At 46.5% G+C, this 115,343-nt stretch carries 91 protein-coding genes and 1 tRNA gene (1 of these 92 running past the window's edge); 44 read left to right on the forward strand and 48 right to left on the reverse strand.

Annotated elements, in window-relative coordinates; translation table 11 throughout:
* The first annotated feature begins 696 nt into the window (after window positions 1-696).
* From ACWJAO_RS00005 to ACWJAO_RS00030, 6 genes are all read left to right on the forward strand, one after another.
* Window positions 697-852, forward strand: a complete 156-nt coding sequence (locus tag ACWJAO_RS00005) for a hypothetical protein (RefSeq protein ID WP_153073965.1) — start codon at window positions 697-699, stop codon at window positions 850-852.
* On the forward strand, window positions 834-1,229 hold the full coding sequence (locus tag ACWJAO_RS00010; protein ID WP_449138818.1) for a hypothetical protein: 396 nt from the start codon (window positions 834-836) through the stop codon (window positions 1,227-1,229). The genes ACWJAO_RS00005 and ACWJAO_RS00010 overlap by 19 nt, the downstream gene beginning before the upstream one ends.
* 281 nt (window positions 1,230-1,510) lie before the next feature.
* Entirely contained in the window at window positions 1,511-4,177 is a 2,667-nt protein-coding gene (locus ACWJAO_RS00015; protein ID WP_449138819.1) for a hypothetical protein, read from the forward strand.
* A 13-nt stretch (window positions 4,178-4,190) separates the two neighbouring features.
* Window positions 4,191-4,751 (forward strand): DUF5675 family protein, encoded by a 561-nt coding sequence (locus ACWJAO_RS00020; protein WP_449138820.1) that lies wholly within the window; start codon window positions 4,191-4,193, stop codon window positions 4,749-4,751.
* Between the two features lie 123 nt (window positions 4,752-4,874).
* Window positions 4,875-5,831 carry a phage antirepressor gene (locus tag ACWJAO_RS00025; protein WP_449138821.1) on the forward strand — a complete coding sequence of 319 codons (957 nt, stop codon included), beginning with the start codon at window positions 4,875-4,877 and terminating at the stop codon, window positions 5,829-5,831.
* Window positions 5,832-6,070: 239 nt separating this feature from the next.
* Window positions 6,071-7,429, forward strand: coding sequence for an MATE family efflux transporter (locus tag ACWJAO_RS00030; protein WP_449138822.1), 1,359 nt, complete (start codon window positions 6,071-6,073; stop codon window positions 7,427-7,429).
* A 70-nt stretch (window positions 7,430-7,499) separates the two neighbouring features.
* On the opposite strand, the gene ACWJAO_RS00035 is transcribed toward ACWJAO_RS00030, so the two are convergent.
* From ACWJAO_RS00035 to nusB, 5 genes are all read right to left on the reverse strand, one after another.
* Window positions 7,500-7,949 (reverse strand): DUF5606 family protein, encoded by a 450-nt coding sequence (locus ACWJAO_RS00035; RefSeq protein WP_449138823.1) that lies wholly within the window; start codon window positions 7,947-7,949, stop codon window positions 7,500-7,502.
* 11 nt (window positions 7,950-7,960) lie between these two features.
* Window positions 7,961-8,533: a dephospho-CoA kinase gene (coaE, locus tag ACWJAO_RS00040; RefSeq protein ID WP_449138892.1), complete on the reverse strand. Its 573-nt coding sequence runs from the start codon at window positions 8,531-8,533 to the stop codon at window positions 7,961-7,963.
* A gap of 45 nt (window positions 8,534-8,578) precedes the next feature.
* A complete protein-coding gene (locus ACWJAO_RS00045; RefSeq protein WP_449138824.1) occupies window positions 8,579-9,559 on the reverse strand; it encodes a CdaR family protein in 981 nt (326 codons plus the stop codon).
* Entirely contained in the window at window positions 9,552-9,872 is a 321-nt protein-coding gene (gene yajC / locus ACWJAO_RS00050) for a preprotein translocase subunit YajC (protein ID WP_449138825.1), read from the reverse strand. Before yajC ends, ACWJAO_RS00045 begins: the two co-directional genes overlap by 8 nt.
* A gap of 81 nt (window positions 9,873-9,953) precedes the next feature.
* A complete protein-coding gene (gene nusB, locus ACWJAO_RS00055; RefSeq protein ID WP_449138826.1) occupies window positions 9,954-11,036 on the reverse strand; it encodes a transcription antitermination factor NusB in 1,083 nt (360 codons plus the stop codon).
* Between the two features lie 284 nt (window positions 11,037-11,320).
* Between nusB and ACWJAO_RS00060 the strand changes: the two genes are divergently transcribed.
* From ACWJAO_RS00060 to ACWJAO_RS00075, 4 genes are all read left to right on the forward strand, one after another.
* Window positions 11,321-11,926, forward strand: a complete 606-nt coding sequence (locus ACWJAO_RS00060; RefSeq protein ID WP_287819298.1) for a 50S ribosomal protein L25/general stress protein Ctc — start codon at window positions 11,321-11,323, stop codon at window positions 11,924-11,926.
* A 53-nt stretch (window positions 11,927-11,979) separates the two neighbouring features.
* Entirely contained in the window at window positions 11,980-12,552 is a 573-nt protein-coding gene (pth, locus tag ACWJAO_RS00065) for an aminoacyl-tRNA hydrolase (RefSeq protein WP_449138827.1), read from the forward strand.
* A gap of 48 nt (window positions 12,553-12,600) precedes the next feature.
* Window positions 12,601-13,023, forward strand: a complete 423-nt coding sequence (locus tag ACWJAO_RS00070; protein ID WP_022121567.1) for an RNA-binding S4 domain-containing protein — start codon at window positions 12,601-12,603, stop codon at window positions 13,021-13,023.
* A gap of 329 nt (window positions 13,024-13,352) precedes the next feature.
* On the forward strand, window positions 13,353-13,946 hold the full coding sequence (locus tag ACWJAO_RS00075; RefSeq protein WP_264900596.1) for a porin family protein: 594 nt from the start codon (window positions 13,353-13,355) through the stop codon (window positions 13,944-13,946).
* 154 nt (window positions 13,947-14,100) lie between these two features.
* Here the strand turns inward: ACWJAO_RS00075 and ACWJAO_RS00080 are convergent, their stop codons facing one another.
* On the reverse strand, window positions 14,101-17,079 hold the full coding sequence (locus ACWJAO_RS00080; protein ID WP_449138828.1) for a TonB-dependent receptor: 2,979 nt from the start codon (window positions 17,077-17,079) through the stop codon (window positions 14,101-14,103).
* A gap of 217 nt (window positions 17,080-17,296) precedes the next feature.
* Here ACWJAO_RS00080 and aroB point away from each other — a divergent pair, with 217 nt between their 5' ends.
* Entirely contained in the window at window positions 17,297-18,343 is a 1,047-nt protein-coding gene (gene aroB / locus ACWJAO_RS00085) for a 3-dehydroquinate synthase (protein WP_449138829.1), read from the forward strand.
* Here the strand turns inward: aroB and ACWJAO_RS00090 are convergent.
* The 8 genes from ACWJAO_RS00090 to rfbD form a co-directional block, all read right to left on the reverse strand.
* The gene (locus tag ACWJAO_RS00090) at window positions 18,330-19,313 is read right to left on the reverse strand and encodes an AMP-binding protein (protein ID WP_449138830.1); all 984 of its coding nucleotides are present in this window, start codon (window positions 19,311-19,313) and stop codon (window positions 18,330-18,332) included. The two genes, aroB and ACWJAO_RS00090, sit on opposite strands and share 14 nt — an antisense overlap.
* A complete protein-coding gene (locus ACWJAO_RS00095; RefSeq protein WP_449138831.1) occupies window positions 19,310-20,437 on the reverse strand; it encodes an o-succinylbenzoate synthase in 1,128 nt (375 codons plus the stop codon). Before ACWJAO_RS00095 ends, ACWJAO_RS00090 begins: the two co-directional genes overlap by 4 nt.
* A gap of 65 nt (window positions 20,438-20,502) precedes the next feature.
* Entirely contained in the window at window positions 20,503-22,032 is a 1,530-nt protein-coding gene (locus ACWJAO_RS00100) for a carbon-nitrogen hydrolase family protein (protein ID WP_117587178.1), read from the reverse strand.
* A gap of 148 nt (window positions 22,033-22,180) precedes the next feature.
* Window positions 22,181-23,917 (reverse strand): sulfatase-like hydrolase/transferase, encoded by a 1,737-nt coding sequence (locus tag ACWJAO_RS00105; protein WP_449138832.1) that lies wholly within the window; start codon window positions 23,915-23,917, stop codon window positions 22,181-22,183.
* A gap of 67 nt (window positions 23,918-23,984) precedes the next feature.
* Complete coding sequence (locus ACWJAO_RS00110; RefSeq protein ID WP_449138893.1) at window positions 23,985-25,124, reverse strand: BamA/TamA family outer membrane protein; 1,140 nt, start codon at window positions 25,122-25,124, stop codon at window positions 23,985-23,987.
* 114 nt (window positions 25,125-25,238) lie between these two features.
* Entirely contained in the window at window positions 25,239-26,201 is a 963-nt protein-coding gene (locus tag ACWJAO_RS00115) for a PCMD domain-containing protein (RefSeq protein ID WP_144152148.1), read from the reverse strand.
* Between the two features lie 194 nt (window positions 26,202-26,395).
* Window positions 26,396-27,529: a dTDP-glucose 4,6-dehydratase gene (locus tag ACWJAO_RS00120; protein ID WP_153119344.1), complete on the reverse strand. Its 1,134-nt coding sequence runs from the start codon at window positions 27,527-27,529 to the stop codon at window positions 26,396-26,398.
* Window positions 27,530-27,611: 82 nt separating this feature from the next.
* A complete protein-coding gene (gene rfbD, locus ACWJAO_RS00125; protein ID WP_449138833.1) occupies window positions 27,612-28,484 on the reverse strand; it encodes a dTDP-4-dehydrorhamnose reductase in 873 nt (290 codons plus the stop codon).
* A gap of 605 nt (window positions 28,485-29,089) precedes the next feature.
* On the opposite strand from rfbD, the gene ACWJAO_RS00130 reads away from it, so the two are divergent.
* On the forward strand, window positions 29,090-30,733 hold the full coding sequence (locus ACWJAO_RS00130; RefSeq protein WP_449138834.1) for a DUF6377 domain-containing protein: 1,644 nt from the start codon (window positions 29,090-29,092) through the stop codon (window positions 30,731-30,733).
* 78 nt (window positions 30,734-30,811) lie between these two features.
* Here the strand turns inward: ACWJAO_RS00130 and ACWJAO_RS00135 are convergent, their stop codons facing one another.
* Together ACWJAO_RS00135 and ACWJAO_RS00140 are read right to left on the reverse strand one after the other, a co-directional pair.
* Window positions 30,812-31,567: an SDR family NAD(P)-dependent oxidoreductase gene (locus ACWJAO_RS00135; protein WP_153104129.1), complete on the reverse strand. Its 756-nt coding sequence runs from the start codon at window positions 31,565-31,567 to the stop codon at window positions 30,812-30,814.
* 58 nt (window positions 31,568-31,625) lie between these two features.
* The gene (locus tag ACWJAO_RS00140) at window positions 31,626-32,132 is read right to left on the reverse strand and encodes a histidine phosphatase family protein (protein WP_144152133.1); all 507 of its coding nucleotides are present in this window, start codon (window positions 32,130-32,132) and stop codon (window positions 31,626-31,628) included.
* 282 nt (window positions 32,133-32,414) lie between these two features.
* Between ACWJAO_RS00140 and ACWJAO_RS00145 the strand changes: the two genes are divergently transcribed.
* From ACWJAO_RS00145 to ACWJAO_RS00155, 3 genes are all read left to right on the forward strand, one after another.
* A complete protein-coding gene (locus tag ACWJAO_RS00145; protein ID WP_287828374.1) occupies window positions 32,415-33,065 on the forward strand; it encodes a DUF308 domain-containing protein in 651 nt (216 codons plus the stop codon).
* 27 nt (window positions 33,066-33,092) lie between these two features.
* Entirely contained in the window at window positions 33,093-35,642 is a 2,550-nt protein-coding gene (locus ACWJAO_RS00150; RefSeq protein WP_449138835.1) for a transglycosylase domain-containing protein, read from the forward strand.
* Between the two features lie 107 nt (window positions 35,643-35,749).
* A complete protein-coding gene (locus ACWJAO_RS00155) occupies window positions 35,750-37,486 on the forward strand; it encodes an AAA family ATPase (RefSeq protein ID WP_449138836.1) in 1,737 nt (578 codons plus the stop codon).
* Window positions 37,487-37,602: 116 nt separating this feature from the next.
* Here the strand turns inward: ACWJAO_RS00155 and ACWJAO_RS00160 are convergent, their stop codons facing one another.
* From ACWJAO_RS00160 to ACWJAO_RS00175, 4 genes are all read right to left on the reverse strand, one after another.
* Complete coding sequence (locus ACWJAO_RS00160) at window positions 37,603-40,464, reverse strand: putative LPS assembly protein LptD (protein ID WP_449138837.1); 2,862 nt, start codon at window positions 40,462-40,464, stop codon at window positions 37,603-37,605.
* Window positions 40,465-40,480: 16 nt separating this feature from the next.
* Window positions 40,481-41,017 carry an HDIG domain-containing metalloprotein gene (locus ACWJAO_RS00165; protein ID WP_118080925.1) on the reverse strand — a complete coding sequence of 179 codons (537 nt, stop codon included), beginning with the start codon at window positions 41,015-41,017 and terminating at the stop codon, window positions 40,481-40,483.
* Window positions 41,018-41,138: 121 nt separating this feature from the next.
* Entirely contained in the window at window positions 41,139-42,914 is a 1,776-nt protein-coding gene (locus ACWJAO_RS00170; protein ID WP_287797337.1) for a biotin/lipoyl-binding protein, read from the reverse strand.
* A gap of 116 nt (window positions 42,915-43,030) precedes the next feature.
* The gene (locus tag ACWJAO_RS00175) at window positions 43,031-43,879 is read right to left on the reverse strand and encodes a hypothetical protein (protein WP_287797339.1); all 849 of its coding nucleotides are present in this window, start codon (window positions 43,877-43,879) and stop codon (window positions 43,031-43,033) included.
* Between the two features lie 224 nt (window positions 43,880-44,103).
* On the opposite strand from ACWJAO_RS00175, the gene ACWJAO_RS00180 reads away from it, so the two are divergent.
* Window positions 44,104-45,378, forward strand: coding sequence for a hypothetical protein (locus ACWJAO_RS00180; protein WP_264910222.1), 1,275 nt, complete (start codon window positions 44,104-44,106; stop codon window positions 45,376-45,378).
* 678 nt (window positions 45,379-46,056) lie between these two features.
* Here ACWJAO_RS00180 and udk read toward each other — a convergent pair.
* The 3 genes from udk to ACWJAO_RS00195 form a co-directional block, all read right to left on the reverse strand.
* Window positions 46,057-46,680: a uridine kinase gene (udk, locus tag ACWJAO_RS00185; RefSeq protein WP_144152106.1), complete on the reverse strand. Its 624-nt coding sequence runs from the start codon at window positions 46,678-46,680 to the stop codon at window positions 46,057-46,059.
* 14 nt (window positions 46,681-46,694) lie between these two features.
* Window positions 46,695-47,264 carry a uracil-DNA glycosylase family protein gene (locus tag ACWJAO_RS00190; protein ID WP_449138838.1) on the reverse strand — a complete coding sequence of 190 codons (570 nt, stop codon included), beginning with the start codon at window positions 47,262-47,264 and terminating at the stop codon, window positions 46,695-46,697.
* A gap of 84 nt (window positions 47,265-47,348) precedes the next feature.
* A complete protein-coding gene (locus ACWJAO_RS00195) occupies window positions 47,349-48,419 on the reverse strand; it encodes an endonuclease/exonuclease/phosphatase family protein (RefSeq protein WP_317573548.1) in 1,071 nt (356 codons plus the stop codon).
* Window positions 48,420-48,754: 335 nt separating this feature from the next.
* Between ACWJAO_RS00195 and ACWJAO_RS00200 the strand changes: the two genes are divergently transcribed.
* From ACWJAO_RS00200 to ACWJAO_RS00220, 5 genes are all read left to right on the forward strand, one after another.
* A complete protein-coding gene (locus ACWJAO_RS00200) occupies window positions 48,755-51,355 on the forward strand; it encodes a TonB-dependent receptor (RefSeq protein WP_449138839.1) in 2,601 nt (866 codons plus the stop codon).
* A 71-nt stretch (window positions 51,356-51,426) separates the two neighbouring features.
* The gene (locus ACWJAO_RS00205) at window positions 51,427-52,647 is read left to right on the forward strand and encodes a DUF5689 domain-containing protein (protein ID WP_449138840.1); all 1,221 of its coding nucleotides are present in this window, start codon (window positions 51,427-51,429) and stop codon (window positions 52,645-52,647) included.
* A 44-nt stretch (window positions 52,648-52,691) separates the two neighbouring features.
* Complete coding sequence (locus tag ACWJAO_RS00210; protein ID WP_287828385.1) at window positions 52,692-53,972, forward strand: DUF6359 domain-containing protein; 1,281 nt, start codon at window positions 52,692-52,694, stop codon at window positions 53,970-53,972.
* Window positions 53,973-54,229: 257 nt separating this feature from the next.
* A complete protein-coding gene (locus tag ACWJAO_RS00215; protein ID WP_006847266.1) occupies window positions 54,230-54,481 on the forward strand; it encodes a type B 50S ribosomal protein L31 in 252 nt (83 codons plus the stop codon).
* Window positions 54,482-54,664: 183 nt separating this feature from the next.
* On the forward strand, window positions 54,665-55,717 hold the full coding sequence (locus ACWJAO_RS00220) for a DNA/RNA non-specific endonuclease (RefSeq protein ID WP_449138841.1): 1,053 nt from the start codon (window positions 54,665-54,667) through the stop codon (window positions 55,715-55,717).
* Between the two features lie 69 nt (window positions 55,718-55,786).
* Here ACWJAO_RS00220 and ACWJAO_RS00225 read toward each other — a convergent pair whose 3' ends face one another.
* On the reverse strand, window positions 55,787-56,500 hold the full coding sequence (locus tag ACWJAO_RS00225; RefSeq protein ID WP_449138842.1) for a hypothetical protein: 714 nt from the start codon (window positions 56,498-56,500) through the stop codon (window positions 55,787-55,789).
* Between the two features lie 376 nt (window positions 56,501-56,876).
* Between ACWJAO_RS00225 and ACWJAO_RS00230 the strand changes: the two genes are divergently transcribed.
* From ACWJAO_RS00230 to ACWJAO_RS00240, 3 genes are all read left to right on the forward strand, one after another.
* A complete protein-coding gene (locus tag ACWJAO_RS00230; protein WP_449138843.1) occupies window positions 56,877-57,911 on the forward strand; it encodes a hypothetical protein in 1,035 nt (344 codons plus the stop codon).
* A 235-nt stretch (window positions 57,912-58,146) separates the two neighbouring features.
* Window positions 58,147-62,142, forward strand: coding sequence for a helix-turn-helix domain-containing protein (locus ACWJAO_RS00235; protein ID WP_449138844.1), 3,996 nt, complete (start codon window positions 58,147-58,149; stop codon window positions 62,140-62,142).
* Between the two features lie 732 nt (window positions 62,143-62,874).
* A complete protein-coding gene (locus ACWJAO_RS00240) occupies window positions 62,875-63,429 on the forward strand; it encodes a glutathione peroxidase (protein WP_144152077.1) in 555 nt (184 codons plus the stop codon).
* 179 nt (window positions 63,430-63,608) lie between these two features.
* Here ACWJAO_RS00240 and ACWJAO_RS00245 read toward each other — a convergent pair whose 3' ends face one another.
* The 10 genes from ACWJAO_RS00245 to ACWJAO_RS00290 all read right to left on the reverse strand — a co-directional run bounded on the left by ACWJAO_RS00245 (window position 63,609) and on the right by ACWJAO_RS00290 (window position 75,643).
* Complete coding sequence (locus tag ACWJAO_RS00245; RefSeq protein WP_264900665.1) at window positions 63,609-64,970, reverse strand: TrpB-like pyridoxal phosphate-dependent enzyme; 1,362 nt, start codon at window positions 64,968-64,970, stop codon at window positions 63,609-63,611.
* Between the two features lie 369 nt (window positions 64,971-65,339).
* Window positions 65,340-68,750, reverse strand: a complete 3,411-nt coding sequence (gene mfd / locus ACWJAO_RS00250) for a transcription-repair coupling factor (RefSeq protein WP_449138845.1) — start codon at window positions 68,748-68,750, stop codon at window positions 65,340-65,342.
* Between the two features lie 28 nt (window positions 68,751-68,778).
* Complete coding sequence (locus tag ACWJAO_RS00255) at window positions 68,779-69,519, reverse strand: polyprenol monophosphomannose synthase (protein WP_006847253.1); 741 nt, start codon at window positions 69,517-69,519, stop codon at window positions 68,779-68,781.
* A gap of 94 nt (window positions 69,520-69,613) precedes the next feature.
* Window positions 69,614-70,372: a lysophospholipid acyltransferase family protein gene (locus ACWJAO_RS00260; RefSeq protein WP_144152067.1), complete on the reverse strand. Its 759-nt coding sequence runs from the start codon at window positions 70,370-70,372 to the stop codon at window positions 69,614-69,616.
* Window positions 70,373-70,425: 53 nt separating this feature from the next.
* Window positions 70,426-71,643, reverse strand: coding sequence for a metallophosphoesterase (locus tag ACWJAO_RS00265; protein WP_449138846.1), 1,218 nt, complete (start codon window positions 71,641-71,643; stop codon window positions 70,426-70,428).
* Complete coding sequence (locus ACWJAO_RS00270) at window positions 71,640-72,461, reverse strand: vitamin B12 dependent-methionine synthase activation domain-containing protein (RefSeq protein ID WP_449138847.1); 822 nt, start codon at window positions 72,459-72,461, stop codon at window positions 71,640-71,642. The genes ACWJAO_RS00265 and ACWJAO_RS00270 overlap by 4 nt, the downstream gene beginning before the upstream one ends.
* A 46-nt stretch (window positions 72,462-72,507) precedes the next feature.
* On the reverse strand, window positions 72,508-73,842 hold the full coding sequence (locus ACWJAO_RS00275) for a dihydroorotase (RefSeq protein ID WP_449138848.1): 1,335 nt from the start codon (window positions 73,840-73,842) through the stop codon (window positions 72,508-72,510).
* Window positions 73,843-73,911: 69 nt separating this feature from the next.
* The gene (locus ACWJAO_RS00280) at window positions 73,912-74,736 is read right to left on the reverse strand and encodes a DUF4369 domain-containing protein (RefSeq protein WP_449138849.1); all 825 of its coding nucleotides are present in this window, start codon (window positions 74,734-74,736) and stop codon (window positions 73,912-73,914) included.
* A gap of 150 nt (window positions 74,737-74,886) precedes the next feature.
* Window positions 74,887-75,312, reverse strand: coding sequence for a hypothetical protein (locus ACWJAO_RS00285; RefSeq protein WP_449138850.1), 426 nt, complete (start codon window positions 75,310-75,312; stop codon window positions 74,887-74,889).
* Window positions 75,296-75,643, reverse strand: coding sequence for an FtsB family cell division protein (locus ACWJAO_RS00290; protein WP_144152047.1), 348 nt, complete (start codon window positions 75,641-75,643; stop codon window positions 75,296-75,298). The genes ACWJAO_RS00285 and ACWJAO_RS00290 overlap by 17 nt, the downstream gene beginning before the upstream one ends.
* Window positions 75,644-75,711: 68 nt before the next feature.
* Between ACWJAO_RS00290 and ACWJAO_RS00295 the strand changes: the two genes are divergently transcribed.
* Complete coding sequence (locus tag ACWJAO_RS00295; protein WP_449138851.1) at window positions 75,712-77,628, forward strand: DNA polymerase III subunit gamma/tau; 1,917 nt, start codon at window positions 75,712-75,714, stop codon at window positions 77,626-77,628.
* 797 nt (window positions 77,629-78,425) lie between these two features.
* On the opposite strand, the gene asnA is transcribed toward ACWJAO_RS00295, so the two are convergent.
* Complete coding sequence (asnA, locus tag ACWJAO_RS00300) at window positions 78,426-79,463, reverse strand: aspartate--ammonia ligase (RefSeq protein WP_449138852.1); 1,038 nt, start codon at window positions 79,461-79,463, stop codon at window positions 78,426-78,428.
* A 258-nt stretch (window positions 79,464-79,721) separates the two neighbouring features.
* On the opposite strand from asnA, the gene ACWJAO_RS00305 reads away from it, so the two are divergent.
* From ACWJAO_RS00305 to ACWJAO_RS00315, 3 genes are all read left to right on the forward strand, one after another.
* Window positions 79,722-79,795: transfer RNA gene (locus ACWJAO_RS00305), tRNA-Arg, on the forward strand.
* Between the two features lie 34 nt (window positions 79,796-79,829).
* On the forward strand, window positions 79,830-81,053 hold the full coding sequence (pepT, locus tag ACWJAO_RS00310; protein WP_334674084.1) for a peptidase T: 1,224 nt from the start codon (window positions 79,830-79,832) through the stop codon (window positions 81,051-81,053).
* A 57-nt stretch (window positions 81,054-81,110) separates the two neighbouring features.
* Window positions 81,111-83,366: a cation:proton antiporter domain-containing protein gene (locus ACWJAO_RS00315; RefSeq protein WP_449138853.1), complete on the forward strand. Its 2,256-nt coding sequence runs from the start codon at window positions 81,111-81,113 to the stop codon at window positions 83,364-83,366.
* Window positions 83,367-83,377: 11 nt separating this feature from the next.
* Here the strand turns inward: ACWJAO_RS00315 and ACWJAO_RS00320 are convergent, their stop codons facing one another.
* On the reverse strand, window positions 83,378-84,208 hold the full coding sequence (locus tag ACWJAO_RS00320; RefSeq protein WP_186292226.1) for a DUF5715 family protein: 831 nt from the start codon (window positions 84,206-84,208) through the stop codon (window positions 83,378-83,380).
* A 232-nt stretch (window positions 84,209-84,440) separates the two neighbouring features.
* Here ACWJAO_RS00320 and ACWJAO_RS00325 point away from each other — a divergent pair, with 232 nt between their 5' ends.
* The 11 genes from ACWJAO_RS00325 (at window position 84,441) to miaA (ending at window position 95,717) form a co-directional block, all read left to right on the forward strand.
* Window positions 84,441-85,427: a PhoH family protein gene (locus ACWJAO_RS00325; RefSeq protein ID WP_022120453.1), complete on the forward strand. Its 987-nt coding sequence runs from the start codon at window positions 84,441-84,443 to the stop codon at window positions 85,425-85,427.
* A 79-nt stretch (window positions 85,428-85,506) separates the two neighbouring features.
* On the forward strand, window positions 85,507-86,457 hold the full coding sequence (locus ACWJAO_RS00330; RefSeq protein WP_117587647.1) for a phosphoribosylaminoimidazolesuccinocarboxamide synthase: 951 nt from the start codon (window positions 85,507-85,509) through the stop codon (window positions 86,455-86,457).
* 11 nt (window positions 86,458-86,468) lie between these two features.
* Window positions 86,469-87,203: a bifunctional demethylmenaquinone methyltransferase/2-methoxy-6-polyprenyl-1,4-benzoquinol methylase UbiE gene (ubiE, locus tag ACWJAO_RS00335; RefSeq protein WP_264900699.1), complete on the forward strand. Its 735-nt coding sequence runs from the start codon at window positions 86,469-86,471 to the stop codon at window positions 87,201-87,203.
* A gap of 12 nt (window positions 87,204-87,215) precedes the next feature.
* Complete coding sequence (locus ACWJAO_RS00340) at window positions 87,216-87,962, forward strand: shikimate dehydrogenase family protein (protein WP_449138854.1); 747 nt, start codon at window positions 87,216-87,218, stop codon at window positions 87,960-87,962.
* 59 nt (window positions 87,963-88,021) lie between these two features.
* Window positions 88,022-89,170 (forward strand): AIR synthase-related protein, encoded by a 1,149-nt coding sequence (locus ACWJAO_RS00345; protein ID WP_264902653.1) that lies wholly within the window; start codon window positions 88,022-88,024, stop codon window positions 89,168-89,170.
* A 17-nt stretch (window positions 89,171-89,187) separates the two neighbouring features.
* Window positions 89,188-90,297 (forward strand): peptide chain release factor 1, encoded by a 1,110-nt coding sequence (gene prfA / locus ACWJAO_RS00350; protein ID WP_006847233.1) that lies wholly within the window; start codon window positions 89,188-89,190, stop codon window positions 90,295-90,297.
* 55 nt (window positions 90,298-90,352) lie between these two features.
* Window positions 90,353-91,195, forward strand: coding sequence for an orotidine-5'-phosphate decarboxylase (gene pyrF / locus ACWJAO_RS00355; RefSeq protein WP_449138855.1), 843 nt, complete (start codon window positions 90,353-90,355; stop codon window positions 91,193-91,195).
* A 201-nt stretch (window positions 91,196-91,396) separates the two neighbouring features.
* Window positions 91,397-92,431, forward strand: coding sequence for a UDP-3-O-(3-hydroxymyristoyl)glucosamine N-acyltransferase (gene lpxD / locus ACWJAO_RS00360; protein WP_449138856.1), 1,035 nt, complete (start codon window positions 91,397-91,399; stop codon window positions 92,429-92,431).
* Window positions 92,432-92,545: 114 nt separating this feature from the next.
* Window positions 92,546-93,928 (forward strand): bifunctional UDP-3-O-[3-hydroxymyristoyl] N-acetylglucosamine deacetylase/3-hydroxyacyl-ACP dehydratase, encoded by a 1,383-nt coding sequence (locus ACWJAO_RS00365; protein ID WP_006847230.1) that lies wholly within the window; start codon window positions 92,546-92,548, stop codon window positions 93,926-93,928.
* Between the two features lie 15 nt (window positions 93,929-93,943).
* Entirely contained in the window at window positions 93,944-94,714 is a 771-nt protein-coding gene (lpxA, locus tag ACWJAO_RS00370) for an acyl-ACP--UDP-N-acetylglucosamine O-acyltransferase (RefSeq protein ID WP_449138857.1), read from the forward strand.
* Window positions 94,715-94,814: 100 nt separating this feature from the next.
* Window positions 94,815-95,717, forward strand: coding sequence for a tRNA (adenosine(37)-N6)-dimethylallyltransferase MiaA (miaA, locus tag ACWJAO_RS00375; RefSeq protein WP_449138858.1), 903 nt, complete (start codon window positions 94,815-94,817; stop codon window positions 95,715-95,717).
* A 169-nt stretch (window positions 95,718-95,886) separates the two neighbouring features.
* On the opposite strand, the gene ACWJAO_RS00380 is transcribed toward miaA, so the two are convergent.
* On the reverse strand, window positions 95,887-96,597 hold the full coding sequence (locus ACWJAO_RS00380; RefSeq protein ID WP_449138859.1) for an HAD family hydrolase: 711 nt from the start codon (window positions 96,595-96,597) through the stop codon (window positions 95,887-95,889).
* 126 nt (window positions 96,598-96,723) lie between these two features.
* Here ACWJAO_RS00380 and ACWJAO_RS00385 point away from each other — a divergent pair, with 126 nt between their 5' ends.
* Complete coding sequence (locus ACWJAO_RS00385) at window positions 96,724-98,328, forward strand: AAA family ATPase (RefSeq protein WP_449138860.1); 1,605 nt, start codon at window positions 96,724-96,726, stop codon at window positions 98,326-98,328.
* A gap of 486 nt (window positions 98,329-98,814) precedes the next feature.
* Here the strand turns inward: ACWJAO_RS00385 and ACWJAO_RS00390 are convergent, their stop codons facing one another.
* From ACWJAO_RS00390 to ACWJAO_RS00420, 7 genes are all read right to left on the reverse strand, one after another.
* Window positions 98,815-99,156, reverse strand: coding sequence for a hypothetical protein (locus tag ACWJAO_RS00390; RefSeq protein ID WP_337500479.1), 342 nt, complete (start codon window positions 99,154-99,156; stop codon window positions 98,815-98,817).
* Entirely contained in the window at window positions 99,122-99,838 is a 717-nt protein-coding gene (locus tag ACWJAO_RS00395) for a hypothetical protein (protein ID WP_449138861.1), read from the reverse strand. Before ACWJAO_RS00395 ends, ACWJAO_RS00390 begins: the two co-directional genes overlap by 35 nt.
* Window positions 99,825-100,136: a hypothetical protein gene (locus ACWJAO_RS00400; protein ID WP_118200943.1), complete on the reverse strand. Its 312-nt coding sequence runs from the start codon at window positions 100,134-100,136 to the stop codon at window positions 99,825-99,827. Before ACWJAO_RS00400 ends, ACWJAO_RS00395 begins: the two co-directional genes overlap by 14 nt.
* Window positions 100,137-100,246: 110 nt before the next feature.
* Window positions 100,247-100,696: a DUF805 domain-containing protein gene (locus ACWJAO_RS00405; RefSeq protein ID WP_449138862.1), complete on the reverse strand. Its 450-nt coding sequence runs from the start codon at window positions 100,694-100,696 to the stop codon at window positions 100,247-100,249.
* 28 nt (window positions 100,697-100,724) lie between these two features.
* Window positions 100,725-102,341 carry a hypothetical protein gene (locus ACWJAO_RS00410; RefSeq protein ID WP_449138863.1) on the reverse strand — a complete coding sequence of 539 codons (1,617 nt, stop codon included), beginning with the start codon at window positions 102,339-102,341 and terminating at the stop codon, window positions 100,725-100,727.
* A 19-nt stretch (window positions 102,342-102,360) separates the two neighbouring features.
* Window positions 102,361-104,349: a hypothetical protein gene (locus tag ACWJAO_RS00415; RefSeq protein WP_449138864.1), complete on the reverse strand. Its 1,989-nt coding sequence runs from the start codon at window positions 104,347-104,349 to the stop codon at window positions 102,361-102,363.
* Between the two features lies 1 nt (window position 104,350).
* Window positions 104,351-104,641, reverse strand: coding sequence for a DUF6804 family protein (locus tag ACWJAO_RS00420; protein WP_118200098.1), 291 nt, complete (start codon window positions 104,639-104,641; stop codon window positions 104,351-104,353).
* Between the two features lie 506 nt (window positions 104,642-105,147).
* On the opposite strand from ACWJAO_RS00420, the gene ACWJAO_RS00425 reads away from it, so the two are divergent.
* The 3 genes from ACWJAO_RS00425 to queF all read left to right on the forward strand — a co-directional run bounded on the left by ACWJAO_RS00425 (window position 105,148) and on the right by queF (window position 108,921).
* Window positions 105,148-107,394 (forward strand): anion permease, encoded by a 2,247-nt coding sequence (locus tag ACWJAO_RS00425; RefSeq protein ID WP_449138865.1) that lies wholly within the window; start codon window positions 105,148-105,150, stop codon window positions 107,392-107,394.
* A 338-nt stretch (window positions 107,395-107,732) separates the two neighbouring features.
* Window positions 107,733-108,425, forward strand: a complete 693-nt coding sequence (locus tag ACWJAO_RS00430; RefSeq protein WP_118065346.1) for a queuosine precursor transporter — start codon at window positions 107,733-107,735, stop codon at window positions 108,423-108,425.
* Window positions 108,426-108,465: 40 nt separating this feature from the next.
* Window positions 108,466-108,921 carry a preQ(1) synthase gene (gene queF / locus ACWJAO_RS00435; protein ID WP_006847219.1) on the forward strand — a complete coding sequence of 152 codons (456 nt, stop codon included), beginning with the start codon at window positions 108,466-108,468 and terminating at the stop codon, window positions 108,919-108,921.
* 71 nt (window positions 108,922-108,992) lie between these two features.
* On the opposite strand, the gene menB is transcribed toward queF, so the two are convergent.
* The 4 genes from menB to ACWJAO_RS00455 all read right to left on the reverse strand — a co-directional run bounded on the left by menB (window position 108,993) and on the right by ACWJAO_RS00455 (window position 113,432).
* Window positions 108,993-109,814 carry a 1,4-dihydroxy-2-naphthoyl-CoA synthase gene (gene menB / locus ACWJAO_RS00440; RefSeq protein ID WP_022121706.1) on the reverse strand — a complete coding sequence of 274 codons (822 nt, stop codon included), beginning with the start codon at window positions 109,812-109,814 and terminating at the stop codon, window positions 108,993-108,995.
* 79 nt (window positions 109,815-109,893) lie between these two features.
* Complete coding sequence (menD, locus tag ACWJAO_RS00445) at window positions 109,894-111,702, reverse strand: 2-succinyl-5-enolpyruvyl-6-hydroxy-3-cyclohexene-1-carboxylic-acid synthase (RefSeq protein ID WP_449138866.1); 1,809 nt, start codon at window positions 111,700-111,702, stop codon at window positions 109,894-109,896.
* A gap of 108 nt (window positions 111,703-111,810) precedes the next feature.
* The gene (locus ACWJAO_RS00450) at window positions 111,811-112,989 is read right to left on the reverse strand and encodes a chorismate-binding protein (protein ID WP_287837188.1); all 1,179 of its coding nucleotides are present in this window, start codon (window positions 112,987-112,989) and stop codon (window positions 111,811-111,813) included.
* Window positions 112,986-113,432, reverse strand: coding sequence for a PaaI family thioesterase (locus ACWJAO_RS00455; RefSeq protein ID WP_144151996.1), 447 nt, complete (start codon window positions 113,430-113,432; stop codon window positions 112,986-112,988). The genes ACWJAO_RS00450 and ACWJAO_RS00455 overlap by 4 nt, the downstream gene beginning before the upstream one ends.
* A gap of 273 nt (window positions 113,433-113,705) precedes the next feature.
* Here ACWJAO_RS00455 and lysS point away from each other — a divergent pair, with 273 nt between their 5' ends.
* A protein-coding gene (gene lysS / locus ACWJAO_RS00460) for a lysine--tRNA ligase (protein ID WP_144151993.1) crosses the window boundary here: on the forward strand, window positions 113,706-115,343 show its 5' portion. Its footprint extends 99 nt past the window's final position; 1,638 of the gene's 1,737 nt are visible here — the first part of the coding sequence; its start codon is at window positions 113,706-113,708; its stop codon lies off the right edge, out of view.

A 115,343-nucleotide genomic window follows, 5' to 3' on the forward strand; every position in this document is an offset into this window, starting at 1 on the left:
TCACCCTCGTGGAAAAAGGTGAATACTATGACGCAAACTTCATCAGGCAAGACCCAAGGGTCGTTAAGCATAATTAACGTTAAAAAATACGCTCAAAGCTTGCTCAATTAGAGTAAAACAGGGCGTGAGGGGGATGGCAGGAGGCGTGAGGAGAATGGCAGGGGGTGTGAGTGAATGGCAGGGGGTGTGAGAGAATGGCAGGAGGCGTGAAGGGGAATTGCAGGAGGTGTGAGGGGGAATTGCTTTTAATCTGTTAAAAACATCACACGTATGTATAATAAATATTAAATTAAAGTGAGCGCTATAACGCTCGCTTTTTATTTGGTTATTTGAATGTTTTTTATTACCTTTGCACGAAATTTTTAATTATGAAAAAAATGAGGCATATCACAAGCAATCACCTCGACTTTATGAAGGAGAGATGTTTCGGAAGCTTAGGAGAATTCCTAAGCAAGCTGTCGTATGCTATAACAACAAACAATCGGTCGAGATGCCAGGCATCTGCGACCAAGTATCAACTTAATACTATATCAACAACCAGAAAGTAAACACGCAACCTACCCGCCCCCACACCTTACGATAGTAGGCGCTCGGCAGCCTCCAGCGGCTTACGCTAAAAACGTTAGCGCAAACACACGACCTCTGCTAAAATGAGGAGGAAACAATTAATAATCAACATAAAAACAATAAAGGAAGATGAAATTATTTTTCTATAGAAAATTTATTCGCTTTGTAATAAAGCATTTCACCATCGTTATCAACAATACAATCCAGATGAATGGTGGACAGTACATCGAACACATGAACAACTATCAGGGAAAGGAGGATGAGAGATGTCTGGACAAAGAATGATCATCATGAACGCTGGTAGCTCTTACTTCGAGCATGTGGAGAACTATTATGGCAGCAATGCCTGTGAGCAACACTCATGCAGAAATGCGGAGATGCCCGATGAGCTGAAAACGGAAAAGGCGCAGAAGATCATGCATAACCTGATGGACATCGGTGTAGTAACCGAAGATTTCATGCCTTCAGGAATATCTACATCCGAAGCTGCCGTCCTTGCCAATCAGATAGGTATAGAGTTGAAAATCAAGAATATATGGAGTGTATTCGGCAATTATTGGGGTCCTAATCCGAACTCGATGAGAACCGCTTGCAACCGAGGAATGGAACAGAAGAAAACGACTGCCTTCCTCGAAAAAGTGATGCCTGCTATCAGAGGTTAAACTGACTGGTAGTACTAGTACGCGTACATAGTACGTACTAGGTAAATGTCAGGATTTCCCCTTACCTTTGCCCCCGGAATTCAGAACCAATGCGGTCTGAGTTTCGGGGGCTTTTGTGTATCTGCACATCAACCGTGGTGGGAGCCCCCAATCTTCTAAATTATTTAAAATGATGGAAGTGAAAGCGTATGAGTTCAGTCCTCCTCCTTACGGACGGCTGAAAGTGGTGAAAACGGAAGAGGGGATTACCCCACAAACCAATCTTTTATTAACGAAATAATATGACAGAAACACAACATGTAATTGCACTGAACCCTTATCGCAAGGGCAATAAGGGGAAGGTGTTTTCCAACAGTATGGCGGTGTATGACAAGGTGATTGCATCGCCGGAAATCAGGAAGATGATTCAGCAGATCAGGGGCGAACTGCCTATCCCGAAGGTGAATGCCAACGATGCTCAGGCGGTGAAGAAGGCGCAGGACAGGCTGAAGAGCGAACTGCCTTTCTTCTGTCCCCACTACGGCATTTTCAAGAACAATGTGCGCAGGCAGGAGAATGCCCAGCCCGAGAGCTTCATGTTCCAGACTATCATCGACGTGGACGACAGGGAGTATGTAGACAAGGCCATCGAGAAGGCGAGGGAGCTGAACTGCTCTAGCGGCATCTGGAACGGCTCGCTGCTGCACCTCTGCTACAGTGCCCGCAAGAAGCTGCACATCGGTATCAGACTGCCGGTGGGAATGACCATCGAGGAGACGCAGAAGGCGTATTGCGAGGCGCTGGGGGTGCCCTATGACGAAAGCTGCATCACGCCCGAAAGAATGATTTATCTCACCGATAAGGACTCGGAAATCTACAGGTCGAAGATGTGGTGCGCCGTGCTGCCGGAGAAGGAGATTCTGATGCGAAGGCAGGCGTTTTTGGACCGCGGACTGATCGTGGACGGAAGAGCTGGGAAAGTTAATAGTTTACAGTTTACAGTTAATAGGGCTGATGCTGATAATAGTTTACAGTTAAAAGTTAATAGCAATGACAAGAATAATGAAAATAATAGACTATCGGGCTCTGACGGCCATCCTGCTGTTTCTGCTGGCTCTGCTGTTCAGCCTGCCCAATCTGGTAATAGCCATGGTGCTGATGCTCCTCATATCGGGCATTCTGGAGGCAATCAAGATGCTGGCGGACTGGGAGCCAGGGAGAAGAACCTGATTGCGTTCGACCTCTTTACACAGGCTGCCGGACTCGGGGGTATGGAGATTGATACCGTGGGGTCGAGACACTCCTCGCTGCTGGCTATCATGAGCGCCGGTGCTTCGAGGGTGATGGAGGAAGAGGAACTGATGAAGGTGGTGAAGGTGAAAATGCCGAGCTACTATCAGGAGAACGACTGCCACCAACTGATTCACGATTTCTATGCGAAATATGCTGACAGTTCGAAGCCGATGTCGAGGGAAGTGATGAGGGTGAACGCACAGGCGGAGAAACAGGCGAAGCAGATAGTTAACAGTTTACAGTTAACAGTTAATAGGGGTAATCAACAAGTTAATAGTTTACAGTTAACAGTTAATAGGGCTGATGCTAATCATAAAGTTCAAAGTTCAAACCTCAAAGTTCAAAGTACCGACGAGGATTATCCTGACCCGCCTGAGATGCCGAAGAAGTTGCCGAAGCTGGTGGCGCTGCTGATATCGAAGACACCGGAACTTTACAAGCCGGCTGTGGCGCACGCTATCTTCCCGCCACTTGCCACGCATCTCTGGAAAACGAGGTTCCGGTATATTGACAACGTGGAGCACGAGGCGAGACTGATGATGCTGCTGCTTGCGGGTACCGGAGCGGGTAAGAGCAGCGTGAACAGGCCCATCGATTTCATTATGGAGGATATCAGGAAGAGAGATGCTGAAAACCTGAAACGCGAGAAGGCGTGGAAGGATGAGATGCAGCGCAAGGGTGCCAACAAGGACAAGCGCAAGCGACCTGAAAACCTGATTATACAGGAGATTGATGCGGATATGACGAACCCGGCTTTCGTGATGAGAACGGCTGAAGCGCAGGAACATTTCCTCTATACTTCGCTCAATGAGCTCGACCAGTTTGATGCCCTCAAGGGTACCGGAAGCCAGCAGTTCCGCATCATGTGTCTCGCCGCAGACCCAGGTAACAAATACGGACAAACTCGCGTAGGAACGATGAGTGTCACGGAGCGTGTTACCATCCGTTTCAACTGGAATGCATCTACCACCATCCAGAAGGGTCAGCGTTACTTCTCGAAGGTTCTGACCGACGGACCTATCAGCCGTATCAACTTCTGCACCATCCCCGAAAGGGAAATCGGCGAAGATATGCCTGTTTACGGAACTTATGATGATGCGTACCGTGAGGCGCTACGGCCCTACATCGAAAATCTGAACAAAGTAACGGGACTGATTGAGTGTAAGGAGGCGTTTCAGCTTGCCATCAGGCTGAAGGATGAGAATGCTGAGTTTGCCCGGTTGTCGCAGGACAGGACGTTTGAGAATCTCTCGTTCCGTGCCAACGTCATCGCTTATCTGAAGGCGTGTGTGCTGTATGTAGCCAATGGTTGCAAGTGGGAGCCGGAGATTGACGAGTTTATCCGCTGGAGCGAGCAGTATGACCTGTATTGCAAGATGCGGTTCTTCGGCGACATGATTGCGAAGGAGAACAATTATGCGGAGAAGAGTTCGAAACGCGGACCTCAGAATCTTTTACAGCTCTTACCCGATGTGTTTACGGCTCAGCAGTTGCTTGCCATCCGGGTGGAGCATGGACTGGATGCGAAGGGTACCCGGATGATGATCAGGCAGTGGCTGCACCGGAATTATATAGAGCGAGCGTCGCAGCAGGACGGCAAGCGTGACAGTTGTGACAGTTGTGACAGTTTTCAGAAGCTTAAGTACCGCCACGACGGTATGGTTATTGAACATTAAATTATTTTGACTTATGCAGATAGTTATAAAACGTATAGCGAAGAAGAATACCTACACGATAGGTCGCCTTTACATCCTGAAGGATGAGGAGGTGAAGAAGCGCACGATTGAGGGCGTGAACAAGTACAGGAAGTTGAAGACGGTATGCGAGGTACCGCCGGAGAAGTTGAATGCCGACTCATATTTCTGTGATACGCTGGAGCCGTGCTGGCGCAACATTCTAGGTGTGGAGCTGAGTCCTGCCGAGGAGAATGTGCGGTTGGGGCGTGTTTCGGGCAAGAAGGCGCAGAAGATGAAGGGCAAGACGGCGATACCTGAGGGTACTTATCCGGTGGTGGTCAGCAAGTCGCCGAGGTTTAAGATGTGGTTGCCGCTGCTGTTGGGTGTCCCCGATTTTGAGGGCATCCGCATCCATGCCGGCAATTATCCCGATGATACGCAAGGCTGCATCCTGGTGGGTGAGAACCGTGTAAAAGGCATGGTTGTCAACTCCCGCATCTGGCTCCATCGCCTCATCAATGCCATTACCGCAGCGAGGGACAGGGAGGAGAGCATTTGGATAACCATATTATAATGTTGAATGTTGAGTGTTGAATGTTGAATTTTTAGTGTTGAATTAATAGTGATTATTTTTTAGTGATTAATTTTTAATACATTTTTTATCATGGAAAAAAATTATAAAACAAAAAAAGAAGAGATGAAGAATGAAAAGACAGCGGGTAATGCTGTCGTGTTTGAAAACCCTGAATTCGGTAAGATTCGCACCTTGACCGATGAAAACGGAGACCCTTTGTTCTGCGCGAAAGATGTCTGTGATGTGCTGGGATATAAAAGAGCAAGATGCGCTGTAGCTCAGTTAGTTAACCCACTTGACGCTGTGAAACACAGCGTCAAGGTATCGGGAAGCCTGCGTAAGGATGGAACCCCATCAGAACGACTCCAGCAGATGTTCTTCGTCAACGAGAGCGGATTCTATGCTTTGGTGCTCGGGTCCAAGCTTCCTACGGCGGTGAAGTTTAAGAACTGGGTTACTTCCGAGGTGCTGCCGCAGATTCGCAAGACGGGCGGTTATATTCCGCTACAGCAGGGCGAGAGTGATGAGGAGACGATTCGACATGCCGAAGAGATTCTCCGAGCTACACTCAAGGAGAAGGAGAATCTGCTGAAGAACCAGCAACTGCAGATTGATCAGCAGAAGAAGCTTATCGGAGAACAGGATACGGAGATTCGTAGGCTGAACGGTGTGGTAGATGAGCAGGTGGTTTGCATCGCCAAGAACGGTGAGAACATCATCCAGTTGGAGAATCAGGTAGATCATCTTCTGCCGAAAGCGCTCTACACCGACAATGTTCTCAACTCTGTTTCCTGCTATACCACCACGCAGATTGCGAAGGAGCTGGGTATCACGGCGCAAGAGTTGAACCGCCAGCTCTGTGCCCTCCATATCCAGTACTACCAGAGCGGCCAGTATCTGCTCTATGCCGATTATGCCCACATGGGACTGGCGAAGAGCCGCACCCGCTACTCTACCCTCGCCGACCCTCACTGCGATGGCGCACAGGAGAAGCTGGGCACCGCCTATACCCACCCCTACCTCGTATGGACCGAAAGAGGAAGGAAGTTTATACATTTAAAAGTAAAAAAGGGCCTTTAAAGGTAAAAAAGTAAAAGGGTAAAAAGGTAAAAAGGCCGGGGGACCAGCGATGGAATCGCTGGGAACGGGGGTAGGAAGGGGGAAAGCCTCTTCCTGCCCCTTTGCGTCCCCGTTCCCAGCGATTCCATCGCTGGTCCCCTAAAAAAAGGGGAGAAAAATTTGGTAGTTAGTGAATAAAGCCGTAACTTTGCACGCTCTTAAGCAGAATAAAGGAAATAGATTAGTAATTAAAAGCAAATATGAATAATCATACGACATCAATAACGACAAACAGAAAACATCACTACCGGGAACTGCTGGCTATCGGCATTCCTATCATCATAGGACAGCTGGGTACCATTATCCTGGGATTTGCTGATACGCTGATGATAGGACATCACAGTACACCCGAACTGGCGGCTGCCGGACTGGTGAACAATATCTTCGGTCTCGTTTTCGTATCCTATATGGGATTCACCTACGGACTCACTCCTATCATCGGACGGCTCTACGGCGAGGAACGGACCGACTGCATCGGACAGAAAGTGCGCAATGCCTTCTGTGCCAATATGTTGACGGGAATCATCTTCACCCTCGCCCTCATCGTGCTCTACCTGAATCTGGGGCGCATCGGACAGCCTGAAGAGCTGCTCTCGCTCATCCGTCCTTACTTTCTGGTAAACCTCGCCTCGGTGCTCTTCATGGGCATCTTCTTCACGATGAAGCAATTTCTTGACGGACTAGGACAGACCAAGGTGGCGATGTGGGCGATGATTGGCGGCAACGTGATCAATATTCTGGGCAACTGGGTGCTGATTTACGGTGTGGCGGGCTTCCCGGAGCTGGGTTTGCTGGGAGCCGGTATTTCAACGCTGGTGAGCCGTATTCTGATGGCGCTGGCGATGGTGGGCATACTGATGCTGGGCAAGAATTTCGGGGAATACAGGCGCGATATTCTGCACAGTTCCTTGACCAAGGCTGATTTCAGGGAGATGAACCGGTTGGGCTGGCCTGTGGCTCTGCAGCTGGGCATGGAGTCGGCTGCCTTCACGCTGAGTTGTGTGATGGTGGGCTGGCTGGGAACCATTCCGCTGGCGGCTCATCAGGTGATGATTACCCTCTCGCAGCTTTTCTATCTCGTACTTTCGGGCATGGCGGCAGCGCTGGCTATCCGCGTGAGCCATTTTATGGGTCAGAAGGACTACGGGGCAGTTCGCCGCAATGCCTACGACGGGTTCCGTCTGAACCTGCTGTTCTCGCTGTGTATGGGTTTGCCGGTGTTCCTGCTTCGCCATCAGATAGGTGGCTGGTTTAACGATAATGTGGAGGTGCAGGCGTATGTGGCTACGCTGATTATCCTGATGATGGTATATCAGTTTGGCGACGGACTGCAGTATACCTTTGCCAATGCGCTGCGCGGCATCGCCTGTGTAAAGCCGATGGTGCTCTATGCCTTCATCGCCTATTTCGTCATCTCCTTGCCGTTGGGCTACACCCTAGGTTTCCCTTGCGGCTTGGGCATCCTGGGTATCTGGATCGCCTTCCCGTTCGGTCTGACCATAGCGGGAGAAATGTATCGAAGAAGATTTGAGAAGGAACTGAAGAAGATTGAGGAATAAAAAAAGAGGGTGTTTCATACTCTATTTCTAGAAATATGAACACCCTTTAACAAATATAGTATTATTATTCTTACTCAGCAGTCTGCTCAGCACGATCATCTACATTCTCACCCTCTGTAGGAGCGAGAGTAGCCTTGAAATCGGTGATGCCGTACTTAGCGAGAATGTTGTACCACTGGAGGAGCTTCTTGATATCGCTATCGTGAACACGGTCGCGATCGTAGTTAGGAAGAACCTCAGCGAAATAAGCGTGGAGCTCAGCAACAGGCGCCTTCTTGTAGTTGAAAGTGCTAGGCTTGCCCTCTTCCTTCTTGCTTACGTTGTCGAGTACTTCCCAAAGTGGCACCTCATCAGCGTCTGTATACATAGCGATATCACCCAGGCTTGTTACGCGGTCGGTAGCGAAAGCTGGGATACGCTTGTGAGTCTCATCGAGAGTTTCTACGATGAGGTTTCTGTTACCTCTTGATACCAATTTATAAAGGCCTGGCTTGCCTGCAATTGAAAGGATTGTTTCCATTGTCTTTTCTGTTATTCTTTATTATTAATTATATTCAATAATCGCCTTACCTGTGCTTCGATATCCTGCACGCCATCGTTCACGATTTCGAAATCGGAGCGGGCTGCAAGTTCTTCCTGCGGCATGACGGCATCTATCCACTGCTGCGCCTTCTCTGCCGGGATATGGTCGCGCTGCATGATGCGCTGGATGCGGACCGGGACGGGAGCCGTTACGCAGACCACGAAATCGAGGTGGATGCGGCGATGGAAACCGCTATCGAAGAGGATGGCACACTCCATCCACTCGTAGCTGCTCTGCTCGAAATCGCGCGCCACAGCCGGATGAACCACATCGTTGACAGCCTGCTTGTTAGTCTCGCTGGCAAGCAGAAACTGAGCCAGCACAGGCTTCTGTAAAACACCCTCTGCGCTGTAAACCAGTTCGCCCACCAGCTTCTTCAAGCCAGCCTGCAAACGGGCATCGGTACGCATGAGCCGCTTAGCCTCAGCATCGCAGTCGTAAACCCTGACGCCCAGTTTCTCCAATATCCGGCACACATAGCTCTTTCCGCTACCTATACCGCCCGTTATAGCTATCTTCATCATAGTATCTATCACTATAAACTGTAAACTATCAACTGTAAACTATCATTGCTGTTCCAGCAGATAATCTACCGTTTCCAGTTCGAGATGCGCCTTGCTCACCGAGCGCGGCACGCTGCGCAACTGGAGAGGGCACTTATCAGAAGGGTTGTTAGCCAGATCGTTATAATCTACTACCACCTTAAACTGGCTCGGCTTGATGGTTCTGAAGAGGCTGGCTCCGATGGTGAATCTTACCGAAACCTTAGACGGGAAGGTACGGAGCACCATGTTATCAGGCATATTGATAGCCGTAACAGGCACATCGACCGACTCCTCGGTAAGCACATCAGGATATACCGCCAGGCGCACCATCTGAGGCACAATCTTCATGCCACGTATCTTCTTGATCGACACGCTGCGATGAATGGTATCCTGCAGATTGCGCATGTTGAACGGCTCGATTTCTACCGATTTTAACTCATCGAGCTGCTTCTTGTTGGCATAAACCGTAACCGTAGACGGCAGAAATTCGGTATGCGCCAGATAATAGCTCTTGCTGGTTGTAATCTTGCCTCTGAACACCACAGGCACTCGCTTGGAAGAGCCGTAGGTGAAGAAGAAATCGTATTTTGCCGGCTTGATGGAGAGCAGTTTGGTAGAGCCATAGAGCTGGGATGCCACCTGTTTCTGCACATCGGCCATCGGAATCTGTCCTGTTCCCGTTTCCTCATCGGCATAATTGGCAAAACGGAATGTGAGCGGATGAATCTTGCCTCCGTAGGCATAGGTAACGAGGGTGAATCCCTTATCGCGCACCGTAATATGCACGGTATCAGGGAGTTCGCCGGTTATCACCGCATTGCGGGGCACGCCGGTTAACTGCACAGGAATATTGAATTCTCTCTCGGTAGTCTCATTGAGCGTCATCATCAGCCAGAAGATGCCGCTGAGAGCGAGAAAGAACAAAAAAATCAGAAACTCCTTATTCAGACCACTGAACAGGAAGTTTCTGACAGCTTTCAATATGTTCGTGATACTATGCATTAGGTGTCTGACTAGCTGCATCAGCAAACACGTAGCCCTTAGCTACAGTGATTACCACGCCACGAGCTATCTCAACATCAACAGTGTTAGCCTCGAGGTCAACACGCTTAACAGTGCCGTAAACACCGCCACCTGTAACAACCTTAGTACCCTCTGCCAAAGCATTCTGGAACTTGCGGATTTCCTTCTGCTTCTTCTGCTGAGGACGGATCATAAAGAACCACATGATAGCGAAGATAGCTACCATCATAATGAGAAAACTCATGCTGCTACCACCACCGGCAGCCTGTGCACCTAATAGTAAATTTGTCATGTCGTTAAAGTATTATCTATTATTATTTTATTTCCTATATATATAATAATGTGTGACCTCCGAAAAAGAGGCCTCCATTATTTACTCACCCCTGCCCGGAGCGCGATGAAAGCGCGGACGACGAGAGTCTGGGCGCTGAGCTGCAGGGCGATGGTTGTCAGCATGCTGGTTGTCGGCATGTTCGCCGTGCTGTGGATGCTGGTGCTGTTTGCGCTCTGGCAACTCCTTCTGGATGAGGTTGCGGTTGATGAGCTCGCGGCAGATGCTGTCGAGCATACCGTTAACATAACCGCCGCTGCGAGGAGTACTGTATGCCTTGGCAAGTTCTACATACTCGTTGATAGAGACGGTAGCCGGGATGCCAGGGAAGTTCACAATCTCAGCGATGGCAATCTGCATGATAATCACATCCATATAGGCAAGACGTGAGAAATCCCAGTTGCGCAAAGCCTCGCTCATATAGCGCTGGTAGGTATCGCAGTTGAGGATGGTAGCACGGAAGAGCTTGCGTGCAAACTCTCTGTCTTCAGCATCCTTATATTCTGGCAGCAATTCCTGCTTGGCCTTAGCTTCCGGGTCGAAACGCTTGATAGTCTTCAATACGAAAGTATCTATGATATCCTTGTCATCGTTCCAGTAGAGGCTCTTCTCCTCGAGGAATGCATCAAGATCTTCATTATTCTGAATGAACTGCTTGTAGATGCGGCGCCATACCTCGCGGTCGCGGCTGTACTCGTCGAGATCGGCGAGTTCCTCATCAATAGCACCGCTGACATAATCAGCATAGAGATCGCTAGACGTAATCGCAGTATACAGTTTGCGCACCATTTCGATATCCTCATCCCAGTTGGAATGCTTAACATCTATCCATTCGAGCAGCATCTTGTTCTCTTCGAGCTGCAGAGCGAACTTATTGAATGCAAAACGTGGTGAAGGTTCCTGCTCACCCTCTCTCTTGGCACGAGCTACATCTACATCGTAGCGCTTGCGTGCCTCCTGGGTGATGGCAACGATGAGCTGCAACATGTAGTTGTACAAATCGTATGACTTGGAGAGACTAAACATCAGCTCCTTCTCAGCGTTCTCCATGTTATGATCGCTGTTTTGATAGTATGCGTAGGTTAACTGCACAATCTTACGTCTTATCAAATCCCTATTAATCATTCTCTAATGTTTTTAAAAGATTCATTTATTAAATTACCTAATACGCTTGCAAAAATACACATTAAATAGGTAATAGACAAGAAAACGGGCAAAAATTTCAGTTTATTTAAGCAAAAAATTGTATTTTCAATATTTTTTCTGCATGTAGAACATGTTTTTCTGTAAAAAGTTTGCTCATTCCAAATAATTTTCGTAATTTTGCACCCGCTTTAAGCAAAGCTAATCCGTGTGATGGCGAGTTAAGGCACATTTTTTATTAATAACTTAATTTAGAGTAACACAAAATGAAAGAGATTAATGTAACAGGTCAGAAGCGTACAGACCTTGGCAAGAAAGCTTCTAAGACATTGCGTAAGGAAGGTTTGATTCCATGTAACCTTTATGGTGAGAAGAAGGGCGAGAACGGTGCTCCTGAGGCTTTGTCATTCGCAGTTCCATTCGCTGAGTTGCGTAAAATCATCTACACTCCTCATGTATACGTTATCAACCTCATCATCGACGGTGAGAACCATACTGCTATCATGAAGGAGATCCAGTTCCACCCAACAACAGACGCTCCTCTGCACGTTGACTTCTACGAGGTTAACGACCAGAAGCCTATCACTATCGGTATTCCAGTTAAGTTGACAGGTCTTGCACAGGGTGTACGTGATGGTGGTCGTATGAACCTCTCTATCCGTAAGATCAACGTTACAGCTCCTTACCAGGTTATTCCTGAGCACCTCGATATCGACGTTACTGAGTTGAAGATCGGTAAGAGCATCAAGGTAGGTGACCTCTCATTCGAGGGTCTCGAGTTGGCTACAAGCAAGGCTGTCGTAGTTTGCTCTATCAAGATGACACGTAACGCTCAGCTCGCAGCTCAGGCTGCTGATGATGCAGAGGCTTAATCTCGCTGAGTCATCTAGAGATTTTACGAACCTGAGTAAAGCATTATCAAACATTGGATAAATATTTGATTTGTGGGCTTGGTAACCCTGGCGATGAATACGCCGGCACCAGGCACAACACAGGATTTATGGTATTGGACGCTTTTGCTAAAGCGTCCAATATTCATTTTGAGGATAAGCGATATGGCTTCGTAGCCGAGACTACGCTCAAGGGAAGAAAGATTTTCCTGCTCAAACCTACCACATTCATGAACCTCAGCGGTAATGCGGTAAGATATTGGCTGAATCAGGAAAAGATTGACCAGAGCCGACTGCTCGTTATCAGCGATGAGCTAGCCCTGCCTCTGGGTGCTTTCCGACTGAAGGCGAACGGCAGCAACGGCGGTCATAACGGATTGGGACATATCCAGCAGCTTATCGGTCAGAACTATGCCCGCCTGCGCATGGGCATCGGCAACGATTATCCACGTGGCGGCCAGATAGACTGGGTGCTGGGCAAATATACTGAGGAAGACATGAAGCAGCTGCAGCTAGCCATCGACCTGGGTGTAGAGATTATCAAGAGCTTCGTATTGGCTGGTATCGACATCACCATGAACCAATACAATAAGCTAGGAAAGAAGTAATTATAGTGATCAATTATTAGTGATTAATCTCCATAAGCATTAGAAATCATGAAAGAATCAGCAAGAATAGACAAGTGGCTCTGGGCTGCCCGCATTTACAAGACCCGCAGCATTGCTGCCGATGCCTGTAAGAATGGCCGCGTCATGGTAGGAGGCGTAACGAGAAAGCCTTCCTTCATCATCAAGCGTGGCGATGTGGTGAGCGTAAAGAAAGCCCCTATCACCTACTCTTTCGAGGTTCTCGACTGCATAGAGCAGCGCGTAGGCGCCAAGATGCTGTATGGTGTCTATAAAAACGTAACCGACCCTAAGCAATACGAGCTCCTGGAGATGAGCCGCATCAGCGGATTCGTAGACAGGGCCCGAGGCACTGGTCGCCCAACCAAGAAGGAACGCCGAGCCCTGGACGCCTTCGTAGATCCCGCCATGTTTGGATTTGACGAAGAAGACTGGGACGAAGATGAAGAATAAAATAAAACTCCCCCTACACTTCAAAGAGTATAGGGGGAGTTTTATTGTGTAGTCATAATTATTTTCCATTCTTTCTTACTTTGCAAAGATACAACATTTTAAGATACGATGCAAGAAAATTGGGATAATTATTGCTAAAAATATACGAAATAGAAACTTATATGTGATATTTTGCTGCTTATTTAAAAATAATGCTTAAAATATTTGGAGCGAATAGAGAAAAAACATACCTTTGCACCTAGTAAAAATGATGGAATCAGCATACACACTGATAACCAATCATACTTTATATGAGCATTATATACTATTAATTTAAAATATTAGAGATTATGAAAAAATTATTCGTTATGGCAGCTATGGTGCTGTCTTCAGTAGGTGCTTTCGCACAGTACAATGCAGGTGACATCACCATTCAGCCTAAGGTAGGTTTGAGCATCGCAGACATGACTGACCTCGATAATTCAAAGACTCGCGCAGGTGTAGTGGCAGGTGCAGAGTTGGAGTATCACGTTTCTCCTATGTTCGGTCTTAGTGCTGGTTTGCTCTACTCTATGCAGGGAGCTAAGGGCGATGCAGAAGAAAAGGGTGTTAAAGCTTCAGCAACTATCAAGAACGATTATCTCAACATTCCAATCCTCGCTAATGTTTACGTAGCTCCGGGTTTGGCTCTCAAGGCTGGTCTTCAGCCAGGTTTCAAGGTAAGCAGCAAGGTTACAGCCAAGGCTGGTGGTTTTTCTGTTACTGAAAACCTCGATGATGCATTCAAGTCATTCGACCTCTCAGTTCCTGTAGGTATCTCTTACGAGTACATGAATGTTTGTCTGGATGCTCGCTACAACATCGGTGTAACAAAGGTTATGGACGGCGCTGATAGCAAGAACTCTGTATTCCAGATTACATTGGGTTACAAGTTCGCTCTCTAATCGAGAACTCTTGACAAGACAAAATAACAATCCCCGTTCTTCATTACGAAGAGCGGGGATTTTTTTTCTCGTCATATCTGTTTGAAATAAGCCTCACGTAAACATGGAGTGAGGCTTACTATCGTTTAAAATGAAGTTTACTTCATTTTCTTTTTTAGAACATTCTGCCGCCTGGACGACCACCGCCAAAACCGCCATTGAATGGACGACCACTGAAGTTTGGACGACCACCAGGACCACCAGGACCACCAGGTCCTTCAGGTCCACCATTGCGAGCCTGCTTGCCTCCGAAGAGATTCAAACGATATACTACATGAAGCATCGCATAGCTGTTGATGGCATTATACTCCGTATCCGTGCGGGATGTAGCAGAAATGGCACGAGAGAAGGTACTCTGCTGGCGGAGAATATCGTAGAACTGCAGCATGATGGTAAGAGGCTTGCCCTTCAGGAACCCCTGAGAGAGCTGCGTATTCCATACAAACTCATCGGTATTCATGTTGCTGTCGCTATAACCGCGGCGGCTACTGATAGAGAGACTGGTGTTCAGACTGGTGCCCCAAGGCGCTGTAAGCGTCATGCTAGGACCATAAGAGAACTGCCAGGTCTCGAGATTGCTGGTTGGCTGGAGCTTGTTCTTCGCCTTGTTATAGCTCAGCGTTCCATCGAGCGAGAATTCAGCCCAGTCGTTACGATAGCTCAGAGAGAGATTCTGGCGCCATGTAAGGCTTCGGGTGGTATTCTTCAGAGAACTTGAATTCTTGTCAACACTCAGATAGCTCACATAGTTGTTATAGTTAGCATGAGCTCCGGTATTGATATTCCAGACACCCGCACTGTCGATAGAACAGTTGAACATGAAGGCTCCCATCACATTCCAGTTGCCGTTGATATTCTCTGGGGTTGTGGTGCGTCCACCCGTTTTCTCGTCGTATTCTACCTTATTGCTGATACTGTTTCGGGTGGTAGAGAAGTTAACGAACGTCATGACACCCTTGTTATGATTCTGCACGAAGTTGTTGTAGAACAATCGGAAGTTCTGGGTAAACGAAGGTTTCAGACCCGGGTTACCCTTCGAGATGTTCAGCGGGTCGCTGTCATCCACCACATTCAGCAACTGCGAGATGCTTGGCTGCGAGGTTGTACCGCGATAGTTGATGCGCAGGTTGCTCATCTTGGAGAAGCGGTAACGGAAATCGAGCGTAGGGCTGAAATTGGTAACCGTGCGGACGGTATCCGTATGATTGCCCATATAATCGTAGATGAAGTTGGAGCGCTGTGGCTGAATCATCACACCGAAGTTGAGATTATACTTATTGCGGATAAATCGCATCATCACCTGGATATCGTGAGTATAGTTCTTATATTCAGAATACTTACTCAGATCATCATCCTTGGTATCCTCCCAATTGCTTCCTACCTTGTCGAGATAGCTGTCCCAGGTACGGTAAACAGGAGTAATGCCATCAAAAGAATAATCATCAAAACGATAGGTGCTGCGATCACTCTTGGAATAGCTGTAGGTAAACTTATAGCTGAACTGCAGGAAGGTAGCCTTCCAGAGAGGCTCACTATAGGTAACCTGACCCGCATAACTGTAATCCTTGGAAGGAGTCAGATTATAGCGGTTGATATCTGATGCCTTTTTGCCCTGTTCCAATTCCGTAAGATAATAGCGGGTATTCTTGAGCGAGATGCTCTTGCTGTCCTTATCCGTATACTTGGCATCGGCACGGAACGTGATATTACGGCCCTGGGAGTTCAGCTTGCGATTATACTGCAGCATACCTTTCATATTGTTATTATCAGAATAGCTCAAGCCGCTGTTCTCCTGACTGTTGACCAGTTTCTGAAGTTCATTCAGCTTACTCTTGCTATCACCCGTAGATAGGTCTTTCAGGAAAGCATCCTGAAGCGGATCATCCACATATTCGTAAGGATCGTCATTAAACTGGGCAGACAATCCGGTATTTCTGCCGTCGCTGGTACTCCATGAGATGGAAGGACGGAAGAGGATATTAGTCATCGAGTCTGGCATCCACTCCAAACGGATGTTACCATTCCAGCTGTTGCTGCGAGAGAAATTCTGGCTCAAGCTGTTGCCGAAAGAAGAGGAATTGCCCAGGAAGTTCTCGCTAGCCACACGGCTCCACATATCGCCATCACTGTGATTCCAGCGGAGGTTACCGTTGAACTTGAACTTATCCTTCAGTTCGTAATTGTAGTTGGCACCTATCATCTTGCTGGCATTCAAGCCGTTGGCACCTCCGAATCCTCTACCGGGACCACCGCCGCCAAAACCACGGTCGCTGGTGTTATTGGCATTGGCAAAGAGCATGAATCGGTTGTTATCATTGAAATAACCTCCCATACCACGCATGTTATAGCGGCTCTTGTTGCCCACGCCCAGGTCTATATTAGAAATCAGACCCTTGTTCATACCCTTCTTGATACCGAAGTCGAGCACGGTCTGTTCCTCACCATCATCAATACCTGTCACCTTAGAGAGATCACTCTTCTCATCGTATGCCTTGATTTTCTCGATGATGCTGGTAGGCAGGTTCTTTAGGGCAGTCTTGGTATCGCCGGTCATAAACTCCTTACCGTCTACCAGAATCTTCTTAACTTCCTTACCATTAATCTTGATAGTACCGTCATCGCTCACCTCTGCACCCGGCAGACGCTTTACAAGTTCCTCTACTACCGAACCTTCCGGTGTGCGATAGGCAGAAGAATTGTACACGAAAGTATCCTCCTTCAGGGTTACCTTCTGAGCCATAGCTGTTACCACGGCGCCTTTCAGCATGATAGCCTCAGCCCCCAGCACAATCTTTCCCATAGCCAGGTCCTTGTCTTCTGATATCTCGATACGCTTCACGGTAGTCTTATATCCTACACTCGAAATCTTGAGCAGATACTTGCCATTAGCCGGAGCGGTGACGTGAAAGAGTCCGTTCTCATTGCTGATGGCACCAGCTACATACGTGCTGTCGCTCTTAAGCAATTGAATAGTTACCTGCTCAATGGCCTCCTTGGTATCGCGGTCGGTAATCTGACCCGATATCAGTCGCTGTTGAGCAAAGGATGCTATTGCCATCAACAGCAGCAGCATCGTTAGAATCGATTTTTTCATTCCTATTTTTTATTTATTATTATTTTCACTTGTTCGTTATTTTCGCTTAACCGTTATGATATTTGATGACCATTTTTGTTAATCTGGTAGTTTTGACGCGCTAAATACACCAAGGTTTAATGCATTATGAGATAAAAAACGCAAATTTAGCAACTTTTTTTTTGTATTGTCTCCATTTTAATGTATCTTTGCACAAAAATTAATACGTTAGAATGTTATGGAACAAAGAGTAATCATATCAACCCAACTGGAAAGCGAACTGGTAAGTGCACTTTCAGAATGCGAGCACGACAAGCTTTTTGTGCTTACAGATACTACGACATTGGAGCTATGCATGCCCGTACTGCAGAAGTTTTACTGCATGAAGAAAGCACATGTAATCACTATTCCGGCTACCGACAGCCATAAAGACATCGAGAGTCTGATGATGGTATGGAAAGGACTGCAGGAGGGAGGAGCATCACGCCACTCCTGTATGATTAATCTGGGCGGCGGCATGGTAACCGACCTGGGTGGCTTTGCTGCCAGCACTTTTAAGAGAGGTATCAACTTTATCAATATTCCTACCACCCTACTGGCTATGGTAGACGCATCGGTAGGTGGAAAGACAGGCATCAACTTCGGCGGACTGAAGAACGAAGTAGGTGTGTTCAATGATTCTAAGTTTGTAATTCTCGATACAAAGTTCCTGAAGACGCTCGATGCAGAAAACATCTGTTCGGGCTATGCAGAGATGCTGAAACACGGTCTGATTTCTACAGAAGCAATGTGGGAAGAACTGGTCAGTTTCGACCTCGACAAGCCTGATTTGAAGCAGCTGCAACGCATGGTAGGCGACAGTGTAAAGGTAAAGGAGCGCATTGTAGAGCAGGATCCTCACGAGCAGGGCATCCGCAAGGCGTTGAACCTAGGTCATACTTTCGGTCATGCATTCGAGAGCTGGGCTTTGAAACGCAAGCCTATCCTGCATGGTTATGCTGTGGCATTCGGTCTCATCCCAGAACTCTATCTGAGTGTTGCCAAGACCGGATTTCCTACAGAGAAGATGCGCCAGACCGTAAACTTCATCAAGGAATACTATGGTACCCTGGATATTACCTGCGATGACTATGATGAGCTCATCGAGCTGATGCATCATGACAAGAAGAACCAGAATGGCATCATCAACTTCACGATGCTGGGCGGCATAGGCGATATCCGTATCAACCAGACGGCTACGACAGAAGAAATCAAGGAAGCACTCGATTTCTTCAGAGAAGGATAGAGCGCTTCGGCTTTCCGGTTTCGGTAAGCGGAAGATGATCTACATGAAGAAATTCCCTTGGAATCCAATATTTATGATCAGATAAGAGGCGGCGGACAGTCGCCTCTACTTTTTCTATCTCCTCATCTTCCGTCAGGAGAACTGCAATCTCTCCAAACTTCCCGTCTTTCTTCTTGACAATCATGAAAGGTTTTTCGAGATAAGGCTTCAACAGAGTCTCAACCTCTTCTATCTGTATTTTGATACCTCCACTGCAAATCACATTGTCTTTTCTGCCTTTGATGCGAAAACGGAGCTTTTCCACCTTATTATATATATAAGGCTCTATCTCCACGATATCATTCGTTACCAGGGGTTCAGCACAGACCTGCGGAGCATCTATCACCAGACAACCTTCATCAGTCTGACTGATACGGACACTATCAAAAGGCTGATACCATTCGCTAGCCTCAGCACCGTTAATTCTTCTCAGGGCAATATGCGAGAGAGTTTCGGTCATTCCGTAGGTACTCCAGATGGAGATATCTCCGGGAAGAGCCTTCAGTTCCTGTTCGAGAGCCTCATCTATGGCTCCGCCACCGATAATAAGATGCCTGATGCGGCAGAGTCGCTCCCGCTCTTCAGGAACCTGCAAGGTATTATAAACCTGCATCGGGACCATTGCAGCGAAGGTAATCTCTTCATTTACATCTTTCAAAGGATGCCCACTTGGGCAAACAGAAATAAGATGGAGATGGCGCTCTATACTCCGCACCACCACCATCTTACCTGCAATATAATCGAGCGATATGCAGAGCAGGGCGCTATCACCAGGTTTCAATCCCAGGAAATCACAGGTAATGCGGGCCGAGTTGAGCATTCGCTTCTTCTCTACCATCATCGGTTTGGGCTTGCCTGTAGAACCACTGGTATGAACAAGCACCCGGTCGCTACCGTTATTCCATTCTGAAAGGAATTCTTCTAAAGTCATTTTACTACAAACAGTTTATCACCACGAATCTCCAAAGGCATCGGTATATTATCAGTAAAGAGCTGACCGGTGCCCAAGCCTTGCGGCATCCGTACATCCGGTCCGTATACTTTAGCTGCATAATGAGCAATAGCATTCAGACCGATATTACTCTCAAGAGCAGAAGTAATCCAGCTGCCGATGCCACGCTGGTTAGCCAGTTCTATCCACTCGTTACATCCATAGATTCCACCATGAAGCGAAGGCTTCAAGATGATATACTGAGGACGGATGGTATCGAGCAAAGCCTGCTTCATACTTCTAACATTCACACCTATCAACTCCTCATCCAGGGCGATTGGAAGCGGCGTTTCGCGACAAAGCTGGGCCATCTTAGGCCACTGATGCTGCTTGATAGGCTGCTCTATCGAATGAATGTCATATTTAGCCAAAGCCTCCAGCTGACTCATCGCATTCTCCGGCAAGAAGCCACCATTGGCATCTACACGCAATTCTACCTGCTCCTTGGTATACACATAACGGATGCGCTTGATGAGATCAAGTTCCTTGAAGAAATCGATGGCACCAATCTTCAGTTTCACGCAATGGAAACCCGCCTGGAGTTTCTCCTCCAGTCGTGCCAGCATCTCTTCATAGGTTCCCATCCAAACCAGTCCGTTGATTGTGATGCCTTCTTCTCCTCTACCGAAAGGAGAATCGAAGAGATCAACAAGATTCTCCATTCCCATAGGAACAGAGATTCCTGCCTCCTTCAGTATTTCGACAGAAGTCTTTCCTTCAGACAGATTCATTGTCCCCAACTTCTTCTTCGCTGCATCAAAAAACGAAGCAAAGGCGGTTTCGAGACCGAAAGTAATGCTCGGATAAGCACGAATCATATCGTAAGGAATGCGTCCCATCTGCTCTACCATCTGACAAACCTGTCGCAAGGTCATCTCATATTCCGGTTTGGCATCGCAACTGAGATCAGGGAGCGTAGCACACTCACCCACCCCTTCTACTTCCGGCATTTCATCCGAAGTGAGGGTGAGATAATAACTGTGTCTCGTGGTATAAACCCCACGAGACGTGCCTGCCGGCTGCTTAAAGTGGAGCGTGCGCTCCGAGATTTCTATTTTATACACTTTATTTAAATGTTAAGTGTTAAATGTTGAATGTTGAGTGTTGAATGTTGAGTTTTCTTCATCACTTACTTTTTCTGCTTCAATTCGTAGAGATCCTTGCGGCGATCGCGAAGATTTCTTACGGCACCATAGGTATGAAGCTCATTCAAGAGGTTCAAATCAACATCTGATACGAGAATCATCTCGGTATTAGGTGTTGCCTCAGAACGCTTGCCGTCGTTAGGGAAGGCAAAGTCACAAGGAGTGAACACGGCACTCTGGGCATACTGGATATCCATGTTATGAACACGAGGCAAGTTACCCACACTACCCGCAATAGCTACATAGCACTCGTTCTCGATGGCACGTGCCTGGGCACAGACTCTTACTCGGGAGTAAGCATTCTGGGTATCGGTCATGAATGGAACGAAGAGAATCTGCATGCCATCCTCAGCCATTAATCTTGACAACTCAGGGAACTCTACATCATAGCAGATAACGATACCAATCTTACCGCAATCGGTATCGAAAGTCTGGATATGGCTACCACCACTCAATCCCCAGCACTTCTGCTCATCTGGAGTTACGTGAATCTTCTCATACATATCCACGCTACCATCTCTGCGGCAGAGGAAACCGACATTATAGAGGGAATCGTCCTTGAGATAAGGCATACTACCCGTGATGATATTGATGTTGTAACTGATGGCCAACTCGCGGAATCGGTCACGAATCTCTTCGGTATATTGAGCCATCTTTCGGATGCTCTGCGCCTCACCCAAGTCGTTGAAACGAGCCATCAAAGGCGCATTGAAATACTCAGGGAAGAGGATGAAATCGCTCTTGTAATCGCTCACGGAATCAACGAAGAACTCTACCTGTTCGAAGAGGTCATCCACCGAAGCGTATGGACGCATCTGCCACTGTACCAGTCCGATTCTTACGGTTGGCTTGCGGTCTACATAAGAATCCGTAGGTGGCTGATAGTAGATGTTATCCCACTGTAAGAGGGTTGCGCAGTGTTCGCTCTCCTCATCGCTAGGAAGATAATTGCGGATGACACGGCGCACGTGAAAATCATTAGAAAGCTGGAAGGTAAGAACCGGGTCGTAAATCTCACGGTTTCTTACATGCTCGATATACTCCTTAGGGCGCATCTTATCGGCATACTTATGATAGTTTGGTATACGACCGCCAAACATGATAGCCTTCAGATTGAGTTTTTCGCAGAGTTCCTTGCGATACTCATACATACGGCGAGCCAGGCGCAATCCACGATAATCAGGATGGATAAACACCTCGATGCCATAAAGAATATTGCCATTAGGGTCGTGGGTGTTGAAGGTTTCATTACCCGTAACCTGAGCATAGGTATGATCGCCCTTCACCATATTATAGTTGACGATAATAGAGAGCGCACAGCCCACAATCTTATCATCAACGATAATAACCACCTGTCCCTCAGGGAAGATAGTAATGAGTTTCTTAATCTGTTCTTTTGTCCAGAATACATCTGAGTCTGCGTAAATACGCTTAAACGACTTGGCAAGCTGATCATAATCCTCCATACGGAGGTTGCGCATGCCTACCTTTTCGATTTTTCGAGTTGGTTCCATAACAACTGTATTTTTATTATTATCTAAATCCGAGTGCAAAGATACAGCAAAATATAGATACGACAAAGAGTTTTCGCAAATAATTGACATTTACGAAAACTCTTTTCATATATTTGAAGAAAATCCCCCCTGAGATGAAAGATTTGTGCTAATATTTAGCCTCATCCTGCGGAATTGCCTCATTGTGGTCATCCAGATATAGCAACCTGCCCGGGTGATACAGTTCACTTGCCACCGAGTGTTCATCCTGGCGGTATCGGGTCTGGATGCCACCGATGCTCAACAGGGTATGGAATACCGAAAGACTTGTCTGAACCTGCTTGGTATGGTTATCCGCCAGCGCTTTCACTACCTTCGGATATTTCTTATCAAAGCCCTGCGAGGTCCAGATGATGAAAGGCACATGAAGCTCGTAATCAGATGCCTTCGGTGCTGCATGGAGGAAGAGATTCCGATTGTCATCAAAGATATTCTCGCCATGGTCACTGGTATAGAGCATCGCCGAGGTAGGCTGACAATATATGCCATCCGGCTTATTCCTAGCCTTAGCCTGAACCAGCTCCCATTTCTGCAGTCGCTCCACAATCCCATGCAGGATATAATCGGTATATCGGATGGTATTATCGTAGGCATTCAGCAGGTCACGCCGGTTCTCCGGCATTGCCTCACTCCTGCCATCAGGCTTGAAGTAAGCAAAGCTGCGGGGATAACGCTCCTGATAATTGAAGTGGGAACCATAGGTATGAAGTACCACGAAGAGCTTGCGATAACGGTAATGAGCTGAGGATGAAGCATCAGCCTCCGGCAAGATCTTATCCAGTTTCCGCAACAGATTCTCATCGTAATGAGTGCCCTGGGCAGATTCTTCCTTCTTCAGAAAGTAATGCTCATCAGCCTGCTCTCCCAGGAAATCGATAAACGAATGGTTGGGCAACTGGTTGCTGATGAACACGGTATGGAATCCGGCTTCCCTGAAGGCTGCCAGGATGCCTTTCTCATGAAAGAGGCGTGGAAAATCCTCTGCCGAAGCTGCCGACAGAAGCATCGGTACACTCTTGTGGGTGGTATTGCTCTGCGTGGTTGCATCAGGGAAAACCGTGATACCCGGCGTTTTGGAAAGCAGCGGATTGGTATTCCGAGGATAGCCATAGAGACTGAAATTATGGGCTCGTGCCGTCTCTCCCACCACCATCACATACACTTCGGGAGCTTCCGCATCGTGCCCACTCCGGGCATCAAACCGGAAGTTACGGCTTGCCTCCTGGTAATTCTCGGACGCTGCATTGCGCTCGAAAGCCAGATAGAGGTTATAGCAGATATTGACGGGATAAAGCTGATTGCGCATCCGGTAACCATCCACCACTACATAACAGGCAAGGAGACAGAAGAGGCCGATGGATCCAGCCTCCATGACCCATTTGCGGATATGATGCTGGAAAGAGACGGATATCTGATGCTTCTTCCTGATATGGATGACAGCCAGGATGAGCAAGGGAAGATAAATCACAAAAACACCTACCACGGCAGGCAACAGATTGTCCAGCAGTTCCATCACTTCTCCCGGATTGGTGGTCACGAGATTCAGGAACATATCCACCGCTATCACTCCCGTTCCGAAGAGATAGAGCAATACCAGCTGAAAAGCGGCGAAAAAGACAAAGAGAAATGCCCACCATACCATCTTGCCCGGATATCTGGCTACAGAAAAGAACCACATATACAGTGCCAGAGGCAACAGCACATTGGCTGCGCCCGTCCAGAAAGAAAGTCTTTCGGTAAAGCACAGGGCGATATTGGGCAGCAGCAATGACACCACCGCATACCAGTAAAGGAAGGTGCCCGAAGACAACTTATTATATATAGCATTACATATAGAATAATTCATAGACTACACCTTATTATATATAGCATATCACGGAAATGCATCATAAGTATTTCGTGAAAAGACATCATTAAAATGCCTCGTTGATATTAAAGAGGAAGCCAGACTGTCCTGACTTTCCAAATCCATAATCCAATCGTACATTCACATTCTTCTTGAACTCCCAGCGATAGCCTACTCCTGCATTCGGCAGAATCTGTCTGCTTCGCAACGCAGAGAACTTAGGGAAAACGGTACCTGCTCCAGCCCAGACCACAATACCATTTCGCTTCCAGACATGCTGTCGCAACTCCACGGTAGCCTCCAGGGAATGCTTGTCGCGATAACGGCCCTCGTAGTAGCCGCGCATCGAACAGGTACCTCCCAGTTCTGCCATCATTCCCCAAGAAGGATTGCCGAAATTGAGATTGGCTCCGAAATCCTCGGCAAGAATCGTTCCCTTGCCCAGTCGCTGATAGGCATCAAAACGGAAGTGAGTCGTACTGAAGGCATAATCATTACCCATAAATTTTGGTCTGAACATCTGCTTCAGATTCAGATAGATACCCCGGTGCGGATTGGTGAGATTATCCCGGTTGTCACAAACCAGAGATACACCCGCTCCTACATTCCAGATATGCTTATCCATCCCCTGCAGCAATTCCGGTCGTTCTATCTGCTTGCCTATCACATAGTCGTAAGCTGCCACAGGTCCCACATAGAAGTTATCGGCTACCCTGAACAGGAAGCTGGCTTCTGCCTGAGCCTGCCAACGCTTCATATCACTCTTGTTGTCATCGTTATCGCCCATCTCGTAACCGATTCCCCAGAAATCGGAAGGGAAGGAATAGAAATAAAGGTGATAATCGATGCGGTAACGACCGGCAGGAGCTATATGATTGCCCCGAACACCCAACATATAGAAGCCCACCGAACTGACATCACCGAAAAGCGATACATTGGAAGGTGGCAAGATGCTATCGTTAGGATCGGTGCGGTAAAGTCCTGCTGCCACCATTCCCAGACCAAACTTGGTATCGGAAGCATAATGAGGACCTCCGATTACACTGAAGTCGAACCGCTTATGATGCTTGTTCTTGTTAGCATCATTGAAGTAGTCAAGGAATCGTGTCATCCACGATTTCTTGACCTGCTGGGCAGTATCCACCTTCTCAGAAGAGAGGGAATCTGAAGAAATTGGCTCCGAGGCATAGCTGCTCAATGTCATCATCGCAAAAAGTATGGTTAGAATATGCTTCATAAAGTCAATATTTTCCTGTTGATTCTATTTTCGTCATTTACTAATAAACCAGTGACACTTCATTAATATACCAGTGACACATTATTAATATACCAGTGATACATTATCTATCCACAAGGTGTTACCTGGTGTTCCGATATAAGCACCGCCATCCGAAGAAGAGAACTGGAGAACGAGATGAGTAGGCGTTTCATCGGCAGCAGCCCATCCCACTTCTCTTACAAGCACACTCTTACCCTTACTGTTGCGGGCATAATCGGTAGAACGGAGTCCCATCGTTGCGGCATGATAGCCAGCCATTTGACGGATATCACCATAGTGGATGGTATAGGTTGCATCTTCCACCCATCCATTCGTACTCTTGCCGTATCTTACCACCATCGTACCCACTCGCTTGGCAGTGATGTTACCCTTGGCATCCTCGTGACGCTTCTGAAGATAGAGCACCACGATGGCATGGTCTCTTCCTGCCACTGTAGAGGCACCACTGAATCCATTCTGCTTGATTCGGTTGGCAACATTAGGAAGGTAGGTCTTGTAATCGAAACGCAGAGCCTTAGGACGTGCCGTAAACGGAATGCCCCAGTTGATGGCCTTCGGACCATCCTTGGTACTAGTAATCGGTTCACGAACATCTCCCAGGAAAAGGGAACCGGCTGCAAGTACCTTGATATTGATAAGTCCCAACACCTTTACCTTTTCTATATGAGTCTCCAGTTTGGCGCAATGCCCACTGCCGTGCCTGTCACGAAAAACCGAATTATTGGTCTTGTAAATGCCGGAAACATGCGCCAAGACATTGGATGAGCCCCAAGGAGACCCACCCTTATTGGTATAAGGAGTATTACCCTGGATAGTCATATTAGGTCCTACGGCATAAATGGTTTTCTGATTACCACCAATGATAGCCGACTCTTTGATATTTCTGATTACCCAGTAGTCCATATTTCCATATTTCAGAGGAACCACTTTTTTCTGTCCCTGCATAGGAAGACATGACAAAATAGCAAGCGCTAATGCAATGCCGAAAATTACCTGTTTTTTCATATCTATTGCTTTAATATTTCTAGATACTGCAAAGATAGAAAAATTTTTCGTACTTTCAGGTTTTCAGGGTACTAAAGAGAGAATTATTAAGAAATAATAATATATTTAGGGGATTTTAATCGAAGAAAAACAAAAAAGCCCTGCAAGAGCAAAAGCTTGGGATAGTTAAAGCTTTTGCCCTTACAGGACGTCTATTAACGGTTAGAATACATGTTGTCGTAGTACTTCTGGTAATCGCCAGAGGTTACATTGTCCATCCATTCCTGATTATCGAGATACCATTTTACGGTCTCCTCGATTCCCTCCTCAAACTGGAGTGATGGCTCCCAACCGAGTTCCTTCTGAAGCTTGCGAGAGTCGATGGCATAACGCATATCGTGACCCTTTCTATCGGTTACGTAGGTGATGAGATCCATATCCTCGCCTTCCTTTCTGCCGAGCAATCTATCCACGGTCTTGATAACCACCTTGATGATATCGATATTCTTCCACTCGTTGAAACCGCCGATGTTATAGGTCTCGGCAATCTTACCCTTGTGGAAAATCATATCGATGGCACGGGCATGATCTACTACATACAACCAGTCGCGCACGTTCTCACCCTTACCATATACTGGCAATGGCTTGCGATGACGGATATTGTTGATAAACAGCGGAATCAACTTCTCAGGGAACTGGTATGGACCGTAGTTGTTAGAGCAGTTGGTCACGATGGTAGGCATACCGTATGTATCGTGGAAAGCACGGACGAAGTGGTCTGAGCTTGCCTTGGATGCAGAATATGGAGAGTGAGGATTGTACTTGGTTGTCTCCAGGAAGAACTCCTCGCCGTAAGCCTCATGGTTCTTATCGCTGGATGCCTTGGTAGTGAAAGGAGCAGGAATACCCTCAGGATGAGTCATCTGCAAGGCACCGTAAACCTCATCAGTAGAGATGTGGTAGAAGCGCTTACCCTCGTATCCTTCAGGAAGACTCTCCCAGTAAATCTTTGCCGCCTGGAGCAGAGACAGGGTTCCCATCACGTTGGTCTGAGCGAAAGTGAATGGATCCTTGATACTTCTATCTACATGGCTCTCGGCAGCGAGATGGATGATGCCATCCACCTTGTAGTCCTGCATCAGTTTCAACATCAGGTCGAAATCACAGATATCACCCTTTACGAAAGTATAGTTAGGCTTGTCCTCGATGTCCTTGAGGTTAGCCAGGTTGCCTGCGTATGTCAACTTGTCGAGGTTGATGATGTGATACTCAGGATATTTGTTCACGAAAAGTCTTACTACGTGTGAGCCGATGAAACCAGCACCGCCCGTGATAATGATATTCTTCATTTACTTTGAACTTTGAAAATTGAACTTTAAACTTTATGATTAGTATTTTTGAGCAGAAGCTGCAAAAAAGTCTAACTCTTTATTATTTTGCTTCCGCCAATTCAGCGATGCACTTCTTCAAACTGTCAGTCCAGTATGGAACCTTGAAACCGAAAGTCTGTTTCAGCTTACTCTTATCAAGTACAGAGAAGTGAGGACGCTTCACTGGGCTTGGGAACTCCTCGCTGTAGCAAGGCTGTATATCGCAAGTATTACCGCTCAGTTCACAGATAATCTTAGCGAAATCAAACCAAGAGCAGACGCCCTCATTAGAGAAGTGGTAGATACCCGTCTTATCCAACTGATTGGTTTCGATGATATGTGAGATGACTGCAGCCAGGTCGCCAGCGTAAGTAGGAGTACCCACCTGATCGAAGACCACCTTCAAGGTGTCGTGACTAGCAGTCAGGCTCTGCATGGTCTTCACAAAGTTCTTCCCCCACTGAGAGTAAAGCCACGCAGTACGGATGATGATATGCTTGCAGCCAGTAGCTTCAATACTCTTTTCACCAGCAAGCTTCGTTTTACCATAAACGCCCAATGGATTTGTTTCCCAATCTTCACGGCAAGGGATATTCTTATCGCCCTGAAAAACATAGTCGGTAGATACATGAATCAAAGTACCATCTACCTCCTTCATAGCCTGTGCCAAATTTCCCGCAGCAGTATTGTTGAGCAGATTAACCAGATCGTAATCTGTTTCAGCCTTATCTACATTGGTATAAGCAGCGCAGTTAACAATTACCCGAATATCATTCTCCCTCACCTTTTCTCGGATAGCGTCAAGATTGGTGATATCCAGTTTTTCATAGCCTTCAGCCACATCGGTGAAGACAAACTTGTGATTGCTTTTTTGGGCACAGTTTTGCATTTCATGTCCCAATTGACCATTAGCGCCTGTTACTAATATATTCATTGTTTTAATATTTTATTCAATATAATATGTGGCAAAGGTAAAAAAATATTTTGAGTTGACCAAAGAAAAGAAAAGAAAAAGAGAAGAAACTAACATATATTAAACAAAGACCGCCACACTTTTTCACAAAAGCATGGCGGTTTTCCCTAAAACATAATAGATAAGCTTTGCCTTTAAGGGCAAACTTGAATCATCAAGTAGCCTAGTCTATTACCAATCCTTTTTCCCTAATATAAACTAAACCTGTTTTCCTATTTAAATCAACATACTAAATCAACAAAAGGAATTTTCTTTATCATTAAATACTTTTAGAAGACTTGAAGTGGTAATTAAACCATAAAAACTACTGTTTTCTGATTTCGGTTGCAAAATTATATCATTTTTTTCAAAGTTGTATACCTAAGTAGTATTTTAGTAAAAAATCAGTCTGCCAAAGAAATAGATAACTCATTAAGAATCAGACGTTTTAACACATTAACTATTTTTGTCTAAAGTAAATGGTATTATAAGAAAGGAAATTTGTATCTTTGCACCACAAAACGGACAAAAGGACGAAAATAACATTTAAAAGACGATTTTGTTATAATTATAAAGAAACATTAAAGATGAAACTACTTATATATTTACTTCTTTTGCTTACTATGCCATTGGCTGCTCAAGGCAAAACGGACGAGAAGACTTTATTGGATCGTATTGACAAGATGATTGAAAACGACCAATATTATCAGGGAATCAAGGAAAAGGAATTGAAACATCTGAAGCAGCAAGCTTATGAAGCTGAAGACGCCCAAACCCGGCTACAGTTTCTGGACAGCATATATCATGCTTATAGTGCTTATCGCTACGACTCAGCATACGCATATATGAAACAGGGGCTTGAATTGGCAGAAAAATGTCATAACACCTATTATATATTACGTAACCAGATAAACTGGGCGTCCATACTCTCGGTAAGGGGATTTTATGGCAAAGCAGAAAGCTTACTCCAATCGCTCAATCCTGATGAGATGCCATACCAGCTGAAGCAATACTATTATTTCACATACGCCTGGCTCTACAACTATTGGGAATCATACGCCAAGAACTCAGATTACGCCGAAGAGTTCCGTGCCCAGAAGAAACATTATATGACCCTTCTGATACAGAGTTTCAACGAAAACAATAAGCATAACGTCTTCTATCAGTATCTCATGGGTGAATACGCCTATCTCGACAACCCTACCAGCAAGGAGTCGCTCAACTATTATCTGAAGGCACTGAAGATGACGCCAGCCAAATCCCGCATACATGCCATGTCGGCTTATGGCATAGCCAGATATTACAAACATATAGGCAAATTCGACCTTTACGAGGAATATCTTGTAGAGGCATCCGTGAGCGATGAATTGTGTCAGCTCAAAGAAACTATTGCGCTTCAAAAGCTAGCCTACTACATCTTTAAAAAGGATGCGAGCAACAGTAAGAGAGCTGCCAAATATATCCAGCACACGATGGAAGATGCACAGTTCTTCAACAACCAACTGCGCATGATGGAGATTTCCTACAGTCTTCCAGTCATCGCTTCAGCTAACCAGCAGGCTGCCGAGCGCTCTCGTACCCGCTTTCTTTGGGGGTTCATTGGTGTAAGCATAGCACTGGTCATCATCCTCATCCTCTCATTCGTCAATAACCGACAGAAGAACAGGCTGAAGAAAAACAAGGCTGAGATTGAAGAACAGAACGAGAAGCAGAAAGAGATGAATGCACAGCTCACCGAACTGAACCAGCAGCTGATTGAGACCAATATCAAGCGAGAGACCTACATGCGCCTCTTTATGGACATCAGTGCGGCTTATATCAGCAAGTTATCAGATTATCGCAAACTGGTAAGCCGAAAAATCAAGGCAAACCAGACTGCCGATTTGCTGAAGAGTCTCAACACCTATAAATTGGAAGAAGAGGAATCGCAGATGTTCTACAACCGGTTCGACAAGGCATTCATGGAATTGTATCCGGGTTTCGTTACTGAGTTGAACAAGCTCCTGCTGCCAGAATGCCAGTTGGAGGTTCCTACTACGCACGAGCTGACCACGGAGATTCGCATTTTTGCCCTGATGCGACTGGGTGTAACCGACAGCCAGGAGATTGCCACCCTACTGCATTACTCCACCCAGACCATCTATAACTACAAGTCTGGAATGCGGGCAAAAGCAATCAATCGCGATACATTCGAATCTGATATCAATCAGCTTTGCCACATCATAATATAATTAATAATGTATAATGTATAATTTACAGGCAATCCTGCTATCAATTATACATTATTCATTATACATTATACATTAACATCAGTTTCTGTGTATCACGGTTCCGTTAGCCTGATGTGTAGCAAGCACCAGCACCTCTGCTATTTGCACATGTTCTGGAGCACTTGCAGCATAGAAGGCTACATCAGCCACGTCATCGCCGTTCAGAGGCTCTATGCCGCGGTAAACGTTGTCTGCGCGGTTCTGGTCACCATGAAAACGGATGTTAGAGAAGTTTGTTTCAACCAAACCCGGTTTCACATTAGTAACACGCACTTTCGTATGTGCCACATCAATGCGCAAGCCGTCTGTAATAGCCTTTACAGCCGCTTTGGTAGCACAATATACATTACCTCCCGCATAAGCAGCATCACCCGCCACACTACCTATATTGATTACATGACCATGATTACGCTCCACCATACCAGGTACAATCAGGCGAGTCATGGTTAAGAGTCCCTTGATATTGGTATCAATCATCTGATCCCAATCCTCAAAATCGCCCTCATATTCAGGTTCTAATCCACGTGCGAGTCCTGCATTATTGATAAGCACATCCACATTGCGCCACTCCTCAGGGATGTAATCCACCGCTTTCTTGGCAGCTTCACGGTTACGCACATCGAAAGCCAAGGCAAGCACCTCAACGCCCTCTGCCTCGAGTTCTTTCTTCAGGATTTCCAACTTTCCCGTATTTCTACCTGTAAGAATCAGGTTATAGCCGCCACGGGCAAAACGACGTGCACAACCTTCGCCTATACCGCTTGTTGCGCCTGTAATAAGAGCAATTTTATTCATATTCTTTGATACTTTGAACTTTATGATTAGTTTTTGTTTTTTTGAGGGTTCTTCTATCTTAAAGTATCAGAACTCTCACCTCAGCATTCGCCATTTTCTCAATCTGGTTCATCGGGCGTTTATAATAAACGCTCTGGATAGCTTTGTTGATGATACCATGTCCAACAGCAAGAACGGTCTGGTCAGGATAAGTAACCTTGAGCCAGGTAAGGAAATTCTGGGCTCTTGATTTCATCTTTTCGAGCGTCTCTATGTTGTCCGGCCAATCCTTTGGGTCCTTCGGCAGGTCAGGGATGAATTTACCCGTAAAATCGCCCCAATCGCGCTCTCTGAGCAAGGGAGTGGTGACAACGGGATGCGAGCCGGCGATAATTTCACAGGTCTGTATACTGCGATAGAGATCGCTCGATACGAAGACATCGATAGGCGTACCGACCATTTTCCTGGCCACTTCCTCAGCCTGCTCAATACCTTTCATATTGAGTTTTCCCGGTGTTTGTCCCTGCATAATTTGCGCCTTGTTATCCACCGTTTCACCATGGCGCACCAAATATAATTTTGTCATTGTCTTTACTTTTTCCGTCTATATCAAAAATGAGTTTTTACTTTTCCTAAGTCTATACTCCAGACCTAGTTTTTACTTTCACTAAGTCTCTTTCCAAGACATCATGATTCTGATTTTGCTTACAAAATTACGGCTTTCTATCGAGACCAACAAATAATTTGCGTTAAATATAGCAATAATTTGCGTTAAATATAGCAATAATTTAAGTTTATATAAAAAACTTCTTGCTAGTTTCGGATTTCTTTCGTAACTTTGCCCCGAAATAACAAAATCAGTTTTAGTATGAAGGTAATACACAGTTCAATATTCCGCGCAGTATGCGCCATCATCGTAGGAGTCCTGCTCATCCAATATCGTGAGCAGACTGTCACCTGGATAACCATCGCCATCGGTGTTTTGTTTTTCCTTTCAGGTGTCATCTCCCTTGCCAGTTATTGGGCAGCCAAGCGCAATGCAGAGAAGATGCAGGGCCAGATTCTGTCTGATTCCAATGGTAAGCCTATCATGGGCATGATGCCTAGATTCCCGCTTGTGAGCGTAGGCAGTCTTATCCTGGGATTGCTGCTTGCCCTGATGCCTCAGGTGTTTATCGCCTGGCTGATGTTCATCCTGGCATTCATTCTGATTCTGGGTGCTCTGACCCAGTTTGTCAACCTGGCTTCAGCAGCTAAGATGGGACGCGTAGGCATTCTCTTCTGGCTCTTCCCTTCAGCCCTTCTTCTGCTGGGTCTACTCGCCATCATCAAACCTTCAGCCATCGCCTCTGCTCCTCTTTTCATCATCGGTTGGGGTATGCTCATCTATGGAGTAGTAGAGCTTCTCAACGCCTTTAAAGTCTCCAACAACAAGAGAATCTGGCTGAATAACCAACAACAGAAACAGGATTCAAAGGAGATTTATGTGGATGTAGAGGAAGTGAAGAACGAAGAATAAAACAACGAAATCATTATATCATCATATATGAATAAAATTAAGTCTCTCTTTGCCTGGTTATGGCAAAAATTTCGCACATTCTGGCCTTGGTACAAGGGATTGTATCAGGGCAAGGCGTGGTATACCAAGACCCTCGTTGCCTTGGCTAGCTGTATAGTCGCCTTCATCTTGTATCTGGGCGCAGTAGATATCAACTTCTTATGGCTCTTCGGCAAGTCGCCTGGCTATTTCTCAGGCATTCTGGATCCCCAGACCTCTGAGGCCTCTGAAATCTATTCGGCTGATGGAAAACTCATCGGCAAGTATTTCAACGAAAATCGTACTCCAGTAGAATATGATGAGGTAACACCTGATTTCTTCAAGGCACTGGTAGATACCGAGGATGAACGATTCTACAAGCATATCGGTATCGACCCTATCGGTGTGTTTGCTGCTGCCAAGGATGCACTCTTCCATCATAACGGGCGCGGTGCTTCTACCATCACACAGCAGCTGGCGAAGAACATGTTCCGTGTACGTTCGCAATATTCTACCGGTTTGCTGGGTAAGATTCCTGTACTCCGCCTGCTCATCATCAAGAGCAAGGAGTGGATCATCGCAGTAAAACTCGAAACGGTGTTCAGCAAGAAGGAAATCATCACCATGTATGCCAACACGGTTGATTTCGGTAGCAATTCCTATGGTATCAAAACCGCTGCGAAGACCTACTTCAACACCACCCCTAAGGAGTTGACCACCGACCAGGCTGCTGTGCTCGTAGGCATGCTCAAGGCTACCACCTACTACAACCCACGCACCAACCCGGAGAACAGTCTTGCACGCCGCAACACCGTATTATATAATATGGTGACACATGGTGATCTTTCAAAAGACAGATACAATGAACTGAAAGATGAGCCTATTAAGCTCGATTTCAAGGTAGAAGAAAACTACGACGGACAGGCTAAATACTTCCGTGAGGCAGTAGCTAACTACCTGAAAGACTGGTGTAAAGACGAAGGTTACGACCTCTATACCAGCGGTTTGAAGATTTATACCACCATCGATACCCGCATGCAGAAGTATGCAGAAGATGCGGCCCGCAAGCAGATGAAACAGGTACAGCAGAACTTCAACAACCACTGGAACATCCGCCGTACCCAGGTAGGCAAAGGCAACTGGATGGGTCAGGATCCTTGGCAGGATGAGAACCACAACGTGATACCAAACTTCATCCAGGGCATCGCCGAGCGCCAGCCATTCTACAAGGCATTGATAGCCCGCTTCCCTAACAATCCCGACTCAGTAAACTATTACTATAAGGAGTGGGTTCACCCGGTTAAGGTATTCGATTATGACAAGGGCAGCATCACGATTAACATGACATCAGAAGACTCCATCAAGTATATGACCACCTTCATGCACTGCGCCTTTGTAGCCATGGAGCCACAGACCGGAGCAGTAAAGGCATGGGTGGGCGATATCGACTTCGACCACTGGAAGTATGACAAGGTAACAGCCGAGCGCCAGCCTGGTTCTACCTTCAAGCTCTTTGTTTATACCGAGGCAATGAATCAGGGTTTAACCCCTTGTGACAAGCGTCGCGACGAATATATCTCTATGGAGGTATACGATAAGAAGAAGCACGAAATGACCATCTGGCGTCCATCCAATGCCAACGGTTCGTTCTCGGGCGACAGCATCCCATTGAAGAGTGCCTTTGCCAAGAGTATCAACTCTGTGGCTGTAAGATTAGGACAGGAGATGGGCATCAAGCGCATCATCGAGACTGCCAAGAAGATGGGTATCAACAGTCCGCTGGATGACACCCCTTCTCTCGCCCTCGGTTCCAGCGATGTCAACCTCCTCGAGATGGCATGCGCCTACAGCACCATTGCCAACAATGGCAAGCACCACGACCCGGTATTGGTTACCAAGATTGTAGACCACGACGGTAAGGTGGTTTACGAGGGTCCTACCGATTCCGAGCAGGTGATACCTTACAAGAGTGCCTTCCTCATGCAGCAGCTCTTACAGGGCGGTATGAAGGAGCCGGGAGGTACATCCCAGAGTCTCTGGGGCTATGTAGGCAATTACCGTGATACAGAGTTCGGTGGCAAGACAGGTACCACCAACAACCACTCCGATGCCTGGTTCATGTGTGTGAGCCCTAAGCTCGTAGTTGGAGCCTGGGTAGGAGGCGAATACCGCTGTCTCCACTTCCGCACCGGAGCCTTGGGTCAGGGATCCAGAACCGCTCTTCCTGTGTGCGGTTACTTCCTCCAGAGTGTCTTTGGCGACCCAGCCTTCCAGCAGTATCACGGCAAGTTCGATAAGCCACAGGACAGCGATATCACCCGTGATATGTACATCTGTGCAAGCTACGCACCAAAGCCAAAGGTAGATACCACCAAAGTAGACAGTACCGCCTTCCAGGAGGAGATAGTCCTCGATGACGAAGGCAACCCTGTTATCCGCGAGGTTCCTGCCAAGAAGGCTGAAGGCGAATCTGCCACCGGTACAGCCACTACAGAAGAAAAGAAAGAGAAGAAGAAGGCCAAGCCAACCGAGCAGCCTATCAACTTCGATGATCTTTAAATTTAGTTAATAATTTATAGTTTATAGCGGCTACGCCGTTTTGCAAGAAGGCGATTTAAAGCGGTTCATGCTATAAACTATAAATTATAAACTATAAATTAAATACAATGATTGATCTCGACAACCCGGAGTTGCAGAATGCACTCCAAATCATACAGTTTACCCGTCGTTCGCTTTTCCTTACCGGAAAGGCGGGGACGGGTAAATCTACTTTTTTACGTTATATAGCTGCCAATACCAAGAAGAAACATATCATTCTTGCCCCAACAGGCATTGCGGCCATCAACGCCGGAGGGAGCACGCTCCACAGCTTTTTCAAGCTTCCTTTCCACCCGCTGCTGCCCAACGACAGCATGTATTCCGTCCGCAACATCCGCAACACCCTGAAGTATAATTCAGAGAAGATAAAGATTATCCGCGAAGTAGAGCTCATCATCATCGATGAGATCAGTATGGTTCGTGCCGACATCATCGATTTCCTGGACAAGGTATTGCGGGTATATTGCCGCAACATGCGAGAGCCTTTCGGGGGCAAGCAGTTGCTTCTGGTAGGCGATATCTTCCAGTTGGAGCCTGTGGTAAGAGAGGACGACCGCCGTCTGCTCAGTCCCTTCTACCGCAGCAGTTTCTTCTTCGATGCCAAGGTGTTCGAATACTTCAAGCTCGTGAGCATCGAACTCAAGAAGGTATACCGTCAGAGCGATCCCGTTTTCATCAGCATCCTCGACCATATCCGCACGTCTCAGGTGCCCATGCAGGATCTCCAGCGCCTCAACCAGCGCGTGGGAGCCAGGCTCGATGAAGGTGATTCCAAACTTGCCATCACCCTCTCTACACGCCGCGATACGGTAGATTACATCAACGACAGCCAGCTCCAGCGTCTTCCGGGAGAGCCTTGCCTCTTCCGTGGCCACATACAGGGCGAGTTTCCGGAGAGCAGCCTCCCTACCCCTATCGAGCTTTACCTCAAGACGGGGGCTCAGGTTATCTTCATCAAGAATGATATCGAGCATCAGTGGGTGAATGGTACGCTGGGCACCATCATCGGTTTTGATGAGGATGAGGATGCCAAGATTTATGTGCGCACCGAGGAAGGCAAGGATGTGATGGTGGAGCCTGCGGCATGGAGCAACATGAGATACCATTTCAATGAGATTGAAAAGAAGATTGAGGAGGAAGAGATTGGCAGATATGAGCAGTACCCCATCCGTCTGGCTTGGGCAATAACGGTTCATAAGAGCCAGGGCCTCACCTTCAACCAGGTGAAGATTGATTTCACGGGTGGTGTCTTTGCGGGCGGACAGACGTATGTTGCCTTGTCCCGCTGCACCAGTCTCGAGGGCATCAGTCTTCAGGAGCCGTTACGTCAGAGTGATGTTTTCGTGCGCAATGATGTCAAGCAGTTTGCCCGTCATTACAACGACCAGAGCACCATCAACACTGCGCTTACCCAGAGTAAGGCCGACAAGCAGTATCATGATGCCGTGAAGGCGTTCGACAGGGGCGATATGCAATCGGCTCTCGACAACTTCTTCCTTGCCATCCACAGCCGATATGACATCGAGCAGCCACTTGCCAAGCGTTTCATCCGCAAAAAGCTGAACAGGGTGAACGAGCTTCAGGCAGAGAACGAGCGGTTGCGTGAAGAAATAAGAAAGAAGGATGAAGAGAAGGAGAAGCAGCAGAAGTTCCTCAAGCGCCTTGCCACGGAGTATGTGATTATGGGGAAGGAGTGCGAAAAAGAAGGCATGAAAGAGGCTGCCATCATGAATTACCGCAAGGCCCTCACCCTTTACCCAGAGCACCCGGAGGCGAAGAAAAGGCTTTTAAAGGTAAAAAAGTAAAAGGGTAAAAAGGTAAAAACAAAAAAAACAGGCAAAATCACTTGCCTGTTTTTTTTTGTTTTATCTATAAGCTGAAAAGCTCTATTAACTATAAACTTTCAACTATAAACTATCATCTAGTACCATTGTACAGCGTTGGAATAACCGCTTCTCTTGTCGTATTTCAGCGCATCTGTCAGGGTGGCTGCGTTACAACGGAAGGTGAAGTTGTAGCTCGTATACGGAGCGAGAACCACAGAACAGCTCATGTTGAAACAGTGAAGATCACGAGCCAGACTGGCAGTGGTCATACTGATCTTGTGGTTGTCAAAATCATAACCGGACGAGAAACTGATGTTCCAGCCATCACTGATTCTTACGTTACCACTCATGTTCAGAGTCTGGGTAAACTTATATGCATAACGCATCGTCTTCTCATTGAACTTCTCTCTTCGGGTATCCTCGCGCATCGTTACACCGTAACCGAAGGTCAGCGACCATGGCATCTTGAACGCCATATAACCATCTGAATCCGTTTCAGCCTTGCCGCCCTTCTTGGCAGCCGTCTTACCCTTCTCTATGCTGTCGTCTACGTTGCTCTCGATGTCGGTATCCATACCTTCATCATCGTCGTCATCATTGCGCTTGCTGTTCTTGTCGTCCTCATCATCGCCCCCGCCAAAGAGTTTCTTCAGCTTCTCCGGGTTCAGTGTGAACGAGAAGTTCTGCGACATACCCTGGAATCGGCCGAACCTGCCCTTGCCCCACTCCGTATGGGTGCCTACATAAACATTGTTCTGGTCATCCAGCTCGTAGGCATAGGTGGCAAACACAGCGTTCATGTTGAAGGTATAGTTCTTCCACCACTTCAGTCTGAGGTTGATGTTCATATCGCTCCAAGGGCGAACCTTGGCTGCAGTATTGTAACTCATGTTGATGTCGAACGCATCGATGATACTGATTTTCTTGTATCCGGTAGAGTCCTTATCGCTCTTCACCTTCATCTCGATGTTGTTGCCCAGGGTAAACGAGATATTACCACTCTTACCCTTTCCCGGTGCACCATAGAGGGCATTGGCATACTTCGAGTAGCTCACCAGCGATACGTTTCCGTCGGCATCGGTCTTCTGGTAGGTGTCCCAGTAGCCGTAGCGTGAAGCTCCGAAGTCTGGGGCATAGCTGAAGCTCACCGTAGGCGTAAACACGTGGCGCACAGCCTGTATCTTATCTCCGAAGAGCTTGCGGCTTGGTATGTAGAAACCATAGAGTTTGGTAGAGAGACCTACGCTCATGTTCCAGTTATACACGTTGTTGAAACCGTAGATGGTATCACATTTCTCCGTTTGGCTGGCTTCATCCCATGATCTCTCCACCTTGTTGGTATACATACGGTCGGTGAAATTGAACGATGGGTTCACGTTGAGATATTTGAAGAGCGTGAATGTAGCGCTCACCGGTATCTGGTGCTGCCATCCGTTTCTCCAGTCCTTGATGAGCGAACTGTGCATCAGCTTATCCTCTTTGGTATTGATGCTGTTAGAGATGTGTCCCGTATAGCTCATGGCTATCTTCTCGTACCATTTCTCATCGCCCACCATCTTTTTTCTTCTGAACGGATAGAAGCGGGAGATGCTGATGTTGAGGTCGGGCAGCGTCATGGCGATGGATGAATCGCGCATGTTCTGCGAGAGGTTGGCGGTGGAACTGAGCGTCATACCGATGCGTGAGAACGAGGTGCTCCAGTTGACAGATGAGGTTCGCGTACTCTGCGTCATCGTCTGCGGATTGTAGAGCGAATTGAGGTTGTTGCGTTCGTAGCTCGATGTGGCGAAGTTCACACTTGCCGAAAGCGAACTGTACGGGTTTGCCTTGCTATCCTGGCGGTGGCTCCATTGCAGTTTGAAGCTCTCCTGCTCGGTAAAGTCTGGCATTCCCTTGTCGCCGTTCTTCGTATCCTGGTAACTGAAGAAGAAGGAACCCGAGTATTTGTATCTCTTTCGGTAGTTGCTGGCTGCCGAGAGTCCCCACGATCCCTTGGTATAAATCTCGCCCAGCAGCTTCAGGTCCCATTTATCACTCATGGCGAAATAATATCCGCCATCTCTGAGATAGAATCCTCGTGCCGTTTCATCGCCGTAGGTTGGCATGATGAAACCGCTGCTGTAGCTCTTGGTGAACGGGAAGAAGCCGTAAGGGATGGCAAGCGGCATAGGCACATCGCACACCACGAGATAGGCTGGTCCGAATACCACATCCTTGCCCGGCCTTACCTTGGCTCGGGAGAGCGAAATGTAGAAGTCGGGATGCGGATCATCGCAGGTGGTATACCTTCCGTGCTGCAGATAGATGACTCCCGATGAGTCGCGTTTCGACTTCATACCGGTCAGGAATCCGTCTTGCTGTTCTGTATATACATTATTAATAAGGGCCTTCTTGCTCTTGAAGTTGAATTTGATGGTGTCGGTATCATAGGTATCGCTACCCATCTTGAAGACAGGTTTGCCCTTGATGCCTCCCTCCGCCGTACTGTCGGGTGTACCCATCGCCTTCACGTTGCTCTTGTCCATATCCATGGAGATGCGGTCGGAACTGAGGTCCATGTTGGTATACTTCACATTGGAGTTTCCGTAGAGATATGCCACCTTGTTCTTGGCATCGTATACGAGAGAGTCGTCCGCCTGATAGTTAACCGGTGCGTCTACTCCACCCTGTTTCTTTCTGGCGATACTGTCGAGGCGAATACTGTCATCCACCACTTTATTATGTTTCCATATAGCTTTCTGCAGCGAATCCATCTGCATGGTGTCGTCAGCCTGTTTCAATTTGGGCTTTATTTCGTTGCCCAGCGAGTCTACGAACACACTGTCTCCCACGCTGTCCACGGTTTCCGTCTTCTCCTTCTTCTTTTTCTTTTTCGAATCGGGCATACCCGGATTAGCCACCATCATACAGGAGATGGTAGCGAGCAGCAGCATAGCTATCGTCGATTGTTTTCTCATTCAATAAATTAGAATTCTATTCAAACATGCGTTCCCATTGCTGGAAGCGTTTTACTCCTTCCTCGCCGAACTTCATGAGACTTTTTTCTGCTTTCTCAATCGTTTTTTCCTGGTCGAGGTGAGTTTTGCTGAAGAATTTATCAGCGTAGCAAATCACCTTCTCCTCCATGGTTTCCGGCAGGAAATCCTGATGTGGCAGGGGCAGGTTCTGTGCTATGATCTGTGCCTCTGTGATGCCTGCACCGGTATGGCGCTCACATACGCGGGCATGTCGCTCATATCCTTCCTTGCGCAGGATTTCTGCTCCCAGTCGTCCATGGCAGATGTAGGGCTGCGAGCCGAAACACTGTATGCCTGGGGCATCGGTCATGAAGATGCCGAGGTCGTGGAGCATAGCTGCTTCTTCGATAAACTGGGCATCGAGTTGCAATTCGGGATGATACGAAACAATCTGTAGCGCTTTTCGCGCTACAGATTGGCTATGTGTAATGAGGATATGCCGAAGCTCATTATCCTCAGGATAATACTTATCAATAATTGCTTGATAATTCATCGTTTTTATATTAAATGTTGAATGTTGAATGTTGAATGTTGAATTATGGGGCTTGCGCCGTAAGTGTCCTTGCTGTTTTGCAGAAAGGGACAACTCAACATTCAACATTCAACATTTAACATTATTCAGCCTCTCGCTCGATGTAAGCAATAACATCGCCCTTGCGCACCTTGCTGCCCTGCTTGGCATTGATTTCTACGAGCTTGCCGCCCAATGCTGCCGGGATAGTTTCAAACTCGCCCCAAGGAGCCTGGATATAGCAGAAGGCATCACCTTCATTATATTCCTTGCCGATGTATGGCTCTACAGCTGGCTGGCACTCGCCTTCGCCCTGGAATTCCCAGAAGATCTGACCGGCTACTGGTGCCACGATGGCATCTGCCTTGGCATGCTTGAACTCTGCAAGCTGTGCAGGTGTAAGGGTTGTACCGAGCTTGGCATCCTTTGCCTTCTGAAGGTCGGCCAGGAAGTTCTTCTTTGCCTGTCCGCTCTTGTAGTTGCGATACTGCTCTGGGTGCATGGCGAGCTCGAAGAGTTCCTCGTCGTCCTGACCGTAATCCCAGCCGTTCTCGTCCATTTCCTTCTTGAAGTCGTCGAGGGCGTTGGTGAGCAATGTGTGTGCATCTACGTCGGTAAACTCGCGGCCCTGCTTCTTGGCGAGCTCTACGAGTTCTGGGTCAATAGTTCCAGGAATCTTACCGCTCTTGCCGAGAATCATACCCCACATAGAATCGTCCATCATGACGAAGCGGCCCTTGCCCTGCTCCATGGTGAGGAGGTTCATCAGTGAGATGTTCTTTACATACTGGCTGAATGGGGTTACCAATGGAGGATAACCTACGCGTGGCCATACATACTCTACCTCGTCGAAGAGCTTGATGAGCAGGTCGTCCATAGACAACTCTTCCTCACCCTTCTTCTTGCGGATGTTGTTGATGGTCTGACGCATACCGCCGAGATCTGCCATCATACTACCCATCATACCGCCTGGGAGACCGCAGCCGAGCAGGAGTGAAGACATGATCTTGTTACCTGGGTTGATGAAGTAGCCGAGCCACTCGTCGATGAACTCCTGAGTCATGGCACGAGCCTTCATATAAGCGCTCATGTTGATTTCAGGCACCTCGAAGCCCTCGTTCTTCAGCATGCTGATAACTGAGATTACGTCTGGGTGAACCTTACCCCATGCCAGTGGCTCGATGGCTGTATCGATGATGTCGGCACCATTGTTGCATACCTCGAGGATAGAAGCCATAGAGAGACCAGGACCAGAATGGCCATGATACTGGATGATGATCTGTGGATACTTGTCCTTGATCATCTTGGTGAGCTTGCCGAGGAATGCTGGCTGGCCGATACCTGCCATATCCTTCAAGCAGATTTCCTCTGCACCGGCAGCGATGAGCTGGTCGGCAATGTTCATGTAATATTCCAGGGTATGAACAGGAGAGTTGGTGATACAGAGTGCACACTGTGGAGTCATACCGCCCTCCTTGGCCCACTTGATAGAAGGAATGATGTTGCGCACATCGTTCAGTCCGTCGAAGATACGTGTGATGTTGGTACCCTGCTTAGCCTTTACCTTATACATAAGGGCGCGCACGTCGTCAGGCACCGGATACATACGAAGAGCGTTCAATCCGCGGTCGAGCATGTGAGTCTTGATACCCACCTCGTTGAAAGGTTTGCAGAATGCGCGTACGGCATCGTTAGGGTTTTCACCTGCCAGGAGGTTAACCTGTTCGAAGGCACCGCCGTTAGTCTCTACACGGCTAAAGCATCCCATTTCAATGATAACTGGGGCAATTTTAGCCAACTGATCCTTGCGTGGCTGGAACTTACCAGAGCTCTGCCACATGTCTCGATAAACGAGACTGAACTGAATTTTCTTCTTCATTATTCTTGTTCTTTTTCTTTATATTCGATGTATGAATTAAATTCCAAGGTGCAAAATTAGACAAAAAAATCGAGAAATCGTCCTATTCGCCTCTTTTTTTATATTTATTATGTAATTTACTTCAATATTTCCTTCTTCATCTTGCTGTTCAGCTTCTCGGCTGCAGCATGGGCCTTGGCGTTGGCTTTCATCGCATCGAGCGAGCGGTGGAAGCCCTGGATGCGGCCCTCACGATCAGAGAGAGCCAGACTGTCGCCCTTCATATATACAAAGGTGAAGGTATCGCGCTTCGTTTTCTCATTGATTACCACGCCATCCAGCTCGCGGTGGCCCTGCACCAGAATCAGCTTGCCGTTATAGGCATGCCATTCCGTATAATGAGGCACATCAGGATATTCTACGGGGCTGTCGTCGTCCACATCTTTGTTTATCATCACCCTGCCCACGGCCATCGCCTCGCTCATGCGCTTCAGGGTGAAGCCATACTGGCGCGGCACCATATAGGTTTCTACGATGCTGTCGGGCATATTGGCAAGGATTCTCGCCTGCTGGTGCTTGCTCAGATGCGATACATCGCGCAGCTTCGGCATCACCGGATAGGTCCAGGTGGCCTTCAGCTGGTCCAGATCTATCACCATGTCGGCGCGGTTCTTCTCATCCTTCTCCTCGCATGGCATCACGCAAACCCAGTCGCCCACCTCTATATCTCCGAACACCTGATGGTTGCGTGTGGCCTCCAGAATGTTGTATCTTACGGGGTCGCCACCTCCGTTGGGCAGCAGCACCAGCGCGGTATCCGAGCAGCCCAGGCAGGCAAGTCCGTAGATAGCCCTGTCGCCCTTAGCCGGTTTCGAGAGGCTGATGGCGAGTTTCGAATTGTCCATACGTGGTGGTTTCTTTCCCCTGTGACATGCTGCGAGGGTTGTGGCGGCTAGCGCCAGTATGAGTATTGTCTTGACTTTCATCTTTCTATTCATTATTTCAGATGCAAAACTACAACTATTTTTTGGAAGCACCAAATATTGAATCGTAAAATAATTAAAAAAATAGGTGATATATTTTGTAGTGTCTCGATTTTGCATTACCTTTGCAACCGTTTTTTGGGATCAACATCCCCCTCGTCCTGCCACACACGCCGGATGATGAAAAGAAATAGGACCAACTCAAGAATTATATGCAACAAGAGAATATGACAGACAAGACAAATACACACGCTCTCCCGGCCTGGACCGAGGTTGAGTATACCGCATTATGCAAAAACCCGTACCTGTTAACCCCATTCTTCATCCCTAAGGAAGCGAAGTGCTTCACGTGCCGCGAAGATGGCACGAGGGAAGAAGAAAGAATGGTTTTCCTCGTTTTCAAATCTACTGCAGCCCCTGCTGATGCCGAATGGGAAGATGATCCTGTTCCGGGCGAGATGTGGGTGCGAGCGCTGGGCGATGACGATGAGGAGATTGAGCCTGCCAAGGTGATTTACCTGGGTCAGGACATCGAGGATTTCATCCGTGTAGCCGCTGAGGACGACCAGACCATCACCTTCGATTTCTGGTGGCACCACGGCGAGGTGAAGGTGGAGAAGGCTGAGAAGACGGATGACGGATTCGTATGCCGCAAGGATGATTTCGGTGATGACGGACTGGCTGTTACCCTGATTCCAGAGGATGGGGGCAATCCGGTGGTCCTCCGTCTTCAGATTCCGTACATCGGTTTCTCGCTCTACGATGCCGAGGGCAACAAGGTGCATGGCGAACTGAGCATTCCGCAGGATAAGGTAGATGACTACACCTACGAATTTGTGGGCGATGACAGCAACGACCGTTTCACCCTTCAGCTCGACAGCAACAGGCTGGTTTACATGTGTGTATTGCGCCATGAGGACCATCAGCTGGTGGTTCGCAACCAGCGCGACCGTCTTTCGGTAGTAGATCAGATTCCTACCGAGGGCAAACTTTCTGAGTTGCTGATGAACACGAATTCTGCGTTCATCAAGAACAGGAATCACCGTTGGCGCATTCAGATTGAAGGCACCACGCTGTCTCACGAGGTTGAGTTGAATGTAGATGCGGCATCTCTGGTAGCTTTTGCTGAGGAGCAGATGCAGAAGGGCATGGAGATTGACGAGCTGGGGCAGCATCTGATGGCACTGGAGCAGAAGTATCATTTCCAGTGGTTCTGGCTGAGTGAGGACGACTGGAGTCATGACAATCCGATGTTCGACATGTTCATGAAGCAGCTTTGTGCCTTTTCGTATATCAGTCAGAATCCTGTTCAGGCAGATGCGTTGATGGCAAGGAACTACAAGCGTAAGATTCGCCGTTACAGCAGTATGCTGAAGGCTCACAAGCGTGGCGAGTTGAATCTTTTTGAGGAGAGTGATGAGGTGCGAGCCGAGTATCTCCGCATCTTCCAGGGTTTCCACCAGCCTTTCGTAGAGGCTTTTGAGAAGGAGGAAGAGGAATAATCTTTTAAGTTTTATCCCTCACATCCCTCACTTTTTCTCTTCTCAAAATATTAATCACCTGATAATAAGAGAATTATCTATTTAGGAAAGCGTGATGGATGGATAAAATGTTTACAATATCCATCACGCTATCCATCACTAATAGTCTTCATCTATCACGTTTTTCAGCTTATCTTCTTGCAAAAAGCAAGAAGATCTTTGCAGAATATGGTTATGGGACCTGGCGAAAACGGACCACACGTTGTGCTGCGCTGGCTCACGGATATTACTGCGTCGGGGTACGGATATTACTGCGTCGGGATACAGATATTACTGCGTCGGGGTACAGATATTACTGTGTCGGGGTACGGATATTACTGCGTCGGGTTACAGATATTACTGCGTCGGGATACGGATATTACTGCGTCGGCTAGCGCAGACGTATCCGTAGGCTTATTGAGACGTCTGAATCAGCTAACTGAGACGGCTGAATTCGCTGACAGAACTACTTGAGTTAGCAAACCGAACTACTTGAGTTAGTAAACTGAACTACTTGAATAGCCTGACAGAACTACTTAGAAAGCCAGACTGGGATAAAAACAAAGCGGGCGGACCTCTTCTTGCGAAGAAGCCCGCCCTATTCTATTCCTAAAAATCTTTATTTTGCAATAGAAATGCAATGCTTGAGCAAAAATATTTTTATTTCTCTATCAGTCCCTCTACATACTTGCAGAGGATACCGATGCCCTTGAGGTTTTCGCCACCTTGCGGAATGATGATGTCAGCATAGCGCTTGGTGGGTTCGATAAACTGCTCGTGCATCGGCTTCAGGACCTTGAGGTATCGGTCTACCACCATCGATACGGTGCGACCCCTGTCGATGGTATCACGCTGAATGTTGCGTATCAGGCGCTCATCAGCATCGGTATCCACGAACACCTTCAGGTCCATCAGGTCTCTCAACTTCTTGTCCACCAGCGTCATGATGCCTTCGATGATCACAACCGGCTTGGGGTCAACGTGAATCGTTTCCGGTTCACGGTTGCATTTGATATAACTATAGGTGGGTTGCTCTATCGCCTTGCCAGCACGCAGATCAGCGAGCTGCTGGTGCAAAAGCTTCCAATCGAATGCCGACGGGTGGTCGAAGTTGATCTGATGACGTTCTTCCTCGGTCATCTGCGAGGTATCATTATAATATGAATCGAGGGGCACCACAGCCACATAATGAGGCGGCAGCACTTCTACGAGTTTCTTCACCACAGTGGTCTTGCCGGAGCCTGTACCTCCCGCAATGCCAATAACGGTCACTTTATCTTTCATATTCTTTCTTCTTTCTATAAGATTTCATCAAACATCTTGCGGTAGAATTCAGCCTTCTTCTCCACTGCCATAGGATAGGCACGGGAACTGGAGGGCATGCGGTACAGACGGAGTCTGCGACCCTCGAACTGGAATTCTGCATAGCCTCCCATCTCAGGCTTTTCCCTGATGCCGAAGTGTTCTGAAAATACCTTCGTGGCAAGCTGGCCGGCTGTGAGCACCGCCCTGCAATGGGGCAGCTGGCGGAGCATGCCGTCGAGATCAGCGGGCTGCACGATCTGCAGGTCCTTGTCGGATGCCGTATTCCTGGTGCGTATCACCTGCTGTGCGGTATCATAGATGGCGACGCCCTTCTCCCTGAGAAATTCCTTAATAGCATCGAGGCGGTAGGTCTTCTTCTCTACATCCACGAAATGGAACTTATCCTGAAAGTAGATAATCCCGAATATCCTCCACATATCATTCTGGAAGTTGGGATAATACCAGGGCATGCACCACCGCTTCTCCGCAGGCGGAAACGTGCCGAGCATCAGCAGCCGCGCATTCTCGGGCAGCCACGGCTCAAAAGGATGATTCTCTAACATTGAACTTTGAACTTTGAGCTTTGAACTTTATGATTAGCAAAGCTGTTGAATTCTTCACTCTTCACTCTTCGTTCTTCACTTACTTTACTTTTTTTCCTTCACCAGGTACATCACTACCGGCAGGTGATCGCTATAGCCATTGAGCCATCTGCCACCCGCCTTGGTACGCAAAGGAGCACCCTTGTACTGACCCTCCTGCTGGATGAGGTAATCGCGGCGGAAGATATGGTTCTTCCAGAATTTCAAAGAGCTGTAGTCCTTGTGCTTACTATCCTTGTTCAGGAGATTAGGCGTGATGACTATCTGGTCGAAGAGATTCCATGAACCGCTGTAGAACAGGGTTCCCTTGCCCTCCTTAGCCAGAATGTTGTACCATGGATTGTACATATCATCGGCACCCACCTCGCTGATTTCAGCCTTCGCCTTCAGCACCTTGTGCATGCTGGCGTTGGTAGGATCATCGTTCATATCACCCATCACGAACACTTTCATCGCCGGGTTTAGACGGAGCAGACTGTCTTTTACCACCTTAGTCTGGCGCGCTCCGCTCTCGCGATAGAACGAACCGGAGAAACGGCTTGGCCAGTGGCATACGATAACCGCCACATCCTCGCCCGCCAACTCACCACGTACGGTGAGGAAACCACGGGTCTTGTAGGCAGAATCCTTGGCGAGTTCCTGTACGTAAGGCACCAATCGGGTGTTCTTCACCGTGAAGAGTGCCGGATTATAAAGCAGCGCACAATCGATGCCTCGCTTATCGGGACCCTCGATATGGCAGAACTGCATGTTACGTGCCTTGAGAGGCGGCTGCGCGGTGAGATCTTTCAGCACGTTGGCATTCTCAACCTCAGCCATACCGATGAAGGCACAGCCCACGTTAGGCAACACATCGGTACCCATGTCGGCAAGTGCACGCGACATATTCTTGAGCTTATTGGTATATTTCATACCATTCCATCCCTTAGCTGGGAGATACTCGTAATCATTCTTACCGGCATCATGGCAGGTATCAAAGAGGTTCTCCTGATTATAGAAACCCACAGCATACACCTGATACTGCTTGTTACCGGAAGTCTGCGACTTCTTTTTCTGTGCCGTAGCGCCCAGTCCAATCATGAGGAGGGCAGCCAGCAAGAGTAAATGTTTTCTCATACTAATATTAATTATTCAAGTATACCTATATATTATATATGTTCACCTTAACGCGGTGAGGTAACAGGCAGCAAAGATACCTAAAAAACCGGAAATATCTCCATAAAAACGAATATATTTTCAGATTTCATACATTTTTAACATAAATAAATTCATTTTTCAAAAAACTTTTTGTTACTTTGCAGCATTAAACACATTGAATCGGAACAGAAGACACAAGACCAGGGACCATGGTAAGTCCCCTTATCGCCTAAACAAGACCTAACGGGACATATATCATCACTGCTCAAAGAGACTGCTGTTGCCGGTTTATTAATACTTAATACATATAAACTATGCAGAAGAAAGTAAACTTAGCAATGTTAGCGCTCTTCTCGTGTTCATTGGCTATGGCTCAGAACGAAAAGACTGACCAGAACATAGCACAGGGACTCGACGAGAATGCTTTCACCTTCTCCGAGGCACAGTTGGGCGAGGACGATGACATGTCATCCAATGTCACCATCCTCAATTCTACCAGCAACGTATACGCGAGCCAGGCAGGTTACCTGTTCTCGCCAGCACGTTTCCGCTACCGTGCCTTCAACCAGAAGTACAATGATGTCTATATCAACGGTGCTTCCATGAACGATATGGAGACCGGACAGTTCCGGTTCTCCAACATCGGCGGTTTGAACCGATTCTCCAGAAATGTAGACTTCGCCCTGCCTTTCGAAGCCAACGGCTATTCGATGACCGGCATGGCAGGCTCCAACAACTATGATTTCCGTGCCGGAAGCATGCAGGAAGGACAGTATGCCAGCGTAGGTGTTGCCAACCGCAACTATACCTTGCGCGGACTCTACTCCTATTCCAGCGGTTTCAACGAGAAGGGATGGGCCATCACAGCCGGTCTCACCTACCGCTGGGCTAACCGGGGATACGTAGAGGGAACCTTCTACAACGCCCTCTCCTATTTCTTCGGTGTACAGAAGAAGTGGATGAACGGCCACTCGCTGAGCTTCTCTACATGGGGTAACCCGACAGAAAGAAGCACCCAGGGAGCATCTACCGACGAGGCTTACTGGCTGGCAAACGACTACCAGTATAACCCATACTGGGGATACCAGAACGGACACAAGAGAAACTCACGCGTAGTGAACGACTTTGCCCCTTCGGCTATCGCAACATGGGACTGGGAAATCAACGACCAGATGAAGCTCACCACATCGGTGTTCGGAAAATACTCTATGTACAAGAGCACCAAGCTCAACTACAACAACGCAGAGAATCCACAGCCAGACTACTGGAAGAACATGCCATCTGCCAACTACTATGTATGGGGCGACTACAAGAACGGCAACAACATGTATACCTGGGAAAACTGGAACAACGCCGTAAACTACTGGCAGGCAAGCAAGCAGAACCGACAGATAGACTGGGACCGACTGTACTATGCCAACCAGCAGGCAGCCAAGAACGGACAGGATCTGCTCTACTATGTTCAGGCTAAGCACAACGACAACCTGACCCTGACTCTCTCGTCCGTGCTGAACACCAAGCTGACCAAGAAATCGAACCTGGCTACAGGCATCATGCTCGGAAAGAGTACCAACCAGCACTATCAGACACTGGAAGACATGCTGGGCGGTGCCATCTTCCACAACATCAACACCTATGCCCTGGGCGATTATCCTAAGACCGACCCACGTGTGCAGTACGACCTGAACACAGCCGGTCCTAACAACACAGGCAAGCTGGTTTACGAGGGCGACAAGTTCGGTTACGACTATCGCATCGACGTGAACAAGGCAAACGCATGGAGCACCTATACAGCCGAATTCTACAATATGAAGGCGATGCTGAGCGGACGTATCGGATATACCGGAATGAACCGCCACGGCTACATGCGCAACGGTATGGCACCGAACAACAGCCAGGGCAAGAGCGGCACAGCCAACTTCCTGGACGGTGGCATAAAGGGAAGCCTGAACGTGGATATGGGCAGAGGTCATGCCTTCAGCATCGGAGCCGGATACGAGCTGCGTGCGCCGATGGCAAACACAGCCTTCATCGCACCGGAAATCAGCAACGACTTCGTGACTAACCTCAAGAACGAGCGCATCTTCAGCTCTGAATTCAGCTACCTGTATCGCAACGCATGGCTGAGTGCCAACGTGAGCGGTTACTACAGCCGACTGGAGAACGTTACGGAATGGCAGAACTTCTACAACGATGATGAGAATTCATTCACCTACGTGAGCATGACCGGACTGAAGAAAGAATACTATGGTGTAGAGGTGGGCGCTAAGATCAAGCTCACTTCATGGCTCGACCTGAAGACTCTGGGCGCTATGAGCGAGGCGAAGAACATCAACAATGTAAACGCCGTATATATGCTCTCAAAGAGTGCTGAGGTTTACCAGGACAAGGCTTACGTGATGAATATGCGCGAGAGTGGCACACCGCTCACAGTGGGAAGCATCGGTCTCGATGCCCACGTAAACGGATGGTTCGTCAACCTCAATGCCAATTACTACGACCGCATCTACCTCTCTTATTCTCCAAGCTACAGATATGAGAAGGTGCTGACCAACCGCCAGGCTGCCCACAAGGCATTCCCTGAAATCTTTGCTCCTACTACACTCGACGGTATGAGCTGGACTGAGGATGCTGTAGCTCAGGAGAAGGGTCACGGAGGATGGATGGTTGACCTGAGCATAGGCAAGAGCGTGAGACTGAAGAAGGGTTCTCTCAACTTCAACCTCATGATTACCAACCTGCTGAACAACCAGACCATCGTAACAGGCGGATATGAGCAGAACTCACGTTCAAGCTATACACTGGATGCTAACGGCAACGTGAAGAATCCACGCCTCTACCAGTTCTCTAAGAATCCTAAGAAGTATTACACCTGGGGTACCAACGGCATGTTCCAGGTATCTTACAGATTCTAAAGAGCAGTTTCTCTTTAACATAAAGAACAGGGAGCAATCCCGTTTCTCTATAACAATAAAAAGAAAGAACAATGAAAAAGATAAAATTCATAGCATTGGCATTCCTGGCACTGACTTTGGGGTCGTGTATGGGCGACGGTTATGCTGACCCAGATCTGACCGAGAAGGTGCCTGCATCTCCATGGGGCAACAACAGCCTGAGGGAGAAGAATGTGATCAGCATAGCAGATTTGAAGACCCAGTTTGCTACGGTTATCAACAGCGACAATGGCTACAAGCAGATTGAGAAGGACATGATGATCAAGGCGGTAGTGACGGGCAATGATGTCAGTGGCAATATCTACAACCAGGTGAGCGTACAGGATGCATCCGGCGCTATCATCATTGCCATCAACGGAAGTGGTCTGTCGGGGTATCTTCCTGTTGGCCAGGAGATTCTCGTAAACCTAAAGGGTCTCTATATCGGAAGTTACAAGAAGTTGCCTCAGATTGGCGGTGTGAATACCAAGCTCTCAGATGGAAGTCTGGGTATGGGCAAGATAGAGCGTGCCATCTGGAACGAGCACTTCAAGATTCTGAACCCTGGCGAGGCTGATGCAAGCACGGTAGTGCCAGAGGAGTTTGACCTGACAAAGCTTACTGACGCAGCCTATATGGATGCTAACGTGGGCAAGCTGATGACCCTGAAGAAGGTGAAGTTTGCTTCAGCTAACGGTACAAACGTGTGGGCGCCAGATGATACCAATACGAGTCTGGAACTGATTGATGCAGAAACAGGCAAGAAGATCAGCAGCAGCAATCTGGTAGTGCGCAACTCGGGTTATTCTAAGTTTGCCAACGAGGTGATTCCACAGGGTGTATTCGATATCACCGGTATCTTCACCCGTTACAATAACACCTGGCAGATTGTGCTTCGCAGCACGGATGACCTGAAGGCATCAGAAACAGGCGGTACATTGGAGAAGCCTTACACTGTGGCTCAGGCACTGGAGAAGATCAATGCCGGTACAGCAGGCGATGCTAAGGTTTATGCTACCGGTATCATCGTAAAGGTGAAAGATGTAGATACAGGCACGTATGGTAACGGTACATTCGTTATCTCTGACGACGGTAAGGATACAGAAGGCAAGACTCTCGAGGTATTCCGTTGCTTCAACATCGATGGTGCAAAGTGGACAGAGGAAACCAAGGGTATCCTTGTACCAGGCAAGAAGGTGGTTGTATCAGGCACCCTGCTTGATTATAACGGCACCAAAGAGATTAAGGGTGGCAATCTCATCTCTATCAAGTAATTACTGATTATCAAAATAGTAACAATATTTAAAAAGACAATAATATGAAAAAGTATATATTTTCAGTTTTGATGGCGGCTATGGCAGCCTTCACATTCAGCAGCTGTGAGGACGTACCAGAGCCTTATACACTGCCTACTCAGCCTGCTGGTCCAGGAAACACAGATCCTAACCAAAAGGGTTCTGAAAGCAATCCATATACTGTAACAGAAGCCATTGCCCTCATCAAGGCAGGTACAGCACCTTCTACAGCTGTATGCGTAAAGGGTAAGATTACAGCCGTAACTTTCTTCAACGCAACCTATAGCAGTTTGTCATATAACATCGCAGACGAGGGCTCTTCAGATGTTATCGAAGTATACTCTGGCAAAGGCAAGGATGGTGCAAACTTCTCTTCCAAGGATGACTTGAAAGTTGGTCAGACCGTAGTAGTAAAAGGAATCGTCAAGGCATTCACGAAGAATGATGGCACTATTGTCAATGAAATCGACAAGAACAGCACCATCATCTCTATCGAGAATGCAGGAACTACATCTCCTGATACTCCAGCAACTGGTAAGGGTTCTCTCAGTGACCCATACAACGTGGCAGAAGCTATCGCAGCCATCAAGGCTGGCACAGCACCTACTACACAGGTTTACCTGACAGGTATCATCTCAGATGTTGCTTTCTATAATGACCAATACAAGAGCATCACCTATTACATCTCAGACGATGGCAAGGGCAAGGACATGCAGGTTTACTCTGGTAAGGGACTGAACGGCGCAGACTTCGCTTCTAAGGAAGATTTGAAGGTGGGTCAGAAGGTTACTATCCTAGGTAAGATCATGAAGTTCGTTGATAAGAATAATAAAGAAATCATGGAGGTTGACAAGACCAGTTCAATCATTAAGATTGAGGATGGTGGCAGCACAACTCCTGACACACCTTCTGCAAACAACGGAACAGAAGCCAAACCTTTCAGTGTTACAGAAGTCATTGCAAAAGGATTTGACCCAGTGACTAAAGGAGTATATATCAAAGCATACATCATCGGAAGTGCTCCAGGCAAAGATTTTACAACTTTGACATTTACTACAGAAAGTGCATCTGGAACAAATATAGGAATAGCCGCAAGTGCAACAGAAAGCAATGCATCAAATTGCATACCTGTACAGTTACCTAAGGGTGCCGTACGTGATGGTGTCAACCTTAGTGCAAACCCTGGTAATTTCAAGCAAGAGATTATCTTATATGGAGACATCGACAAGTACTTTGGCATGGTAGGTATCAAGAACGTCACCTATGCAAAGATTGGCGACAAGATATATGGTACAAAACCTTAAGCATCACATAAAGAGTTTTATTTCCCCATCTCCCCTCATCGGGCGATGGGGATTTTTATGTCCATAACCCTCTAATTCTGAAATATTTCTTAAAAAGAAGAAGAAATATTTGGTTGTTTCAGGAAAAAAGCGTAACTTTGCAGCCTGAAATTGATAACAGGCTATAATGGGCATGCCCCGATAAGGGACACGAAATGATGCAACAAGCATCCCCATGACGTCTAATTTTAATAACCCAATAAAAATAAAAAAGAAAAATGAAAAAAGGTATTCATCCAGAGAATTATCGTCCTGTAGTATTCAAGGATATGTCTAACGGCGATATGTTCCTCTCTCAGTCTACATGCAAGACTAACGACACTGTTGAGTTCGAAGGCGAGACTTATCCAGTTGTTAAGATTGAAATCTCTAGCACATCTCACCCATTCTACACAGGTAAGAGCAAGCTCGTTGATACAGCGGGTCGCGTAGACCGCTTCATGAACCGTTACGGCAAATTGAAGAAGTAATAATATACCTTTTTTATAAGGATATATTTATTATCGCAAAGATACTGAGTGCATTCCAGCGTAGTTGCATATACGTAGGAATGCACTTTTTTTCGCTATTCTATCCTCATGCAATCGATTTCTACATACATTATTATATAGAAAGTACTTAATCTTTAACTTCAAAACATTATCGAGAATTTTATGAAGCATACTAAGTTTTTTATCTTCGCGCTCGTTGCTGCGATGACGTTCTCTGCCTGCGGCACTGACGATACCCTGCAGTTCTATTTTCCTGAAAATGGCGGTAATACGGGTGGCGGAAGCACAGGTGGCAATACCGGTGGTGCATCAACCGATAAGAACAATACAAACAAGAATGTGGCTACTGCCAACATGCCACGAGTGGTAAAAAACGCTATCGGCGGTCTGGAGTTTCCAAAGCTCAAGAACAATGGCAGCAGCTATGCCATCGTTCACATGGATAATACAACAGGTATGTTGAACTATTCTACAGAATGGGATGATAACATGAAGAGCCAGAGATGGAGCTGCTATACTTTCCATACAGGAAACACGGCTTCTAACGTTGACAGATGGAAACCTGCTAAGGGAGAGCGCCAGTATCCATGGGATACAGATCTGAAAGAACAATGGGGAATTACAGATTTTACAGAAGACCCTACTCCTACAGCTCAAGGCTTTGACCATGGTCATATCTGCCCTTCTGCTGACCGCAAACTCAATCTGACACAGCAGAAACAGACTTTCTTCATGACCAACATGCAGCCTCAATATGCCAATTTCAACCAGCGTGGAACATGGTATAAAATGGAGGAAGATCTTCGTGCCAAGGCTCCAAAGATTGATTCTGACACCCTGTTTATCGTAAAGGGTGGAACTATTGACCCGGTAGGCAGCGAGAGTAATCTCCTGGGCTGGAAGAAGAATGGTGCTTCCAGCGAAACCCAGAAGCCAGGCTATATCCCAATACCAAAGTATTTCTTTGTAGCTGTACTGAAAAAGGAGCTAAACAAGAGCACCAACCAGTATACATACAGCGCTTTCGGCTACTGGTTCCCTCACGAGAACAAGGCATTTGAAAAGGGCGATAAGCTCGGCAAATATGTCGTAAACATCAAGACGCTGGAAGACAAAACCGGCATCGACTTCTTCTGTAATCTCCCTGATGAAATAGAGAAGGATGTAGAAAACCAAGATGCAGAAGCTCTCAAGAAACTTTGGGGCTTTAAATAAAAGGCTATATACAAACAAAGAATCTGCTCTCTCAAATCAATGAAAGAGCGGATTTCTTGGTTTATATCATCATCTTCTCGGCAACTTCTTGATAGCATGTGGCATGAATACCCTACCGGTAGCCTTACCGAAGCTAGGAGCTACGGAATCGGTTGCAGCAGAACGGGTCTTCTTACGGGCTCCACTCGGATCGTAGCGCACTAAATCAATTTGCATCACATCGCCCTTAGCCTTACCTGTTCCTATCATAAAACCATAGAACACATCCTGACCCTTTTCATCACCCAGATGGAAACCATACTGCTTAGCACCTGCATCCATCACATAGGTAGCACCCGTATCATTATAACGGATATAAATATCACCATTCTTATCGATATACCAGGTAAACTTCAGGGTCTGGGTTTCATTGCTTCCATCATCGGCATAATCCACTTCTACACCATTACCACTGAGCGAATTAACCTTATCACCCGCCTGATAGAACGTCATCTCGGCATTGAAACTGTAGTTATTGCGAGACTGGCCGTCCTCAGCAAGTTCAGAGAGCATCACAGAGCCTCTCCAGTCGCCTGTAAGAGTCTGAGCTTCCGACAGCAGGTAATCATTCTGAGAGCCGTTAGAACCGTTGTTCCAGTCGCCCTGATTCCATCCCCAGCCACCCTGATTATAGTCATCATACCAGTAATAATCATCATGCCAATAATCATCATCACATGAGGTAAATGAGAAAGATGCTGCAGCTATCGCCATCCACATCCATATCCGATTATATTTTTTCATATCAATTTATCAGTTAAGTTATTTATATTCTTATATCTTCTAATTATTGAGTTCTCGAAGAACAGCATTCTTTCTTGAACTCGATGCAAAGGTAGTGGATTTTTCGTCTGCATCAAAGGGGAAAAGGATACAAACTGAGGGGGAAATCCCTATTCTTTCAAAAACAACCGCCTTTTTTGATGATATTTCTTTCTCTGTATCAAAGATTTAACAACTTCTTAACACATTGTATCGATATTTTTCGTATCTTTGCATCATAAATAAGTAATTATTCAAAGAACATGCTTTTATAACAAAGCAAATTCTTAGAATGCGCTCACAAAATGAGTTTCAACAGTTTATTAATTATACGTTAAACCTTTAAAATTATTAAGTTATGAACAAATTTTTACGCTATTCATTATCATTGGTTCTGGCGTTCGTAGCTAGCGTTACGTTTGCAGGAACAACTCCTTACAAAGTATTGACTTTCCCTGACGAAGGTACTGAAGGCAAGGATATAAACGGTTATGACAAAACCTGGAAGGCTACAATTGGAGAAGATGTCTGGACTATTGAGAATTTCAATACATACCAGTGGAATGGTTGGAAATTCATCAAATGCGGAAAAAAGAAAGTCGCATCTGTAGCTTCCATCACTTCACCTGCTATTGATCAGCCAATCAGCAATATTGTCTTGACCATCGACAAGATTACTAAAGATAAGATCAAGTCTATCAAGTTGCAGGTAGCAACTGATGCAGATTGCAAGAATGTAACTGAAGAAATCTCTGCCAAGATTGAAGATGGAGACTTGATCTTCAAGCCAACTAAGTCTGCTGCAAACAATTACTATAAGTTTGTCTTTGACTGCCAGGCTGGATCAAGTAATGGTTTGATTCAGGTTTCTAAGATTGCATATTATAAGGTAGGCGATGCTCCTGAAATCGTAGACATTACAAACACAGCAGAAACTGCTTATACCATTGCTAAGGCTAAGGAACTGATTGATGCAGGTAAAGGCTTGAGCGAAAGGGTATATGTTAAGGGTACTGTATCTCAGGCTAGTAAAGAGTTAAATGCTACATACGGCAGCCTTTCTTACAACATTTCTGACGATGGTAAGACTGAAAATGAATTGAAGGTTTACGGAGGTCTTTCTTTCGAGGGTAAGAAATTCACTTCTGTAGATGACATCAAGGTGGGTGACGTAGTTGTTGTTTATGGTAAGCTTAAGAAGTTTGGTAATACTTATGAGCTTGATTTAAACAACACTCTCATCTCTCTGAATGGCACAACTACCGGCATCACTAACATAACAACAGATGAAGCTGCAAAGAACGCTCCTGTTTACAACCTCGCAGGCCAGAAGGTAACCAAGGCTTACAAGGGTGTAGTCATCAAGAACGGAAAGAAGATGATTCAGAAGTAATCAAATTCAAAACAACATATCCCTACTACTCCCCCGATATTCATTTATCGGGGGAGTTTTTTTTAGGCATAACATAAGAAGGAACCACCAGCAAATCAACCAAATATTACCCCTATAACATGAAAAGTGGAATAATTTAATGCAATAACATAAAAAAAATACACCTAAAACTACGATATCTCATTTATTTTCACTACCTTTGTTGCGATTAATAAACGTATACGAATAAAAAATGATGAAAAGAAAATTATATATCACCCTATTAGGACTGCTCTCTACCATCATGACAGCAGCTGTACCCTACTGCGATGTGAGAAAATTCTCTATCACAGACGGACTCGCTGCCAATACCATCTCAGACCTCAAACAAGGTAAAGACAACCTCATGTGGTTCAGTACATGGAACGGACTGTCGTTCTATGACGGCTACAAGTTTCATACTTTCAGAGACAACCCCGATGATATTGACATTCTGCCAACCAACCGTATACTGAAAATAGAACCATCCTATACCAACAACGTGTGGTGTATCACATACGACCACCAGCTCTACGTATACGATACCCATTTATGCCAGTTTAGACCATTGGGAAAAAGAATAAACGAAATGTTCAATATAGACATGCGCGTGAACCAAGTATATTCGCTGAAAAACGGGACTACATGGATTACAGCTGAAAATGGAATAACTGTTAGAACAACAGGAGATTCTTATGACAAGCTTAACATAGAACTCATCAAAGTAGGAGAAAAGGGACTCAGAAGCAAAAATGTATGGTACATCCATCAGGATACACATGGAAGAGAATGGGTGCTTACCGACAAAGGAGCATGCATATATCATTCGAAATTTCCAAGCAAACTGCCTTTCAAATGGATCAGATGGGTGGGAGAAGACGTATTTCTGGCAACAGAAGACGGCAAACTGGCAAAATATGACCTGCAGAACCGACTCACCATGATACCGATGCCGGAAGGCGTAACCCGTATCAACGAACTGAAGAATACAGGTTACCAGCTTCTGATGGCAACCAACCTGGGTATAGTAATCTACAACCCGCGCACCTTTAAGTTTGATATCATTAACGTACAGAGCCCGAGTCAGCCTCTGTCAGAAGTAAAGAAGATTTATACCGATGATTTCGGTATGGTATGGGCATTTACAGACGGTCTAGGAGTAACCCTCGTCAACACGAAGACCGGACAGAAGCAGTGGCTCTTTGCCGACCAGGACGACCCGATGGACCGCACAACCTGCGAAAGCAATTTCATCACACAAGATGAACACAAGACCCTCTGGGTAGTGCCAAGGGGAGGAACCTTCAGTTATTTTGACCGCAAGGCAGGTAAACTGGTGCCTTATCTGCTGAGAAGCAATTCATCGGGCAACTACCGCATACCGAAGATTACGAAATATGTACTCTCAGACCAGGGAATCCTCTGGCTGACAGGCTCTCACGACCTGACACAGGTAGTCTTCAAATATCACCCTTACATTATCAACAAGCTGGATGTGGGCGAAGACGAAGTGTTCTCGGTGAATGCATCGCCAGACGGACATATCTGGGCTGGTTATTACAGTGGTATAATCCAGGTGCTCAACGCATCCTACCAAAGCATCGGATACCTGTCGCCAAGCGGACAGATTGTGCCACAGCAGGTAAACTTCGCCGAGAAGGGCATCATGTCTATCCACTTTGATATCAAGGGAAGAGCATGGATAGGAACCAACGGAAATGGTGTCTATCTGATAGATAAAATGCAGGTAAGACACTTTGTTTATGATGCCAACAACCCGTCATCGCTGCCGTTCGACAAGATACAAGACATTGTAGCCGACCGCACCGGACGCATCTGGATAGGTACCTATGGTGGCGGTATCGCCCTGGTAAAAGAGGCGGCTGACGGCAGTATCAGCTTCATCAGTAAACGGAACGGACTGCCTTGGGAGAAGCAGAACTACAATCGCATACGCCGCATCTGCTGCACCACTACGGGAACCATTCTCGTAGGAACTACAGATGGTCTCATCACCTTCAGTGATGCCTTTACAAATGCAAGAAAGATCAATTACCACAAGACCTACTACATACCGAACGATACAACAAGTCTGGCTGCAAACGATATAAACAATATCATAGAGCACACCAGCGGCAAGATGTATATCTCGCAACAGGGCGGTTTTATGGAAGAGATTGTGAGCAAATCGCTCCTGCAAGACAACCTGAAGATGCAATACTTCCGTGCCATCGATGTTAACGAAGGCATCGTACAGGGCATGGTAGAAGACAACCAGGGAAGAATCTGGGTAATCAGAGAATCGAGTATCGACTGCGTAAACCCGAAAACGGGCCAGTGCAACGTGTTCGGACCTAACGATTTCGACTTCAACATGTCGTTCTCGCAAAGCCGTCCTTACCACGATCCGGCAAGCAACAACATCTCGGTAGGTACCCCGATGGGACTGATCACCTTTAATCCGGCTACGCTGAAGAAGAGCAATTACCAGCCTAAAGTCATCTTCTGTTCCCTCCACTATAGCGGAGAGAAAGAGTCGGAACCTATCCTGCACAAGGATAAAGTGGTGATACCTGCCAACAAGCGAAATCTGACCATCACCTTCGCATCTCTCGACTATCAGCGTAAGTATCAGACCAGATACCTCTATCGCATAGATGGTTATACAGCTCCAGGCGAGTGGATATCGAACGGAAGCAGCAATGTCATCGGCTTCAACCGTATCAATCATGGCGATTATGTACTCAAGGTGAAAGCCACCAACTCTCACGGTGTATGGAGCAAGTATGTGGCAGAACTGCCTATCGAAGTGCGCCCTACCTTTTGGGAAAGCATCTGGGGCAAATTTCTGATGCTGATTCTGTTCTTCGGTATCGTAGGCGCAATCTTCTATACCTATAACCAGCGCCAGCGCGAGAACGTAACCCACGAGATGAGCGTGATGAAGAACAAGTTCTACAACGATGCTGCCAACCGTCTGAGAACCCCACTAACGCTCATCGGAGCCCCGGTAAAAACCGTTTTGGATACCGAACCGGGTATCACCCGAAAGGGCAAGGAACTGCTGAAAATGGTGGCAGACAATGCCAACGAGATGCTGGTAATGCTGGACAAGGTTCAGAGATATGGCAACAAGACAGACTTCCGTACGAACAGCGGTCTGAGCGAGGAAGATTATGACCTGTCAGAAGGGGAGAAAGAGAACGGACAGATTGACGACCGCAATGCATCCGACTATCTGGAAGAAGTAAATAAACAGAAAGAAGAAAAGAATGAAGAGGCTGAACGACCGGAAGAAATGGGCAAGGAACAGAAAGAAGCACAGGAAGAAACGGAACTGAAAGACCAGACTGTACTGGTAGTTGAAGACAATGACGACCTGCGCAAGTTCCTCTACAGTATCCTCTCGCCTACCTATAACGTGCTGCTCGCAGAGAACGGAAAGGCTGGCTTGGTGATGGCGCGCAAGGAGACGCCCGACTTTATCCTTACAGACATTACCATGCCTGTGATGGATGGTTTGTCGATGATTCACGAGATCAAGCAGGATACCACCCTCAGCAACATCCCAGTGATGATTCTCTCGGCCAAGGCAAGCGTAGAAAATCAGCAGCGAGGCTTTGATGAAGGTGTTGATGCCTATATCACCAAGCCATTCTCTACCCCTTATCTGCTCGGCCGAATAGAGGCTATCCTCACCCAGCGCCGCAACATCCAGTTGGATGTCATCAGAAAACTGAAGGAAACTGGCGATAAAGATGCCATAGCAGCCCTGCGAATACTGCCTGCAGCAGCTCCTCTGCCTGCTCTTAACCAGGCTGAAACTAGTGCCGAGAACGAAGCGGTTGACCCAAGCAGCGAGCTGGCATTTATGGCGGCACAGATTCAAGACAGAACCATGATGCGTGTCTTCAGGTTTGTTGTTGCCAATTCAGGCAATCCGGAACTCAAGATAGATGATATCTCGAACGAAATCGGTATGAGCCGAAGCGTACTATATAATAAGGTGAAAGCAACAACCGGAATGACACCGGTAGACTTCGTTCGCCATATACGTATCAAGAAGGCATGCGAGATGTTGCGCAATACAGACGATACACTGACCAGTATCGCCTTCGCAGTAGGTTTCACCGACCCTAAGTATTTCTCGAAGGTATTCAAGAAAGAAACGGGTATCGTGCCTACTGAATACCGAAACAGAACGCAGGGATAGCCCGCATCATTACAGATGAAAGCAGTCATCATTACTGATGGCTGCTTTTATCTGTATTGACAAAAAAGGAATACATATTACAGGACCTATCTTCAGTTGTTGCCGGGCACAGCCTTCTTCGTTATCGTACACAGCAAAATGTTCAAACAAGGGAAAAAGCAGAATAGTCATAAAATTGAGCCGTTTTGCTTTGTTTTTTGACCGAATATTGCAAAAAAGTATAAAAATGGGGGGGTATTTGATTAATTTTTCCTTTTTACTGAAAAAAAACTGAGAAAAAGTTTGGGGTTACAAGAAAATGTAGTATCTTTGCAACAAGTTCTTAGAAAAGTTAAATGATAGATTAATCGTAAACCTTTTTTTCTTTGTTTTTTTGAGGAAAAAGAGGTAAAGAAAAAGGAATGCAGGGTTTGTGAAAATCCTGCATTTTTTATTTTTATGCTGTTTCATACTGATATTGTGTAGTTATATCGTCTACATATTTTATTCTTCTATATTCTATATCTAACCGATATCTATATACTCAGCTATATGGTATCTGTTTACCCAGATATACAATATCTATCTACATTATATATATTACGCTTATTCCTTCATCTATGATTTTGTTCGATTTTTAGAATTTTTAAAAAAACTCTTGAAGTATTCTAAGAGAAAAGTAGTATCTTTGCACTCTAGATCATATAAGTTGAGATCGGAAATATAGATAACACATACATAAAGATAAAAAAAATGAGAACTGTTTACGAATTTTCTGTTAAAGACAGAAAGGGAAAGGATGTTTCCCTCAAGGAGTATGCCAATGAAGTGCTGCTCATCGTTAACACCGCTACAAAGTGTGGTTTCACCCCTCAGTATGAGGAACTGGAGAAACTTTATGAGACCTATCATTCTCAAGGTTTCGAAATACTTGATTTTCCTTGCAACCAGTTTGGTCAGCAAGCCCCTGGTACAGATGAAAGCATTCATCAGTTCTGCAAGCTTACATACGGCACAGAGTTCCAGCGCTACAAGAAGATCAAGGTAAACGGAGACGATGCTGCCCCTCTCTTCAAATTTCTGAAAGAATGTAAGGGCTTTGCTGGTTGGGACGAGAGCCACCCTCTCTACCCTGTTCTCGACAAGATGTTGAGCGAGGCTGATCCTAACTACAAGGAGAGTGCCGATATCAAGTGGAACTTCACCAAGTTCCTCGTTAACAAGAAGGGGCAGGTTGTAGCCCGCTTCGAGCCTACCACAAGCTTCGATGTCATCGCTAAGGCTATCGAAGAGTGGTTGAACTTATAATGAAAGATAGAAGTCTCGAACTGAGAATAGAATTTCTAAAATAAAAAAGAGAATAGAATCTCTAAATAAGAAGCCAGGTTGCTTTTCGCAGCCTGGCTTCTTTTATAATGTGAAATTGTTATTTCAATATATCTCAAAGAATAATTGTCAACTGTTTGCAATATACTGTTAACTATAATTTAGTCAACCTTTGGCACATCCTTGAGGAAGTGCTGGATTTCTTCATCACTCACAGAATAATCGCGCAAATCGCCATTGATAAAGCTATCGTAAGACGGCATATCGATAAGACCATGACCTGAGAGGCAGAACAGGATAACCTTCTCCTTGCCCTCTTCCTTAGCCTTCAGAGCCTCACGTATAGTGGCTGCAATCGCATGACAGCTCTCTGGAGCAGGAATGATACCCTCGGTCTGAGCGAAGAGCATACCTGACTTGAATGACTCCAGCTGAGGGATATCTACACCATGCAGATAACCATCCTTCAGAAGTTGGGAGATAATCATACCAGCACCATGATAACGGAGACCACCTGCATGAATGTTGGCAGGCTTGAAATCATGACCCAGAGTAAACATTGGCAGCAATGGAGTGTAACCTGCCTCATCACCGAAATCATACTCGAACTTACCGCGAGTCAGCTTAGGACAGCTCTCCGGCTCTGCAGCTATAAACTCAGTATGGCGCTCGCCTGTGAAGTTGTGACGGAGGAATGGGAAGGCAATACCACCAAAGTTACTACCACCACCGAAACAAGCAATCACCTGATCAGGATACTCACCTGCCATCGCCATCTGCTTCTCTGCCTCTAGACCGATGATGGTCTGGTGAAGTGCCACATGATTGAGCACAGAACCCAGCGTATACTTACAGCCCGGTGTGGTTGTAGCCAGCTCAACAGCCTCACTGATGGCAGTACCGAGCGAACCAGGATGATGAGGATCACGTGTGATAATGTTCTTACCTGCGCGTGTACTCATGGAAGGAGAACCCTCTACAGTGGCACCAAACGTACGCATGATGCTGGAACGGTATGGTTTCTGCTGCATGGTAATCTTTACCTGATAAACTGCTGCCTCCAGGCCGTAGAGTTTTGCTGCATAAGAGAGGGCTGCACCCCACTGGCCTGCACCAGTCTCTGTAGTGACATTGGTATCACCCTCCTGCTTACAGTAGTAGCACTGAGGAATGGCTGAATTGATTTTATGAGAGCCTAACGGATTGGTACTCTCATTCTTGAAATAGATATGCGCCGGAGTACCGAGTGCCTCCTCAAGGGCGTAAGCACGTACAAGAGGGGTAGAACGGTAGAAGGTGTACTTCTCCAGCACATCTTCCGGAATATCAATCCAAGCGTGCTCTGTATCAAGTTCCTGCTTTGAGCACTCCTTATTAAATACGTGTGACAAATCATCAGCATTCATTGGCTGGTGTGTCTGAGGGTTCAACGGTGGCAATGGCTTGTTAGGCATATCTGCCTGAATGTTGTACCACTGAGTAGGAAGTTCCTGCTCGCTTAAGATGTACTTTTTCTGTCTCATGTTTATATATATATGTTTAAAATTGTTGTATGCCTGAACAAAGGTACAAATAAAAAATGAAATAAAGAACTTTTTTATCTGATTTTCCACTATTTTTTATATTTTTGTCCAACCAATCAGTTAATTCTATAGGTATTATTCGTTACGAACGTATGCATTCAGTGTGGTTTCTAAGATTTCAACCAAATATTACACCTAAAATATCAAATATTACCCCACTATTATAACAGGAAATAGTATCTTTGCATCAGAAAAATTCAACATGCGTTGTGAAACGCTTATCATCATCTTTTACTTATACAAAAAAATAAAACATTGGAGCTCAATAGGGGTATTGAGATTCCAATGTTTTTTTATGCAATAAACTGATTACTTTTCATTACCTAAATCTATCTGCGATATCTGATTCAACAGATTTACAGCCTGCCCTACTGTCTTCACATCATTGATGCGAAGCATTCGCTTGTTGAATTTTTCCTTCAGAACACAATCTTGAATATGACTGGTAACGTAAGCGAGTATGCGGTTAAACATCTGACTTCTGTAAAACGGACTGTTTACATTGCTCACAAACTGCATCTGCATATAGCCCTGCTTGAGAATAATCTTCTCGCAACCTAGCTTCTTGCCTACCCTACGCAGACCTACCACATGCATCAGTTCGTCTGCTTCATGAGGCACAGGACCAAAACGGTCTATCATACGCTTGCGGTAAGCCTCTACTTCCTCATCGCTCTCCAGACGGTCCAGTTCACGATAAAGGAGCATGCGCTCACTGTCACCCGGCACATAAGTCTGAGGAAAATACATCTCCAGATCGCTCTCTATGCCACAATCGTCAACGAAATCATCACCCGTAAGCTGGGCACCTTCATCCATCTTCTCCTGATAAAGATCACAGAACTCCTCGTTCTTCAACTCTGTGACAGCCTGAGAGAGAATCTTCTGGTAGGTTTCATAACCCAAATCTTCCATAAAACCGCTCTGCTCAGAGCCCAGCAGATTACCCGCACCGCGGATATCCAGGTCCTGCATGGCGAGATTGAAACCGCTACCCAGTTCGCTGAACGTCTCCAGAGCCTCCAGACGGCGACGCGCCTCAGGAGTAAGTGCACTCTTAGGTGGCGCCATCAGATAGCAGAAAGCCTTCTTGTTGCTTCTTCCTACGCGTCCACGCATCTGATGCAGGTCACTCAATCCGAAGTGATGAGCATCGCTCACGATAATCGTATTGGCATTGGAAATGTCGATACCGTTCTCTACAATAGTGGTAGAAAGCAGTACATCATAATCGTAATTGATAAAGCCCATGATGATTTTCTCCAAATCCTCAGGCTTCATCTGTCCGTGACCGATTGCTACCCTACAGTCTGGGATATGCTTTTCGATGAGCATCTTGAGCTCCGGAAGCTTGGATATTCTGTCGCATACGAAATAAACCTGTCCGTTTCGGCTCATCTCAAAATTGATGGCATCGCAGATAACTTCACTACTAAACGTAACCAGTTCGGTATGAATCGGATAACGGTTAGGTGGCGGAGTGCGCATGATACTCATATCCCGGGCGCCCATCAGAGAGAACTGGAGGGTTCGCGGAATCGGAGTGGCACTCATCGTGAGTGTATCGACATTTACCTTGAGCTGACGGAGTTTCTCTTTGGTAGACACACCGAACTTCTGCTCTTCATCGATGACGAGCAGTCCCAGGTCATGCCATTTCACGGTCTTTGATATCAGCTTATGCGTACCTATGAGGATATCAATCTTACCCTCTTTCAGCGCGTCAAGCACCTCTCTGGTTTCCTTCGTTGTACGGGCTCTACTGAGATAGTCTACCCTTACAGGCATGCCTTCCAGACGCTTTTTGAAAGTCTGATAGTGCTGGAAAGCCAGAACGGTAGTAGGCACCAGCACCGCAACCTGCTTGCTGTCGCACGCTGCCTTGAAGGCTGCACGGATGGCAACCTCAGTCTTGCCGAAGCCTACATCGCCACAAACCAGACGGTCCATCGGTCTGCCGCTCTCCATATCCTTCTTCACCTCTTGAGTAGCCTTATTCTGGTCTGGCGTATCTTCATACAGGAAGGAAGCCTCCAGTGTATGCTGCAGATAATTGTCGGCACTGAAGGCGAATCCCTTCTCCCGTCGGCGCTGGGCATAGAGTTTGATCAGGTCGCGCGCAATGTCCTTGATTCGCTTCTTAGCCTTGTCCTTGAGTTTATCCCAGGCACCTGTACCCAGTGTAGACAGGCGAGGCGGAGTACCGGTATCGCTGCGGCGATATTTGCTGATTTTATAAAGCGAGTGGATAGAAACATCCACCTTGTCATTGTTCGTATAGACGATGCGGATCATTTCCTGATAGCTGTTGCCCGTAGGAACCCTAACCAGACCGCCGAACTTGCCGATACCGAAGTCTACATGCACGATAAAATCTCCCACTTCCATCTCCTGCAGTTCCTTCATGGTGAGTGCCATCTTGCCGGCTCTCGCTTTATCTGAGCGCAGGTTATATTTATGAAAACGGTCAAAAATCTGATGATCTGTAAAGAAACAGCACTTCTTGTCATGGTCAGTAAAGCCTTCATGAAGCGTCTTGTCTACCGGTGTAAAACGGATGGCGTAGCGCTTCAGTTCTTCGCTTTCAAAGATATCCTTCAGACGCTGTTGCTGCTTCTGGCTATCTGCCAATATATATAAGGTGTAACCCTGGAGCAGGAAATCCTCCAGAGTCTGGCAAAGTAAATCGAAATTCTTATGGAAAAGAGGCTGTGGAGCGATATTGAAAGGTATCACCGCCGCACTCTCTGACGGAGCGACCTTACCGAACTCGATACGGAGATGAGCCGCTACAGCCTTCTTGAAATCGAGCGGAGAAACGAGGTTGAGCTCGGTCTTCATATCATGTCTGATGCGCTCAGCCTCCACCTCTGTGGCTCCCTCCAACTGCTCTGTAAGACTCTGCGATGAGAAGCCTTCGGTATAAATCTGACCGATGCGGTCGCAAACGAAAGAAAGGTCTTTCGCAACGACTGGCGTACTTTCGGAGAGGAAATTGAGGAAACACTGTTTGGTACTTTCGATATGGGCGAGTTCGGGCACGATTTCTATCTCTGTGCGCTTCACCTGCGAGAGCTGGGTCTCTACATCGAAAGTACGGATGGTATCAATCTCATCGCCGAAGAAGTCGATACGGAACGGATATTCGCAGCTGTAGGAATAGACATCGAGGATGCTTCCACGCACGGCAAACTGGCCCGGTTCATAAACATAATCGGTTTCTTTGAGTTCGAAATCGCGCAGGGTATGAACCACATCAGTCTGGGCAATCTGCTGACCTGTAGCCAGTTTCAGAATCCGTTCATCCAGATTCTGCTTAGCCACAACGAGTTCTGCCAGTGCATCGGGATAAGTGACTACCAGGAAATGTCCTCCCGAAGAGAGGCGCGCCAGCACCTCTGTACGTAGGATTTCGTTCGCTGCATCACGCTGCCCGTATTTCACGGCACGCCGATAGCTGGAAGGAAAGAAGAAGACCTTCTCCTGCCCCATCATCTGAGTGAGATCGTGATAAAAATAGCCTGCTTCATCGGCATCATCCAGTACGAAGAGTACCGAACGCCTCATCTTCCCCTGCAGAGAAGCAAAGAACATCGGAGCCGAAGAGCACAGCAAACCCTGGAGAAAAATGGAATGAACCGACTTCTTCCCCATCAAATCAAAGAGGGCATCCGCCTGTGGCGAACGCCCGTATGTTTTTTCTATCTTTTGGATTTCCATCCAAGTACTGATTAGTGATTACTGAGTATTAATCCTTCTTCGGATATTTTTTGAACCAGCCATCCAGGCGCAGTCGCATCACGCCAAAGAAAGCCTCACCAAAGATGCCACCACTCATCTTGCTCACACCTTCACGACGGTTAACAAAGATGACAGGCACCTCCTTGATCTTGAAACCTATTCGATGAGCCGTATATTTCATCTCTATCTGGAAGGCATAGCCCTTGAAGCGGATAGCATCCAAATCTATGGTTTCCAATACCTTACGTCGGTAGCAGACGAATCCTGCTGTGGTATCATTCACCTTAAATCCGGTTACTATACGTACGTATTTAGAAGCGAAATAGCTCATCAATACGCGTCCGATAGGCCAGTTGACCACGTTCACACCCGAAATATATCTTGAGCCTACAGCCACATCATACCCCTCATCGTGAGTTGCCGCATAGAGACGAGGCAAATCATTAGGATCATGACTGAAGTCGGCATCCATCTCGAAGATGAAGTCATAGCCCTGCTTCAATGACCATTTGAAGCCCATGATATAGGCAGTACCCAAACCGAGTTTACCCGAACGCTCCAGGATATGCAGACGACCGGCAAATTCATTAGCCATCAAGCCCTTGACAATGGCAGCAGTACCGTCAGGACTTCCGTCATCGATAACGAGGATATCAAACTGCTTTTCGAGACCGAAGACAGCACGGATGATTTTCTCGATGTTTTCCTTCTCATTATATGTAGGAATGATTACTATGCTATCACTCATAACTTCTTCTAATTTTAATGATTCTGATACTAAATAATGTAATACAGATGCAAAATTACAACTTATTTTTGAAATAACAAGCGAAAAGCCGAAATTATTGGTCCGGATTCTCTACAAAACCCTGATATTTCTTGTCAAGTCCGTTCATGATCGCCTCATAGCTCTTGTTCATCTGGTTCTTGATATTGTCAGCTCCCTTGCCTATCGGCTCGATAGGCTCATGAATGGTAAGCTTCAGAGGATGCCAGAAAGCCCAGTAGATGTCCTTCATGCGAGGCTTCACATCAAAACTGCCATTGATGGTAAGCGGACATACCGGCAACTGCAGTTCATCGGCAAGCATGAAAGCACCGCGACGGAACACGCCCATGTGACCCGTAAACGAACGGGCACCCTCTGGGAATACCACCAGCGACATGCCCTCTTTAAGCACCTCGCGAGCACGGTCATAAGAAGCACGGATCTTAGAAGGTCCGCTCTTGTCTACAAAGATGTGGTGCGCATACTCACAGGCGATACCGATGAGAGGCACTTTGCGCAAGCCCTTCTTCATCATCCACTTGAAGTTTCTGCCCAGAAAACCGTATATCAGGAAGATATCGAAAGCGCCCTGATGATTGGCCACGAAAACATAACTCTGGTTCTTCTTGAGATGCTCACGTCCCTCCACCTTTACAGGCAGAAGGAGAATGCGGACCCAAAGCCAGGACCAATACTTACCAGGATAATAGCCCCAGAAATGGCCATTGCCCAGCATACATCCCAAAACAGTAATTAAACTGGTTAAAACGCTAGCCAACAAGAGGATAGGCAAGCATATAACAAGTTGATACAGACGATATAAGTACTTCATTTTTTATTTAAGAATGAATAATTTAACACTCAACATTTAACATTCAACACTCCTCATTTTCTTTTGAGTGTGATGACCACGATTTCTGCCGTAGCCCCGATGCGGATTGGAACGGTACCGCCCAGACCTGATGTGGTATAGAGCTGGCAACCCTCCTCCTCGAAGAGGCCATAATCATAAGGAGTAAACATCGACGGACGCAAGCCCAGGATACTGATCTGCCCTGCATGCGTATGACCGCTCAATGTAAGCTGCGGTGCTACAACCAGCGAATCCTTCCTGTCCGGTCCAATCACATCGCCATCCTCATCCTTCTCCTTATTAATAGTAGAAGGCCAGGTCTCGCGCCATTGCTTTGGCATATGCTGCAGCATCAGCACGAAAGAGCCCGGTCTGATGCCATACAGTGCCTTCCTTACGTTGGTTCGCTTTGGTTTGTTATAGTTCTCTGTACCAGCTACATAGATGCTATCAGCGCCTCTATGCACCGCCACATGCTCATTCATCAGCAGGCGCCATCCGCAACTCCGCTGGAAGTCCTGCATCCGCTTCTCTAATGCAGCTATCTCCTGCTCGTCATCTACATCCATATAATAGGTGTAATCGTGATTGCCCAACACACTCATCACGCCGTCTCTGGCTTTCAGACTGCTGAGCAGCGCCTGATACTCAGGCAGTTCATCGGGCGTAACATTCTGTAAATCACCCGTAAAGCAAATCAGATCAGGCTTCTCGGCATTGATGCTGTCGATATCGCGCTGAGGCAGATGACCACGCCAGCCATAGTATGACCCGAGATGGATGTCGCTGAACTGAACGATGCGATAGCCCTCGAAAGATTTCGGCAGATTGGGTACATAGACGGTGATTCGCTTGACCTGCATCTTAGGAAATCCTTCGGTAAATCCGTAGATAAAGCAGAAGAACGCCACCGCTCCCACTACCAGTCCGAGGAGCTTGCCCCAGTTGCGATGTCCGTGAAGGAGCCGCATACAGCACCAACCGAAGACACAGAACAGGCTGAAGACAAACTGCGGAACTGCACATACTGCCATCATCACAAACCAGATGTCGATGAGCACTGGATTGCGTGGCAGGAAGTTGGGCAGCATCGTGATATACGCGCTGTAGGCGATAACCACGAAAGCCGGCAACCAGAAGAGCACCCTCTGCCAGAGACTCTTCAGCCGTAACTTGCCATACCTTTTATATATCCACAGATACGGCAACAGGGTGAATACCACTACGGGTATCAATATTCTTGCTATCATTTCTTGATCAAACTTGATTGAAGATACGTTTTCATTGCCTGCACGGGCACTCCTCTGCGCTGTGCATAGTCGCGAAGCTGGTCGTCTCCTATCCGTCCCAGTTCGAAATACCGCGACTTGGGATGTGCAAACATCAGCCCCGAGACACTGGCATGAGGCGTCATCATTCCGCTTGTGGTGAGCCGGATGCCCACCTGACTCATATCGATGAGCTGGTCGATGATGAAGTTGGCACTGGTATCGGGCAGCGAAGGATATCCTATAGCCGGACGGATGCCCTGATAGCGCTCCAGATGCTGGTCTTCGATGCTCAGCTGCTCGTCGGGAGCATAGCCCCAGATGCTGCGTCTCACCTCTTCGTGCAACTTCTCTGCCGTGGCTTCAGCCAACCGGTCGCAGAGTGTCTGTGCCATCATATTGAGGTAGTCGTCCGTGCGATATTTCTTCTCCAGACCGCCATCTACCGTCGTGCAGAAGATACCCAGCCGGTCTGTTATTCCGCTGCCCAGAGGACGGATGAAATCAGCCAGACAGAGATTGGGTTCTCCCTGAGCCGCCGGATGCTGCTGACGGAGCATCGGGAAGCGGACTTTCTGCCCTTCCAGCCAGATATCATCCCCCTCGCTGTTCGCCTCGAAGAGTCCGAAGACGGCATAGGTATGATATTCGTCTTCCCATGAATGGAGCATATCGAGCGCCTCTGCCTTCAGTTTTTCCTTTTCCTCACGAGGTTTGCCGCTCAATCCCCAGGCATGATAGAAATATAGCCAGTTGATATATGGCTCAATTTCGCTTATATTGTATACTATTCTTCGCATCCGATACGATATTTTATTTTACAATCCCCGTAAGATTTCCCTCTTTTCAGGAATTGCTTCTGAACTCCAGTTCTTCTCCTCTGCAAGCGGCATCAAACACGCCTTTGTTATAGATCAGACGACCGTTACAGAAAGTCTGTTCCACTTTCCATGCAAACTCGTCACCCTCTACAGGGCTCCATTTACACTTGCTCTGAATCACCTCTTCGGTCACCTTCCAAGGCTCTCCCTTGCGCACCACAACGACATCTGCCTTATAACCCGGACGCAGGAAGCCGCGCTGACTGATATGGAACAGACGGGCTGGATTATGGCACATCAGTTCAACCAGGCGTTCGATACTGATTACCTTTTCGTCAACAAGTTTCAGCATGCTTACCAGCGAGAACTGTACCATTGGCATACCTGATGCAGCCTTGGCACAACCGCCCTGTTTATCCTTCAACTGATGAGGAGCGTGATCAGTACCTACTACAGTTATCTTACCATTACTCAGCGCCTTACGTAAAGCTTCGCGATCAGCAGCGGTCTTTACAGCAGGGTTGCATTTGATGCGTGCGCCCTTCACAGCGTAATCTTTATCCGAGAACATAAGATGAGCCACAACAGCCTCGCCTGTAATATTTTCATCCTTACCGAAGAACTCCAGTTCCTTAGCCGTAGTAACGTGAGCGATATGGAGATGCGCCCCGCTTTCCTTAGCCAGCTGCACCGCCAGACAGCTGCTTTCATAGCAAGCCTCCTCGCTGCGTATTTCCGGATGATGTTCTACGGCAGGGTCCTCACCCCATTTCTGCTTAGCCAGCTGCATGTTGCGATTAATGATTTCGGTATCCTCACAGTGGGTCATCACCGGCAAATCCAGCTCTTTCGCCTTCTTGAAGATAGCCTGCAGCGCCTCATATTTATCCACCAGCATATTGCCCGTACTAGAGCCCATAAAGAGCTTGATTCCCGGAACATGATGCGTATCGAGCTGTTCAAAATCATTTACATTATCATTAGTAGCACCAAAGAAGAAACTGTAGTTCACATGACTCTTCTCAGCGCCCAGCTGCCGCTTCGCCTGCCAGGCCTCCAGAGTGGTAGTCTGAGGTACCGTGTTAGGCATCTCAAAATAACTGGTCACACCACCAAAGGCAGCTGCGCGGCTTTCGCTCTCGATGTCAGCCTTCTGCGTAAGTCCAGGCTCACGGAAGTGAACATGATCATCAATCACACCCGGCAAAACAAAACACCCCGAGGCATCGATGACTTCATCGTAATTGCCACGGGGTGCCTCGCCTTCATATATTTCCTTGATAAATTCACCATCCAACAAGAGGTCGCCCACAAAAGAGCGACCCTCATTTATAATGGTTCCATTCTTGATTAATTTCATATTACTAAACTTATAAAATGAAGAGTTTTACAAGATGTTAATGCCCAAGACCTTGAAAGAGCCCTGTTTCTACTCCTTCCCTTCCTGTTTTTCAGGAATCGTAGGCGCAGCCAGTTCGTTGGCTGTAGGTGCCGGAGCCGCATCAGGATTTACCTGTGGAGCCGCCTCCATCTCTGGCTGCATGCCGCCCTGTGCATCTCGGGTACCGTTCATAATCTCCTGATTTTCTTGAGCTTTCTTATAATAGTCCTTTACATAAGGATCATTCTTGAAATAGTCGGTAGCCTTGCTCATGATATCCTCAATCCAAGGAGAGAGCATCGGATACTGGTTGCCCATTGTAACGAGGAAGAAGACGCCCGGTCCCAGCACATTGTTGAAGTTGTCGGTAACAAACGAAGTGATGAGCTTGTCTTCCTGCTCAGAGAGGCGGATGGATTCCTCGTTCAGATGCTTGTTGACAGCCACCATATCGCTACCGTTCATGATAGCCTGGTCGTGCTTGTGTACCAGTTCGCGCAACTGATTCTGAATCTGCTGGTATTTCTTGAAGAATCCGAAGAGTTTATCGTTCATAGGAGTACCGCTTACCACCTGCTGTGTATCATCGAGCTTCACCGTAATGCTTCCACTCTCCAGCACCAGCGGCAGCACAGGGTCATCATCCATGAAGATATTCGCCATCTTCATAGAGTCGACAGAACCCTGAAAATGGAACTGTCCGTGCACTACATCGCAAGAATCCACGTTCTTGAAATCGTTGTTTTCCAGTATCTTAAGGTACAGCATGCGTCCGTCCAGAGTACTTACGTTAGAAGTACCCGAGATATCGTAACTGTTGGCACAAGATGCAAGTGCCATCAAGACAATGAATGCGTAAAATATTCTATTCATAAGCTATCTATATCACTTTCGGTGAACAAAAGTACAATCTTAATTTGAACTGACGAAATAAATTGCAGCAATTTAATTCATTCTTACAAGATTTATGTTTTGTTTGCACTCCTATTGGCCACCGAAAGCTTTTTTCTCGTCCTTTCTACATTACTGATTGTTTTCCTTCTTCAGTTCATGAGAGATGCGATGCGTGGTATACAGTTCCAGCAGGGCTGCGATGAGGAGGAATACTACCCACTTATTATAGAAATAGGTGATATAGGTCTCATAATTCTCAAACCAGCGGCGCAGGAAAGCATACACCGTATCTACCATCGAGATGCCTGAGAGCACGAAGAAGATGTCTGCTACATACTGCATCCGCTTCAGGCGGTGGATAACCAACGAAGGTCCATCATAAATCTGCATCGCCTGCATTACACTGAAGAGTATGGTGCCCAGCAGGAACCCCCAGCTCGTTACCTGCACCAGCTGCGGATGTGAAAAACCAAATGCGAAGCAAGCCGCACCGACAACCATCAGCACGCCGCCCAGCAAGAAAATAACACTTTCCAGTTTACTCAATTGTTTCATTTTCGTCTTGTTCGTTAGTTTTTTCCGGAATATCCGAACTCAATACAAAGATGTCTTCATCATCAGCCTTCATGAAATAACACTGGCGGGCTATCTTCTCAAATGCCCGCGCACCATGCTGCATATCGCGCAGGGTATGCTTGTCGTTTTCATACTGCTCACGATACTTTTCTATCTCCGAACGGAGCGTAGCTATCTCTATCTGGTACTTAATGTGCTGCCTTACACTGTTGTCGTCAACTACACCAACTACCAGAACACCCGCCACAATCACTATAAGATACTTATAATGAGCGAGATAATTCCATATAATACCAAGTTTTTTACTCATTTCTTCCGAATTTGTTTGCAAAGATAATATTTTTTTGTTATCTTTGCATCATCAATTAAGAAAAAATAATGGAAGAGTATATAGTTTCTGCAAGAAAGTACCGTCCGATGACCTTCGATTCGGTTGTCGGACAGAGTGCATTGACCACCACTTTGAAGAATGCAGTGAAGAGCGGCAAGCTGGCGCACGCCTATCTTTTCTGCGGTCCGAGAGGTGTGGGAAAAACCACTTGTGCCCGCATTTTTGCGAAGGCAATCAACTGCGAGCATCCTCGTGAAGACGGCGAGGCATGTAACGAATGTGAGAGCTGCCGTGCCTTCAATGAGCAGCGTTCCTACAACATCTTCGAGCTGGATGCCGCCAGCAACAACGGTGTTGACCAGATTAAGGTTCTGATGGAGCAGACCCGCATCCCGCCTCAGGTGGGCAAGTATAAGGTGTTTATCATCGATGAGGTCCACATGCTCTCTACAGCCGCCTTCAACGCCTTTCTCAAGACGTTGGAAGAGCCACCTCAGCATGTCATCTTCATCCTCGCCACTACCGAGAAGCATAAGATTCTGCCTACCATCCTGAGCCGATGCCAGATTTACGACTTCGAGCGAATGACGGTAGCCAATACCATCAACCACCTGAAGATGGTGGCTGAGAAGGAAGGCATACAATATGAAGAGCAGGCGCTCGCCGTGATAGCCGAAAAGGCAGACGGAGGTATGCGCGATGCCCTCTCTATCTTCGATCAGGCTGCCAGTTTCTGCATGGGCAACATCACTTACCAGAAGGTAATCGAGGACCTGAACGTGCTCGACAGCGACAACTATTTCCGTCTGGTAGACCTGGCTCTGGAGAATAAGGTGGCCGAGATGATGGTAACACTCGACGGCATTCTGAGCCGCGGTTTCGATGGCGGCAACATGATACAGGGGCTTGCCCAGCACGTGCGCAATGTGATGATGGCGAAGGATCCTCAGACCCTGCCTCTGCTCGAGACCAGCGACGACCAGAAAGCCAAGTTCCAGGCTCAGGCCCAGAAGGCACCTACACCTTTCTTATATAAGGCGCTGGAACTGATGAACCAGTGCGATATCCATTACCGCGCCAGCAGCAACAAGCGATTACTGGTAGAGCTCACCCTGATACAGATAGGCCAGATTACGCAGCCCGAGGATCAGGATGTGCCTAGTGCGGGGCGTACGCCCAATAGATTAAAATCCCTGTTTCAGAAACTCCTGGCTCAGTCTAAGCTTGCCTCTCAGGGTGCAGGTTCTGAGCCTTCCGGTAGCAGCGAAAACCGGTCATCACAGCCGGGAGCGTCTGCTGCTACAGCTACTGCTGTGCCTTCGTCAGGGGCACCGACAGCCGCTTCTGCAGCCTCCAATGCTGCATCTTATTCTGCATCGGCCACCGCAGCCGCATCTGCCTCTCCAGAAGGCTCAGCCGCTGCCGGAGCTGCTACTGATGCTGCATCGCCTCACAAGCCACGACTCAAGAATATCAAGCTGGGCGGCATAGGCATGACTTTCTCTAACCTGAAGAAGAAGGAGGAGAACCAGCGCCGCCTGCACAGTCCGTATGATGATGCCAATGAGGAAAAAGCGACCATCACGGGCGACCAGAACGAGTTCACCCAGGAGCAGGTGGAAGCAACATGGTTCAGTATGTGCATGAGAATGCAGAACAAGCTGGATTTCATAGGCTTAGCCAACCGCATGAAGAGTATCATACCGAAGATAACCAACTATCCGCAGATAGAGGTTATCATCAACAACCAGCTCTTACTAGACGACGTTTTGAACATCAAGAACCGCATTCTCAAGACTTTCGTCTTAGGGCTTCACAACAGCGAACTGAGCATCAGTTACCGCCTTGCCGACCAGGAAGAGGTAGGCAAGGTTCTGACCAAGAATGAAGTTCTGGAACTTCTTATGGAGAAGAACCCTGCGATGAAAAAACTCACAAAGGACCTGGATCTGGTCATGACATAGAAGATACTCCACACGATACGAAATTCTCCACTCCATGTAGGACAACCTATACGGAGTGGAGAAAATTGTTTTTACAAATATCAAAACTTGGTGCTATAAGAGATACATAAGAGTGAAAGACCAAAGGGCGTTACAGCGTGACAGTTGTGACAGTTGTGACAGTTTTCAGGGGAGGGGGTTATTGCGAGTTTACAGCCATCAAATTATAAGTATATATATTTAAATTATTATATATATATTTATATATAATAATTTACCTCTAAAGAAAGGGAAGGAGGGGTAGGCGCTGAAAACTGTCACAACTGTCACAACTGTCACACTGTAACGCTTTCTGGGTAAAAAGGAAGTAATCAGAAGAAATGGCTTTTTTCATAGCATCTCATTGTTTTCTTGCTCAAAACACACAGAGAAACATTTTACAAAATATAGTTTTCTCCCCCGCAACTCTACGACTTTTTTTGTTTAACTACGAAAGCCGGAATGTTAAAATCGGTTTAACATAACTCTGCAAGGTGAAATTTGGCAGTTCAGAGATTTTGTTGTACTTTTGCACCATCGTTAAAAAGATACCCATGAAGCGCAGACCTTGATGTCGTGAAACGCGACACCAAACTTTTACGACCCGCGAAATGCAAGGGTTGACGCTGTAAGACACAGCCTCAAGGTATAAAACAAAAAAAGCCCCCGATGCAGAAAAGCACCGGGAGCCTTCGTAAGCAAATTATTATTATCTTAAAAAAGATCAATTGAATATGCAGCACATCACAGTACACACCATGACGCACCGACAGAAAGGCCTAGATGAGGTTCATGCCCGCTTCCTCAGCCTCCTTGCGCATCTCCTCAGGCCAGATGCTAGCCTGAATCTCACCAATGTGAGCCTTATGAAGCAATACCATGCACAGACGGCTCTGGCCGATACCGCCACCAATGCTCAGAGGCAACTTGTCGTTCAGGAGCTGCTGATGGAAATAAAGCTTCTCTCTATCCTCCTTGCCCTCCAGCTTAAGCTGACGCAGCAGACTCTCCTTGTCGACACGGATACCCATAGAACTGAGCTCGAAACTGCGACCCAGAACAGGATACCAGATGAGGATATCACCATTCAGTCCCACCTTGCCGTTCTCAGCCACGGTGCTCCAGTCATCATAGTCAGGAGCTCGGCCATCATGCTTCTTGCCATCACTCAACTTGCCTCCGATGCCCTCTACAAATACAGCGCCATACTTCTTGCAGATAGCATCCTCACGCTCCTTAGGAGAAAGGTCTGGATACATATCGAGCAAATCCTGCGCATGAATAAAATGAATCTCCTTAGGCAGGAAAGGCTTCAGCTGAGGATAATGCTCGCAAGCCAGGAACTCGGTACGCAAGATGGCACCATAGATGCGGCGCACGATATTCTCGAGGAAGGCGATGGTACGGTCTTTCTTGGTAATCACAGCCTCCCAGTCCCACTGGTCAACATAGAGCGAATGAAGATTATCCAGCTCCTCGTCAGCACGGATGGCGTTCATATCTGTATATACGCCATAAGCAGGCTCAATCTCATACTCGGCAAGCGTCAGTCGCTTCCACTTGGCAAGAGAATGAACCACCTCAGCCTGGGCTTCGCCCAAATCCTTGATAGGGAAACTTACAGGGCGCTCTACGCCGTTCAGGTCATCATTGATACCAAGACCCTTCAATACGAAGAGCGGAGCGGTAACACGACGCAGACGGAGTTCGGTGCTCAGGTTTTGCTGGAAAAAATCTTTTATCATTTTAATACCCATTTCGGTCTGGCGCATATCCAGCAGCGCCTTGTACCCTTCAGGTTTTATCAAATTGCTCATTTTTATTTCATATTTAGTATTTGCGCTGCAAAGGTACAAAATAATAATTAATCTGCAAGCATTTTTCCGTATTTTTTCGCAAAATGATAGCATTTTTAAGTTTTTTAGTAGCATTTTGTAGAACAATTTACAAATATACATTATATATATGAAAAAATCTGCCCCAAATATTTGGTTATTTCAAATAAAAGCAGTAATTTTGCAGTCGACTTCCCGATTCGATGTCATTCAGGCGGAGAAACGGGCGGCAGAAAAGAGGGTCTCGTAGCTTAGCTGAATAGAGCGTCAGATTCCGGTTCTGAAGGTCGTGGGTTTGAATCCCACCGAGATCACCCGAAACAACAGAAATGATTAATAATTGAAAACATGGATTTAGTAGAACGATTTATAAACTATACGAAATTCGACACACAGTCGAGCGAAGAATCGACCAGCGTGCCTAGTACGGCAAAACAGCTCGAATTTGCCAAGTACCTGAAGAAGGAACTTGAGGACGAAGGACTGAGCGATGTCGAAATGGATGACATGGGCTATATCTATGCCACCCTGAAGAGCAATACCAAGAAAAAGACTCCTACCATCGGATTTATTTCACACATGGATACATCGCCTGATGCCAGCGGAAAGGATGTAAAGGCGCGCGTCATCAAGAACTATGACGGCAACGACATCGAGCTGAGCCCGGGCATCATCTCAAGCGTTGAGACTTTCCCAGAGCTGAAGGCTCACAAGGGAGAGGATATCATCGTGACAGACGGTACTACCCTGCTGGGTGCTGACGACAAGGCGGGCATCGCTGAAATCGTACAGGCTATGTGCTATCTGCGCGACCACGATGAAATCAAGCACGGAGATATCCGTGTAGGTTTCAATCCTGACGAGGAAATCGGTATGGGTGCACATCATTTCGATGTTGAGAAGTTTGGCTGCGACTGGGCGTACACCGTAGATGGCGGCGACCTGGGCGACCTGGAATACGAGAACTTCAATGCTGCCGGAGCTAAGATCATCATCAAGGGCGTGAGCGTTCATACAGGCTATGCCAAGGGAAAGATGGTGAATGCAAGCCGACTGGCTGTGGAATTCCAGAACATGATTCCTGAGAACGAGACTCCTGAGCAGACTGAAGGCTACCAGGGTTTCTATCACCTCATCGGCATCGAGAGCCGCTGCGAGGAGGCAAAACTCAGCTACATCATCCGAGATCACGACCGCAACAAGTTTGAAAGCCGCAAGGATTTCATCGAGGATTGCGTGAACAAGATGAACGAGAAATATGGCGACGGAACCGTAAAGGCGGTTATCTACGACCAGTACTATAACATGAAGGAGAAGATTGATCCTAACATGCACGTCATCGACATCGTGCTCAGAGCGATGCAGGAGAGCGGCGTTCCACCTCGTGTAGAGCCTATCCGCGGCGGTACCGACGGAGCCCAGCTGAGCTTCAAGGGTCTGCCTTGTCCTAACATCTTCGCCGGCGGTGTCAACTTCCACGGCCCTCACGAGTTTGTGAGCATCCAGGTAATGGAGAAGGTAGTGAAGACCATCGTGAAGATAGCGGAAATCACAGAAGAATACAACGACTAATACAGATATGGGGAATTTAGACACATCTAAATTCCCCTTTTTCATAAACAGAAAAATATGGCTGAAATTCCATTCTTAGTAAAAGACCTTGCCCTCATCCTGATGGTAGCAGGCATCGTAACCCTCATCTTCAAGAGGCTCAAGCAGCCGCTGGTGCTGGGATACATCATGGCGGGATTCCTGGTTTCGCCACACATGTCCTACACCATGTCGGTAGTCGACGAGACGGATATCCAGACCTGGGCCGACATCGGTGTCATCTTCACCCTCTTCTCACTCGGTCTCGACTTCTCGTTCAAGAAAATCGTGAAGATGGGCGCCTCTCCCATCATCGCCACCGTGGTCATCGTGTTCTGCATGATGATGCTGGGCATCAGCGTAGGCCACGGTTTCGGCTGGAGAAGGATGGACTGCATCTTCCTGGGCGGTATGCTCGCCATGAGCTCCACCACTATTATATATAAGGCATTCGATGATATGCGGCTGCGCACCCAGAAGTTTGCCTCGATGGTGATGAGCGTACTGATACTGGAAGATATCCTGGCTATCGTGATGATGGTGATGCTGTCGGCGATAGCGAGCGGAAGCAGTCCCGACGGCGGACAGATGCTTGCCTCTATCGTGAAGATAGGCTTCTTCCTGGGCGTGTGGTTTATCGTGGGTATCTTCGCCATTCCGTGGTTCCTGCGTTCGGTGAGGAAACTTATCAATGCCGAAACCCTGCTCATCGTTTCGCTGGGTCTGTGCTGCGGCATGGCGGTACTGAGCACCAAGGTGGGGTTCAGCAGCGCCTTCGGAGCCTTCGTCATGGGCAGCATACTGGCAGAAACCATTGAGGCAGAGAAGATTATCAAACTCGTAGAACCGGTAAAGAATCTCTTCGGAGCCATCTTCTTCGTATCGGTAGGTATGCTGGTAGACCCGAAGATTCTGGTAGAATATGCCGTTCCTATCCTCGCCCTGGTGGGCACGATACTGGTAGGTCAGGCGATATTCGGCACCTTCGGATTCATGCTCGGAGGCGAGTCGCTGAAGTCGGCGATGCGCTGCGGTTTCTCGATGGCTCAGATTGGTGAGTTCTCTTTCATCATCGCCTCGCTGGGTCTGTCGCTCGGCGTCATCAGCAAGTTCCTCTATCCGGTAGTGGTAGCAGTGAGCGTCATCACCACCTTCCTTACACCTTATATGATCCGTCTTGCCACACCTACCTATCAGGTGATGGAGAAACATCTGCCCGACAAGCTCATCCATATTCTGAACCATTTCGCGATGAGTCATCCCCAGACGCAGCAACAGAGCAAGTGGAAATCGCTGATCCGGCAGATGCTGGTCAACACCACCGCCTACTCCATCCTCTCGGCAGCCGTCATCGCCCTGATGTTCACCTTCGTGCTGCCGCTGATGCGCAATCTGCTGCCAGGCTGGCATCTCCACTGGTATGCCAACGCCATCACCGGTCTGCTCACCATCGTGTTCATCTCACCATTCCTGCGCGCCATCGTGATGAAGAAGAACCACAGTGCCGAGTGGAAACGCCTCTGGGTAGAGAGCAGCATCAACCGCGTGCCGCTGCTCTTTACGGTGTTCGTGCGCTTTATGATAGCACTGGCTTTCATCTTCTATATCATCAATTTTCTCTCGCGCTTTACCAATGCGCTGATTGTCTGCATCGGTGCAGCAGTAGTGATGCTGATGATAACCTCCCGCCACATCAAGAAGCGTAGCATCGTGATGGAGCGGGTCTTCGTCCACAACCTGCGTTCGCGCGATATTGCGGCTCAGGTGAATGGCGAAAAGCGGCCGCTCTACGAGGGCAGACTGCTAGACCGGGATATCCACATCAGCGAATTTGAAGTGCCTGAAGATAGCAGTTGGACTGGCAAATCGCTGAGAGAGTTGCATCTGCGCCAGCGGTTCGGTGTAGACCTGAGCAGCATTCACCGCGGCTCTCACCGGCTGAACATCCCGAACGGCGACATGATCATCTTCCCGGGCGACAAGCTGCAGGTAATCGGCAACGACGACCAGCTGCAGAAATTCAATATCGCCCTGCAGAGCGACCTGCTGCCTGAGGAGGCTGAAATAGAAAAGCGCGAGATGAAACTCAGCCAGCTCATCATCTCTTCTTCCAGCGAATTCCTGGGCAAGACGCTCATCGAAAGCGGTATCAGAGACCGGTACAACTGCATGGTTGTAGGACTGGAAGAAGGTCGTGAGAATCTGACGCACGTATCCCCTACCCGAGTCTTCAAGAAGGGAGACATCATCTGGATAGTGGGAGAAGAAGCAGATTTGAAGAGAATCAAAAATTAAATGAAACACCACTACTTCACGGTGATATGGAAGCAACCCTGGTTCACCTCATATTTAATATAGCAGCGGTTCTTGTTGCGGAAATCGCGAAGCACCTCGGAGAACACCCATTTCAGGGTATCATTCTGCACCTGGCGGCGAGGCTGTTCACGGGTCTGAATCTGCTTATAGCGGTTGTAGCAGATATCGAAGGTAGTACCATAGAGATGGCACGAATTCTCGGTAGCATTGCCGTTTCGGGTACGCAGTTTCGCCACATCATCCTTTGTACGCAGAATGCTCGTCACGATAATCTTATGCAGCGGAATGCCCTTGATCTGCAGCGAATCGAAATAGGCACGACCAATATCCTGGAGCAGCACAGAGGCACGAGGCACCAGATAAGGAATACTGTTGTTCAGCTTGTCGACATAAAAGAAAGGATTGCTGCCCACATACACCAGCTTGCCCTTGCTGTTCTCCGCCTCCAGACGGTTCTGTACCGGTTTCACACCATGCTTAGTAGCCGCCAGAATCTGCACATCCTGCTGGTCGGGGAAAGTATTGCCGAAATGAGGCACCGAGAAGATGCGATGCTTCACCTCCTTGCCATCCTTGTCGAAGAAGATAGAAGGCTTGCCGCTCTGTGCCGTATCAGGCATAACAGAGAGTTCATCCTTCTTCAGGTCCTCAGCCACATTTCCATCAGCACCAGCGGGAGCATCAGAAATCTCAGCAGAAGAAGCATCAGAAGCAGCCGCCGTTTTCGGTTTTGCCACCCCCGGGAAGATGACTCTTACCAGCGCCAAAAGCAAAACCACAATACCAAAACCCTGTAAATATCTATTCTTACTAATCTTCATAATTATCTTATTTTCACGAAATAATATTCTATATTCTTCAGGCAAAACGGGAACCGCATCGCCAAATTTAGCTGCAAAGGTAACAAAATCTCTCGAAAAAATAGCTTTTTTAATATTTAAAGAATGTTTTATTCGCCGAAATTTGCTCATTTCATGGAAAAGTAGTAATTTTGCAGCGTTATATAACAAAATATTAGATAGGATAGTTTAAACTTTATAGAATTAAGACATTTTGATAGAGAAACATATTGTACTCGAAGATATCGATCCAGTGATGTTCTACGGTGTGAACAATGCCCACCTGCAGATGATTAAATCGCTGTATCCTAAGTTGCGTATCGTAGCACGCGACAACGTGATTCGTGTGCTCGGCGACGAGGAGGAAATGGCAAAGGTGGAAGAGGATATTGAGCAGATGCGCAAGCACTTGCTTAAATACAACATGCTCAATGATGAAGACATCCTGGACATCGTGAAAGGAAAACAGACCAAGGCGGACAGCGTGAAAGGCGTGCTGGTATACAGCATCAGCGGCCGACCTATCAAGAGCCGCAGCGAAAACCAGCAGCAGCTGATAGATGCTTACGAGAAGAACGACATGGTATTTGCCGTGGGACCAGCCGGTACCGGTAAGACCTATCTCAGCATCGCCCTTGCCGTAAAGGCCCTCAAGGAGAAAGCCATCAAGAAAATCATCCTCTCACGACCAGCCGTAGAAGCCGGCGAAAAGCTCGGTTTCCTGCCTGGCGATATGAAAGACAAAATTGACCCATACCTCCAGCCGCTCTACGATGCGTTGGAAGACATGATACCTGCCGTAAAGCTGCAGGATATGATGGAAAAGCACATTATCCAGATTGCTCCGCTCGCCTTTATGCGCGGACGCACACTCAGCGATGCCGTCGTCATCCTCGACGAGGCGCAGAACACAACCTCCCAACAAATTCGCATGTTCCTAACCCGTATGGGCATGAACACCAAGATGATTATCACCGGCGACCTGACACAGATAGACCTGCCACGCGAACAGCGAAGCGGACTGAAAGAGGCGCTCAAGATTCTGGACGGCGTGGAAGGCATCGGAGTGGTGAAGCTGGGACAGAAGGATATCGTGCGCCACAAACTCGTAACCCGCATCGTCAACGCATACGACAAGTATGACAAGGAGAGAGCGGAAGCACGGGAAGCTCAGAAAGCAGAAAAAGATAATTCAAAATAATAAGAATTAAGAATGAACAGAATGATTACGCAAGGCATATCATAAAGTTCAAAGTTCAAAATTCAAAGTTCAAAGTAAAATGAAAGCATTAACAAAGACAGATTTCCATTTTGATGGACAGAAGAGTGTTTACCACGGTAAAGTACGTGATGTGTATGACATTAACGACGACATCCTCGTGATGGTCGCTACCGACAGAATCTCAGCGTTCGACGTTGTTCTGCCTAAGGGTATCCCATTCAAAGGACAGGTGCTCAATCAGATTGCAGCTAAGTTCCTGGACACAACTACAGACATCTGTCCAAACTGGAAGTTGGCTACTCCAGACCCAATGGTTACCGTAGGTTTGAAGTGCGAAGGTTTCCGCGTGGAGATGATCATCCGTTCTATCCTCACCGGTAGTGCATGGCGCGAGTATCAGAAGGGCTGCCGCGAGATCTGCGGTGTGAAGTTGCCAGACGGTATGCGCGAGAACCAGCGTTTCCCAGAGCCTATCATTACCCCTACTACAAAGGCCGACGAGGGTCACGACATGAACATTTCTAAGGAAGAGATTATCGCCCAGGGCATTGTTAGTGCAGAGGATTACGCTGTGATGGAGGACTACACACGCCGCATCTTCGCCCGCGGTCAGGAAATCGCTGCCAAGCAGGGATTGATTCTCGTAGATACCAAGTACGAGTTCGGCAAGCGCGACGGCAAGGTTTATCTCATCGATGAGATCCACACTCCAGACTCTAGCCGCTACTTCTATGCTGACGGTTACGAGGAGAAGTTTGAGAAGGGTGAACCACAGCGCCAGCTCTCTAAGGAGTTCGTTCGCCAGTGGCTCATCGAGCACAACTTCATGAACGAACCAGGCCAGACTATGCCAGAGATTACCGACGAGTATGCAGAGAGCGTATCCGACCGCTACATCGAGCTGTACGAGCACATCACCGGCGAGAAGTTTGACAAGGCTGCAGAGGAAGGCGACATCGCTGCCCGCATCGAGAAGAACGTAAGTGAGTGGCTTGCTGCACACAAGTAAACTATATATTAATGTATAAGCAAGAACAGATAAAGCCCTACGAGGGCACAGGAGACAAGGGCAAGCTGGTAGAGGAGATGTTCGACAACATCGCCCCTACCTACGATACCCTGAATCACCGACTCTCGTGGGATATCGATAAGGGATGGCGCAAGAAGGCAATCAGGCGTCTTGCGCCCTTCTCTCCTAAAAAAATGCTCGACATCGCTACCGGTACCGGCGATTTCGCCATCCTAGCCGCCCAGATGCTACATCCCGACCAGCTAATCGGAGCAGACATCTCGGAAGGCATGATGGAGATAGGCAGACAGAAGGTAAAGCAGCTGGGACTGGAAAACACCATCTCCTTTGCCAAGGAAGACTGCCTCAACCTCTCGTTCCAGGACGAGAGCTTCGACGCAGTAACCGCAGCCTTCGGTATCAGGAACTTCCAGAACCTGGACCAGGGACTGAAGGAAATGTGCCGGGTACTGAAAAAAGGCGGACATCTCTGCATCGTAGAACTCACCACACCGGTCAGTTTCCCGATGAAGCAGCTGTTCAGCATCTACAGCAACACCGTCTTGCCGATTTATGGCAAACTCATCAGCAAAGACCAGAGCGCCTACAGATATCTCAACAAGACCATCGAGGCATTCCCTCAGGGCGAGGTCATGATGGAGGTGTTCAAAAAGGCAGGATTCGCAAAGGCAGAGTTCAAACGACTCACCTTCGGCATCTGCACACTCTATTTCGCAACCAAATAAAACAAAAATATTATGGACAAGTATGGACTCATAGGTTACCCTCTGGGACATTCGTTCTCAAAGAACTATTTCAACGAAAAGTTTGAGAACGAGGGCATCGATGCCCAATACATCAACTTCGAGATACCTTCTATCGAAAATCTTACCGAGATTCTCGACTCAAATCCTGAGCTTAAGGGTCTCAACGTCACCATTCCTTACAAGGAGAAAGTGATCAGCTATCTCGACGTGGTAAGCCCTGAGGCGAATGCTATCGGAGCCGTCAACGTGATCAAGGTGGAGCACAGAGGTGAAGATGTTTATCTGAAAGGATACAACAGCGATGTCATCGGTTTTACCAAGAGCATCGAACCTTATATCGAGCCTTATCACAAGAAGGCACTCATCCTGGGCACTGGCGGAGCTTCAAAGGCTATCAACTTCGGTCTGAAATCGCTCGGACAGGAGACGATCTTCGTGAGTCGATACGAGCGTCCGGGTACAATCCAGTACGAAAAAATCACCCCTGAGGTCATCCAGGAGTATAATGTCATCGTTAACTGCACCCCTGTGGGCATGTATCCACACGTAGACGAGTGTCCTGCGCTGCCTTACGAGGCAATGGACAGCCACACCCTGCTCTACGACCTCATCTACAATCCCGACGAAACCCTCTTCATGAAGAAGGGCAAAGAACATGGAGCCACAGTAAAGAATGGCTTGGAAATGCTCTTGTTGCAAGCCTTTGCATCATGGGATTTCTGGCACCAGGAAAAATAAGCATATCATAAAGTTCAAAGATCAAAGTTCAAAGTAAGAATATGAGTAACAATAGATATATGATGCGCGGTGTTAGCGCAGCAAAGGAAGATGTTCACAACGCTATCAAGAACATCGACAAGGGTATCTTCCCACAGGCTTTCTGCAAGATCATACCTGATATCTTGGGCGGCGACCCAGAGTATTGTAACATTATGCATGCCGACGGTGCAGGTACCAAGTCGAGCTTGGCTTACATGTACTGGAAGGAGACGGGCGACCTCTCTGTATGGAAAGGTATCGCTCAAGATGCTATCGTGATGAATACCGACGACCTGCTCTGCGTAGGTGCCGTAGACAACATCCTCGTAAGCTCTACCATCGGACGCAACAAGATGCTCATCCCAGGCGAGGTAATCTCAGCTATCATCAACGGTACTGACGACCTGCTCCACGAGATGCGTGAGATGGGTATCGGCATCTATCCTACCGGCGGTGAGACTGCTGATGTAGGCGACCTGGTTCGTACTATCATCGTTGACTCTACCGTTACCTGCCGCATGAAGCGCAGCGACGTCATCAACAATGCCAACATCCGTCCAGGCGATGTCATCGTAGGTCTTTCTTCTACAGGTCAGGCTACTTACGAGAAGAAGTACAACGGCGGTATGGGCAGCAACGGTTTGACTTCTGCCCGCCACGATGTATTCGCCAAGTATCTCGCAGAAAACTATCCTGAGAGCTACGACCACGCCGTGCCAGACGAGTTAGTTTACAGCGGTAAGTATAAGTTGACTGATGAAGTAGAAGGTTCACCTGTCAACGCCGGAGAACTGGTACTCTCTCCTACCCGTACCTACGCTCCTGTCATCAAGAAGATTCTCGATGAGCTCCGCCCAGAGGTTCACGGTATGGTTCACTGCACCGGCGGTGCCCAGACCAAGGTTCTTCACTTCGTAGGCGAGAACTGCAAGGTAGTGAAGGACAACATGTTCCCTGTGCCTCCACTCTTCAAGGCGATCCACGACTGCTCAGAGACCGACTGGAAGGAAATGTATCAGGTATTCAACATGGGTCACCGCATGGAGATCTACGTTCGTCCTGAGATTGCCGAGAAAGTTATCGCCATCAGCAAGAGTTTCAACATCGATGCCCAGATTGTGGGCCACATCGAAGAAGGCAAGCGCAGCCTGACCATCAAGAGCGAATTCGGAACATTCGAATACTAAAAATAGAATTAAAATTAATGGACAATAACAACATATTACAGAAGCTAGAAGGCTTAGAGAGCCGATACGAGGAAGTAAGCACCCTCATTACCGACCCAGATGTCATCGCCGACCAGCCACGTTACGTGAAACTCACCAAGGAATGGAAAGACCTGGGTGACATCATGGACGCACGCAAGCGATACATCAACTGTCTGAACAGCATCAAAGAGGCAAAGGACATCCTTGCCAACGAGAGCGATCCGGAAATGAAGGAGATGGCTCGCGAAGAACTCAACGAGAACGAGGCGCTGCAGCCTAAACTCGAAGAAGAAATCAAGATTGCGCTGGTACCTAAGGACCCAGAAGACGCCAAGAACGTACAGATGGAAATCCGAGGCGGTGCCGGAGGCGACGAGGCTGCCCTCTTTGCAGGCGACCTATTTAATATGTATAAGAAATACTGCGAATCGAAGGGATGGACCGTCAGCGTGACTTCTGTTTCTGAAGGCGCAGTAGGTGGATACAAGGAAATCGACTTCGCCGTGAGCGGTACTGACGTTTACGGTACATTGAAGTACGAATCAGGTGTTCACCGTGTTCAGCGTGTGCCTGCTACTGAAACACAGGGCCGTATGCACACCTCAGCTGCTACCGTGGCCGTATTGCCAGAGGCAGACAAGTTTGAGGTGAACATCAACGAAGGAGACATCAAGTGGGATACCTTCCGAAGTTCAGGTGCCGGTGGTCAGAACGTGAACAAGGTGGAGTCTGGTGTACGTCTCCGCTACCCTTGGAAAAACCCTAATACAGGCGAGGTTGAGGAAATCCTCATCGAGTGTACCGAAACCCGTGACCAGCCAAAGAACAAGGAGCGTGCCTTGAGCCGCCTCTATACATTCATCCACGACCGTGAGCACCAGAAGTATGTTGACGATATCGCCAGCCGCCGCAAGAGCCTCGTTTCTACCGGTGACCGCAGTGCGAAGATCCGTACCTACAACTTTCCTCAGGGCCGTGTTACCGACCACCGTATCGGTTACACCACTCACGATCTCAACGGTTTCCTGGCAGGTGATATTCAGGACATGATTGATGCCCTGACCGTAGCCGAGAACGCAGAGAAGCTGAAAGAAACAGAATTGTAAAACCCCGATTCATCGTTCCGTACTTCGGGGCGATGAATCATCATATCAATCCATTATGAACAGAAAAGAACTCGTAGAGCAGATTTTCGCCAAGAAGAGTTTCTTGTGCGTAGGTCTTGACACAGATATCAACAAGTTGCCTAAGTGCATCACCGAGAGTGAAGACATCCAGGGCGCAGAAGCCGAAATGATATTCAGATTCAACAAGGCTATCATCGATGCAACAGCCCCATACTGTGTGGCTTACAAGCCAAACCTGGCTTTCTATGAGAGCCGCGGCATCGATGGCATGATTGCCTTCGAAAACACCATCAAGTATCTCCACAGCCACTATCCAAACCATTTCATCATCGCAGATGCCAAGCGCGGTGATATCGGCAACACCAGCAAGATGTATGCCCAGACATTCTTCGAGGAGTACAATATCGACTCTGTAACCGTAGCACCTTATATGGGTGAGGATTCAGTCAAGCCATTCCTCGAGTATGACGGCAAGTGGGTTATCCTCCTGACACTTACCAGCAACAAGGGTAGCCACGACTTCCAGCTCACCGAGGATAAGGAGGGCGAGCGCCTCTTCGAGAAGGTTCTCAAGAAGAGCCAGGAATGGGGCAACGATGAGAACATGATGTATGTAGTAGGCGCTACACAGGGCAAGATGTTCGAAGACATCCGCAAGGTGGCTCCTAACCACTTCCTCCTCGTACCGGGCGTAGGCGCACAGGGTGGCAGCCTGCAGGAGGTTTGCAAGTATGGCATCATCAAGGACTGCGGCTTGCTCGTCAACTCTTCCCGCGGCATCATCTATGCCAGCAACGGCGATGACTTTGCTGAGGTAGCAGGTCAGAAAGCTAAGGAATTGCAGGCAGAAATGGCAGCAGAACTTGCTAAGTTATAAAAAATCGATTTAGGCGCAAAGTATCTTGAAAAAGAGGCTTTGCGCCTAAAAAATACCCTTTTATGGGGCGAAAAAGCAAAATATTACAAAATAAAGTCGAGAATCTAAATCTTTTTTGCTATTTTTGCAAACAAATTGCGGTTACCTAAAGGTAATGATGCCTTGGGAACCTAAATAAACAAACTAGAAGACAGATAAATTATGGAATTTACCGCTCAACAAATAGCCCAGTTCGTTCAGGGCCGTGTGGAAGGTGATGAGAACGCAACAGTCAACACCTTCGCAAAAATCGAAGAAGGTAAGGAAGGCGCCATCTCGTTCCTTTCTAACCCTAAATACACTCATTATGTTTACGAAACCAAGTCAAGCATCGTACTCATTGATGAGAACGTAGAATTGGAACACCCTGTCAGCACAACCCTCATCCGTGTGAAGAATGCATACGAGTGTGTGGCTAAGCTCCTGCAGATGTACGAATCCATGAAGCCTAAGAAGACCGGCATCGATCCGCTGGCTTTCGTATCTCCAAAGGCTAAGGTGGCTGAAGGCGTATATGTAGGTGCTTTCACATATATCAGCGATGGTGCAGAGGTAGGCGAAGGTAGCCAGATTTATCCTCATGCCTACATCGGAGAGGGTGTGAAGATTGGTAAGAATGCACTCATCTATCCGAATGTTACCGTATATCACGGCTGTAAATTAGGCAACAACGTTACGCTTCATGCCGGTTGTGTAATCGGTGCAGACGGATTCGGATTCGCTCCAGGTCCTGAAGGTTACGACAAGATTCCTCAGATTGGTATCGTTACCATCGAAGACGATGTAGAGATTGGTGCCAACACTTGTGTAGACCGTTCTACAATGGGTTCTACCTATGTTCGCAAGGGCGTAAAGCTCGACAACCTCGTACAGATTGCCCACAATACCGACATCGGCGCCAACACCGTGATGTCTTCTCAGGTAGGTGTAGCAGGCAGTACAAAGGTAGGCGAATGGTGTATGTTTGGCGGTCAGGTGGGTATTGCCGGCCACATCACTATCGGCGATAAGGTATTCCTCGGTGCCCAGAGCGGTGTTCCGGGCAGCCTCAAGAGCGGTCAGCAGCTCATCGGAACTCCTCCTATGGAGCAGCGCGCTTACTTCAAGTCACAGGCCATCTTCCGTCGTTTGCCTGACATGTACAAGGAACTCAACGACCTGAAGAAGCAGATTGAAGAATTAAAGAAAAACAATTAAAAATAATAAGGCACGGATGACACGGATGACGCGGAGGCTAACGCCACTAAAGAATCCGAAGAAAACGCAGAGAAAAAAATCCGTGTAATCCGTGCCTAAAAAATGAATATAGTTATGTCAAAACAGAAGACACTGAAAGGTAGTTTCTCTCTTTGCGGAAAGGGTTTGCATACAGGCTTGAGCCTCACCGTAACTTTCAATCCTGCACCAGAGAACACCGGTTATAAAATACAGCGCATCGACCTCGAAGGCGAGCCTGTTATCCAGGCTGTAGCTGAGAACGTTGTTGAAACACAGCGCGGTACCGTACTCGGTAAGGGCGATATCCGCGTTTCTACCATCGAGCATGGCATGTCAGCACTCTATGCCCTCGGCATCGACAACTGTCTCATCCAGGTAAATGGTCCTGAGTTCCCTATCCTCGACGGTTCTGCTGCTCCGTATGTAGAGAAGATCCAGAGCATAGGCATCCAGGAGCAGAATGCTGAGAAAGACTATTACATCATCCGTCATAAGATTGAGGTGAAAGATGATAATGGGTCTGTCATCACCATCCTTCCTGACGAGGACTTCAGCATCACAGCCATGTGTTCTTTCGAGAGCAAATTCATCAACAGCCAGTTTGCTACCCTCGAAAAGATGGAGACATACGCAGAGGAGATTGCATCAGCCCGTACCTTCGTTTTCGTACGCGACATCATGCCTCTGCTCCAAGCTAACCTCATTAAGGGTGGTGACCTGGACAATGCCATCGTTATCTACGAGCGCCAGGTAGAACAGGCTCAGCTCGACCAGCTCGCCGACCATCTCAAGGTACCTCACATGGATGCCAACAAGTTGGGTTACATCCAGCACCGTCCGTTGCAGTGGGAGAACGAATGTACACGTCATAAACTGCTCGATATCATCGGCGATATGGCACTCATCGGCAAGCCTATCAAGGGCCGCATCATCGCTACGCGTCCAGGCCATACCGTAAACAACAAGTTCGCCCGCCTCATGCGCAAGGAGATTCGCAAGCACGAGATTCAGGCTCCTATCTACGATCCTAACGAGGAGCCAATCATGGATAATATCCGCATCCGTCAGCTCCTGCCTCACCGCTACCCTATGCAGCTGGTCGATAAGGTCATTGCTATGGGTCCTAACAGCATCGTTGGCGTAAAGAATGTAACCAGCAACGAGCCTTTCTTCACCGGTCACTTCCCTGAAGAGCCAGTGATGCCAGGCGTTCTCCAGGTAGAGGCGATGGCACAGTGTGGCGGTCTGCTCGTATTGAACCAGCTGGAGGAGCCTGAGCGCTGGAGTACTTACTTCATGAAGCTCGATGATGTGAAGTTTCGCAAGAAGGTGGTTCCGGGCGACACCCTCCTCTTCCGTGTGGAGTTGCTCGCACCTGTACGTCATGGAATCAGCTCTATGAAGGGCTACATGTTCGTAGGCGACCAGGTGGTGGCAGAAGCTACTTTCACTGCACAGATTGTTAAGAACAAGTAATAATAAGATAGAAATATGAATAAGATTAGTCCATTAGCGTTTGTTCATCCAGAGGCAAAACTCGGTGACAACAACATTATCGGTCCTTTCTGCTATATCGACAAGGACACCGTTTTGGGCGATAACAACGTATTGCAGAACAGCGTTACCATCCACGTAGGCGCTCGCATCGGCAACAATAATGAATTTTTCCCAGGCGCCAGCATCTCTACCAAGCCTCAGGACTTGAAGTTCAAGGGCGAGCAGACAACCTGCGAGGTGGGCGATAACAACAGCATCCGTGAGAACGTTACTATCTCTCGTGGTACAGCCTCTAAGGGCAAGACCGTAGTAGGCAACAACAACCTCCTGATGGAGACTGTTCACGTGGCTCACGACTGCGTGCTCGGCAGCGGCTTGATTATCGGCAACTCTACCAAGTTTGCCGGTGAGGTGGTAGTAGACGACAACGCCATCGTCAGCGCCAACGTTCTCGTTCACCAGTTCTGCCATATCGCAGGCTACGTAATGATTCAGGGCGGTTGCCGTTTCTCGCAGGATATTCCTCCATACATCATTGCCGGCAAGGAGCCAACCCGCTACTGCAGCATCAACCTCATCGGTCTGCGCCGTCGCGGTTTCAGTAATGAGACCATCCAGAACATCCACGAGGCTTATCGCCTGCTCTACAGCAAGGGTATATTGAAGGAAGGTATCGAGGAAATCAAGAAGAATCTTGAGGTTACCAAGGAGATTCAGTACATTATCGACTTCGTAGAGAGTTCTCAGCGAGGCATTATCCGATAAAAGTAAAAGGGTAAAAAAAGTAAAAAGGTAAAAAGAGCATTCTTGCATAAGTTTATGAAACGAGCAAGGATGCTTTTTTCTTGAATATAAAGAATGATATATGAAAACATTGATTGTGGTCTTAGGTCCTACTGGTGTTGGTAAAACGGAGCTTTGCCTTTCACTGGCAGAGCATCTCTCTATACCTATTATTAATGCCGACTCCCGTCAGATCTTCGCCGAACTCCCTATCGGAACCGCAGCCCCTACTGCCGAACAGCAGCAGCGGGTGAAGCATTATTTCGTAGGCAACCATCACATCGAAGACTATTACAGCGCAGCCCAATACGAGGCTGATGTGATGAATCTCCTGCAGGAAGACATCTTCAAGAATCATGATGTGGCTCTGCTTACAGGCGGCAGCATGATGTATATCGATGCCGTATGCAAGGGAATCGACGACATCCCTACTGTTCGTGACGACATCCGCACTTGGATGAAACAGCGTCTGGAAGAGGAAGGGCTGGAGGTGCTGGTAGAAGAACTTCACCAGTTGGATCCAGAGCACTGGGCGATAGTAGACAGGAAGAATCCACGCCGCGTGGTTCATGCACTTGAGATTTGTCACCAGACCGGCAAGACTTATACTTCTTTCCGTACAGCCGAAAAGAAGCAGCGTCCTTTCCGCATCATCAAGATAGGTCTGAACCGCGACAGAGCCGAACTCTACGACCGCATCAACCAGCGTGTACTGATGATGATGGACGAAGGTCTGGAGGCAGAAGCACGCAGCGTATACCCACAGAAGGGACTCACCTCGTTGAGAACCGTAGGCTACAAAGAAATGTTCTCCTACTTTGACGGCGAGATAGACCGTGATGAAGCAATCAGACAAATCCAGTCGCACAGCCGTGAATACATGCGCAAGCAGCTTACCTGGTTTAAGCGGGATACCACCATCCAATGGTTCCATCCAGACCAGCAAGAAGAAATCCTTGCGTATATAGATAAAGAAATAGGATAACTCTTAGTCACTTTTTACTAAGAGTTATCCTAAAGTAAGGTTTGACCCCTTGTTTTAAGGGGTTAAGTGGGTAAACTCTCTGATTTTCTATCACTTAACTACCTTGATATCGCGAAACGCGATATCAAGGTTTTCATTTGGATAAAGAGAAAAGTTAGATATCCATCCTCTATATCCAATCAAGAATCTCCTTGAAATAAGAGATGCGGCGGAGTTTCGGGTGTTCATACTCTTCTGCCTTCTCATGTGCCCAGATAGATTGGGCAGGAATATGGATGGCAGAACAGCCGATGCTCAGCGCAGGAGCAATATCACTCTTGAAACTGTTGCCCACCATGACGAGTTCTGAAGGCAGGACATCCAACTCCCTGCAGAGGCGGCGGTAAGCTTCAGGTTTCTTGTCGCTCACGATACTTACCACATCAAAATAACGCTGCAAACCCGAGCGCCATAATTTATTCTCCTGATCCTGCAACTCTCCCTTCGTAAAGACGGCAAGTTTCAATCCCCTGCCCTCTTTCTTCTTTTCATGCAGCAGCCCCAGCGTCTCCTCTACCCCCTCCAGCGGTTTGGCATCAAGATGCAGCAGACTCTTTCCCAGACCTATAATCTGAGCTATCACATAGGCAGAAACCTTGCCCTTACTCACCTTCACGGCATTCTCAACCAGCGAAATGGTGAAAGCCTTGCAGCCATACCCCAAGTCAGCCATATTGCCACTTTCCGTTTCCAGAAGAGCGGCAGAAATTTCTTTCTCTTTTCCGTATTCAGAAAGAAGTTCGCAATATTCATGCTCCACCTCTTCGAAATATTCCTGTAATGCCCAGAGCGTATCATCGGCATCGAAGGCTATCGCCCTGATATCTTTCAGTTTTTCCATACTTTTCTTTTCTTTTTGTTGCAAAGTTAATGTTTTTATCTGAAAAGGAAAACAATTTATTCTGCTTTCTTTTGCATATACCAATATTTTTCGTAACTTTGCCAAAAATTCAAATAAAGCAACAATATGAAATACCCTATAGGAATACAAGACTTTAGTGAAATTATAGATGGCGGTTATGTTTATCTCGACAAAACCAAAATCCTCTATGATTTAGTACATAATGGGAAAATATATTTTCTGAGTCGTCCAAGACGATTCGGAAAGTCATTGTTGATTTCTACCTTGGAATGCTACTTCCAAGGAAAGAAAGATCTGTTTAAAGGACTTGCCATCGAACAATTAGAAAAAGAATGGAAGCAATACCCTGTTTTCCATATAGACTTCAATGGTAAAGATTTCACACAAGCAGGCGAATTGGAAAAAACTTTGTTGACTTTTGTTAAAACCCAAGAGTTGATTTACGGAAGAGATCCATTAGCCACCACCTTGGGAGACCGATTCATGGCTGTATTGAGAACAGCCCATGAAAAGACAGGTTTGGGCGCCGTTGTCTTGATCGACGAATATGACAAACCTTTACTGGATGTTTTGGACACAGGGTTAAAGACCTTCGATTCTGAAGGTAACGAGCGTTTGCTGGAAGACAGGCATCGTGAGATTATGAAAGGTTTCTACAGTGTCTTCAAGGCAGCTGACCGAGATTTGAAATTCGTGCTATTGACTGGTGTCACCAAGTTTTCTCAAGTTAGTGTGTTTAGTGGTTTCAACCAGCCTAACGACATTAGTATGGACGACCACTACGAGGCACTTTGCGGAATCACAGAGGAAGAATTATACTCAACCTTCGATGAACAAATCAAGGCAATGTCCGTAAGATATAAAGTATCTGAGGATGAGATGAGATATCGACTCAAGCGCAAGTATGACGGTTATCACTTCAGTCCAAGCATGCTCGACATCTACAATCCTTTCAGCATCTTGAACTCACTGAGCAAAAAAATCCTGAGTGATTTCTGGTTCCGTACAGGTTCGCCAACCTATCTGGTTCGCTTATTAGCTCATTCCGACGAAAACCTCAACGAGTTGACAGGAAAGTATTATCCAACGAGCAGTTTTATTGACTACAAGGCAGATATAGAGGCTCCCCTACCTATGATTTACCAGAGCGGTTATCTCACCATTAAGGATTGGAACATGGATACCGATTCCTATCTCTTGGATTTTCCAAACGACGAGGTAAAAGCTGGTTTCGTAACCATGGTGGCAGCCAATTATCTGAGACCCAAGGAGTCACCAGACGCATGGGTTATAGAGGTAGTAAGCACTATGAAGACGGGAGATTGCGACAAATTGGAAAAGCTACTCACCTCCTTCTTCGCCAGCATTCCATATAGTCAGCGACGCAAGAATGACGAGCGGGAAAAAGAGCGCTATTTCCAATACACTTTTTATTTGGTAATTCGCATGATTAGTTGCTTTACGGTCTTGATTGAGAAAGAACAAAGCGAGGGACGAGTAGACTGTATCGTAGAGACCCCTAATTTTGTTTATATCGTTGAGTTTAAGCGTGATGGTTCTGCACTTGATGCCTTGAAACAAATCGAAACAAAAGGATATGCCCGTGAGTATGCCGCCGACAAAAGAAAGATATGCCAGATAGGCTGCAACTTCTCATCTGAGACAGGTACAATTGATGGCTGGAAGCTTCAGATTTCTTCAGAGGCTTAAGAACAAATAAAACACCGTTTGAAATTTTCTTGTTTAATGAAGATTCCAAACGGTGTTTCATTTTATTTTTTACATATCATTTCTCTTCATACACTTCAAGCAACAATAGCGAGAATTATCATTTCTCTTACTAAAGAACGGATGGAAAGTCTGTAAGTTTCATGCGCCTTCCAGTAGATTTCAAATGTGAATGGGGACGTTTCTCTTATGGTCTTACTAGGGCACAACATTGCCCCTAGGCGGGCAACTTTTTGCCGTCTAAAGATAAATATTACTACGTCGGGATAGAGATTTCTACATGCCTATAAAACGTTTCGCCAAAAGCATAAAGGCTGACGGAATCCTTCTGTGCGTAAGCCCTGCTTTCAAATCCACTCTTCACTCTTTATACACATAACATAAGCATCTGAATAAGAACAACTTACCGCGGCGAAGAGTAAAGAGTAGAATTGAGAGTAGAGTTTTTTCTTTCCTTTCAGAGCATCTTTAGAATGGCAAGGGATTATCATCATCAACAATATCACACCCAATATACAATTCTTTATCTGCCAATTTATAGCTAATAATTTTCCCATCAAGAACTTTCATCACAACATGTTCTCTAACCAATTCGTTATCAACTGTGATATAGCAACAATAAACATGAGCGGAATATCCTTTTTTCTCATCTTTTATCTGCACAGTAAGCAGAAAGTAACTCTTTTCAAAATTAGCTTTCAAAGATACACCGTTTGAGGCTATATAAAAATCTAAATCTGAATTTTGCAAAATAAGATGCCGCTTTTCTGTCCATTTAGAAATCACTAGTGTCTTTTTTATAATCTTCAAACGACATTTTCTTGACGAGGTTTCCTTTTTCATCATAAATAGAAACGACAGAATATCTGCCAGGCTCGCCATTAGCATGATGCCTGAAAGATAAGCATATAGGCAGGCTTTCCTCTGATGTAAAGCCTACGCAGCCACGATTTGATGGTAACAATATCGCCTTTCCCGCATCCTTATCTACTATAAAAGTATAAATTGTATTCATCTTGTCTATTGTTCCATTTACAACTACCACATCAGGATTTAGAGGGACAAGCATGGCTTCACTTGCCACAAAAACAGAATCTAGCCCTATCGTTACACCATGTTTTTTATCAGGATTATACCATAACAAATCTGCCATAGGATGCGCCGTAACTATTTTTTGAATATCATTCTGCTTCTTATAATACTTCCAAATAGTAACTACGTCTCCGCCATAAATGCCATTTCCCCCATCAACGCTTCTCAACAAGATAGCATCAACATCCTCATCTGTTACAACAGTATTATTTGGCAGATGAAAATGTTTGATGATTTGTGCTATCATCGCTTGCGAATACTTTCCATCTTCATTATTTTCAAATTTCAAAAAGGCATGATCTTGAGCAGGAGCAACTTGTTTTGCCCCCTTTTCTCCACAGCTGATAGAAAGAAAGCACAGCTGTAGCAGTACAACTATCCAATATTTACACTCTTTCATTTTCTAACTTACGAGAGTTTAAATGATACAAAAGAACTTCCTTTATATCATCGGCAACATTATTAGCCAACCTTTCAAAGACCTTTGGCCCAGAACCATTAGGCAAGCTATCTATTTCATTGACTTCTATAAGATTATAATGAGGAATTTCGGGATGGCTATAGTCATAGCGATATCCTCCAAATGTCAGAAACTCTGCATTCGGAATACCAATATCCTTCATACGATTGATTACATTAGTGCCAGCCCCACCGACACCGATGCATAATATCTTTATATTTTCTGTATCATTTCCCATATTATAGTAGCATCTATTAGTATCGATTGCAAAATTAAACAAAAAATCGATAAATTGTATCAGAAAGCCTTGCTTTTTTTATTCGCAAGGCTTGCGAACGACTTTATCCCTTATTCCTCTTCTTCATCTTCATATACACTGTCTCCTATCAATATGATGAACAACAGGAAAAATGAGACTGCCGAAAATAATAATGCTATTAAGAGTACTACAGCAAAAGAAGAAAAAGGATCGATCTTTGTCATTAAATTGACAGCAAAAAGGAATGGGGCTACCGCATAAGACAATTTCTTTAGACATTGCTTAGTACTTAATCCCGCATCATGAAATCTACGTACCATAGAAGAAAGGTTAGCAGGAATAGAGGCTATAGTAATCCCTAAAAACACTCCCGACAGCACATCAAACTTTTCAGAGTTCCAAGCCCCCAATGCCCCCAATGCTATAAAAGTAATAGGGACCTGAACCAGCCAGAACCACCAATACTCACTCTTTGAAGCTCTTCCCTTAAAATCAAAAGACTTCATGTAACACGTCATAATTGAATTGAAAAATGTCATAATCGTATATTATTAAAAGTTCACTATACTATTTAAAATGATTAGAAATTCTATTATCTGAAACGACTTCTTTCAGATAAGCAGGTGTGATGTCTATATTCACCTTTTCTTTTGACATAGAACCAACATAACTAACCCTAAGAGACATATCTAACGGAGCTAGTAGAGAAGCTAACTTTATCATCTCACCGTCCGTTTTCAGGTCTTTCTCGACATTATGTCTAAACTCATTCTTATTTTTTGCGACTTCTTTCATATCATACATTGTTTCATCAATAATATAAATAAACAAAAACTGCTTTCCTTTTACATCCACATCCGAAAAAGTTAGACCATCATCTACCTTATTGGGAAGATTTCGTTTTATACTATTCAAATACAAATCCAATTGTTCTCTTGGAGTAGAAGACATATTTTTTGCATTTTTAATTTCATTAGGCGTTGCGACTAACACAATCTCCCGATGTGATTGAATACCTTTGATTACCATTTTTGCAGAATATCCTTTATCGGCAAAATCCTCATAACTACAAGCCTCAAAAGGAGAACTATTAGCTATATTTGCCATCATCAAACGTTTTTTCAACTCTTTATTCCGCAAGAAATCTTCAAACGGATATTTCTTCTCATCAATTTCCATTGTACTTACCAGTGCAGAATCCTTCAGTTCCAAGCTTTTCAGTACGATTCCTTCTGTTATTTGCAATGGAAACTGCTCGTTAGCACCTTCTACAGCTAATTCCAACTCCGGGTCATTTGGAGGGGGAAGTTTAGATATATAAGCATCATCAATTCTCGTAATAATGAAGATTACCAATCCAAACAAAACAAGCATCAAACAAAATATTCCCCATTTAGTTTTACATTTCAACTTATTTGTGTTTAGTAACCAAACACAAATAAAAACCGCAGCTATTGTCAACACTACCACAACAAGAGCATCATTTATTGGTTTTCCGCTAGAAGTCATATCAGAATGTACTTCACTAGAAACAGAAACACTATCTATTGTTTCAACTGTGACACCATCCCCTTTCTCAGAAGTCCACTTGAATGATTCTATAGCATTTTCCATTACTTTTTTCCAAAGTTTCTCCTCACTATTCTTATAACTACATAAGACTTTTGCCCATTGGTTATCATTAAAGAAATAATAGATACAAACATCCACATTACCATAAACTCCACTTCTTTGGTAAGAAGTCCTTATGCAATAATTTCCATTATCAAGAAAGAAGCCTTTTGTACTTGGCTTAATGGTCATATGCATTTGAGGTGACAACTCTTGATAAGCAAGGCGATTAAAATTTACGATATCACTATCTGACAATTCACAAGAACCATCATTATATGAGAAATCCCCTTCATTATTACTTCCAGTCTGAATCATGATTCGAGCATATTTCAGATAAGCAGCCTTGTTGTCGTCATTTAAACCTGCTTGCTGAAAAACAATAACATCATCACTGGTTACGGGAAGGTTATTGTCTTTTGTCTTTTGTTCATACAAGCCATTTTTATCTCTGAGTTCCAACTTGGAATCTACAGAAATCGTAAACATATCATTAATCGTATAAGATTTTCTTTCTGCATGAGCAGAAAGAAAACCTAACACAAAACTAAATATGATCAATATCCGTCTCATAACTTGCTATTTATTCAGTTCAATCATTGTCCATAAAATCGTCATCATCACTTGGGTCGAACGAACCACCAATGCTAGAAAAATCTTCTGAAGGCATAATAAGAGGAGCATCAGGCTCTGAGTTTGCCAAATAACGTGAACTATGTGAGCCGAAATGCAACAATACAAATATAATAGCTGCCAATACTACAGATAACAATGCCACAAGTATAATATTATGAACCTTGCCTTTTCTCTTTGAATGACTTGCATTCGAATTGGCATTATGTATTTCTCCTTGTATAATTGCTATATCCTTTTGAGTATTAACATCTAAGAATTGATAATTTATCATATTTGATTTACGATAAGCATCAAATTCTTTATCATATTCAGGCTTTAATCGATTAATTGAACTCAATACGCGATAAGCCTCCTGTATATTACGCTTATAAACTTCATTGTACAATTTAGCGTCTGTTCTTGAGTTATATTTAGCCATTGCTTTATTAAAAGCAATGTCAATATTCATCTCAGAAGCATCCCTATTTATATCCAGTAGTAAATAATAATCTTTGAACACTCCTAATTCTTCAACCTCATTAGAATTACTACCATTCGTATCTTCATGAGTCCACTTTGAGAAAATACGTACTTCCATCAATATGACTGACAGAATAGCAACTGGCAATATATACCCCAAGACACAAATTCCAAATGGTAAGTTACCCAATATAAAAAATGGATATAATAAAAAGACTACAACGCTTTTATATTCCGCATCAGTTACATGCCTTTTGATTAAATAAAATTTTAGCCATTTGGGAATCAAATAATCAAACTCATTTTCAGCTTTCGCCTTATTTACAACATACATATTAGTGAATATATTCATCCCAACTGCGCATAAGAACAGCAAGAATATATTCCACCAATAACTATCTTGACGAAGTTCACCTGTAAAAATAGGGTAAACATCCGCAAAAACACAAATAATATTCACAAGCCACATGACACGTGCATAACGAATCAAGTATTTAGCTTGCTTTGGGAGGACAGTTTCTCTATTTCGTAAAACAATTTTTGGTATCAATAAACAGATAAGTCCAAATACCACAAAGGCGATGCTGCCCAATATGGTCAATAGTAATCTCATACTAACCATATCATTGTAATCTTGAAGATAGAAAGTTGTAAAAGTTTCCATTATTGCATTAGCTTTTTCTATCAATTCATACGGACTATGCACATCCAATACATAAGCCTTTCTATTTGCAAAATATACAATACGTATTACTGAAATTCCTTTTTCGTCTTTTGACTGAAAAACAACCGCATCTTTATTTTTAGGAAGAACTGACATATAAAATGTAGCCCAATTTGCATTTCTTCTGCATTTCACTTGATTTGGTGAGAATTTCCAGTTTTTATATGAAATTAATTGTTTTGCAAACTGTTTAGTACAAATTGAATAAATACTATCAGAAGCATTTGATGAAATAGAGTCAGACAAGTCTATAACAGAAAAAGTATATGTATATTCATAAGGAATTGTGGTATAGCGACTATCCCAATATGGCTCATTGACATATTTCACCTTTTCAACTTCCTCATATTCGATACGTCCCCAAAAATCTCTTATAATCTCTCCACTCAAATATCTCTGAGGAACTTTTTCTGTATAATAAACAGCTCTACTTCCCATAGCCAAATAAGGTTTCCAATACCCATATATTCCCTCTCCTTTTCCATTAAAAGAAGAAACAAACTTTCCCTCTGGTATTGGTCCTATTTCTTTCAGTTGCTCAAAATTATCCTTAGTTTCTTTCTTGTCAAAATAATGCGAATTCTTCAACACAGAAAATTGTTCTTTGTCAAAATTAACAAAGAACTTTTCATTATGTTCTTTTAGTGCCAACTCCGACTTCAATGTCGGGACAACATTGGATACATAGATTATGGATATTATTGCAATTAGCAAACAAATCACACAAGCAAGAGTATATTTATTCTTATTTAAACTTTTCATGTTATTTTTCTTGATTAGTTAGTAAAACTGTTATAATTAAACCTATAGCAACTACTATATCAACAAAATTCCACACACCCCTTCCCAACGCTAATTTAACAAAGGGCTGAAATAATATTGCCAATGCTCCACTTGCTACAGCTAATTCCTTTTTATTGTTTTGATAATAAGAATACGCCATATAACCAAACACGACAGTTGCCATATACCTTATTAATATGTAAAAACCATAAGGCATATCTAGTAAACACAATAACAATAATACCGCTAGGATTATCTTCAAATACTTCATTAGACACTCCCTTTTCTTGGCCTTTTCAGTCCTATTAGGTCTTTTTGTTAAACAGAGAAGCGTGAACTGCAATGCCCACATCTTCTATCGGAGGCCCTAGGAAAGCCCATGTTCATAGATGCAACAATAGCAGCCCACGCTATGCGTGAGAACCACTATGCTACCACACGAACATCTTGGAAATTTCCTAGGTTTCCGACATCATGATAAGCATAACGCTTCTTAAATCTCAAAAATCAGTGGAAAGGGAATGCACCCTATCCGACTGCAAAAATATAAAATACTTCCGTAACTTCCAAACATTTTCGCACTTTTTTTTGTTTTCGGCGGCAACTTTCTTATTCAATCGCAAAGCACAACAACATCTTAACAATAATGTAACATCTGTTTAAATCGCCTGTAACATCGTACCCGTACCTTTGCACCCGGAAAAGCAAGGGGAGAAATGTATCTAGCTATGATGAGATTCCCCTATATAATAAGGTATATAAACAATAGTAAAATATATGGGTACAATTTATTTATGTATTGTGATCTTCCTGCTCTGTTTAGCAGTGTTCGATCTCTTCGTAGGAGTCAGCAACGATGCTGTCAACTTCCTGCAATCTGCCATCGGAGCTAAGGTGGCTAAGTTTCGCACGGTGCTGATTATCGCATCCTGCGGTGTGGTTCTCGGAGCCATCATGTCATCGGGAATGATGGATATCGCCCGCCATGGTATCATGAGTCCTGACCACTTTACATTCGAAGAGGTAATGACGCTCTTCCTGGCGGTCATGGTGACTGATGTCATCATCCTGGATGTGTTCAACACCTTAGGTATGCCAACCTCAACTACTGTCTCTCTGGTATTCGAGTTACTGGGTGGTGCTTTCATTCTCGCTACATTGAAGATGTATGGCGACGACAGCCTCAACTATGGCGTATTGCTGAACAGCAACAAGGCGTTGGAGGTAATCATGGGTATCTTCTCATCTGTCATCATCGCCTTTGTGTTTGGTGCTTTCGTGATGTGGCTTTCCCGTATAATCTTCACCTTCAACTACCGCAAGCACAGCCGCTACAGCATCGCTATCTTCGGTGGTATCGCCTTTACAGCCCTCTCTTACTTCATCTTCATGAAGGGTTTGGGCAAGAGTCCTTACCTGCCTGCTGAGGTGCGCGATTACATCGACCAGAATCTCGGTTTCCTCATCTGCATCACCTTCGTGGTATCTGCTGTTGTGATGGAATTCCTGCACCTCTGCCGTGTCAACATCTTCAAGTTTACGGTGCTGATGGGTACTTTCGCCCTGGCTATGGCTTTCGCTGGTAACGACCTGGTAAACTTCATCGGTGTGCCTCTGGCTGGTCTCTCTTCTTATCAGGACTATATGGCAAATGCCAACGGTGCAGCGCCAGACCAGTTTATGATGACTTCATTGATGGAGAGTGCCAAGACTACTCCTGGCTTCCTGCTTGCTGCCGGTGCCGTGATGATTATCGCCATGGCGACATCCAAGAAGGCACAGAACGTAATCAAGACTTCTGTTGACTTGAGCCGTCAGGACGAGGGCGATGAGATGTTCGGCAGTTCTTCTGCAGCCCGCGTGATTGTACGCAACTGCCAGGCTACAGATTCATGGTTGAAGCAGTTTATGCCAAAGGCGCTGATGAACTGGATCAACAGCCGTTTCGACAAGAATGATGTTGAACTCGAGGAGAGTGCTGCTTTCGACGTGGTTCGTGCAGCCGTAAACCTGGTACTTGCTTCTATGCTGATCACCATCGGTACCAACCTGAAGTTGCCTCTCTCTACCACCTACGTTACCTTCATGGTAGCTATGGGTTCTTCACTTGCTGATAGAGCATGGAGCCGCGAGAGTGCCGTATTCCGTGTAACAGGTGTATTAAGTGTAATCGGTGGTTGGTTCATCACAGCCGGTGTAGCTTTCGCAGCCTGTGCCATTGTTTGTATCATCATGCACTTCGGTGGTGTGGGCATCCAGGCTTGCTTCATGGGCTTGGTTATCTACCTGCTCATCCGCAGCAACATCCAGTATAACAAGAAGGCTAAGGAAGAGAGCAAGAGTACTACCTTCCAACTGATGATGCGTTCTCGCGACCCAGAGATTGTATGGGATTTGCTTCGCCGTCAGGTTTCACGCACCCAGTCTTACGTCTGCCACTTCGCCCTGAACGAGTTCAACCAGATTATGGATGGTCTTGCCAACGAGAATACCCGCAACCTTCGTCATGCCAACAAGGATCTGAAGAAGGAACAGGATATGCTGAAGAAGTTCCGCCGTCAGGAGATGCTCGGTTTGAAGAAATCGCCTATCGAGATTGCCATCGAACGCAACACCTGGTTCCATCTGGGCGCCAACAGCAACCAGCAGTTTATCTACTCTCTGCGCCGTATGCTCGACCCAATCAAGGAACATGTTGACAACAACTTCAATCCGCTTCCTGCTGAATACATCAAGGAGTTTGCTCCTGTACGCCAGAAGATCAACGACCTGATGCGCATGAGCTGCGAACTGATTGAAACTGGCAGATATGACAGCTATCGCGAGATACTTGCCGAGGCAGATGCCTGCAAAGACGAGCTTTCAGTTCTCCGCAAGAAGCATATCGACCGCATCCAGCACATGACTGACAATACGCTGATGCAGATTTCTCTGGTTTATCTCAACGTACTGCAGGAGAGTCAGGAATTCCTGAGTGTGATGAGACATCAGTTAAGAGCTGCAAAGAAGTTTATGGAAAAGTAAATTTTCTCTGACATCTTGTCATGAAACTACTTTTTGGTATATCTGTTGCTTGTTGACAGATGACAGCGGATAACAAGAGTGTTATTTCGCTATCACAATATAATCTGAAAAGGTTAGTTTCTCATAGGTTAAGATTGTTAGGTTTAGTTTTTAGAAAAAAGTTTTAGGTTTTTAGTTAGATAAGGGCTCCAAGTGCTAGTGATTAGTATTTGGAGCCATTTTTTTGCCCAAATATTTGGCTATTAAGAAGAAATGTTGTAATTTTGCAGCCGATTTCTGAAAAGAATCATCATATTCAATAACCCGAGTGCTTGGTAAACCTCGTAAAAAACAAGAAAATGGACAAGAAAAAAACTCAAGTGAGCGTGCTGTTTATGCTTTTCAGCATCCTCTTCTGCGTTTGCCTGATTGCAGCAAACGTACTCGAAACAAAGCAAATCGCCTTCGGGCCAGTTTCCCTTACCGGTGGACTCATCGTATTCCCTGTAAGCTACATCATCAACGATGTGGTATGTGAAGTATGGGGCTATCAGAAAGCGCGTCTGTTGATCTGGACCGGCTTTGCGATGAACTTCTTCTTCGTGGCGCTGGGTGCTATCTGCGATGCCATTCCTGCAGCGCCTTATTGGACCAACGATGCCGGTTTTCATGCCATCTTCGGTCTGGCACCCCGCATTGCAGCAGCCTCTTTCGTAGCCTTCATCATCGGTTCATTTGCCAATGCCTATGTGATGAGCGTGATGAAAATCCGCGATGGTGGCAAGCATTTCTCTGCCCGTGCCATCCTCAGTACTATCGCCGGCGAAAGCTGCGACAGTCTTATCTTCTTCCCACTTGCCCTGGGCGGTGTGGTGCCTGCATCAGAATTGCCTTGGCTCATGCTCTGGCAGGTGATACTGAAGACAGCCTACGAGATTGTGGTATTGCCTCTGACCATCCGTGTAGTGAAATACGTGAAGAAGCATGAAGGTGAAGATGCATACGACAATAACATCTCCTACAATGTATTCAAGATCTTCAGCCTCGGCTAAAAGACATCAGTAAATATCAAACATTAAAACATTACCAAGCGTGGATAGAAAAGAAGACGGTCTTCAGGCATTAGGTGCCAAGACTACATATAGAATGGATTATGCGCCAGAGGTGCTCGAAACTTTCGTGAACAAGCATCCTGGCAACGATTACTGGGTACGTTTCAACTGCCCTGAGTTTACATCGCTCTGCCCTATTACGGGTCAGCCAGATTTCGCAGAGATTCGCATCAGCTATATTCCTGACGTAAAGATGGTAGAGAGCAAGAGTCTGAAACTTTATCTCTTCAGTTTCCGCAACCATGGCGATTTCCATGAAGACTGCGTAAACATCATCATGAAGGATCTCATCAAACTGATGGACCCCAAATATATAGAGGTAACAGGCATCTTTACTCCTCGTGGCGGCATCAGCATCTGGCCGTATGCCAACTATGGCAAACCAGGCACCAAATACGAGAAACTGGCAGAGCAGAGATTCGCTACTCACGAATAAAAACAAGAAACCTCGGAAGATTGGCAGATTGCTTTTCTTCCGAGGTTTTTTATTGTTTATTGCTGATGAAATTATGGGAACTGAGGATAATCCTCGAAGCGAGGCTTGCGCTTCTCAAGGAATGCCTTGCCGCCCTCCTGAGCCTCATCCATCGTATAATAGAGCATCGTGGCATCGCCAGCCAACTCCTGAATACCAGCCTGACCATCCAGTTCGGCATTCAAGCCAGCCTTGATCATACGGAGTGCCAGAGGCGAACGTTCCATCATGATTTCAGCCCACTCTACACAGGTATCTTCCAACTTTTCGAGAGGCACCACCTTGTTCACCATTCCCATCTCTTCAGCCTCCTTGGCAGAATACTGCTTGCAGAGGAACCAGATTTCGCGAGCCTTCTTCTGACCCACCATTCTTGCCAGATAAGAAGAACCGAAACCGGCATCGAAGCTTCCTACCTTAGGACCAGTCTGTCCAAAGATGGCATTCTCTGAAGCGATGGTCAGGTCGCACATCACATGAAGCACATGACCGCCACCGATGGCATAACCATTCACCATAGCGATAACCGGCTTTGGCAGACGGCGAATCTGCATCTGCACATCGAGCACATTCAGGCGAGGCACACCATCGTTACCCACATAACCGCCTCGGCCCTTTACATGCATGTCGCCACCTGCACAGAATGCCTTATCGCCGGCACCCGTCAGAATGACCACACGGATATCCAGACAGTCGCGGCAATAGTTGAATGCCTGCGCCATCTCCCAAGTGGTCAACGGCGTGAAGGCATTACGGTAGCGCTCACGGTTGATGGTAATCTTAGCGATATGATTATACTCCTCGAAGATGATTTCCTTGAAATCAAAACCTTCTATCTTTTTCCATTCTCTCATTTTACTTTGAACTTTATGATTACTATTTATCTTATTTTTTTGACAGAACTATCAGTTATAGTTCCTTACAGGTCCTCTATCAGCACTTCTGGATGGCTTCCAGCATCTCGTTATCTACATCCATATCGGTGAAAACCTCCAGGAGCATCGGGCGCTCGCTCTCGGCATGAATCAATTGGCAGATGCCTTGTTCCATCTCTTCCATCGTATGAGCTGCGAAATACTTTACGTCATTCTGACTACAGATTCCTTCAGCCGTTGCATGATGCTTTGCCATTACCATTTCTTCGCGAGCCTGACTCTCCTTTAATCCCTGGAACTTGCCAAAGATGGCACCGCCACCATTATTGAGCACGATGATACGGAGCTTGCCGTTCAGATTTCTATTCCAGAGCGCATTCTGGTCATAGAAGAAACTCAGGTCGCCGAGAATGCAGTATACATGCTTATCAGACTTGTTCTTGCACATCGAGAAACCTACAGCCGTAGAAAGAGAACCTTCTATGCCGTTCACACCACGATTGCAGTAAACATGGCGGTCGGCATACAGATTCATCAACCGGATGGCAGAACTGTTACCGGAGATGACGCTGCTCATCATACCTGGAAGGAATGTATCGAATTCGCGGTCATAGATACCATCGTCCTGAGCATCTTTACCGCCTAAGGTGAACGCTTTGAAATCCTGAGGCTCAACCTTCTGAAGCTGGCTGAAGAATTCCTTTACGGTAGCCAGACTGCTGAACTCAGGCTTGAAGTTCTCTTTGCGTTCATAGCTTTTAGCCAACGCGTCCATCCACAATTTGCGATAATCCTCCCAGTGGTTGTGCCAGCCAAAATTATCCAACCATGACATAGCATCACTGTTTGGCAAATCCATCACTTTAGTAAGATGCATGAACGTATCTTCGATATCAGCCTCTTGCGAAATTCTTATCTGCTCAACTCCTTTAAGCGAACGCAGATAAGATTTCAACTTCTTGCTCACAATATGTCCACCTATATAAACCACCAGGTCAGGACGGAATCTTTCATCGTCCTTTATTTCATCCAGCAAATTCTCGAAAGCGCTATACAGGGTGGTTTTATTCCAATCTTCTCCCAGTTCTTCCTGAACCTTATATAGATAAGGTGGCATTGCCAGAGATTCCCATAATATAGGCATTCGGTCAATATAAGCCAACAAGTCTACATATTTTTCGGTATTGTCCAACTGTCCTATTACCAACAATGGCCGTTTGGCTTCTAACACACATTCAAAAGGGGTCCCATCAAATGTGTCAATATTTGCCCTGCAGTAAGCAACCTCTATCTTGCGCTCTACGGGCAAAGCTTCTTTCGTAAACGAATAGAAAGGCTCAGAGATAGGTACATTGATGTGTACAGGTCCCTTTACCCGCCCCATGCTTTTCAACAGCGCTTCGTTGACCAGCCGGTTGCAATACCAATGCATCTCTTCCTGCTGCTCACCTTCGAACACTTCTGGCAGAGATACCGATTTTCTTACCATCTGCCCCAAAGCATCAGGCTGAGGAAGCGTCTGACCATCCAACTGGTTAATCCACTGTGCCGGTCTGTCGGCAGAAATCACTATGAGCGGGATTTGCTGATAATAAGCCTCAGCTACTGCCGGATAAAGATTGAGCAATGCAGAACCCGAAGTCACACACACTACGACAGGCTGATAACCTTCAGCCATAGAAAGTCCAAGAGCTTGGAAGCCGGCACTACGTTCGTCGGTTACAGGATAGCAAGTGATGTCTTCACACTCGTTGAGATTGTGAACTATGGCTGCATTTCTGCTGCCCGGACACACTACAGCATGGCGAACACCATGCGCTACCAGTAAACTTGTCAAAATATTGACGTTTTCTTTATTGCTATACATTTCACCTTATTTTTTAGGTTATTTTTATGTTTTCAGATTCTTGAAGACCCTTTGTCTTTTAGCATTATAAAATCAGAATGAATCCCTATCATTTTCTCTGCAAGACCTTTACAGAACCGACAGAATGGTCTGCATCTTAGCTTCAGTTTCCTTCCATTCCTTCTCCATCTCGCTCTCCTTCAGCAATCCGCCTCCGGCATAGAGTTCGCAGGAGCCGTCATCCAGGATATTCATGCAGCGCAGGGAAACATAGAGATGCGTCTTTCCTTTCGGCGAAATCGGTCCCACAAAACCACTGTAGTATTTGCGCGACTGATGTTCATGCTGCAGGATAAACCGGCGAGTTTCATCCTTCGGTATTCCGCAGACGGCAGGCGTAGGATATAAGGCATCGAGCACATCGCCCAGACGCCCCGTATCATGCAGACGGAAAGCGATGTCGGTACGGAGATGATAGAGATTGGCAGCCATCGTGGTATAAGGTCCCTTCTTCTGATAATCATCCGAAAAGATCTTGATGCAATCCTCGATATAATCGGTTACATACTGCTGTTCCTCTCTGTTCTTCTCCGACCATTCTATCCCTTCTACCGGATAATCGGCTACGGTCTTGGAAGGTTCTGCCTTCTGGGTGCCTGCCAGCGACATGGTTGCCATCTGATTCTGTTCACCTTTGAGCAGAATTTCAGGTGTAGCCATCAGCCATAAACCCGATTGGGGTGTATAAATCAAGGCTACAAAAAGACGGGGATACATCCGGCAGGTCTTCAGAAACAGAGCCTTTAAAGAGTCTGAATCCTGCACAACTGAAGCATTGGCTGTATTCTGCACATCTGAAGGCTTGCCGGCATCTTGCACTGCTGAAGTCTGGACAGATCCTAAAGGCTGCCGATTGCTCTGAATACGCAGTTTTCTTGCCAGAACAATCTTGCTGAATTTACCTTCAGAGAGCTGCCGGTGAAAGCATTCAAACTCCCTTGCATAGGCTTCAAAATTACGTCCCGACGTAGATTCTGCTACGTCACGACGTAAATCCTGCTGCGTCACGACGTAGGAAGTGCCGCATCGCGATGCATTTTCAGCCCCCTCGGCAGAGAGAAGTTTGCTTTCATCCGGATGCATCAGCACCACGGGACATTCGCTGGATGGCGCGAAAGGAGCTATCACGAAACCTTCCTTGCCATTCAGTTCTGCCACAGAAGAGAGAACCTCAGGTTCTCCCACATGCTGAGCCACATAGGTAGCATGGTGCAGATAAGGCAGACGATAATACGCAAAAGCTATCATACCTTTGTTTCTGCCCCCTTTTTCTGATTGTCTTTCTTTGGAGTGAACACATAGTTGGTTACCTGTACGGTACAGATTACCTCACCAGCCGTATTCTTGATATCCACCTGCCAGGTATGCAAGGTTCTGCCCTTGTGCACAATCTTGGCAAAGGCAGTAACCATATCGCCCTCGCTGACCGCCTGAACATGAGTACCGCTCACGTTGATGCCCACGGCAATCTGTCCCGGACAGAGCGCCAGGGAACCGATACCCGCCACATTCTCGGCAAGAGCCAGAGAAGCACCTCCACTCAAGAAGCCGAAAGGTTGGCGATTACGCTCATCTACCTTCATCGTTGCCTGAAGCGTATCAGGCTCAGGGGTAGAAATGAAATGCATTCCGAGGGTCTTGGATAATCCATCAGTCTTGCTGATTCTTTTTACTAATTCATCTATGTTCATCTTATTATCTCCTATTTTTTCGTATTTTGTTATTGATTCAGAGCTATTCGTTTTCTCATCACTCCAAAGTATGTTTCTGATAAACTCAACGCAAAGGTAAGACTTTCTTTAGAGAAAACAAAATTTATCGCACTTTTTATTTGATAAAGGGCAAACTTTACATACCTTTTCCTTTCTTTAATAATAAAAAACATAAAAAACGGCATATAGTTCAGATTTATTTTGTATTTTTGCACCAAAAATAAGAAAATAAAAGATATATCTGAATAGAATATGAACATTTTAGAGCTAAGCGAACAGGAAATCGTTCGCAGACAGAGTCTTCAGACATTGCGCGAGATGGGTATCGACCCATACCCAGCAGCAGAGTTTCCAACCAATGCATTCAGCACAGATATCAAAGCTGAATTCAAGGACGAGGACGAGCCACGACAGGTAGTTATCGCCGGACGCATGATGGGTCGCCGCGTAATGGGTAAAGCTAGCTTCGCTGAGTTGCAGGACTCAAAGGGAAGAATCCAGGTTTATATCGCCCGCGACGAGATTTGTCCAGACGAGAACAAGGACCTTTATAATACTGTATTCAAGAAACTTCTCGATATCGGTGACTTCATCGGTGTAAAGGGTTTTGTTTTCCGCACACAGACTGGCGAGATTTCTGTTCACGCCAAGGAACTGTGCCTGCTCTCTAAGAGCTTGAAGCCACTCCCTATCGTGAAGTATAAGGATGGCGTGGCTTACGACAAGTTCGATGATCCGGAGTTGCGTTACCGCCAGCGCTACGTTGACCTCATCGTTAATGATGGCGTAAAGGATACTTTCATGCAGCGTGCTACCGTACTCCGCACACTCCGCAGCGTACTCGACAACGCAGGTTATACTGAGGTAGAGACTCCTACCCTGCAGAGCATTGCCGGTGGTGCTTCTGCCCGCCCATTCATCACCCACTTCAATGCGCTCGATCAGGATATGTACATGCGTATCGCTACCGAGCTCTACCTGAAGCGCCTCATCGTAGGTGGTTTCGAGGGTGTTTATGAAATCGGCAAGAACTTCCGCAACGAGGGTATGGACCGCAACCACAACCCTGAGTTTACCTGTATGGAGCTTTATGTTCAGTACAAGGACTACAACTGGATGATGGCTTTCACAGAGAAGTTGCTCGAAACGATCTGTATCGCCGTAAACGGCAAGCCAGAGCGCGAGATTGATGGCAACATCATCAGTTTCAAGGCTCCATATCGCCGTCTGCCTATCCTCGATGCCATCAAGGAAAAGACCGGTTTCGACTGCAACGGCAAGACCGAGGAAGAGATCCGCGCATTCTGCAAGGAGAAGGGCATGGACGTAGATGAGACCATGGGTAAGGGTAAGTTGATTGATGAGCTCTTCGGTGAGTTCTGCGAGGGAACCTTCCTCCAGCCAACCTTCATCACCGACTATCCTGTAGAGATGTCTCCATTGACCAAGATGCACCGTTCTAAGCCAGGCTTGACCGAGCGTTTCGAGTTGATGGTTAACGGTAAGGAGCTTGCCAATGCATACTCTGAGCTCAACGACCCAATTGACCAGGAAGAGCGTTTCATCGACCAGATGAAGCTTGCTGACAAGGGTGATGACGAGGCGATGATCATCGATCAGGACTTCCTCCGTGCCCTCCAGTATGGTATGCCTCCAACATCAGGTATCGGTATCGGTATCGACCGTTTGGTCATGTTGATGACAGGCAAGACCTTCATTCAGGAGGTACTGTTCTTCCCACAGATGAAGCCAGAGAAGAAGATGCCACAGAGCACCATCAAGGAATGGGCAGAGATTGGCGTGCCAGAGGATTGGGCATACGTGCTCCGCAAGGCAGGCTTCAACCTCATCTCTGATATCCGTGAAGAAAAGGCTCAGGGTCTCCAGCAG

This window comes from Segatella sp. (genome assembly GCF_977051555.1).

Bases quoted from the DNA above. Each gene is read 5' to 3' on its own strand.
- ACWJAO_RS00005 (WP_153073965.1), top strand. From the start codon at position 697: ATGAAATTATTTTTCTATAGAAAATTTATTCGCTTTGTAATAAAGCAT.
- ACWJAO_RS00010 (WP_449138818.1), top strand. From the start codon at position 834: ATGTCTGGACAAAGAATGATCATCATGAACGCTGGTAGCTCTTACTTC.
- ACWJAO_RS00015 (WP_449138819.1), top strand. From the start codon at position 1,511: ATGACAGAAACACAACATGTAATTGCACTGAACCCTTATCGCAAGGGC.
- ACWJAO_RS00020 (WP_449138820.1), top strand. From the start codon at position 4,191: ATGCAGATAGTTATAAAACGTATAGCGAAGAAGAATACCTACACGATA.
- ACWJAO_RS00025 (WP_449138821.1), top strand. From the start codon at position 4,875: ATGAAGAATGAAAAGACAGCGGGTAATGCTGTCGTGTTTGAAAACCCT.
- ACWJAO_RS00030 (WP_449138822.1), top strand. From the start codon at position 6,071: ATGAATAATCATACGACATCAATAACGACAAACAGAAAACATCACTAC.
- ACWJAO_RS00035 (WP_449138823.1), bottom strand. From the start codon at position 7,949: ATGGAAACAATCCTTTCAATTGCAGGCAAGCCAGGCCTTTATAAATTG.
- coaE (WP_449138892.1), bottom strand. From the start codon at position 8,533: ATGAAGATAGCTATAACGGGCGGTATAGGTAGCGGAAAGAGCTATGTG.
- ACWJAO_RS00045 (WP_449138824.1), bottom strand. From the start codon at position 9,559: ATGCATAGTATCACGAACATATTGAAAGCTGTCAGAAACTTCCTGTTC.
- yajC (WP_449138825.1), bottom strand. From the start codon at position 9,872: ATGACAAATTTACTATTAGGTGCACAGGCTGCCGGTGGTGGTAGCAGC.
- nusB (WP_449138826.1), bottom strand. From the start codon at position 11,036: ATGATTAATAGGGATTTGATAAGACGTAAGATTGTGCAGTTAACCTAC.
- ACWJAO_RS00060 (WP_287819298.1), top strand. From the start codon at position 11,321: ATGAAAGAGATTAATGTAACAGGTCAGAAGCGTACAGACCTTGGCAAG.
- ACWJAO_RS00070 (WP_022121567.1), top strand. From the start codon at position 12,601: ATGAAAGAATCAGCAAGAATAGACAAGTGGCTCTGGGCTGCCCGCATT.
- ACWJAO_RS00075 (WP_264900596.1), top strand. From the start codon at position 13,353: ATGAAAAAATTATTCGTTATGGCAGCTATGGTGCTGTCTTCAGTAGGT.
- ACWJAO_RS00080 (WP_449138828.1), bottom strand. From the start codon at position 17,079: ATGAAAAAATCGATTCTAACGATGCTGCTGCTGTTGATGGCAATAGCA.
- aroB (WP_449138829.1), top strand. From the start codon at position 17,297: ATGGAACAAAGAGTAATCATATCAACCCAACTGGAAAGCGAACTGGTA.
- ACWJAO_RS00090 (WP_449138830.1), bottom strand. From the start codon at position 19,313: ATGACTTTAGAAGAATTCCTTTCAGAATGGAATAACGGTAGCGACCGG.
- ACWJAO_RS00100 (WP_117587178.1), bottom strand. From the start codon at position 22,032: ATGGAACCAACTCGAAAAATCGAAAAGGTAGGCATGCGCAACCTCCGT.
- ACWJAO_RS00105 (WP_449138832.1), bottom strand. From the start codon at position 23,917: ATGAATTATTCTATATGTAATGCTATATATAATAAGTTGTCTTCGGGC.
- ACWJAO_RS00110 (WP_449138893.1), bottom strand. From the start codon at position 25,124: ATGATGACATTGAGCAGCTATGCCTCGGAGCCAATTTCTTCAGATTCC.
- ACWJAO_RS00115 (WP_144152148.1), bottom strand. From the start codon at position 26,201: ATGAAAAAACAGGTAATTTTCGGCATTGCATTAGCGCTTGCTATTTTG.
- ACWJAO_RS00120 (WP_153119344.1), bottom strand. From the start codon at position 27,529: ATGAAGAATATCATTATCACGGGCGGTGCTGGTTTCATCGGCTCACAC.
- rfbD (WP_449138833.1), bottom strand. From the start codon at position 28,484: ATGAATATATTAGTAACAGGCGCTAATGGTCAATTGGGACATGAAATG.
- ACWJAO_RS00130 (WP_449138834.1), top strand. From the start codon at position 29,090: ATGAAACTACTTATATATTTACTTCTTTTGCTTACTATGCCATTGGCT.
- ACWJAO_RS00135 (WP_153104129.1), bottom strand. From the start codon at position 31,567: ATGAATAAAATTGCTCTTATTACAGGCGCAACAAGCGGTATAGGCGAA.
- ACWJAO_RS00140 (WP_144152133.1), bottom strand. From the start codon at position 32,132: ATGACAAAATTATATTTGGTGCGCCATGGTGAAACGGTGGATAACAAG.
- ACWJAO_RS00145 (WP_287828374.1), top strand. From the start codon at position 32,415: ATGAAGGTAATACACAGTTCAATATTCCGCGCAGTATGCGCCATCATC.
- ACWJAO_RS00150 (WP_449138835.1), top strand. From the start codon at position 33,093: ATGAATAAAATTAAGTCTCTCTTTGCCTGGTTATGGCAAAAATTTCGC.
- ACWJAO_RS00155 (WP_449138836.1), top strand. From the start codon at position 35,750: ATGATTGATCTCGACAACCCGGAGTTGCAGAATGCACTCCAAATCATA.
- ACWJAO_RS00160 (WP_449138837.1), bottom strand. From the start codon at position 40,464: ATGAGAAAACAATCGACGATAGCTATGCTGCTGCTCGCTACCATCTCC.
- ACWJAO_RS00165 (WP_118080925.1), bottom strand. From the start codon at position 41,017: ATGAATTATCAAGCAATTATTGATAAGTATTATCCTGAGGATAATGAG.
- ACWJAO_RS00170 (WP_287797337.1), bottom strand. From the start codon at position 42,914: ATGAAGAAGAAAATTCAGTTCAGTCTCGTTTATCGAGACATGTGGCAG.
- ACWJAO_RS00175 (WP_287797339.1), bottom strand. From the start codon at position 43,879: ATGAAAGTCAAGACAATACTCATACTGGCGCTAGCCGCCACAACCCTC.
- ACWJAO_RS00180 (WP_264910222.1), top strand. From the start codon at position 44,104: ATGACAGACAAGACAAATACACACGCTCTCCCGGCCTGGACCGAGGTT.
- udk (WP_144152106.1), bottom strand. From the start codon at position 46,680: ATGAAAGATAAAGTGACCGTTATTGGCATTGCGGGAGGTACAGGCTCC.
- ACWJAO_RS00190 (WP_449138838.1), bottom strand. From the start codon at position 47,264: ATGTTAGAGAATCATCCTTTTGAGCCGTGGCTGCCCGAGAATGCGCGG.
- ACWJAO_RS00195 (WP_317573548.1), bottom strand. From the start codon at position 48,419: ATGAGAAAACATTTACTCTTGCTGGCTGCCCTCCTCATGATTGGACTG.
- ACWJAO_RS00200 (WP_449138839.1), top strand. From the start codon at position 48,755: ATGCAGAAGAAAGTAAACTTAGCAATGTTAGCGCTCTTCTCGTGTTCA.
- ACWJAO_RS00205 (WP_449138840.1), top strand. From the start codon at position 51,427: ATGAAAAAGATAAAATTCATAGCATTGGCATTCCTGGCACTGACTTTG.
- ACWJAO_RS00210 (WP_287828385.1), top strand. From the start codon at position 52,692: ATGAAAAAGTATATATTTTCAGTTTTGATGGCGGCTATGGCAGCCTTC.
- ACWJAO_RS00215 (WP_006847266.1), top strand. From the start codon at position 54,230: ATGAAAAAAGGTATTCATCCAGAGAATTATCGTCCTGTAGTATTCAAG.
- ACWJAO_RS00220 (WP_449138841.1), top strand. From the start codon at position 54,665: ATGAAGCATACTAAGTTTTTTATCTTCGCGCTCGTTGCTGCGATGACG.
- ACWJAO_RS00225 (WP_449138842.1), bottom strand. From the start codon at position 56,500: ATGAAAAAATATAATCGGATATGGATGTGGATGGCGATAGCTGCAGCA.
- ACWJAO_RS00230 (WP_449138843.1), top strand. From the start codon at position 56,877: ATGAACAAATTTTTACGCTATTCATTATCATTGGTTCTGGCGTTCGTA.
- ACWJAO_RS00235 (WP_449138844.1), top strand. From the start codon at position 58,147: ATGAAAAGAAAATTATATATCACCCTATTAGGACTGCTCTCTACCATC.
- ACWJAO_RS00240 (WP_144152077.1), top strand. From the start codon at position 62,875: ATGAGAACTGTTTACGAATTTTCTGTTAAAGACAGAAAGGGAAAGGAT.
- ACWJAO_RS00245 (WP_264900665.1), bottom strand. From the start codon at position 64,970: ATGAGACAGAAAAAGTACATCTTAAGCGAGCAGGAACTTCCTACTCAG.
- mfd (WP_449138845.1), bottom strand. From the start codon at position 68,750: ATGGAAATCCAAAAGATAGAAAAAACATACGGGCGTTCGCCACAGGCG.
- ACWJAO_RS00255 (WP_006847253.1), bottom strand. From the start codon at position 69,519: ATGAGTGATAGCATAGTAATCATTCCTACATATAATGAGAAGGAAAAC.
- ACWJAO_RS00260 (WP_144152067.1), bottom strand. From the start codon at position 70,372: ATGAAGTACTTATATCGTCTGTATCAACTTGTTATATGCTTGCCTATC.
- ACWJAO_RS00265 (WP_449138846.1), bottom strand. From the start codon at position 71,643: ATGATAGCAAGAATATTGATACCCGTAGTGGTATTCACCCTGTTGCCG.
- ACWJAO_RS00270 (WP_449138847.1), bottom strand. From the start codon at position 72,461: ATGCGAAGAATAGTATACAATATAAGCGAAATTGAGCCATATATCAAC.
- ACWJAO_RS00275 (WP_449138848.1), bottom strand. From the start codon at position 73,842: ATGAAATTAATCAAGAATGGAACCATTATAAATGAGGGTCGCTCTTTT.
- ACWJAO_RS00280 (WP_449138849.1), bottom strand. From the start codon at position 74,736: ATGAATAGAATATTTTACGCATTCATTGTCTTGATGGCACTTGCATCT.
- ACWJAO_RS00285 (WP_449138850.1), bottom strand. From the start codon at position 75,312: ATGAAACAATTGAGTAAACTGGAAAGTGTTATTTTCTTGCTGGGCGGC.
- ACWJAO_RS00290 (WP_144152047.1), bottom strand. From the start codon at position 75,643: ATGAGTAAAAAACTTGGTATTATATGGAATTATCTCGCTCATTATAAG.
- ACWJAO_RS00295 (WP_449138851.1), top strand. From the start codon at position 75,712: ATGGAAGAGTATATAGTTTCTGCAAGAAAGTACCGTCCGATGACCTTC.
- asnA (WP_449138852.1), bottom strand. From the start codon at position 79,463: ATGAGCAATTTGATAAAACCTGAAGGGTACAAGGCGCTGCTGGATATG.
- pepT (WP_334674084.1), top strand. From the start codon at position 79,830: ATGGATTTAGTAGAACGATTTATAAACTATACGAAATTCGACACACAG.
- ACWJAO_RS00315 (WP_449138853.1), top strand. From the start codon at position 81,111: ATGGCTGAAATTCCATTCTTAGTAAAAGACCTTGCCCTCATCCTGATG.
- ACWJAO_RS00320 (WP_186292226.1), bottom strand. From the start codon at position 84,208: ATGAAGATTAGTAAGAATAGATATTTACAGGGTTTTGGTATTGTGGTT.
- ACWJAO_RS00330 (WP_117587647.1), top strand. From the start codon at position 85,507: ATGAAAGCATTAACAAAGACAGATTTCCATTTTGATGGACAGAAGAGT.
- ubiE (WP_264900699.1), top strand. From the start codon at position 86,469: ATGTATAAGCAAGAACAGATAAAGCCCTACGAGGGCACAGGAGACAAG.
- ACWJAO_RS00340 (WP_449138854.1), top strand. From the start codon at position 87,216: ATGGACAAGTATGGACTCATAGGTTACCCTCTGGGACATTCGTTCTCA.
- ACWJAO_RS00345 (WP_264902653.1), top strand. From the start codon at position 88,022: ATGATGCGCGGTGTTAGCGCAGCAAAGGAAGATGTTCACAACGCTATC.
- prfA (WP_006847233.1), top strand. From the start codon at position 89,188: ATGGACAATAACAACATATTACAGAAGCTAGAAGGCTTAGAGAGCCGA.
- pyrF (WP_449138855.1), top strand. From the start codon at position 90,353: ATGAACAGAAAAGAACTCGTAGAGCAGATTTTCGCCAAGAAGAGTTTC.
- lpxD (WP_449138856.1), top strand. From the start codon at position 91,397: ATGGAATTTACCGCTCAACAAATAGCCCAGTTCGTTCAGGGCCGTGTG.
- ACWJAO_RS00365 (WP_006847230.1), top strand. From the start codon at position 92,546: ATGTCAAAACAGAAGACACTGAAAGGTAGTTTCTCTCTTTGCGGAAAG.
- lpxA (WP_449138857.1), top strand. From the start codon at position 93,944: ATGAATAAGATTAGTCCATTAGCGTTTGTTCATCCAGAGGCAAAACTC.
- miaA (WP_449138858.1), top strand. From the start codon at position 94,815: ATGAAAACATTGATTGTGGTCTTAGGTCCTACTGGTGTTGGTAAAACG.
- ACWJAO_RS00380 (WP_449138859.1), bottom strand. From the start codon at position 96,597: ATGGAAAAACTGAAAGATATCAGGGCGATAGCCTTCGATGCCGATGAT.
- ACWJAO_RS00385 (WP_449138860.1), top strand. From the start codon at position 96,724: ATGAAATACCCTATAGGAATACAAGACTTTAGTGAAATTATAGATGGC.
- ACWJAO_RS00395 (WP_449138861.1), bottom strand. From the start codon at position 99,838: ATGAAAGAGTGTAAATATTGGATAGTTGTACTGCTACAGCTGTGCTTT.
- ACWJAO_RS00400 (WP_118200943.1), bottom strand. From the start codon at position 100,136: ATGGGAAATGATACAGAAAATATAAAGATATTATGCATCGGTGTCGGT.
- ACWJAO_RS00405 (WP_449138862.1), bottom strand. From the start codon at position 100,696: ATGACATTTTTCAATTCAATTATGACGTGTTACATGAAGTCTTTTGAT.
- ACWJAO_RS00410 (WP_449138863.1), bottom strand. From the start codon at position 102,341: ATGAGACGGATATTGATCATATTTAGTTTTGTGTTAGGTTTTCTTTCT.
- ACWJAO_RS00415 (WP_449138864.1), bottom strand. From the start codon at position 104,349: ATGAAAAGTTTAAATAAGAATAAATATACTCTTGCTTGTGTGATTTGT.
- ACWJAO_RS00420 (WP_118200098.1), bottom strand. From the start codon at position 104,641: ATGAAGTATTTGAAGATAATCCTAGCGGTATTATTGTTATTGTGTTTA.
- ACWJAO_RS00425 (WP_449138865.1), top strand. From the start codon at position 105,148: ATGGGTACAATTTATTTATGTATTGTGATCTTCCTGCTCTGTTTAGCA.
- ACWJAO_RS00430 (WP_118065346.1), top strand. From the start codon at position 107,733: ATGGACAAGAAAAAAACTCAAGTGAGCGTGCTGTTTATGCTTTTCAGC.
- menB (WP_022121706.1), bottom strand. From the start codon at position 109,814: ATGAGAGAATGGAAAAAGATAGAAGGTTTTGATTTCAAGGAAATCATC.
- menD (WP_449138866.1), bottom strand. From the start codon at position 111,702: ATGTATAGCAATAAAGAAAACGTCAATATTTTGACAAGTTTACTGGTA.
- ACWJAO_RS00450 (WP_287837188.1), bottom strand. From the start codon at position 112,989: ATGATAGCTTTTGCGTATTATCGTCTGCCTTATCTGCACCATGCTACC.
- ACWJAO_RS00455 (WP_144151996.1), bottom strand. From the start codon at position 113,432: ATGAACATAGATGAATTAGTAAAAAGAATCAGCAAGACTGATGGATTA.